Below are 112264 nucleotides of genomic sequence, written 5' to 3'. Positions count from 1 at the left end.
CTCGGTCAGGTGGTGGCCGGCGGGGTGACGGTGAACGACACGCTGCTGCACTTCGCCGCCGATGGATTGCCGTTTGGCGGGGTAGGGGCCAGCGGCATGGGCGCGTACCACGGCCGGGCCGGGTTCGATGCGATGAGCAAGCGGCTGCCGGTGCTGTGGCAGTCGCGCTGGGCCGCCAGCGACCGGCTGCGGCCGCCGTATTCGAAGATTGCGGGGTTGTTGAAGCTGCTGCTTCGGTAGTGCCGGCCGCTGGCCGGCAACTGCGGGGTCTTGCCGGCGGTTCATGGGGTTGCCGGCCAGCGGCCGGCACTACCGGCGGGTGCCCACCTGGGGTGGCACGCGTGCCAAGCGCACCCGGGTAGAATGCCCGCATGAAGATCGCCTCGTGGAACGTCAATTCGCTCAATGTCCGCCTGCCGCACCTGGAGCAGTGGCTCAGGGAGTTCGGCCCGGACATCGTCGGTATCCAGGAAACCAAGCTGGAGGACCACAAGTTCCCCGATTCTGCGCTGATCGCCGCCGGCTACCGCAGCGTGTTCGCCGGCCAGAAGACCTACAACGGCGTGGCGCTGCTGTCGCGTGAGCCGGCGCAGGACGTGCAGATCGGCATTCCCGGCTTCGAGGACGAACAGAAGCGCGTCATTGCCGGTACCTTCGGCGACCTGCGGGTGATCAACCTGTACGTGGTCAATGGCCAGGACATCGGCACCGACAAGTACGACTACAAGCTGCGCTGGCTGGAAGCGGTGCATGCCTGGATCGCCGAAGAACTGCAGCGGCATCCGAAGCTGATCGTGATGGGTGACTTCAACATCGCCCCGGACGCGCGCGATGTGCACGACCCGGAGGTGTGGAACGACAACCACATCCTGACCTCCACCGCCGAGCGCGGCGCGCTCAACAAGCTGCTGCAGCTGGGTCTGCACGATGGCTTCCGCCTGCACAACGACGAGGCGGGCACCTTCAGCTGGTGGGATTACCGTGCCGCCGGCTTCCGCCGCAACCTGGGCCTGCGCATCGACCTGACCCTGGTCTCCGATGCGTTGAAGGGCAGCGCGGTGGCCTCGGGCATCGACCGCGAGCCGCGCACCTGGGAACGCCCGAGCGACCATGCGCCGGCCTGGGTGCAGATCGGTTGAACGAACAGGGCCCGACGATTGCCGGGCCCGTTCTGGAACATCTGCCGGCCAGTGGCCGGCACTACCCTCAGATCACCGTATGCTCTTGCGGGTGAACAGGTTGACGATCGCCAGCAGGATCACCGCGCCGATCAGCGAGAACAGGAAGGTGCGGATGGTGATCGCTTCGTTGATGCCGCCGCCGAACAGCCAGCCGGAAATCAGCGCGCCGACGATGCCGACCACGATGTTGAGGATGATGCCCTGCTGGGCATCGCGCTTCATGATGATGCTGGCCAGCCAGCCTACGATGCCGCCGACGATCAGCCAGATGATGATGCCCATGATCGAACCTCCGGTGGGGAACTGTGACCAGTTGACGCGCAGGGCTGTGAACCCGTCGTGCAATTGCGTGACGGGCGCGTGCGGATGAGCCTGCCAGCCACCCTCGACGGCCCGTGGCGCTTCGGTCCGGTAACGGTCTGGCGGCGTCCGCACGTGCCGGGCCAGCGCGGTGAACCGCAGGCCCGGCAGGTACTGGCGCAGGCGCTGGGCACCGATCCGCAGACGCTGCCACTGGTCCGTGACGACAAGGGCCGGCCGGAGCTGAGCGGCCCGTTGGCCCACTACGGGACCGGCTGGAGCCACAGCGGTGAGGTGCTGCTGGTGGCGCTGGGCGAAGGCGTGCGGCTGGGCGTGGACCTGGAACTGCTGCGGCCGCGGCCGCGTCTTCTGGAAATCGTGCGGCGCTTCTTCCACCCGCAGGAGGTGGCCTGGCTGGAACGCCTGGACGAGGCCGACCGCGAGCACTGGTTCTTCCGCGTATGGTGCGTCAAGGAGGCGATCCTGAAGGCGCACGGGCAGGGCATCTCGTTCGGGCTGCACCGCCTGCAGCTGGCGCCGGGGGCCGATGGCGCCCTGCACCTGCGCTGGTGCGACCCGGAGCTGGGCGAGGCCGCGCGCTGGCACCTGCACGAATGGCAGGCCACCGGCCAGTTCCGTGCGGCGTTGGCCTGGTATCCGCACTGAAGCGGGGAATCAGTGCGCAAAACCGGCGATAATGGCGGCATGAGCGAACACCCACTTCCCGCCAGCGTGGCTGCCACGCTGGAACAGGGCCTGGCCAGCATGGGCCTGGACGCCGCGCTGGCGCCGCCGCTGCTGCGCTACCTGGCCCTGCTGCACCGCTGGAACGGCACCTACAACCTCACCGCCATCCGCGACCCGCAGGAGATGGTTACCCGCCACCTGCTCGATTCGCTGGCGATGCAGCCGTTCGTGGCTGATGGCAGCCTGGCCGACCTCGGTACCGGCCCCGGGTTGCCCGGCATCCCGCTGGCGATCGCCTGCCCGGGCCTGCAGGTCACCCTGGTGGAGAGCAACGGCAAGAAGGCGCGCTTCATGCGCGAGGCCGTGCGCCAGCTCGGCCTGGGCAACGCCCGCGTGGCCGAATCGCGGGCCGAAGCGCTGGACGAGGCCGGTCGTTACGACCAGCTGACCGCGCGCGCAATGGATACCCTGGCCGGCATCGTCCGTGTCGGTGGCCATCTGCTGCGCCCCGGTGGCGTGCTGCTGGCCATGAAGGGTGTCTACCCGCATGAGGAGATCGCGGAACTGCCGGCTGGCTGGCAGGTGCGTGAGGTGACCCCGCTGAGCGTGCCCGGCCTGGCCGGCGAACGCCACCTGGTCACCGTTACAGGTTCCTGATTCCCGCCGCCAGCCCTTTGTGGAACAACGGGTTGGCGATCCACGATTTCCGCAAGGGGCCGGTTGTACGCATAATGACCGGTCCCAACCATCCGTCGACGAGGCACACCCGCATGGCCCGCATCATCGCCATCGCCAACCAGAAGGGTGGCGTCGGCAAGACCACGACCGCCGTCAACCTGGCCGCTTCCCTGGCCAACGCACCCAAGCGCGTGCTGTTGGTCGACCTGGACTCGCAGGGCAACGCGACCATGGGCAGCGGCGTGGACAAGCGTGAGCTGGCGGCCTCCACCTGCGATCTGCTGCTGGGCGAGAACAGCGCCGCCGATGTGCGCGTGCAGACCGCCGAAGGCTACGACCTGCTGCCGGGCAACATCGACCTGACCGCCGCCGAGATCCAGCTGATGGGCCAGAGCGAGCGCGAGCAGCGCCTGAAGCGCGCATTGGCGCCGATCCGCGACGAGTACGACTACATCCTGATCGATTGCCCGCCGGCGTTGTCGCTGCTGACGCTCAACGCGCTGGCCGCCGCCGATTCGGTGATCGTGCCGATGCAGTGCGAGTACTACGCACTGGAAGGCCTGAGTGCGCTGGTGGAAACCATCGAAGCGCTGCGCACCAGCCTGAACCCGGCGCTGGAGATCGAAGGCGTGCTGCGCACCATGTTCGACGTGCGCAACAACCTGGCCAACGCAGTGTCGGCCGAGCTCACCGAGCACTTCGGCGACCGCGTGTTCCGCACCATCGTGCCGCGCAACGTGCGCCTGGCCGAGGCGCCCAGCCATGGCCAGAGCATCGTCGGCTACGACCGCGCCTCGCGCGGTGGCGTGGCCTACCTGGGCCTGGCCGGCGAGATCATCCGCCGCAACAACGAACGCAACAAGGCCGCCAAGGCCGTGGAGACCGTCTGATGACCAGCAGCAAGCCGGCAGCCAAGAAGCGAGGCCTCGGCCGTGGCCTGGACGCGCTGCTGGGCCCGAAAGGCGCGGTCAGCCAGGTGCAGGCCACCGCTGCGGTGATCGAACCGCTGCCGGGTGAAGTGCTGCGCAAGTTGCCGGTCGGCCAGCTGCAGCCGGGCAAGTACCAGCCGCGCCGCGAGATGGACGAGGGCAAGCTTTCCGAGCTGGCCGACTCGATCAAGTCGCAGGGCGTGATCCAGCCGATCCTGGTGCGCCAGCTGCCGGCAGGCAACTACGAAATCGTCGCCGGTGAGCGCCGCTGGCGCGCATCGCAGCTGGCCGGCCTGGACGAAGTGCCGGTGGTGGTGCGCGAGCTGGAAGACCGCACCGTCATCGCGATGGCGCTGATCGAGAACATCCAGCGCGAAGACCTCAATCCGCTGGAAGAAGCCGAGGCGCTGCAGCGCCTGATCAGCGAGTTCACCCTGACCCATGCCGAGGCCGCCGAGGCCGTCGGCCGCTCGCGCGCGGCGGTGTCCAACCTGCTGCGCCTGCTGGAGCTGCCGGTGGCGATCCGGCTGCTGCTGGAAACCCGCCGCCTGGAAATGGGCCACGCCCGTGCGCTGCTGACCCTGGCTCCCGAGCTGGCTGGCAAGCTGGCGCAGGAAGCGGCCGATGAAGGCTGGTCGGTGCGCGAGGTCGAGCGCCGTGCGCAGGCCTTCGCCGCCGGCAAGGTGCCGAGCAACCGCCCGGTGGCGACGCCGAAGGTGCAGCAGGCCGACATCGCCTCGCTGGAAACCGAACTGTCCGAAGCACTGGGTGCCAAGGTGGCGATCAACCACGGCCGGGGCGGCAAGGGCAAGCTGATCATCCACTACACCGATCTGGATACCCTGGACGGCGTGCTGGAAAAGCTGCGTACGCGCCAGGGCTGAGCCCGGCGCAGCGCCAGGGGGTGCGGCCTGTTCCCGCCGCGTCCTGCAGATGACAGGGAACGCACCGCCGCGCGTGCCGGGGATGCACTGCTCTCCGGTCCGTGGCCTCATCCAGGGAACAGGACATGAGCAACGAATACGAGGACGTCAGCCCGGACGGCACCCAGATACTGGTACATCGCCGCGAAAAGGACTTCGTGCCCGCCATCGGCGAAGAACAGCACATCGAGGCGATCAGCGCCCACCTCGAACGCCATCTGGGCCCGGTGTCCGGTGTCTTCCACGAGATCATCTCCGACCTGGTGCACATCGACGTGCACGTGGTGCCGGCCAATGACCACTGCCCGTACCTGCGCCTGGTCACCTCCGGCATGAGCGACCTGCCGATGACCGTGCCCGCCGAGGTGGACGCGGACGTGCCGCGCTACATGGAACTGATGGTGACCCTGCCGGCCGACTGGCCGATCTCCCAGGACGCCTTCGAGGACGAGCGCAATTACTGGCCGGTGCGCCTGCTGAAGGGCATGGCACGGTTGCCGCACGAGTACGACACCTGGCTGGGCTTCGGCCACACCATTCCCAACGGCCATCCCAGCGAGCCCTACGCGCCGGGTGTGGGTTTCGACGGTGCCATCGTGCTGTCGCCGGTGACCGCCCCGGAGGACTTCGCCACGCTGGCGCTGGAGGACGGCAGGACCATCAGCTTCATGAGCCTGGTTCCGCTGTACCCGGAAGAGATGGACCTGAAGCTGAGGAAGGGCGCCGAGGTGCTGCTCGACCGCTTCGATGCGAAGAACATCCAGGACGTGATCGAACCCGCCCGCACCAACGTGGCGAAGAAGCGTTTCGGTTTGTTCTGAGACCGGTAACATCAGGGGCCTGAACTTCGTTTCCAGGCCCCTGTCATGACCATCCTGCTCACCGGCGCTGCCGGCTTCATCGGTGCCTACACCGCCCGCGCGCTGCTGGAGGCCGGCCAGCCCGTGGTCGGCCTGGACAACTTCAACGACTACTATGACCCGCAGATCAAGCGCGACCGCGTGGCTGCGCTGTGCCCGGCGCTGGACCTGCGCACCCTGGACCTGACCGACCAGCAGGGCCTGGCGGCACTGTTCGACGAGGTGAAGCCGACTGCGGTGATCCACCTGGCCGCGCAGGCCGGCGTGCGCTATTCGCTGGAAAACCCGCACGCCTACGTCGACAGCAACCTGGTCGGCTTCGTCAACATGCTCGAACTGTGCCGTCACCGTGGCGTGCAGCACCTGGTGTATGCCTCCAGCAGCTCGGTCTACGGTGATTCGGCCACGCCGCCGTTCTCCGAGGACCAGCGCGTGGACCAGCCGCGCTCGCTGTACGCGGCGACCAAGGCGGCCAACGAGCTGATGGCCTACACCTACGCGCAGCTGTACGGCCTGCATGCCACCGGCCTGCGCTTCTTCACCGTGTATGGCCCGTGGGGCCGGCCGGACATGGCACCGCTGCTGTTCTCGCGTGCGGTGCTGGCCGGGCGGCCGATCGACGTGTTCAACGAGGGCCGCATGCAGCGTGATTTCACACATGTCTCCGACATCGTGTCGGGTATCCTCGGCGCGCTCGCGCATCCGGCCGATGGTCCGGTACCGCACCGGGTGTTCAACCTCGGCAACCATACGCCGGTCGAGCTGGAGCGCTTCATCAGCGTGATCGAGCAGGCCGCCGGTCGCCCCGCGCAGAAGGTCTACAAGCCGATGCAGCCGGGCGACATGGTGCGCACGATGGCCGATACCCGGCGCGCCCATGACGCATTCGGCTTCGACGCGGTGACCCCGATCGAAGAAGGGTTGCCCCCCGTCGTGCAGTGGTGCCGCGAGTATTTTGGCGACCGCGCCTGAGGTCGGATCCTCACACAGCCGGATTCATCTTCGGATAACCTCGGCTTCGGAGAATGCGCGGTCTTTGTCCCCCTTTGGCCGAGTGCCTTATGAGCCAACCCGAGCTTTCCGTTGTCGTCCCGGTGTTCAACGAACGCGACAACGTCGCCCCGCTGGTTGCCGAAATCACCGCTGCACTGCGTGGCCGGCTGCCGTTCGAGATCATCTACATCGACGATCACTCGCGCGATGACACCCTGGCGGTGCTGCAGGGGCTGAAGGCGACCACGCCGGAACTGCGGGTGCTGCACCATGTGAACCAGAGCGGGCAGAGCACCGCCGTGCGCACCGGCGTCAAGCACGCACGTGCGCCGTGGATCGCGACCCTGGATGGCGATGGCCAGAACGATCCGGCCGACATTCCCAAGCTGCTGGCCGCGCGCGATGCCGCCGAGGCGCAGGTGAAGCTGTTCGCCGGCTGGCGGGTCAACCGCCAGGACAGCGGCAGCAAGCGCTGGGCCAGCAAGTGGGCCAACGCCATCCGCGCACGCATGCTGCGCGACGATACGCCCGATACCGGCTGCGGCATCAAGCTGTTCGAGCGCAGCGCGTTCCTCGACCTGCCGTACTTCGACCACATGCACCGCTACCTGCCCGCGCTGATGCAGCGTGCCGGCTGGAAGACCACCAGCGTGCCGGTCAACCACCGCCACCGTACCGCCGGCGTGTCCAAGTACAACAACCTGGGCCGTGCACTGGTCGGCATCCGTGACCTGCGCGGCGTGGCGTGGCTGATCACCCGCAGCAAGCGCACCGCAGTGGAGGAGCGTTGATGGATCTGGAGCTGCACTGGCTCGACCAGCCGCTGACCTGGTTGTACTGGACCGGCCTGCATGTGACCGGCTGGAAGCTGATCGGCTATACCGGCGCGCTGATGTTTGGCGGCCGCTGGCTGGTCCAGTTCATCGCGTCCAAGCGTGCGGGCAAGCCGGTGATCCCGCGCCTGTTCTGGTACATGAGCGTGGTCGGCAGCCTGATGACGCTGAGCTACTTCCTGTTCTCGGCCAAGCAGGACTCGGTGGGCGTGCTGCAGAACCTGTTCCCGGCATTCACCGCGCTGTACAGCCTGCAGCTGGACATCAAGCACCGGGGCTGGAAGCGGGACAAGGCCAGTCACTGAGGCCCCGGGGTCGGATCCCCGACGCATCCACGCATGGCGTGGATCTACTGCATGTTCGGCGGCCGGTTCCCGGCCCTGCCTGCCGTGGGTAGAGTCGACTGTCAGTCGACTTTCGCGCGGAGCGCGGGGTTTGCTGCATATGGCGGAAGAGCAGCCGACTGACAGTCGGCTCTACCACGCGCCTTCGGCGCTGGGCCCCGGCCTGCGGCCGGTTCCCGGTCCTGCCTGCTGTGGGTAGAGTCGACTGTCAGTCGACTTTCGCGCGGAGCGCGGGGTTTGCTGCATGTGGCGGAAGAGCAGCCGACTGACAGTCGGCTCTACCACGCGCCTTCGGCGCTGGGGCCCCGGCCTGCGGCCGGTTCCCGGTCCTGCCTGCACTGCAGGCAGGACCTTCGTCCCATGCCATGGGCCGTGGGCGGTGCCATCATCGGGGTCTGCCTTCCCGGGAACCTGTGCTCGTGAAAACCCGTCTTGCCGTTGCCCTGCTGATTGCCCTGTCCGCCCCCGCCGTGGCCCTGGCCGCGCCGCCCGCCGCCGCCGCGCCGGCCAGCGTCGCTACCGAATCGCCCGCCGATGCTGCCTTCCGCGCGCTGTACGAGAAGGAATGGAAGTGGCGCCAGCAAGGCGGCGGCGAGGCCAGCGAAGACGAAGACGCGCCGGCCAATGCCACCCGCATGCCCGATGTCGGCCCGGCCGCGCAGCAGGCGCGCCTGAAGGTGTGGGACGAGACCCTCGCCGCGCTGAAGAAGATCGACCCGAAGACCCTGTCGCCCGACAACCAGGTCAACTACGCGATCTACCACGACCAGGTGTTCAACCTGGCCGAAGAGACGCGCCTGCGCGGCTACGAGATGCCGTTCAACGCCGACTCCTCGTTCTGGTCCAACCTGTCCTTCATGGCCCGGCGCGAGATGAAGACCGTGCAGGACTACCAGAACTACATCGCACGGCTGAACGATGTGCCGCGTTACTTCGGCCAGCAGACCGAGAACATGCGTGCCGGCCTGAAGCGTGGCTTCAGCGTGCCGCGTGCCGTGCTCGATGGCCGCGAAGTGTCCATCGCCACCGTCGCCGAGCTGAAGGACCCGACCGGATCGCCGTTGTACGCGCCGTTCAAGAAGCTGCCCACCACCATCCCGGCCGCCGAGCAGGCCAGGCTGCAGGCGCAGGCGCGTGAAGCGATCAGCGGCAAGGTGGTGCCGGCGTTCCAGCAGCTGCGCACCTTCTTCGTCAAGGAGTACGTGCCGCAGGCGCGCACCACCCTGGCCGCCGAAGCGATGCCTGATGGCAAGGCGTACTACAAGCAGCAGATCCACGAATACACCACGCTGGACCTGTCGCCGGACGAGATCCATCGCATCGGCCTGGATGAAGTCGCACGCATCCAGAAGGAAATGAACGACATCATCAAGCAGGTGAAGTTCAAGGGCAGCTTCGCCGAGTTCCTGACCTTCCTGCGTACCGATCCGCAGTTCTATGCCAAGACGCCGGAAGAGCTGCTGTCGCGTGCCGCGTGGATCTCCAAGCGGGCGGACGGCCAGCTCGGCAAGTACATGACGCTGCCGCGCGCGCGCTTCACCATCGTGCCGGTGCCGCCGGATATCGCGCCGTTCTGGACCGCCGGCCGTGGTGGCATGGGCACCTACTGGCTCAATACCTACAACCTGCCGTCGCGCCCGCTGTACAACCTGCCGGCACTGACGCTGCATGAGTCCGATCCGGGCCACGCGCTGCAGGGCGCGATCGCCGCCGAACAGAAGAACCTGCCCGAGTTCCGCCGCAACGCCTACATCTCCGCCTATGGCGAAGGCTGGGCGCTGTACTGCGAGAAGCTGGGCGTGGAGATGGGCATCTACGAAACCCCCTACGAGGATTTCGGCCGCCTGACCTACGAGATGTGGCGCGCCACGCGCCTGGTGATCGACACCGGCGTGCACAGCAAGGGCTGGACCCGCGAGCAGGCGCTGGCCTACCTGCGTGACCACACCGCGCTGAGCGAGCATGAAGTGACCACCGAAGTGGACCGCTACATTTCCTGGCCGGGCCAGGCGCTGAGCTACAAGCTGGGCGAGATCGCCATCGTGCGCCTGCGCGCGCAGGCCGAGAAGGAACTGGGCGACAAGTTCGACATCAAGGGCTTCCACGACACCCTGCTCAAGCAGGGCTCGGTGCCGCTGCCGGTGCTGGAACAGCAGATCCAGGCCTACATCGCCGAACGCAAGAAGGCCTGACCGTTACCGGGTAGTGCCGGCCGCTGGCCGGAAACCTGCACGCACCGCGATCGTTCGACATTGCCGGCCAGCGGCCGGCACTACCTCGGACCGGGAAACGGGGTCGGATCACAGGATCCGACCCCGTGGTCTTTCACCCCACCGCCCGCGGCTTGGCTACCCGCGCCGCGAAGGTCGGCAGCACCAGCAGGGTCAGCACGGTGGCGGTGATCAAGCCACCGATCACCACCGTCGCCAACGGCTTCTGCACTTCCGCACCGGAACCGCTGGCAATCGCCATCGGAATGAAGCCGACGATCGCCACCAGCGCCGTGGTCAGCACCGCGCGGATGCGGCTGGAGGCACCGTTGATCGCTGCCTGCAGCGGCAGGTCACCGGCATCCAGGCGTTCGCGGATCGCCTGCATCAGCACCAGGCCGTTCAAGGTCGCCACGCCGGAGACGGCGATGAAGCCGACCGCCGCCGACACCGAGAACGGCATGCCACGCAGCAGCAGTGCGAGGATGCCGCCGACCAGCGCCAACGGTACGCAGCTGAACACCAGAATGGCTTCCTTGCCGCTGCGCAGGGCCATGAACAGCAGGCTGCCGATCAGCAGGAACACTACCGGTACCACCGTCGCCAGCCGCTTCTCCGCGCGCTGCAGGTTCTCGAACTGGCCACCCCAGGTCAGGTAGGCACCCGGCGGCAGTGCCACGTCGGCCACCGCGGACTGCGCCTCGCCGACGAAGCCGCCCAGGTCGCGACCGCGCACGTTGGCCTGCACCACTACGCGGCGGCTGCCGTTGTTGCGGCTGATCTGGTTCGGCCCTTCGCTCACCGTGATGCGGGCCACCGACGACAACGGAATCACCAACCCCGATGGCGTGGCGATCGGCAGCGAGGCCAGCTGGTCCGGATCGTTGCGCGAGGCATCGTCCAGCCGCACCACCACGTTGAAGCGGCGATCACCTTCGAAGATCTTGCCCGCCGCGGTGCCACCAATGCCGGTGGACAGTGCATCACTGACGTCTGCGGCGGTCAGGCCGTACTGCGCCGCCGCCACGTGGTCGATCGCCACGTTGAGTGTAGGCAGGCCGGAGATCTGTTCCACCCGCACGTCGGCCGCGCCGTTCACCGCACGCAGCTTCAGCGCCACCTGGTCGGCCACCTTCTGCAGCTGGCTGAAGTCATCGCCGAAGATCATCACCGCCAGGTCGGTACGCACGCCGGAGATCAGCTCGTTGAAGCGCAGTTCGATCGGCTGGCTGAACTCGAAGCTGTTGCCCAGCTGCTGCCCGGCCAGTTTCTCGAAGCGTGCCACCAGTGCTTCCTTGTCCAGCTTCGGATCGGGCCAGTCCTTGCGCGGCTTCAGCACGATCACGCTGTCGGAGATGTTGGTCGGCATCGGGTCGATGGCCGCCTCGGCGGTACCGGTACGCGAGAACACGGTCTCCACTTCCGGCTGCGTGGCGATCGCCTTTTCCAGTGCCAGCTGCATCGCCAGCGACTGCTCCAGCGAGGTCGACGGCACGCGCAGGGCCTGCATCGCCACGTTGCCTTCGTCCAGCGTCGGCATGAACTCGCGGCCCAGCAGCGAGAACGCGCCGATGCCCACCACCACCATCATCACCGCAGCTGCCAGCACCGTGCGCGGATGCGCCACGGCCTTGCGCACCACCGGTTCGATGCGTGCACGCAGCACGCGGATCAGCTTCGTCTCGTGCTCGCCATCTTCGGCATGCGTATCGCCGTCCTTCAGCTTCGGCTCGCGCACCAGCAGCGCGGCCATCGCCGGAACGAAGGTGAAGGAGAACAGGAAGGCACCGACCAGGGCCAGCATGAAGGTCGCCGCCATCGGGTGGAAGGTCTTGCCCTCCACACCTTCCAGCGTGAGGATCGGCGCGAACACCAGCAGGATGATCAGCTGGCCGAAGGCCGCAGGGCGCGCCATCTTCATCGCCGAATCGGCGGCCACGCGCAGCCGCTCCATCGCGGTCAACGCACGGCCCAGTTCGGCGCGGCGCTGGCCCAGCATCAGCAGCGTCGACTCGACCACGATCACCGCACCGTCCACCAGGATGCCGAAGTCCAGCGCACCCAGGCTCATCAGGTTGCCGCTGATGCCGAAGCGGTTCATGCCGATCACTGCGAACAGGAACGACAGTGGAATCACCAGCGCGGTGATCGTTGCTGCACGCAGGTTGCCCAGCAGCAGGAACAGCACCACCACCACCAGCAGCGCGCCCTCGGTGAGGTTCCTGGCCACGGTCTTGATGGTGGAATTGACCAGCACGCTGCGGTCCAGCACCGGCGCGGCCACGATGTCGGCCGGCAGCGATTTGTTCACCTGTTCCAGGCGCGCCGCAGCTGCCTGCGCCACGGTGCGGCTGTTGCCGCCGGCAATCATCAGCGCGGTACCCAGCACGGCTTCATGGCCGTTGCGGCTGGCCGCACCCAGGCGCGGCGCGCGGCTCAGCTCGACCTCGGCCACATCGGCCACGCGCACCACCACGCCATTGCGGGTCGCCACCGGGGCCTGTGCCAGATCCTCGGTGGTCAGCGCCAGGCCATCGGCACGCACCACCAGTCCTTCGCCGGCGCGCTGCACGAAACCGGCACCGGCCTGCACGTTGGAACGCTGCAGGGCGGTGACCAGGTCGGCCAGGCCGAGGCCGTGCGCGGCCAGCCGGGCGCTGTCCGGATGCACGCCATATTCCTTGACGTAGCCACCGACCGTATCGACGCCGGCCAGCCCCGGGCTGGAACGCATCTGCGGCGCGATGATCCAGTCCTGCACGGTACGCAGGTAGGTGGCACGTTCTTCCGGCGTGCGCAGCAGATTGCCTTCCGGCGTGCGGTAGACCTCGCCAGCCTGCCAGCCGGCTTCACCCGGCTTGGCCAGCCTGGCCGGATCGAACGTGGTGAAGTCCACGGTCCACATCAGCACTTCGCCGAGGCCGGTGGTAACCGGCGACAGCATCGGCGACGCGCCATCGGGCAAGTCTTCCGATGCCTCGCGCATGCGTTCGGCCACCTGCTGGCGCGCGAAGTAGATGTCGGTCGCATCGGTGAAGATCGCGGTGACCTGCGAGAAGCCATTGCGCGACAGTGAACGCGTGGTGGTCAGGCCGGGAATGCCGGCCAGCGCGGTTTCCAGCGGATAGGTCACCTGCCGCTCGATCTGCTCCGGGGTCAGCGCCGGTGCCACCGTGTTGATCTGCACCTGTCGGTTGGTGATGTCCGGCACCGCGTCGATCGGCAGCTTGCCCAGCTGGAACAGGCCCACCGCAGCAATCAGCGCCGCCATGAACACCACCAGCCAGCGGTGGCGCACCGCTGTTTCAATGATCAGCTTGAACATGGTCGCCTCCTCAGTGGCCGTGCTCGGCTTCGCCCTTGGCCAGTTCGGCCTTGAGCAGGAAGGCGTTGCTGCCAACGATGCGCTCGCTGCCGGTCAGGCCACCGAGGATCTCGATGCGGTCACCGGCACGACGGCCAGCCAGGACCGGCTGCGCCTTGAAGCCACCTTCGACGGCAACGAACACCGCGCTGCTGCCATCGACGTTCTGCACCGCATCGGCCGGGACGCTGAGCGAGCCGTCCTGGCCTTCGGTGACCACTACGGCCGATACCGGCGAACCGGCCGGCGGCAGCGACGCATCCACCGGCGTGGCACGGATGACCGCGACGCCGCCCTGCTGGCGCACATCGGCGGCCGAACCGGTGACGGTGGCGGTGAAGCTGCCACCCGGCACGCTGACTTCCAGCTTCATGCCGGGCGTGACCTGCGCGGCCAGCGCGGGCGGTGCGGTGAACACCAGCTCGTTCATCGTCGGGTCGGCGACATCGGCGACTGCACTGCCGGCGGCGACCACGCCGCCCGGCGTGACCTGCACGTTGCCGACGATGCCGGCCACCGGGCTGGTGATGCGCACGCGACCGCTGGCATCGGGCGCACCGTTGGCGGCGGCCTGGGCCTGCGCGGCAGCAGCTTGGGCCTGTGCTGCCAGCGAACGTGCGCGAGAGGCTTCCATCTCCTGGCGGGCGACCACGCCCTGGTCGACCAGCGCCTTGTCGCGGCCATAGGCCAGACGCGCGGCCTCGGCTTCGGCCGCTGCGGCCAGCGCATTGGCGCGGAACACCGCCGCTTCGCCGCTGACCACGATCGCCAGCGCCTGGTTCTGCTTCACCGCGGTGCCCGGCGCGACCAGCACGCGCTCGACGCGGCCGGTCACCGTGGAGGCCACCGACGCGCGTGCGCCGACCGACGGTTCGACCCGGCCGGACAGGCGCGTGGAACCACCGCCACCGCGACCGATCGCGACCACTTCAATACCGGAGGCCTTGATCTGCTCCGGGGTCAGCTGCACCACGCCTTCGTCGGCGTCAGCAGGCGCCTTCGCGGTTTCTGCCTTGGCTTCCTTGCTGCCGGCGGCATGGCCGTGGCCATCGTCGGTGCCGGCCTTGGCCGCAGCGGGGTTTTCATTGGCAGGCGTCTGCGCGTTGCCGGCGCAGCCAGCCAGCAGGACGGTCAGCAGCACGCCGCCGATCAGCGGGAAAGTACGGGAGAGAGTCATGGAGCCTCCACAAAGGGTGCGCGCCCTTCCAGGCGGGCAAGATCGATTTCCGCGGCGACGCGCGACAGGCGCGCATCCACGGCGGTGCCGCGGGCGGCGATGAGGGCGCTGCGCGTGCTGCGCAGTTCCAGCTGCGAGATGCGTCCGGCGTCGAAGCCAATGCGGGCCAAGCGATACGCCTCTTCGGCGGCGACCACGCTTTCATCGGCGGCGCGGGTACGGCTACTGGCGGCCTTCAACCCGGCCACCGCAGAGAGGCGCTCGGCCTCGCTGTCGCGGCGCTGCTGGTCCAGGCGTGCTTCGGCCGCGCGCTGGTCGGCATTGGCGGCGCGGATGCCACCGCGGTTGCGGTCGAACAGCGGGATGCTGAGGCTGACCCCGAGGTTGTAGGCGCGCTCGCCGCCTTCGCGGAAGCGGGTCTGCGCGGCGGTGACACTGAGGTCGGGCAGGGCGCGCTTGCGTTCCACCTCAACCAGCTTGCCCGCCGCATCGGCTTCGGCTTCGGCAATGCGCACCGCCAGCGCCACGTCGGTGGCGCCGCGCGGCAACGGCGGCGCGCGGTCGAGCAGGCTGTCGTCGATCGACTGCACCGGCGCATCCAGCAACGCGGCACCGGCCAGGCGGGCCAGCGCGGCATCACGGAAGGCCTGCGCCTCATCCAGCGAAGCACTGGCATTGGCCACTTCGCTCTGCGCCTGCACCGCACGCAGTTGCGGCTCGCGGCCCTGCTTGACCATCGCGTTGACGGCGTTGGCGTCATCGCGGGTGAGGGTCAGTGCTTCTTCGGCCAGGGTGTAGCGGCGCAGTGCACTTTCCGCCTGTGCGTAGACCACCGCGAGCTGGCTGGCCACATCGCTGCGACTCTGCGCGCCACGCAGGTTGGCGGCCTGTGCTTCGGCGCGGGCCGCACGGACGCGCGCGCCACGCTGGCCCCAGACCTCCAGTGGCTGGGACAGGGTGAGCACGGTATCGGCCTTGCCCATGCCGCCATAGGAGCCGGTGCCCCAGGCGTTTTCGGCGGAGTAGGAAAGGGAAGGGTTGGGCAACGCACGGGCCTGGTCGGCGCGCGCGTCGGCGGCCTCGGCCAGCGCCGTACCCACGCGGGTGCCGGGCAGCTGGTCCAGGCGTTCAAGCAGGCTGTCGTAGGAAGGGGCGGCTTGTGCCGACGCCTGCATTGCCGGGGCCAGGCCCAGCAGCACGGCGACGACCAGCCCGGCCGCGCGCGGCGACCGAGGTGTCAGGATCGACATAGGGGGATTCCGGTTGTGAGTGAAACGGGAGCCCGCGATTGCGGGACGCGCTCAACTCACGCCCGGGGGGGACGCGTCAATTCATCCTGGGCGACCGCATAGGTCGCCACGTCGCCGGCATTCATCCAGCGCGCCGGCAGTGGCGCACCGAAGGCGGCGAGGGTGCTGGCCGGCAGGCTCAGATTGGAGTGATGGCAGTGGTTGTGGCCACAGGCACCGACATGCTTGCCGTCGGTATCGCCATCGGCATCCGGTGCGGTCTCAACATGCACCGTGCTGGCGTGCGGTTCCACCGTGCAGGCCAGTGCGTCGGCCACCGGCACGACCACGAATGCCGCCATCAGCAGCATCAGCAGGTACGAGCGAAGGTGGCGGGCGATCCGGCGCATGGAAGGGAGGCTAGCAAGCGGTTTTCGCCGGATACAATATCAATGGCCGCTTCGGGAATACGTCGGAATCTCCCGTTCAGGTGGACGGCCTGGGGGCATCCTGCCCTGGTGGGTGCGGACTTCCTGCCTTGGTGGGTGTCGACCTTGGTCGACACGCTTTTCGACCCCACCGCGTTGCCGGCCAGCGGCCGGCACTACCCGTATCACGGCAGCTTCGCGATCACCTTGATCTCGAACTGGAACCCATACAGCCAGGTCACGCCGATGCCGGTCAGGGTCGGGTGCGGCGCCTCGCCCCAGTACTCGGGCACGATCGCCCAGGCCTTCTCAAAGTTCTTCTCCGGATCGACCAGGAACACGGTCACGTCGATCACGTCATTGAACGTGCAGCCTGCAGCAGCCAACACCGCATTGAGATTCTCGAAGGCGCGGCGGACCTGCGTTTCGAAGTCCGGTTCGGGTGAGCCGTCCTCGCGGCTGCCGACCTGGCCGGAGACGAACAGGAAACCGTTGGATCGGATCGCCGGCGAGTAGCGGTTGCGCTCGTACAGGGCCTGGCGGCCGGCGGGGAAAACGACATCACGCTGTGACATGGGGAAGAACCCGTGGGTGAGGACGCCTATCCTCCGCGCCAGCGCTGTCTGGATAAACCGCGATGATCGGCCTAGATTGATTGCAAATCCCAAACAATTGCAGTCAGCCATGGACCGTTTCGAGGCGATGCGGGCCTTTGCCCGCGTGGTGGAGACCGGCAGCTTCACCCGCGCCGCGCAGACCCTGCAGATCAGCCGCACCACGGCCACCCAGCTGGTGCAGCAGCTGGAGGCGCACCTGCGGCTGCGCCTGCTCAACCGCACCACGCGCCGGGTCAGCGTCACCGCCGATGGCGCGGCCTACTACCCGCGCATCGCCCGCCTGCTGGCCGAGCTGGAAGAGGTGGAGGGCGGGCTGGGCGACGCGGCCACCCAGCCACGCGGGCGGCTGCGCGTGGATGTGCCCGGGCCCTACGCGCGGTTGCGGCTGGTGCCGGCGTTGCCGGATTTCCAGGCGCGCTACCCGGAGATCCAGCTGGACATCGGCGTCAGCGACCGCGAGGTCGACGTCATCGCAGACAACGTCGATTGCGTGATCCGGGGTGGCACCCCGGCCGACCCGGCACTGGTGGCGCGACCGCTCGGCGCGCTGCCGATCGGTTTCCACGCCAGTCCGGGCTATGTGCAGCGCTTCGGCCTGCCGACCGACCCGCGCGCGCTGGAAGGACCCGACCACCACATGATCGGCTTCCTCAGCCCGCGCAGTGGCCGGGCGCGGGTGTTCAGCGCACAGCGCGGCGATGAGCGCGTTGAGGTGCAGGGCCGCTATACGGTCGGCTTCGATGATGGAAATGCCTATCTGGCCGCTGCGTTGGCGGGGTTGGGCGTGGTGGCGCTGCCCAGCTACATGGCCGAACCGCACGTGGCGCGCGGCGAGCTGCTGCCGGTGTTGCAGGACTGGCAGCTGCCGCCGATGCCGATGCATGTGATGTTCCCGCCGAACCGGCACATGAGCCAGCGGCTGCGGGTGTTCATCGATTGGGTGGTGGAAGCGTTGGGGTGAGTGCATCGGCCGCGTGCGAGAATCGGCGTGCACGTACTGGAGAACGCACACCCTGATGAGCCGCATCGTCGCACTGGATACCGAAACCACCGGCATCTCCCACCGCCTGGGGCACCGGGTGATCGAAATCGGTGCCGTCGAACTGATCGATGGCCAGCTCACCGGCCGCCAGTTTCACACCTACCTGCAGCCGCAGCGCAGAGTCGATTGGGGCGCACAGCGCGTGCATGGCATCAGCGACGCGATGCTGGTGGGCAAGCCACTGTTTTCCAGCAAAGCCGCCGAACTGCTCGACTTCCTGCGCGGCAGCGAGATGGTCGCGCACAACGCCACCTTCGATGTGGGGTTCCTGGACAACGAGCTGCGCCTGTCCGGCATCCCCGGCACGCTGGCCCAGCACTGCCGCATCACCTGCAGCCTGAAGCTTGCGCGGGGACGCTGGCCGGGTCAGGGCAACAAGCTGGATGATGTGCTGCAGCGCCTGCGCATTCCCAGCCAGCGCGGCCTGCATGGCGCGTTGAAGGATGCGCACCTGCTGGCGCAGGTGATTCCGCACCTGCGCTGAGGCCTGGCCGCTGTCACACCGGCCGCAACCATCGCTCGATCATTGCAACGCCACAGGCCACCCCGTCCTCATGGCGCATCGCCACGCCCAGGGCCGCCGCGCGTGCGCGTGTTGCGTCGGTTTCAACGAAGGTGATGGCTGCCGCCAGCGTTGCTGCGTCCAGCCGCTTCGGTGACAACGGTGCCGGTGCCACGCCCAACCGATACAGACGATCAGCCCAGAAGAACTGATCGGCGGCGAACGGCATCACCAGCGAAGGAACACCGGCGCGGCAGGCCGAATGCGTGGTGCCGCTGCCACCGTGATGGATGGCGAATGCGCAACGTGGGAACAGCGCTTCGTGTGGAGTCGGCCCCAGTACGAAGACCGAATCGGGCAAGCGCATCGCAGGCAGTCCCACCCAGCCAGGAAACAGCAGCACCCGGCGTGGCGCCAGCGCCTGCAGCAGGGCCGGCAACACGCGCTCGCGATCAAAGCCGGTCATGCTGCCGAAGCCCAGATACACCGGCGCCGGGCCGGCATCGAGGAAGGCCTGCAGATCGGCCGGGGGTATCCAGGGCGCATCAGGAAGGCGCCATTGGCCACAGACGATGTGGTCGGCCGGCCAATCCGCCGGTGGCGGCAGCAGCTGCGGCGAGATGCCATAGAGCATCGGCAGGCCGGGCCACAGCGAGCGGCGCGGCGATTGCCCCAGCTGCTTGCGGGCTGCGTTGATCGGCCGACGGAACTGGCGCCAGATCAGGCCGTTGACCAGCCCATAGCTGGCGCGGTTCAACCAGCCCGGCGAGCGTCCCGGTGGCAGGAACGGAGAGCGGAAGGCCCGCGTCGGGGTCAGCGGGATCATGCCGGTGCCGATGACCGGCAGTCCGCGGCGTTCGCCCACGCTCATGCCGACAAAGGCCGCCAGGCCACCGGTCAGAATCGCATCGCAGCCTTCGGCAGCGGCATCGGCCTGGCGCATCCAGCCGCTGACATGCTGCAGCGCCATCCGTGCCAGCCCGCTACTGGCGGCGGCAACACCGTTGCCACGCGAGACCAGCGCGACCACTTCGTCATGGATGTCACCTTCAAGAGCCGCATGGGGCACATCCAGTGCCTGCGCGCTGCCCAGGGTGCCGCCATCGGCAAGCAGTGTCACCTCGTGGCCTGCGCCGATCAGCCCATGGCAGAGCATGGCCAGGGGACGCGTATCGCCTTCGGTTCCGTAGGTCAGGCCCAGCAGCCGCATGGAAAGCTCCGCAGTGAACCGGAGCAGTATGCCGGTTGGCGGGCTCCCGGCCCTGCCGGTTCAGCCGCAGCCTGTGGGTAACTTGCGCAAGTGCTTGAACCCGTGCATAATGCGCGGCTCGCTGTGTCCGGTTTTCTACCGGGCGGCGCCCCCCGGGAGCACGTCCCCGGCCGCCCAACGCCAGCGTAACCCTTTGATTCTCTTGACGTGTGGTGGGCAACCATCGAGGCCGCCGTCTCCCGGGCTACGGGCTGACAACTACTACTATCGAGGTGCGCAATGTCCCGCGTATGCCAGGTTTCCGGCAAGCGAGTGCAGACGGGTAACAACGTCTCGCACGCCAACAACAAGACCCGTCGTCGTTTCCTGCCGAATCTGCACGAGCGCCGTTTCTGGGTGGCCAGCGAGAACCGCTGGGTCAAGCTTCGTGTTTCCGCGCATGCACTGCGCACCATCGACAAGAACGGCATTGATTCCGTTCTGGCTGAGCTGCGTGCGCGCGGCGAAAAGGTCTGAGGAGTAAAGCATCATGGCAGGCAAGCGCGATAAGGTCCGTATGATTTCCTCGGCCGGTACCGGCCACTTCTACACGACCGACAAGAACAAGAAGAACACCCCGGGGAAGATGGAATTCCTGAAGTACGATCCGGTCGTGCGCAAGCACGTCCTGTACAAGGAAGGCAAGATCAAGTAATCCGCAAGGATTGCTGGTCCCCGCGAAGAAACCCGCCCTTGTGGCGGGTTTTTTCATGCCCGGCATTCCAGGGCGGCTGCCGGCTGCTCCGCCATTGCCGTGGTGGGTGCCGACCGTTGGTCGGCACGCTGTCCGCCCGGTAGGTGCCAACCTTGGTTGGCACGCTGCTTCAACGCAGTCGAGCGCGGCTCGACTCTACAAGGGCCGGTGGGCAGAATGGCACATCACCTCCCGACGGGCGACACGATGCTGTTCGAGTGGTTGCTGGGTTCCTACCTGCTGCTGATCGACTGGCTGATCCGGCTGGTCGCGCTGTGCTGGATTCCCACCCGCACCACGCCCGGCGCGGCGCGCAGCTGGCTGCTGCTGGTCGGCTTCGTACCGCTGCTGGGCCTGCCGCTGTACCTGCTGTTCGGCCATCCGTGGCTGTCGCGCGAGCGCATCCGCCGCCAGGCCGAGGCCTCGCAGGTGATCCGTGAGGAGCAGGCGCTGCAGCATCGCCTGCGCTGGACCCCACAGCCCGACACCGCCAGCGCCGAGATCGTGCCGTTGGTGCAGCGCCAAGGCGATTTCATGCCGGTACACGGCAACGCCGTCGATCTGCTGACCGACTACGACGAGTCGCTGCACACGCTGATCGCCGACATCGACCAGGCCGAAGACCGCGTGCACCTGCTGTACTACCTGATGTTCGACGACGCGGTCGGCGAGGCCATTGTCGAGGCCTTGCAGCGTGCCGCCGCGCGTGGCGTGCAGTGCCGCGTGCTGCTCGATGCGGTGGGCGCCAAGCGTGGCCTGCGCGCCTATCGCAAGCGCCTGCAGGCGCGCGACATCGAAGTGCGCGCGATGCTGCCCGGTGGCCTGCGCTGGCGTCGCAGCGGACGCATGGACCTGCGCAACCACCGCAAGATCGCGGTGATCGACAACGAAGTGGCCTATGTCGGTTCGCAGAACCTGGCGGGCCCGCAGTTCGTGCCGGGCCACCCGAACCGCGAACTGGTGGCGCGCGTCCGCGGCCCGGCGGTGGCGCATCTGGAAGCCGTATTCGCCAGCGACTGGTACATGGAGACCGGCCAGCGCCTGGATGTGATCACCGATGTGCCCGAATGCGGCGACGACATCGCCACCCAGCTGCTGCCCAGCGGCCCGGCCTACCCGTACAGCAACGCGCGCGACGCGGTAGCCGCGCTGATCCACCTGGCGCGACGCCGGCTGGTGATGGTCACCCCGTACTTCGTGCCTGACGAAGCCACACTGAGTGCGCTGCGTATCGCCGCATTGTCCGGCGTGCAGGTGCAGCTGATCCTGTCTGCCAGCAACAACCAGCGGCTGACGTCGTGGGCGCAGGAGGCCTACTACGATGAACTGCTGCGCTGTGGCGTGCGCATCGCGCTGTACGAGCCGCAGTTCCTGCACGCCAAGCACATGAGCGTGGATGAGGACATCGCCGTGCTCGGCTCCATCAACATGGATATCCGCTCGTTCGCGCTGAATGCCGAGATCGGCCTGATCTGCTACGACCGCGCGCTGGTCCAGCAGCTGTGCGCGATCGAGGATGGCTACCTGCGCGCGTCTCGGCAGCTGGACCTGCAGCAGTGGCGCAGCCGCCCTACGTGGCGGCGCAGCCGCGAAGGTATTGCACGGCTGGCCGATGCGTTGATGTGAAGCAATGCCGGCCGCCCATTCCGGCAATCCGGCCTGTCATCGCCGATGGCCTACAATCGGCACATGACTGATTCACCGCGTAATGGCGAACTGGACCTGGCGATCATCGGTGGTGGTGCGGCCGGGGTGCTGGTGGCGATCCAGGTATTGCGCCAGGCCAAGGCGCCGTTGGCGCTGGCCATCTTCGAACCCGCCTCGCAGCTGGCCCAGGGTATCGCCTATGCCACGCCGTGGCCGGAGCACCTGCTGAACGTGCCGGCGGCGAAGATGAGTGCGTTTGCCGACCAGCCCGGCGATTTCCTCGACTACCTGATGGCCGCCAATGCCTACCCGGGCGAGGCGCGCGAGGTGCTGGGCGAGCGCTATGTGTGCCGCCACTACTTTGCTGCCTACCTGCAGCAGCGCCTGCAGGAGGCCGCTGCGACCAGCCCGGCACAGCTGCAGGTGCTCGCGCAGCCGGTGCTGGGCCTGCAGCCGGATGACCATGGCTACCAGCTGACACTCGGCGATGGCAGCACGCTGCACGCCGCGCAGGCGGTGCTGGCCACCGGCAACAGCATGCGACCGCTGCCGGTAGCCGGTGCCGAGGCGCTGCCCGCCGATGACGTGATCGAGGCCTGGGACTACGACGGCGTGCGCACCCTGGCCGGCGAGCAGGCCGTGGCCATCGTCGGCTCCGGCCTGAGCATGGCCGACACCGTGCTGGCATTGGTCGCTGCCGGCCACACCGGCCCGCTGCACGTGATCTCGCGCCACGGCCTGCTGCCGTTGCCGCATGCGCACGGCGGCCTGCCCACGTTCGACCCGGCCACGCTGTTGCCGATGAACCTGCGCCAGCGCCTGCGCGCGTTGCGTGGGTTCGCACGCCAGGCACAGGCCGACGGCCTGCCGTGGCAGGGCGTGATGGACCGTATCCGTCCGCACGGGCAGGCGCTGTGGTGCAGCCTCGACGCGGCCGACCAGCGCCGCTTCCTGCGCCATGTGGTGCGCTACTGGGACGTGCATCGCCACCGCATCGCCGAAGAGGTCGACGCACAGCTGCAGGCGCTGATCGAAAGCGGCCAACTGCGTATCCACCGGTCCCGCCTGCAACGCGTCGGCCGCGAAGGCGATGCCCTGCGGCTGTCGGGTCGTGATGCCACCGGCAATGAACAGCAGTGGACGATCAGCGGGGTGATCAACGCTACCGGCGTGGAAACCCGCGCCAGTGCGCTGCGCAACCCGCTGCTGCAGCAGCTGCAGGCCGATGGCCTGGCCCGCCCCGGCCCGCATGGGCTGGGCCTGGACAGCATGGTGCCGGGCGATCGCCTGTGTGCCGCCGGTGGCCAGCCGCAGGCGCAGCTGGGCGTGCTCGGCAGCCTGCGCATCGGCAGCCTGTGGGAAAGCCTGGCGGTGCCTGAACTGCGTCAGCAGGCGCAGGCACTGGCCACCCAAGTGGTCGCAGGAGCCGCGACGGCGATGCCGTAAAATGGGCGCATGGATGTCTCCCACCTGCTTGATGGCCTGAACCCGGCCCAGCGCGAAGCCGTCTCCGCTCCCCCCGGCCACCACCTGGTGCTGGCCGGTGCCGGTTCCGGCAAGACCCGCGTACTCACTCACCGCATCGCCTGGCTGCATGAAGTCGATGGCGTGCCGACCCACGGCATTTTCGCGGTGACCTTCACCAACAAGGCGGCCGGCGAAATGCGCCACCGCATCGACGCACAGCTGCCCAATGGCAGCCGTGGCATGTGGATCGGTACCTTCCACGGCCTGGCCAACCGCCTGCTGCGCCTGCACTGGCAGGACGCGAAGCTGCCCGAAGGCTTCCAGGTGATGGATTCAGATGATCAGCTGCGGCTGGTCAAGCGCGTGGTGCAGGCGCTGGAACTGGACGACGGCAAGTACCCGGCCAAGCAGATCGCCTGGTGGATCAACGAACAGAAGGATGAGGGTCGCCGCCCGCAGCACATCCAGCCCGAGCCGCATGATGCGTGGCTGGAAACCATGCGCCAGGCCTATATCGAATACCAGGCACGCTGCGACCGCGCCGGCCTGGTCGACTTCGCCGAGCTGCTGCTGCGCGCCCATGAACTGCTGCGCGACAACCCTGCGCTGCTGTCGCACTACCGTGCCCGCTTCCGCGAGATCCTGGTGGACGAGTTCCAGGACACCAACGCCATCCAGTACGCCTTCGTGCGCGTGCTGGCCGGTGATTCCGGCCACGTGTTCGTTGTTGGTGACGATGACCAGGCCATCTACGGCTGGCGCGGCGCCAAGGTCGAGAACGTGCAGGGCTTCCTGCGTGATTTCCCAGGTGCGCAGACCATCCGCCTGGAACAGAACTATCGCTCCACTGCCAACATCCTCGGCGCTGCCAATGCGGTGATCGCGCACAACCCGGATCGCATCGGCAAGCAGCTGTGGACCGACAGTGGCGACGGAGAACCGATCGACCTGTACGCGGCGTACAACGAGATGGACGAGGCGCGCTACATCGTCGAGCGTGCCCGCCAGTGGGTACGCGATGGTGGCAGCTATACCGAAGTGGCCGTGCTCTACCGCAGCAACGCACAGTCGCGCGCGCTTGAAGAGGCGCTGCTGAGCGAACAGGTGCCCTATCGCGTGTACGGCGGCATGCGCTTCTTCGAACGTGCCGAAATCAAGGACGCGCTGGCTTACCTGCGCCTGCTGTCCAACCGCAACGATGACGCCGCCTTCGAGCGCGCGGTCAACACGCCTACCCGGGGCATCGGCGACCGCACGCTGGACGAAGTGCGCCGCGAGGCGCGCGCGCAGGGCATCTCGCTGTGGGAAGCAACGATGCTGGTCACCCAGGGCAACGCGCTGGCCGCACGCGCGCGCAATGCACTGGCCGGCTTCCTGGGGCTGGTCAACGAGCTGCAGGCGCAGACCGTGCACATGACCCTGGCCGAGCGCGTGGACCACGTGTTGGCCCGCTCGCAGCTGCGCGAGCACTGGAGCAAAGAAAGCCGCAATTCGCTGGATTCGGAATCGCGCACCGACAACCTCGACGAACTGGTCTCGGTCGCTTCGCGCTTCGTGCGCCGCGCCGACGACATCGAGGAAGTGGGCGAGGACATGGACGAGCTGGTCGCGTTCCTGGCCTACGCCGCGCTGGAGGCCGGTGAAGGCCAGGCGCAGGCCGGCGAGGACGGCGTGCAGCTGATGACCCTGCACTCGGCCAAGGGCCTGGAATTCCCGCTGGTGTTCCTGGCCGGCCTGGAAGAAGGCCTGTTCCCCAGCGCGCGTTCGCTGGAGGAAAGCGGGCGGCTGGAAGAAGAGCGCCGCCTGGCCTACGTCGGCATCACCCGCGCGCGCCAGAAGCTGGTGCTGAGCTATGCCGAATCGCGCCGCATCCATGGCCAGGACAACTACAGCCTGCCGTCGCGCTTCCTGCGCGAGATTCCGCGCGAGCTGCTGCACGAAGTGCGCCCCAAGGTGCAGGTCTCGCGACCGGCCTCTATGGGCGCCAGCCGGGTGATGGGCCATGCCTCGATCGAGGCACCGCCGATCAAGCTCGGTGCGCTGGTCACCCATCCCAAGTTCGGCGAAGGCATGGTGACCGACTACGAAGGTAGCGGCGCCCACGCCCGCGTGCAGGTCGAGTTCGCCGACGCCGGCAGCAAGTGGCTGGTGATGGCGTATGCCAACCTGACGGTGATCTGATCACCGTTCAGGAGTCGGATCCCTCCCGCAGGGAGGGCTCTGACCCCATCGCGGGAAAGCCCAGCCGAGCATGGGCTCGGCGCAACAGCCGCGATCGGCAGTCAGCCGGTAGTGAACGCCTCGACGGCTGCCACCAGCCACGCGCGGTCCATCGCCTCTTCATCCTGGCGGTTGCGGATCAACACATAGTGGCCTTCCGCCGGCGACAACACCTCGATCACCTCATTGCGATAGTTGGTGATCTCGATGAAGCCGCTGCTCACTCCGTTGAGGTTGTCGATCTCGGCCATTAACGTCTCCAGGCTCACGATGGCGCCGTCCTTGTCCGTTCCGCCGCCAGTGCGGGGATTGTCGAAGTACACGCATATCTTCGGCTGCCTGGTCCTATGCCAGTTGTTGACGTCAACGATGTGATGTGTGGACCACCTGAAATCCTCTGCTGATTCGTTGCCGTTGAACTCACACCGGAAGATCGGCAGGCATAGGAACAGCCCCGTGCGCTTCTCGATCCGATTCAGAAGCCCGTGATAGGTGCTGGGAACCGCCATCGCATGAGTGAACCCATAGCGTTGGAAGGAATCTCGAAGATCGTTGGCCCATCATGTGAAAGATGGTGCGGTGCGTTCAGCACAACGCTGGTGGCGAATTCCGGATCATCGACATTCTTGGACGCGATCGCGAGGTCATGTCTCTTGGCATTCCTCACGCAGCAATAGAGTACGTACGTCGCGACTACGTACTTGCTGAAGTAGCAGCCGTGGACTTCGGCCACCTCTCCGAACGACGTTAACAGGTCATCCTTGGTGATCATGGACATCTGGACGGTGGCAAAAGCACATGGTGGCCCCTTGAACGGTCATCCGACCATGCAATTTGTCTGAAAGCACGCTGTTGGTGTCAGAGCCCTTTTCCGTTGGAAAAGGGATTCGACCCCGATTAGGCTGCGCTCATGACCCGCAACGTGCTCTTCCTCTGCAGCCAGAACCGCCTGCGCAGCCCTACGGCCGAGCAGGTATCTGCCGATTGGCCGGGCATCGAGACCGCCTCGGCCGGGCTGCTGGCCGACGCCGAGGAAGTGCTCAGCCCTGAGCTGCTGCAGTGGGCGGACCTGGTGTTCGTGATGGTGCGCGCCCACCGCAATCGGCTGTCCAGCCGCTACAAGGCCTGGTTGAACGGCAAGCGGGTGATCTGCCTGGATATCCCGGACGACTACGACCACATGGACCCGGTGCTGGTGGAGCTGCTCAAGTGCAAGGTGACCCCGTTCCTGCGTTGACGGGCTGTTGTAGATACCGTGTCGCCCTCGCCTAGGCAAGGGCGACACGGTATCTACAATAGGCGGCACTTCTTCCAGGAACGCCCCCATGACCGAACCCACGCTGCACGTCACCGTGACGTTGAATGCCAAGCTGCAACCCGAACATCGCCATGAACTGTTCGAGGATCCGCTTGACGCGTTGTTGCAGGCGGCCCAGGTGGGCGAGCTGACGGGCGGCGGCACTGCGATGTCCGATCTGGGTGAGGTCGAATACGGCGACATCGAAGTGGCGCTGGTCGATGCGGGTGGCGTACCGAAGCTGATCGACCTGCTGGAGCAGTTGGGTGCACCGAAGGGCTCGAAGATCCACGGCGCAGGCGAGGCCGACCGCAGCTTCGGCGTGACCGAGGGCCTGGGCATCTACCTGGATGGCCTGAACCTGCCGGACGACGTCTACGAGCAGTGCGATTCCAACCACGTGTTCGAGCAGCTGTCGGAGAGCATCGACGGCCTGGGCGAGATCTGCAGCTGGTGGCAGGGCCCGACCGAGACCGCGCTGTACATGTACGGCCAATCGTTCGAGGCGATGCGCGATGCGATCGCCGGATTCGTGGCCAGCTACCCGCTGTGTCAGAACGCGCGCATCGTGCAGATCGCCTGAGCGACGTTGTTGTAGAGCCGAGCCCATGCTCGGCTGCCTTTCCCGCCAGAAGCAGCCGAGCACGGGCTCGGCTCTACAGAGAAGGGCGGGCCGGGCCTGTCCCCAGGACCACGTGACGATGCGCACAGGCCGCTGCGCGACGCCGGATTGATCCTGCTCAAGGCGCCGCCTCCACATCCGGTGTGCAATGGTGTCGTTCCCATCTGGCAGACCGCCACGGAGCCCCACCATGTACAAGCGCATCCTGATTGCCACCGACGGGTCCGAGCTGGCCGACAAGGGCCTGGCGAAGGGCTTGGAGCTGGCCAAGGACCTCAACGCCGAGGTCGATATCGTCACTGTTTCCGAGCCGTGGGCGGTCGGCATGTACGACGCCATGGGCTGGAGCGTGGGTTACATGAACAGCCCCGAGTACAAGGCCGACCGCGAGGAAGGGGCGCAGAAGGTGCTGCAGCCGGCGCTGGCCAAGGCCGCCGAGCAGGGCATCACCGCCAACCCGGTACACGTGCTGGACCGCTACGCGGCCGACGGCATCATCGAGACCGCCGGCGAGCGCAACAGCGACCTGATCGTGATGACCTCGCACGGCCGCCGTGGCGTGACCCGTGTACTGCTGGGCAGCCAGACCGCAGAAGTGCTGGCGCGCAGCACGCTGCCGGTGCTGGTCATCCGCTGATCCATACCCGCTGATTCAAGCGTTCCCGGGGAGGGGACCCGACGCCGGCCGCAGGATGCGCGCCGGCGTTGTTTTTTTGTGGGGGATCGGGGGCCGTGCCCATGGCCCCGAGGGAGTCAGAGCCCTTTCCTGTGGAAAGGGATCCGGCCCCGGTCACAACCCCGGTCACCTCACCAGCTGTACAGCTTCCAGTACACCGGCGACACGCCATCCTTGTCGTTGTCGAAACGGCCGTCGCCGTTCTTGTCGTACATGTAGAACGGAGCACCGCGCGATGGCGTCACCTTGACCATGCGCAGCTGGCCGGACACACGGTATTCCTCGATGACATCGCCGTTGTCCATGGTGCGCTTGGAGACATCGGCGCCCTTGACGTCCACCGGGGGAGCACCTGCGCCACCCATGCTGGCGCAGCCAGCGAGCAGGAGCAGGGAAGCCAGCATCAGGGTCTTCATCGGCGGGGGCCTTTGCCTGGAGAGAGCCCTGATTATGCCCCATCGCCAGGTGCGTGCCGTGTCGTCGCGGTGCAGGCACGGGCGCGTAGAATCGGCCCATGAGCAGATTAGTCCTGATCGACGGGTCCAGTTACCTGTACCGCGCGTTCCACGCGCTGCCGCCCCTGTCCAATGCACAGGGTGAACCCACTGGCGCACTGTTCGGCGTGGTCAACATGCTGCGTTCGACGCTGAAGGAACGCCCGGCCTACGTCGCGTTCGTGGTCGATGCGCCCGGCAAGACCTTCCGTGACGACCTGTACGACCAGTACAAGGCCAACCGCCCGCCGATGCCCGATGAACTGCGCAGCCAGGTCGAGCCGATGTGCCGCATCGTCGAGGCGCTGGGCATCAGCATCCTGCGCGTCCCCGGCGTGGAAGCCGACGATGTGATCGGCACGCTGGCCCTCCAGGGCCTGGCGCAGGACCTGAAGGTGACCATTTCCACCGGCGACAAGGACTTCGCCCAGCTGGTGCGCCCGGGCATCGAGCTGGTCAACACCATGACCGGCAGCCGCATGGATTCGGATGCGGCGGTGATGGAGAAATTCGGCGTGCGCGCCGACCAGATCATCGACCTGCTGGCGCTGATGGGCGACGCGGTCGACAACGTGCCGGGCGTCGAGAAGTGCGGGCCAAAGACCGCCGCCAAGTGGCTGGCCGAGTACCAGCACCTGGACGGCGTGATGGCAGCCGCGCCGGCCATGAAGGGCAAGATCGGCGAAAACCTGCGCGCCGCGCTGGAGCGCCTGCCGCTGAACCGCGAGCTGGTGACCATCCGTACCGACGTGCAGCTGGACGCCAGCCCGACCACGCTGGCCCTGCGCGAGCAGGATGTGCCGGAGCTGACCGAGCTGTATGCGCGCTACGGCTTCACCCAGGCGCTGAAGGAGCTGGGTGCGCCGGTGCCGGCACCGGTGGCCGCCAGCGAGGCGACCCCGAGCCTGCGCGGCACTGCGGCGGGCTTCGCGCGTGGCAGCGTCGAGGCGCCCGCCGCCGGCACGCTGGATCCGGCACTGTCCGCGCCGGGTGAATACGAGACCGTGCTGAGCGCCGAGCAGCTGCAGGCCTGGGTCGAACGCCTGCAGCAGGCCGACCTGATCAGCTTCGATACCGAAACCGATGCGCTGGACGCGATGCGTGCGCGGCTGGTGGGCATCAGCCTGGCCGTCGAGCCGGGCAGGGCGGCGTACATTCCGGTCGGCCACGATTACCCGGGTGCGCCGGCCCAGCTGCCGATGCAGCAGGTGCTGGACGCACTGCGCCCGGTGATGCAGGACCCGGCGAAGAAGAAGCTGGGCCAGCACGGCAAGTACGACCTGCACGTGCTGCGCCGCCATGGCGTGCAGGTGCAGGGCTACCACGACGACACCATGCTCGAGAGCTTCGTGCTCAATTCCACCGCCACCCGCCACGACATGGATTCGCTGGCGCTGCGCTACCTGGGCTACAGCACCATCAAGTTCGAGGACGTGGCCGGCAAGGGCGCCAAGCAGATTCCGTTCTCGCAGGTGGGCATCGACGAGGCCAGCCGCTACGCCGCCGAGGACGCCGACATCACCCTGCGCCTGCACCACGCGCTGCAGCCGCAGCTGCTGGCCGAGCCGGCGCTGGACAGCGTTTACCGCGGCATCGAGATGCCGCTGGTGCCGGTGCTGGCCAGCATCGAAGCCAACGGCGTGCGGGTCGACACCGACGAACTGCGCCGGCAGAGCCAGGACCTGTCTTCGCGCATGCTGGCCGCGCAGCAGAAAGCCACCGAGCTGGCCGGGCGCAGCTTCAACCTGGATTCGCCCAAGCAGCTGCAGGCGGTGCTGTTCGACGAGTTGAAGCTGCCGGCGGTGGTGAAGACCCCCAAGGGCCAGCCCAGCACCAATGAAGAGGCGCTGGAGGCGATTGCCGACCAGCACGAGCTGCCGCGCGTGATCCTGGAGTACCGCGGGCTGGCCAAGCTTCGCAGCACCTACACCGACAAGCTGCCGGAGATGGTCAACCCGGACACCGGCCGCGTGCATACCAGCTACCACCAGTCCGGTGCCGCCACCGGCCGCCTGTCCTCGTCGGATCCGAACCTGCAGAACATCCCGATCCGCACCGAGGACGGCCGTCGCATCCGCCGCGCGTTCGTGGCGCCGGAGGGCTTCCAGCTGCTGGCGGCCGACTATTCGCAGATCGAACTGCGGATCATGGCCCACCTGTCCGAGGACCCGGGCCTGGTGCGTGCCTTCGAGCAGGGCGCCGACGTGCACCGTGCCACCGCCGCCGAGGTGTTCGGGCGCACGCTGGAGGACGTGACCCCGAACGAGCGCCGCGCCGCCAAGGCGATCAACTTCGGGCTGATGTACGGCATGAGCGCCTTCGGCCTGGCCCGCAACCTGGGCATCGACCGTGGCCAGGCGCAGGACTACGTGGCCCTGTACTTCAGCCGCTACCCCGGCGTGCGCGACTTCATGGAGCGGATGCGCCAGCAGGCCCGCGACCAGGGCTATGTGGAAACCCTGTTTGGTCGTCGCCTGTACCTGAACGACATTCATGCACGTAACCAGGGCCTGCGCGCCGGTGCCGAACGCGCGGCGATCAACGCGCCGATGCAGGGCACCGCTGCCGACATCATCAAACGCGCGATGGTGGACGTGGACCAGTGGCTGCGTGACAGCGGCGCACCGGCACGGATGATCCTGCAGGTGCACGATGAACTGGTGTTCGAAACCGAAAGCAGTTTCGTTGAAGACTTGCGTTTGCAGGTGGTGGAGCGCATGTCGCAAGCGGCCAAACTGCGGGTGCCGCTGGTGGTCGATACCGGCGTCGGCAACAACTGGGACGAAGCGCACTGAGGGCATTTCAGGCCGAAAACGACGTGAATTCGTTCATTCGTCAGAGGTTTCTGACTCGATCATGAATGTTGTCCTGATCGAGGTTCATTAAATTGGGCCCCTTCACGAACCGTTAGTGTTCGGAGTGCTTCTATAACTCTCGACAGGCGCAACGCCTGTTGTGGATCTCTCCCATCCCCTGGAGCAGATCTCGGAACGGGGACTCCTCCCCAAGTGCCCGTTCCCCGGCCCCGTTGACCTCCCCCTGGTCAGCGGGGCTTTTTATTTGTGCCGCCGCAGCACCAGGGATGGGGTCAGATCCTTGGTGCTAGGCTGGGCTACCGTTCCACAGGGGAAGACCATGCCCGATCTGTTTGCACTGGCAATGCCCTGGTGGGAGTTCATCCTGCGCGCGGTGGTGGTCTATGTCGTTGTGCTGGGCATGGTCCGGCTTGGCGGCAAGCGGGCTCTAGGGCAGATCACGCCCTTCGACGTGCTGTTGATCGTGCTGCTGGGCAATGCGGTGCAGAACGCGCTGCTTGGCACCGATACCTCGCTGGGCGGCGGCCTGCTGCTGGCCGCGACCCTCATCCTGCTCAACTATGGGGTGGGCTGGCTGACCACCCGGAATCGACGCATGGAGCGGATGATCGAAGGAGAACCTACCGTAATCGCGCGCGATGGCCGGCTTTTGGAGGGTGTTCTCCGCCGCGAACTGATCAGCCGGGCCGATTTCGATGCTGCGTTGCGCCAGCAGGGTGGCCTGCGGATCGAGGATGTGCAGATCGCCCTGCTGGAGACGACCGGGCACATCACCATCCTTCCGCGGAAGGGCACCTGAGCGTGCAGCACCGAGCATGGGCTCGGCGCTACAGGGCATCATTCACGGTGTGCAGCGGGTATTGCCGGCCGCCGGTTTGCGCTCGTAATAGGCGAATTGATTGCCGCTGTCGATACCGACCAGGTTGCCGTTCTGCAGCAGCTGCAGCACGAAGTCGCTGCCGATATCGCGGTGGATGAGGATGCGGCCATCGCGCAGGCTTGCCCGCAGTGGCTGTTCGCGGCCACCGGCCTCAACTACACCACCCTCGAGGAAACGCAGCTGCGACAGCACGCTGCGCTCGGCTTCAAAGCTGCCACAGGGCAGTGCGGCGGCCGGCACCGGTGTGAGCGCTGCCGCGGGGGCGCTGGCGAGAACGGCAAGGTCCTTGGCCGGACCGCAGGCTGGGGCGTCCGCGCGCTGTGCACAGGATCGCTGCAGCGCATCGCGGGCCTGCTGCAGGCGGCCACTGCTCCACAAGGTTTCGGCGGTGTCGGCGCAGAACGTTTCGCCCTGTTGCACGCGGCAAAGGTCGATCAGTTCATCAAGCTGTGCAGGTGGCAGAGGCGCATCCACGGAATGCTGCAGGCCGAGCAGGGCCTTGCCCATCATTTCCGAGGCAATCTCCTTGGCTGCCGTCATGCAACCCTCGGCGTCGAACGAGGGCAGCTCCTCCCTGCAGATCTCGGGAATCGGCGGCTCTTCCTTTCTGGGCGCTGCGTCCTTGGCCTGCTGCTGGTAGGTCTCCAGTAGGCGCATGCAGGCTGCGCCCACGCCCTCGGCGCACCAGGCGTGCAGTTTCACGGGTGCGGCCTCTGGCAGCGCCTCCAGGCACTCGGAGGTGTTCATCACGCAACCGTCCTCGACGGGCTGCGGCATCGTCTTGCAGGCGGCGGCGTGCTCACGGGTGAACTCGCGATAGGGCGTGCTGATCGTGCGGTCGTTGTCCGAGAAGTACCAGTTTTCCAGCTGGCCCGTGGAGAGGTTGCCGGTACCGAGCACGTCTTCCTGGCGGGCGATGCGCAGCTCCTCGGTGGCCTGGTAGGGGCCGGACAGGAAGCCGTGGCCTTCGCTCTCCAGGGTCAGCGTGGTGTTGCCGCTGCTGTCCTTGTAGGTGCCGCAGGCCATCGACTGCGCGGCGGCCGGCAGGCTGGCCGAGGCCAATGCAAGCAACAGCAGGGAGCGCCAGCCCGCAGCGCGGGGGCGGGGGGAAACAGCAGCGGGCATGGGGTCATCCTTGAAGGAAGTGAGCAGGGCCTGTCCGGTGCAGGGCGCACCACAGGCAGGAGAGGGCGCCACGGGTCAGGCGTGGCGCCGGAAGATCAGAGCCAGTCGCGCGGCACCAGATAGTCGGCCAGGCGCGCCTCGGCGCTGCCCGCTTCCGGGGCGAAGCCGTACTCCCAGCGCACCCGCGGCGGCAGGCTCATCAGGATGCTCTCGCTGCGGCCGCCGCTCTGCAGGCCGAACAGCGTGCCGCGGTCGTAGACCAGATTGAACTCCACGTAGCGGCCGCGGCGGTACAGCTGGAACTCGCGCTCGCGCTCGCCATGCGCGGTGTCCTTGCGCTGCTGCACGATCGGCAGGTAGGCGTCGAGGAAACCATCGCCGACCGCACGCAGATAAGCGAAGTCGCGCTCGAAGTCGCCGTGCAGGTCGTCGAAGAACAGCCCGCCGACGCCGCGCGTCTCATTGCGGTGGCGCAGGAAGAAGTACTCATCACACCAGCGCTTGTGCGCGGCATAGCGTTCGTCGCCGAACGGCGCACACAGATTGCGTGCCACCTTGTGCCAGTGCTGCACGTCCTCGTCGAACGGATAGAACGGGGTCAGGTCGAAGCCGCCGCCGAACCAGCTGGCCACCACTTCACCGTCGCGCTGTGCCTGGAAGAAGCGCACGTTGGCATGGGTGGTCGGCACGTAGGGGTTGAGCGGGTGGAACACCAGCGACACGCCGGTGGCGCGCCAGGAGGCGCCGGCCAGTTCCGGGCGGTTGGCCGAGGCCGACGGCGGCAGGCGGCTGCCGGACACATCGGAAAAGCCGATACCGGCTTGCTCGAACACCGCGCCGTCGCGCAGCACGCGGGTGCGCCCACCGCCGCCCTCGGCACGCTGCCACAGGTCTTCCTGGAAGCGGGCCCGGCCATCGACGGCCTCGATCGCCGCACAGATGCGGTCCTGCAGGTCGGTGAGGTAGGCGCGCACGCGCTCGAATTCGTTCATGGCGCGTACTTTACCGCAGGGCCCGCCCGAAGCTGCGGACAGGCCCTGGCCGGCTCAGCGCTTGCGGTTGGAATGGCGCGGCGGCGGAGTGTCGTCTGATGCCGCGTCATCGGCCGCCTTCTGCAGCGCGCGGCCCAGATCGATCAGTTCCCAGTTCTGGGTGCCGAGCACGTCGCAGGCCACGTGCAGGCCACTGCGGTCGGCCTTGCACAGCCGGTCCAGCAGTGCATGTGCATCCACCTCGGCACCGTTGCCCTGGGCCGTGACCAGGTTCTCGCAGCCCTCGCGGACGCCGGCGCGGCAGACCGTGGTGTAGTGCTCGGCGGCCTGCAACCAGTGCCCGGACAGCGCAAGGCGGTTGCCGAGTACGTTGCAGCCCTGCAGCTTGCCTTGCGCGCAGCAGGCTTCCGCCCCGCCGGCAGCGAGCGCCTGCGGGCAATCCTGGGGTAGCGGCAGCACGGTGTACTGCTTCGGTGCACTGCAGCGGCCCGGGCCATCGCCAGTGGGGGTGAACACCTGGAAGCGGGTCCAGGTATCCAGGCCCAGCAGTTGGCCGCCAGGCAGCGGACGCAGCACGAAGTCGCCGCCCCTGTCGTGGCGGATGCGGATGTCGCCCTCTTCGACGCGGGCGCGGAGATGACTGTTCCAGCCAACGCCGACCAGGCCGTTGTCACCGAAGTCCAGCGTGTCCATCAGACCGCCATCGGTCCGGTAGTTGCCGCAGGGCAGGGCCGTTGCCGGTTGCGGTCGCAATGATGCGCCCAGTGCCTGCAACGACGGCAGACGCTCGCAGGTGGCGGTGTCGTTGCCCGGTGTGCAGGCCGCAGCCAGCGCCTGCACCGCCAGCAGGGGATCTCCCGCGTCCCAGGACAGCTCGGCCACCCGCTCGCAGAAGCCGCCATGCGCTACCTCGCGGCACAGCCGCAACAACTGTTGCCGCCGCTCAGCCGGAATGATCACCGGCACGGTCGGCGCCGTCATCGTCACCATGGCTTCGGTCATGGCTGCCGTCATCGCGGCCTTGACCAGCTGCGCCTGCACTGCGGGGTCGGCCTCGAGCGCGGCGGCACATGCCGGGGTTTCCTGTTCGAAGCCCCCGTTGTCACAAGCAGCGGGGAGCTTGATGCCGGACAGGGCGGCGTCGAGGGCCGCCTTCTGCTGGACAGGATCGGCCTTCACCTTAGGCTTGGCTTCATCACGCCAGCGATCAGCCAGTTGCAGGCACATGCCGGGCACGCCTTCCCGGCACCCTGCTTCGAGCGCGGCCGGAGTGGCTTCGTGACGGTTGTCCAGGCAGGCCACGGCATTGGCCAGGCAGCTGCCTACCGCCGGCCTGGCTGCGGCGGCGCACTGTTCGGGGGTCAGCAGGATGTAGGTCGTGCCATCCACCTCGACCGTGCGGCCACGATCACGTACCTGCAGCGGGCTGGGCAGGCCGTACTCCAGGTTCACGAGTTGCAGCTTCCCGTCTATCTGCTGGAACGCGACCGGAGACGGTGCACTGCCGAAGTGCTTCTGCTCGCCACGGTTGGGTGAGCTGATGCGCAGCGTGCTGCTGCCTTCGTCGGCCTTGAACAGGCCGCATTGCGGTGACTGTGCGGCGGCCATCGGTGCGGCCAGCAGCAACGCCCAGGCCAGCCAGCGCTGGCGCGGTGCGGGTGAATGCATGTCGTCTCCTTGACGATCGAACGGGAAACTCCAGGCGCTACGGCGAACCACGGCCCTCGCGCGGGGGCGTACATTCTGCCGTGCCGGGCACAGGCTGGTAACGCTGGTAGGCGGTCTGCGCATCCATGCCGAGCAGATCGCCGTTGCCGAGCTGGCGCAGCACAAGGGTTTCGCCGTTCTGCTGCAGGTGGATGGCGCCGTTCTGCAGGCGGGCCCGGGTGCCATCGCCGAAGTCGAGCCTGTCGATCACGCCTCCATCGGCCTGGTAGCGGCCGCAGGGCACCTGCTGGGCCGGGACGAGGCGCAGCAGGTGCCGGGACCGCGCAGCGGTGCGATGCGTTCGCAGGCGCTGGCGCGGCCGGCATCGCAGACCACCTGCAGCGCCTGCACCGCCAATGCGGGCTCCAGCGCGATCAGTTGCTGTGCGGCTACTTCGACGCAGAAGCGGCCGCCACGTTGCTGCAGGCACAACTGCTGCAGGCGATCGCGTGCAGCGGCCGGAAGCGGTGAATCCGGGATGTCTTCGTCTTCCTGTTGCAGGCGTTCACCGACCTTCTGCATGGCGGCGGCCAGCGCATCGCCGGTCAGCGTTTCGCAGGCCTGCGGGTCATGGCCGGGCGTGTGTTCGCGGCAGATGGGCGGGCGTTCGAAGCGCGCGGGGCTGGTGTCATCGCTGCCGACTACAGTTGTTCCATCGCGAAGCTGGCGCAGCAGCGCCGAGCAGCCCGCGCCAACGCCTTCGCTGCACGCACGCTGGGCCTGGCCGGGTGAGGCCGTGGGCAGCCGTGCAACGCAGTGGCTGCCGGCGGCGCGGCAGCTGCCGTCCATCGCGCTGGGCTCGCTGGCGCAGGCGCGGGGCTGGCGCAGGGTGTAGAACACCACCCCGTCGCGCTCGATACGCTGCCCATCGGCGCTGATCCGGATCCGCTGCGCCACGCCATCGTCGAGCATGACCAACCGCGTCTGTGCCGCACCGCGATCAACCCACAGCGGCTGCGGCTCGCTGCCATCATCGTGGTGGTGGCCGCTGCCGGGAGTGGTGAACACCAGCGCCATGCCGCCATCGGCGCTGCGGTATTCGCCACATTGCAGCGCGTCGGCGCTGGCAGGCAGCGCAGTCAACAGCAGCAATGCGGGGAGAAGGGTCGGCAAGCGCAAGCGACGGTCCTTGTCGTGCGGGAAAGGGGGGGTGCTCAGTGGAAGCGCGAGCGGATGTCCGGCCGCAACAGGCGCCAGGCCAGCCAGCCCTGCAGGCCGAGGAGCACAAATGACATGGCCACCACGGTCAGCGTGATCAACCAGCGTTTCAGATGGAGTTCCTGCTGCAGGACGGCGTCGTCGGAGAGAAACGGGATGACATCACGCATGAACACGTCCAACCAGCCGGCGATCGCAAAGTTGGCCAATGCGCTCAGCAGCAGGATCACCACAAAGCTCCACAAGCCCCAGCTGCGCTCGCGCAGCAGGCCCCAGCTGGCCAGCGTCGAGGCCAGGCACAGCAGCGCGGCAATCATCGACGCGGCCACCGGATGCGCCAAAAGCCAGGTCAGGCTGTGCAGGTGCTGGTCTTGTACTTCCCTCTCAACCAGATGCCAGATCGGAAGGTTGTGCAGCGGCCACAGCAGCAGCCCCTGCATCACCAAGTACACCGTGAGCAGCAGCGACAGCCAGAACGAAGCGTGTGCGATCGGGCGCACCCAGGCGTGATAGGTCGGCTGGACCAGCGAGGGAATCGGCGGGATCGACATTGACATCCGGTGTCCTTGCGGTCGGCGCCCGCGCGATCAGCGGGCCGTCACCCGGGTGGCGACGGCCGGCAGGATATGGTGTTCGCTCAACGGTGCCAAGGGCTGGCCATGCGGCGGCTGCAGCGGCACCCAGGCCAGTTCGGCGATCTCTGCACATGCCTGTGGCGTGCCGACCACCCGCACCCACCAGGCCTGTGCCTGCACGCGATGGCCGGGTTCGTTCACCGCCCAATCCTCAAAGGTGCCCAGCGCGATGGCGGTTTCGGCGCACAGCTGCACACCGAGTTCTTCGTCCAGTTCGCGGGCCAGCGCCTGCAGCGGCGCTTCGCCGGGTTCGGGCTTGCCGCCCGGCTGGATGAAGCGGCTGGCGCCGTGCTTGCGCACCACCAGCGCCCGGCCGCGGTCATCCAGGATGACCGCGGCCACGATGTGGATCGTGGCCGCGGCGTTGCTCACTTCAGGTTCTGCTCGAACAGCTTGAGGATGCGCTTGTACTGGTCCAGCCAGGAATCGGCGCGCACATAGCCGTGGCGCTCCAGCGGGTACGGTGCGATCGACCAGTTGTCCTTGTGCAGTTCGATCAGGCGCTGGGTGAGGTTCACCGAGTCCTGGAAGAACACGTTGTCATCCATCATGCCGTGGGCGATCAGCAGGTTGTCCTGCAGGTTCTGCGCGTATTCGATCGGCGAGGACACGCGGTACGCCTCCGGATCGATGTCCGGGGTATTGAGGATGTTGCTGGTATAGCCGTGGTTGTACTGGTGCCAGTCCACCACCGGGCGCAGCGCGGCGCCGGCCTTGAACGTGCCCGGCGAGCGGAACAGGGCCATGAAGGTCATGAAGCCGCCGTAGGAACCACCGTAGATGCCGGCATGGTCGCGGTCACCCTGCTGGGTGTCGACCAGCCAGTCCAGGCCGTCCTTGTAGTCTTCCAGTTCCGGGTGGCCCATGTTGCGGTAGATCGCCGTACGCCAGTCGCGGCCGTAGCCCTCGCTGCCGCGGTAATCCATGTCCAGCACGATGTAGCCCTTCTGCACCAGCAGGTTGTGGAACATCTGCTCGCGGAAGTAGGCCGGGTAGCGCTGGTGCACGTTCTGCAGGTAGCCGGCGCCGTGCACGAACATCACGATCGGGTACTTCTTCCCCGGTTCCTTGTTTTCGGGCTCGTAGTACTTGGCCCAGACCACGCCGGCGCCATGCTTGGACGGCACCGCCACCAGCTTCGGCTGGATCCACTGGCGCGCCTTGAACTCGGCAGTGCGGGTGTCGGTCAGCACGCGGGCCTGGCCTGCGCCGGTGCTCGGTACCACGGCCAGCTGCGCCGGCAGGTAGGCGCCGGAGTAGCGCACCAGCAGCTGCTGGCCGTCTGGGGACAGCGAGAAGTCTTCCACGCCGTTGAGGCTGGTCAGCTCGCGCACCTGGCGGCTGCCGGTGTCGACCGCGCAGACTTCGTAGTCATGCGGCGCCTGCTGGTTGCACAGGAAGTAGAAACCCTTGCCGTCGGCCGACAGCACCGGCGCCGAGGTTTCCCACTTGCCGCTGGTCAGCGCCTGCGGCTTGGCCGTGCCGGCCTGGGTGTACAGGTGCGAGAAGCCTGATTCCTCCGACAGCAGCCACAGCGTGCGGCCATCGGCCATCCAGCCGAAATCATTGAAGCCCCAGTTGATCCAGGCATTGTCGGTCAGGCGATGGCGGTTCTGCACGCGGCCGTCGGCGGCGTTGACACTGATGATCCAGCGGTCCTTGTTGTCGTTGGCACGCAGCATCACCGCGGCCTGCTGGCCATCGGGGCTCCAGCGGATGCCACCGCCCATGAAGTCGCTCATCACCTGCAGGCTGCGCTCGCCCTTCAGCGCGTCCTTGCCGGCCTTGCGGCGCAGCTCGGCCAGCGGATCGGTGCTGATGCCCGGCAGGCCGGCCAGCGAGACTTTCTCGGCCTTGCCGGTGCGCACGTCCACGTACCACAGCGTGTGCGGCTCGAAGCCGTTACGGCCGACGCGGGTGCGGGTGTCCTCGGTTTCCTCGTAGCCCGACTCGGTTACGTACAGCGGCATCTTGCCGCCACGGCCGTCATCGAAGTCCTTCGGCTTGGTCACTACGATCAGGTGGGTCAGGTCAGGCGACAGCACGCTGTCGGCGATCTCCACGTCGGCGCCCAGGTACACCGGGCCCGGCGCGCGGGTCGGGTCGGCCTGGCGCCAGCGCTGGTCCTGGTCCTTCAGTGCTTCGCGCTGGTCACGGTCGCGGCGAAGGGTTTCCAGCGTGCGCAGCTGCTGGTCGCGCAGCACGTCGGCCTTCGGCGGCGTACGCGGGTCCTTTTCGGCCTTCAGGCTGGCCACCTGCTGCACGCCGCTGGCGGCGGTCCAGTGGAACCAGTTCTGGCCGACGCGCCAGATCACGCCATTGTCGGCGGCGAAGTTCACGTTGCCCGCGCGCTCGTTGCTGCGGGTGAGCTGGGTCAGCGCGCCGCTGCGCAGGTCGCGCACGAACACATCGCCGTTGCGGACGAAGGCGCTGCGGCTGCGGCTGCGGTCGTAGACCGGCTCGGCCACGTCCAGGGTGCCGCGCTGGTCATCGGCCACCTGCGCGGCCACGCCACCGGCCACCGGCTGGCGGAAGGTATCGCGCACCGGGCTGCCGTTGCGCTTGAGCTGGTACTCCACCTGCTGGCTGTTCCACGACCACCAGGCCTTCTCGACCGGCGGACCGATCCAGTCCGGGTCGGCCATGGCCTGTTCGATGGTGATCGGCGTCGGCGCGGCATGCGCAGCCGGTGCGGCCAGCACGGCCGACAGCAGGAGGGACAGGGGCAGCACTCGGGACATGGGCGGACGGCACCAGTAGAGGAAACCGGGCAAGCGTAGCAGCCGTCTGGGCCCGGGGCAGGGGCCACAGGTCATGGCAGCGGAATCGGCAAAATGGCACCGTCCGGGTCGCCGCGGTGGCGTGTGCGGCATGATGGCCGTTCCGTTCGGATGGAACCGATATGTACTGCTACGACTACAGGATCTCGCTGCGCGTGCAGCACCCAACAGAGGCCGGCGACGGGATTGCCGCCCGGCTGGATCTGGAACCGGCGTTTTCCCGAGACGTCGGAACCGGATACCGGGATCGCGACGGCAGCCTGATCAGCGGGCATGCGGAGACCCGCGTGGTGTTCGTACTGGATAGGGGCAAGGACGGCTGGCTGATGGATGCCTGGCCGGCGTTGATCGATCTACTGCAGGCACGCGCCGACGTGATCAGGGAACTGCTGCAGGAAGGCGCCGGCATCGGCCTGCGTGTCGGCATCTTTGGAAAGACCGCATGGGCGGGTTTCGAGCTGGATCAGCAGTTGCTGCGACTGATGGCGGACCTGCAGCTGGATTTTCAGGTGGAGACCTATTTCCCGGACCCGGCGGACACGCCCGGCGGCAGCGGAGAGGCTGCAGGCACTTAGTGCAACCGGTTGCCGTGGTCGCGCATCCATTCTCCTGAACCCGCATCATCCACCGAACAGGAGCCCGACCATGCAGGAACTGATCCCGATCACCCTCTTCATCTGCATCGCCTACGCGATCCATGCCATCGCCGATGCACGGGCGCGCAGCAAGCTGGTGGCGCCCCATGTACCCGAGGAAGTCATCCGCTCGTTGGCCGTACTGGAAGAGGAGCGTCGCCGCCAGGGCGCGCTTCGCTGGGGCATCAGCCTGGTCAGCCTGGCCGTGGCAATGGGCCTGCTGGAGGCGATCGGTGCACGCGAACTGACCTTCGGCGCCGCCGCCGCGATGGTCGGCAGTGCCGGCCTCGGCCAGCTGCTGGCCTGGCACTTCACCCGCCCCGCCGCGCGCAAGGGCTGAGGCAGGCATGCCACGGGCACAGGGGGCGCCCCGCGCATGAGCCTGCTGGATGGAGCATTGGCTGCATTGCGGGGGCGTCGCCGCGACGTCCCCGCCGAGCCCATACCCGACGCAGATGACGACCGCGCTCTGGTCCGCGCCATCATTGATGGTTCGCAGTCGGCGTTCGCGCAGCTGGTGCAGGCGCATCAGCGCACCTGCGCGCATGTGATCGGTCGCATGGTCGGCGACCGCGACCAGGTGGCCGATCTGCTGCAGGAAACCTTCCTGGCGGTGTTCCGCCAGCTGTACCGGTTCCGCTTTGAATCTTCGTTGCGTACCTGGGTTTCGCGGGTGGCCTACACCACTGCGCTGCAGCACCTGCGACGGCGACGCCTGGAAGCGCAATGGATGGTAGCGGTGGAGGTGCCGGAAGAACTTGGCATCGGTGATGAAGGCCCGGGCCCGGCGGAACTGAGCGAGGTGCTGCAGGCCGGGCGCCAGCTGGGCGCAGCACTGGAACGGCTGAGTGCGCCGCAGCGGCTGATCGTCGGGTTGCACTACCTGGAGGATTTCGATCTGGCCGAGATCGAGCAGGTGACCGGGCTGGCGCGCGGTACCATCAAGAGCCACCTGCACCGCGCGCGCCAGGTCCTGAAGCAGGAACTGACGCGGCGCGCCTCCGCTGGAGAACTGCTGTGAACCTACCCACCGACCCCCGCGATGCGGAAGAGCGCGCGCTGGCCCAGGCGTTGCGTGAGCAGGCGCAGCAGGAAGACGCGCCGGATGTGAGCGAGGCGCTGCAGAAGCGCATTGCCGCTGAGTCGCGCGATAGTGGTGTGGTCTATGTGCTGGTGCAGGTGCTGTTGTTTGGCGCGCTGCTGACTGCAGCGGGCTGGTATTTCTGGCACTGAGGCGCCCTCCGGGCGGTGGGCCGTTCCAGTCGCCGTTGGTAGATGCCGACCTGGGTCGGCGTTTGGGCGTGTGTGCCAACCAAGGTTGGCAGCTACCAGAACGGTTGACCCCTGCGACAAAGTGAAGCAGCGCGTCACCCGGTCGCATCCCGTCTTAACGAAATCCTCCTAAAGTGGTCCGGTATCCCACCGGTCACAGGCAGGAGGCGTCCCTTGGACGCGTTGTTGTTGTCCCGGATCCAGTTCGGATTCGTCATCAGTTTCCATGTGCTGTTCCCCGCCTTCACCATTGGCACGGCCAGCTGGCTGGCCTTCATCGAATGGCGCTGGCTGCGCACGAAGTTGCCCGTGTGGCGCGAGCTGTATTTCTTCTGGCAGAAGATCTTCGCGGTGTCGTTCGGCATGGGCGTGGTCAGCGGCATCGTCATGGCCTTCCAGTTCGGAACCAACTGGCCACGGCTGAGCGAGGTGGCCGGCACGGTCATCGGCCCGCTGCTGACCTACGAAGTGCTGACCGCGTTCTTCCTGGAAGCCAGCTTCCTCGGCGTGATGATGTTCGGCTGGGGCCGCGTCTCGCCGCGCCTGCATTTCCTGTCCACCTGCATGGTGGCGCTGGGCACGCTGTTCTCCACGTTCTGGATCCTGTCGTCCAACAGCTGGCTGCATACGCCGGCCGGCTACGAGATGGTCAACGGCGTGGTGCATCCGGTGGACTGGTGGCAGGTGGTGTTCAACCCCTCGTTCCCCTATCGCCTGGCGCACATGGCGCTGGGTTCGTTCATCACCACCTGTTTCGTGATCGGTGGCGTCGGTGCGTGGTACCTGCGCAAGGGCACGCATGTGGAAGCGGGCCGGCGCATGCTGGTGGCAGCGGTGGCGTTCGCGGCACTGACCGTGCCGGTGCAAATTTTCGTCGGCGACATGCATGGCCTGAACACGCTCAAGCACCAGCCGATGAAGATCGCGGCGATGGAAGCGCACTGGCATGAAACCAAGGAGGGCGAGGGCGTACCGCTGGTGGTGTTCGCGCTGCCGAACGAGAAGGAAGAGCGGAATGATTTCGAAGTTGCCATTCCGAAGCTGGGCAGCGTGATCCTCACCCACAGCCTGGACGGTACCTTCGACCCGCTGACCTCGGTACCCTCCAGCGAGCGGCCGCCGGTGACGCCGGTGTTCTTCGCCTTCCGGATCATGGTCGGGCTGGGCACACTGATGCTGCTGCTGGCCTGGGTGTCGGCGTTCCAGCTGTGGCGGAAGAAGCTGTTCGATTCGCCGTGGCTGCTGCGCGGTTGGAACTGGATGCTGCCTAGCGGCTTCATCGCGCTGCTGTCCGGGTGGTTCGTCACCGAGATGGGCCGCCAGCCGTGGGTGGTGTATGGCGTGCTGCGCACCGCTGATGCGGTCGGCCCGCAGAGCGCGTGGATGACCGCGCTGTCGCTGGCGGTCTACGTCGTTGGCTACGCCTTCGTGTTCGGCTGGGGCATCTGGTACCTGGTGAAGATCCTGCGCCACGGACCGCGGCCACATGATGATGGGCCGTCGCTGGACCACGGCAGCCACACCCCGGCACGCCCGCTGTCGGCGGCCGACGAACCGCTGGAGGAGCGCTGACATGGACCTGATGACCTGGCTGCCGGTGGCGTGGTTTGCGGTGATCGGCTTCGGCGTGCTGATGTACGTGGTGCTGGATGGCTTCGTGCTCGGTATCGGCATCCTGGCCCCGTTCGCCGAGGACGAGGAGCAGCTGGACCTGATGATGAACACCGCCGCGCCGATCTGGGACGGCAACGAGACCTGGCTGGTACTGGGCGGCGCCGGGCTGCTGGCGGCGTTCCCGAAGGCCTATGCGGTGTTGTTGTCGGCGCTGTACCTGCCGGTGCTACTGCTGGTGGTGGCGCTGGTGTTCCGCGGCGTGGCGTTCGAGTTCCGCTTCAAGGCACACCGGTCGCGCCGGCTGTGGAGCGTGGCGTTCGGACTCGGTTCGCTGCTGGCCACGTTTGCCCAGGGCGTGATCCTCGGCACCCTGGTGCAGGGCATCCCGCTGGTGGACGGTGTCTATCAGGGCGGGCCGTTCGCCTGGTTCAGCCCGTTCGCGATGCTGACCGGTGCCGCGCTGGTAGCCGGCTATGCGCTGCTGGGCAGCACCTGGCTGATCCTGAAGACCGAAGGCCGCGTGCAGGCGCTGGCACGGCAGATGACCCGGCCGCTGGTGGTGGCGGTGATCGCAGCGATGGGCCTGGTCAGCAGCTGGCTGCCGTTCCTCGATTCGCGGCTGATGGCGCGCTGGTTCAGCGACGGCAACTTCTGGTGGCTGTCGCCGGTGCCGCTGTTGACCCTGGCGGTGGCCGCCGCGCTGTGGCGCAGTGCGACCCATCCGCGCCGCGACCTGCCGCCGTTCCTGCTCAGCCTGGCGCTGTTCGTGCTTGGTTTCCTTGGCCTGGTGCTGGGCATGTGGCCGTACCTGCTGCCGCCGTCGATGACCCTGTGGCAGGCCGCCGCGCCGGCCTCCTCGCTGGGCTTCACCCTGGTCGGGCTGGTCATTCTGCTGCCGGTCATCCTCGGCTATACGGCGTGGTCGTACCGGGTGTTCCGCGGCAAGGTGCACGCCGACACCGGTTACCACTGATGGGTTGAAGGCGGGGCCCGCAGGTGCCGGGCCCCGTGTTGGGGAATGTGAAACCTGCACACCCCGGGCGGGACGTGCTAGCGTGCGCTCCTTTCCGGCAGCCAGGGGGGCAGCCGGCGACGTCCTGGACGGACGCACGGCTGCAGGAATGGGGGGCCGCCGCGCGTCGCCGTAATGGCTCGTGCCTATCGTTCTCCCGTTGAAGCACCAACGCTAAATGATTGAATTCTCCATCGTCGACTGGGCCGCGTGGGCGCCCGGCCTGAGCGAGCGTAGCCAGTGGCTGGGCTGGGCCGAAGCGCCGTACCTGCCGCACGGCGGGGATACGCCGGCACTGGCAGAGGTTCCGGCAATGCAACGCCGTCGCATCGAGCGGTTGGGCCGCATGGCGATCCAGACCGCGTGCTGGTGCGAGGACGGGCAGGGGGCCGACAGCGACGTGCCGCTGGTGTTCGCCAGCCGCCATGGCGACGTCGCACGTTCGATGGACCTGCTGGGGGCGCTGGTCGGCGACCAGCCGTTGTCGCCCACCGGATTTGGCCTGTCGGTGCACAACGCGATCGCCGCGCTGTATTCAATCGCCCGCGGCCATCGCGGCAACTACCTGGCATTGGCGGCTGGCCAGGCAACGGTCGAAGCCGCGTGCCTGGAGGCCGTCGGCCTGCTTGCCGATGGCGCCCGCGAGGTACGGGTGGTGGTCTACGAGTCGCCGCTACCGGAGGTTTACGCGACGTTCGCCGACGAACCCGACCCGTTCTTCGCCTGGTGCTGGCGTTTGACCGCGCCAGCAGGGGGCCGGCCGACGCTGGCGCTGCAGTGGCAGCCGGCCGACGGCCAGGCCAGCACTGTACCCGGCCTGCTGCCGCACGCGCTGGACCTGCATCGCTTCCTGTTGTCCGGCGCGCCAGCGCTGGAGCACGTGGCCCATGGCCAGCGCTGGCGCTGGGGCCGCCGTGAGTGAGCTGCCGCGCCGCCTCGACCACGCCTGGCGGGTGTTTGGCACCGGCCTGAGCTTTGTTGCGTTTGGCCTGGGCGGGCTGCTGCTCGGCGTCCTGGTGATGCCGGTACTGCTGCTGATGCGGGACCCGGTGGCCCGTCGCCGGCGCGCCCGGCGCGTGGTCCAGGTCGCGTTCGCCAGCCATCTGCGGCTGATGCGCGGGCTTGGGGTGATGACCTACGAGATCGAGGGTGGTGAACGCCTGCAGCGTGACGGCCTGCTGGTGCTGGCCAACCACCCGACCCTGATCGACGTGGTCTGCCTGATCTCGCTGCTTCCCAACGCCGACTGCGTGGTCAAGCGGGCCGTGGCCTGCAACCCGTTCATGCGCGGTCCGGTACGGGCCGCCGGCTACATCTCCAATGACGATGGCGCCGGCCTGGTCGATGACTGCGTGGCCGCGGTGCATGCCGGCGGCACCCTGGTCATCTTCCCGGAGGGCACCCGCAGCGTGCCCGGGCAGCCGCCGCGCCTGCAGCGCGGGGCCGCCAACATCGCCGTACGGGGCCGCATCGACGTCACCCCGGTGCGGATCACCTGCAGCCCGCCAACCCTGACCAAGGGACAGAAGTGGTATCGTGTCCCCTCACGTCGCTTTCACGTTCGGCTGCAGATCGGCGAAGATATCCCGATCGCGCCTTTCTTGGCCGAAGACGACTCGCCAAGGGGGGATGCCTTGGCGGCACGCCGCGTTACCGAGCACCTTTCTCGTTATTTCGACCTGTCTGGAGAGCCGCCCCGTGCAAGCACTTGAGCACGAGATCAAGGAATTGATCATTTCCTCCCTTTCGCTGGAGGACATCACGCCGGAGGACATCGATCCGACCGCGCCGCTGTTCGTCGAGGGCCTCGGCCTGGATTCGATCGACGCGCTGGAGTTGGGCCTGGCGCTGCAGAAGAAGTACGGTGTCAGCCTCTCGGCCGATTCGGAAGAAACCCGTCGCCATTTCTCCAGCGTGCGCGCGCTCGGCGAGTTCGTCGCCGCCCGCCAGTCGTAACGGCGCCAGGAATTGCCATGACCAAGAATGAACTGTTCGAACGCATCGTCAGCATCCTGACCGACAGCTTCGAGATCGAAACCGCCCGGATCACCCCCGAGGCACGCCTGTACGACGACCTGGATATCGACAGCATCGATGCGGTCGACCTGATCGTGCAGCTCAAGCCGCTGCTGGGCCGCAACCTGCAGCCGGAAGCGTTCAAGGCCGTGCGCACCGTGCAGGACATCGTCGATGTCGTGCATGGGTTGCTGCCGGACCAGGCAGCCGCCTGACCGCAGCGCCGGCGGCTCCGCCATGGCACGCGCACGCACGGTCGTGGTGGCCGCGATCTCGCTGGCCTACCCGGTGCTGGTGTACCTGGCGATGGGCCGTTTCGAGCCACGCTGGCTGTCGCTGCTGCTGTTCACCCTGGCCCTGCTGCGCGCGCTGAGTACGCGCCAGCCGCTGTGGTGGGCCGCCGCTGCGGGAACCGGCCTGCTGGCCGTGTTGGCCACCGTGCTGAACCAGGCCCTGCCGCTGAAGCTGTATCCGGCGCTGGTCAACATGGTGATGCTGGCGGTGTTCGGCACCAGCCTGCGCTTCGGCCCGCCGCTGGTGGAACGCCTGGCGCGGTTGCAGGAGCCGGACCTGCCGGCGTTCGCGGTGGCCTATACCCGCCGCGTCACCCAGGTGTGGTGTGGCTTCTTCGTTCTCAACGGCAGCCTGGCCCTGCTGACCGCGCTTTACGCGTCGGACCGGGTCTGGATGCTCTACAACGGATTGTTGGCGTACGTGATGATGGGCGTGTTGTTTGCAGGTGAGTGGCTGGTGCGGCGTCGGGTCAAGGCAGCGCACGCGCATGGCTGAGTGGATTGCCCTGGACCGGCTGCTGGTGGACCCGCAGCCGCAGCGCAGCATCGGCGTGTGCGATGGCGAGGTGATCGACCATGCCCGCTTCCGCCAGCGGGTGCTGGCCTGGCGTGCGGCCTTTGCTGCTGCCGATGGCCGTGACTGGGCCCTGTACTTCGATGATGCGGTGGCCTTCGCTGCTGCGCTGTTCGGCGCCTGGCATGCCGGCAAGCGGGTGTTCCTGGCTGCCGACAACCTGCCGGCCACGCTGCAGGCGCTGCAGCCACAGGTAAGCGGTTTCGCCGGCGATGTTTCCGCCGACTACCGAGCGCTGGTTGCCCCCACCGTTGGCGTGGACGGCGAACTGCAGGTGCTGGACGAGCGCGCCTGCGAGCTGTGCGTGTTCACCTCCGGCAGCACGGGCCAGCCCAGTGCGATCAACAAGCGCATGGACCAGCTGGCGCGCGAGGTGGATGCGCTGCAGGCTGCGTTCGGCGCGCAGCTGGAAGGCGTGCAGGTGCATGGCACGGTGTCCCACCAGCACATCTACGGCCTGCTGTTCCGGGTGCTGTGGCCGCTGGCCGCCGGCCGCCTGATCCATCCGCGCCGGTTCTTCCACGAAGACCTGGTGGGCGCGTTGGCCGGTACCGACACGGTGCTGGTGGCGACGCCAGCCCACCTCAAGCGCCTGCCCGAGCAGCTCGACTGGGCCGGCCTGCACGGCCGCCTGCGCGCGGTGTTCTCCTCCGGTGGCCCGCTGCCCGAAGAAGCCGCACGCCAGGTACGGCAATGGCTGGGCGTGGCACCGACCGAGGTTTACGGCAGCAGCGAAACCGGGGGTATCGCCTGGCGCCGCTGGGATACCGACCTGCCGCCGTGGCAGCCGTTGCCGGGCGTGCAGTGGCGCATCGAGGATGGCTGCCTGGCCGTCGCCTCGGCGCATCTGGAAACCCTCGACTGGTGGCGCACCCAGGACCGCGTGGAAGCGTTGGCCGATGGCCGCTTCCGCCTGCTGGGCCGTGCCGACCGCATCGTCAAGATCGAGGAGCGCCGCGTTTCGCTGGATGCGCTGGAACGCGCGCTGCGCGAAGACACCGAAGTGGACGATGTGAGAGTACTGGTCCTGCCGGGACAGCGTGAGCAGCTGGCAGCGGTGGTGGTACCGGCCAACCTGGCGCTGCTGGAGGGCGGTGACGCCGCGCGCCGCGCGCTGGGCCAGCGCCTTGGCGCGCGCCTGGCACAGGCGCATGACGCGGTCACCCGGCCGCGCCGCTGGCGCCTGGTGAAGGCGCTGCCGATCAATGCACAGGGCAAGGTCACCCAGGCGGCACTGGCGGCGCTGTTCCAGCCGCTCATGCCGGTGCCGGTCTGGGATCACCGCGATGCTGCCAGCGCTACGTTGCGCATGACCCTCGACCCGGCGCTGCGGCCGTTCCAGGGCCACTTCCCGCAGGCGGCGATCCTGCCCGGCGTGGCGCAGCTGGACTGGGCCGTGCGTTTTGGCCGCCAGGCGTTCAGCATGCCGGCCGGATTCCTGCGCATGGATGCGGTGAAGTTCCAGCACGTGGCCCGCCCGGGCGATGAGCTGACCCTGCAGCTGGACTGGGATGCCACGCGCAATGTGCTGGCCTTCCGCTACACCTCCAGCCACGGCGTGCATGCCAGCGGCAAGGTGGTTTTCGCCGATGCGGACTGACCCGGCCGTTGCCGGTGCCGCGTTCGCGCCACTGGTGGTGATTCCCGTCTATGACCACGAGCACGCCATCGCGGCGGTGGTCGAAGGCGTGCAGGCCGCCGGGCTGCCGTGCCTGCTGGTCGACGATGGCTCGCATGAAGCGTGCGCGACAGTGCTGCGTTCGCTGGCACAGCGCCAGGGCGTCGACCTGCTGCGCCTGAACATCAACCAGGGCAAGGGTGGGGCGATGCTGGCCGGCTTTGCCGAGGCCGCTGCGCGTGGCTACAGCCACGTGCTGCAGATCGATGCCGACGGCCAGCACGATACCGCCGACCTGCCGCGTTTCATCGAGGCGGCGCGCGCGCACCCGGGTGCGGTGATCTGCGGCATTCCGGCCTACGATGCCAGTGTTCCCAAGGCACGCCTGTATGGCCGCTACGCGACCCATATCTGGGTCTGGATCAACACGCTGTCGCTGCACCTGCGCGACACCATGTGCGGCTTCCGCGTGTATCCATTGCCGCCGGTGCTGCGCCTGATCGGTGAAGAGACCATCGGCCGGCGCATGGATTTCGATACTGAAGTGATGGTGCGCCTGTACTGGCGGCAGCTGCCGGTCGAGCACCTGGCCACGCGCGTGACCTATCCTGCCGATGGCGTGTCGCACTTCGATGTGTGGCGCGACAACGTGCGCATCAGCCGCATGCACACCCGCCTGTTCTTCGGCATGCTCTGGCGCGCGCCGCGCCTGCTGTGGCGCCGCCTGCGCGGGCAGGGTTGAGATGGCGACCGGACCGCACGCTCCGCACTGGGCCGACATCGGCGAATCCACGTCGGTTGCCGGCGTGCTGTTCCTGTGCTGGGTGCACCGCTGGTTCGGGCGCTGGCCATTCCGCCTGTGCGTGTGGCCGGTGGTGGCCTGCCATTGGTTGGGCAACCGTGTCGGCCGCCAGGCCTCGATGCAGTACCTGCAGCGCCTGCAGGCACACAGCGGCGTGCTCGGCCGTGCGCCGACCCGGCGCGACAGCCTGCGCCATTTCTTCGCCTTCGCCGACACGATGCTGGACAAGATTCTCGGCCTCGGCGGGCGCTACCCCGCCGAACGCATCCACCTGCATCGCGACCTGGTACTGCAGAAGATAGCGCGCCGCGAAGGCGGGCTGATCCTGACCGCGCACATCGGCTGCCTGGAACTGTGCCAGGTGCTGGCCGAACAGGTGCCGGGGTTCCGCATCACCGTGCTGGTGCACACCGCGCATGCGCAGCGCTTCAACCGCCTGCTGCAACGGCTGGACCCGCTGGCGGCGGTGGAACTGGTGCAGGTAACCGAAATGGGCCCGGCCACGGCAGTGATGCTGGCCGAGCGCGTCGCGGCGGGGGGCTTCGTCGCCATCGTCGGCGACCGCACGCCGGTGCAGGGCGGACGCAGCGTCACCGCCGATTTCCTTGGCCACCGCGCCCCGTTCCCGATCGGTGCCTATGTGCTCGCCGCCGCACTGGGCTGCCCGGTCTACACCATGGCCTGCCTGCACCAGGGCGAGGGCTACCGCGTGGCATTCGAACAGTTCGCCGAACGCATCGTGCTGCCGCGCGGCTCACGCGATGCGGCACTGGCCGAACAGGCACAGCGCTTCGCGCGCTGGCTGGAACTCCAGGTCATCCAGTCCCCGTTGGACTGGTTCAATTTCTTCCCCTTCTGGGATCAGGCTCCGCATGACGACTGACGCCGTACCCGCGTGCCGCTTTGGCGATGCACCGTTGACCATCGAAGACGTGGTTGCCCTGGCCCAGCGCCAGTGCGAGGCCGCACTGAGCGACGCGCCGGCGTTCCGCGCCCACATCCAGCGTGGTGCCGACTTCCTCGACCGCCTGCTGCGCGAGGATGGCGTGATCTACGGTGTGACCACCGGCTATGGCGATTCGTGCACGGTGAACATCCCACCGGCACTGGTGGCTGAACTGCCGCACCACCTGTACACCTATCATGGCTGCGGCCTGGGCCGTTACCTGGACCCGGTCGAGACCCGTGCGGTGCTGGCGGCGCGCCTGGCCTCTCTGGTGCGCGGCATGTCCGGTGTAAGCCTGCCGCTGCTGGAAGGCCTGGCCACGCTGCTGCAGCACAACGTGCTGCCGATGATTCCGGCCGAAGGCTCGGTCGGTGCCAGTGGCGACCTGACGCCGCTGTCCTACGTGGCGGCGGTGCTGTGCGGCGAGCGCGAGGTGCTGCACGACGGCCGCGTGCAGCCGGCGGCGGACGTGCTGGCGAAGATCGGCATGACCCCGCTGAAGCTGCGGCCGAAGGAAGGCCTGGCGATCATGAACGGCACCGCGGTGATGACCGGCCTGGCCTGCCTGGCCTGGCAGCGCGCCGACTACCTGGCACGCATGGCTACGCGCCTGACCGCGTTCAACGTGCTGGCCAGCGACGGCAACGCGCACCACTTCGACGAAACCCTGTTCGCAGCCAAGCCGCACCCGGGCCAGGGCCGCATCGCCGCGCGCCTGCGCAGCGACCTGCACAGCGAGCGCCCGCCGCGCAATGAACAGCGCCTGCAGGACCGCTACTCGCTGCGCTGCGCACCGCATGTGATCGGCGTGCTGGAGGACAGCCTGCCGTTCCTGCGCCAGCTGATCGAGACCGAACTGAACAGCGCCAACGACAACCCGCTGATCGACGCCGACGGCGAGCGCATCCTGCATGGCGGCCACTTCTACGGCGGCCACATCGCGCTGGCGATGGACACCCTGAAGAACACCGTGGCCAACGTTGCCGATCTGCTCGACCGGCAGCTGGCGCTGGTGGTGGACGCCCGTTACAACCATGGCCTGCCGGCCAACCTGTCGGCGGCCACCGGTCCGCGCGCGGCCATCAACCATGGGCTGAAGGCACTGCAGATCAGCGTGTCGGCCTGGACTGCCGAAGCGCTGAAGCAGACCATGCCGGCCAGCGTGTTCTCGCGTTCCACCGAGTGCCACAACCAGGACAAGGTCAGCATGGGCACCATCGCCGCGCGCGACTGCCTGCGCGTGATCGAGCTGACCGAACAGGTGGTGGCGGCAATGCTGATCACCGCGCGCCAGGGCCTGGCCCTGCGTGAACGGGTTGGCCTGAATGCGCAGCTGCATGGCAGTCTGGCCGACATGTACGCCGACCTGGGGCAACGCATCGCCCTGGTCGAGGAAGACCGCGCGCTGGATCGCGAACTGCGGGAACTGCTGGTGGAGATCCGCGCGCAACGTTGGGAGCTGTATGCCGGTGAATGAGGCCATTGAACGGGTTGGCGAGATTGCGTTGACCCCCGCCTTCCATGACTGCGATCCGATGAACGTGGTCTGGCATGGCAACTACTTCAAGTACTTCGAGATCGCGCGCTGCGCGCTGCTCGGCCGCTACGACTACGACTACCCGCAGATGCTCGAATCAGGCTACCTGTGGCCGGTGGTCGATGCGCGGGTGAAGTACGTGCGCCCCCTGCTGTTCAACCAGGCGCTGCGCGTGGTCGCGCGCATCGTTGAATGGGAGAACCGGCTGAAGATCGAGTACGAAATCCTCGATGCGGAAAGCGGCCAGGTGCTGACCCGGGCGATGACCATTCAGGTCGCGGTGGACGCGGCCAGCAAGGAAATGCTGTACCAGTGCCCGCCGGTACTGTGGGAACGCCTGGGAGTGCCTGCGCCATGAACCGAGCGAACCGTTTCGCGCGTGCGCTGCTGTGCGCGCTGCTGCTGGTGGCCGCACCACTGGTGCAGGCGGCCGACCCCGCCATCGATGCCATTACCCAGGCGGTGGCGCGGCCGGATGTGCTGCGTGGCCAGTTCAGCCAGGAAAAGCAGGTGAGCGGCTTCAGGAACCCGCTGCGCTCGCAGGGCCGGTTCGTGGTCGCGCGCCAGCACGGCGTGATCTGGACCACGCTCAAGCCGTTCCCCTCGGAAGTAGTGGTCACCGCCGACCGCATCCTCAGCCGGCAGCGTGATGGCAGCACCCGCGTCGAACTGGACGCGCGGCAGCAGCCGGCGATGCGTTCAGTGAATGCGATCATGTTCGCGTTGATGAGTGGCGACGTGCAGGCACTGTCCAGCCAGTTCAACGTGGCGGCCAGCCGTGAAGGGCAGGGCTGGCGGCTGCGCCTGACGCCGAAGTCGGCGATGCTGGCCAAGGCCTTCGAATCGCTGACCCTGCAGGGCGACCGCTACGTGCGCCAGGTCGAGATCGTCGAGGCCAACAAGGACCGCACGCAGATCCAGTTCAGCGCGTTGAGCGAGGCGCCGGCCACGCTCAATGCCGACGAGGCCCGCCGCTTTGAGTGAGGCCGTGGCATCGAACGCACCGGACCGGTTGCGGCGCTGGTGGCACTGGCTGGGCATTGCCTGGCTGCTGGTGCTGCTGGCGCTGGGCGCACAGCAGTGGCAGCTGTGGAGCCAGCAATCGCGGATCGACACCGACATCCTCGCCCTGCTGCCGCAGGATGCGCACGACCGCCTGTTGAGCGACGTCACCCGGCGCATTGCCGATGGCAGTTCGCGGCAGGTCGTGGTGCTGCTCGGCAGCAAGGACAGCGCGGCTGCGAAGCGCGCGCAGGCGGCCTTTGCGGCGGCCATGGCCAAGGATGCCGACCATGCCTTGCTGGTACCCAGCGGTTCGATCGAAGGCTGGTTTGACGAGGCGCGCGCGTTCTACGCGCCGTACCGCGACCGCCTGCTGACACCGGCCCAGCGCGAGCAGTTGCTGGGCAGCGAACCGGGCGTGTTGGCCGAGCAGGCGCTGGCTGCGCTGTATGGCCCGATGGGTGCGCCGCGATTGACTGAATGGCGCCAGGATCCGTTGTCGCTGTGGCCGCAATGGTGGCAGCAGCAGGCGCAGGGTTCGGGCCTGCGGTTGGGCGATGACGGCCTGCTTGAAGCCGAGGGCAGGCATTGGGCCGTGCTGCAGTTCGATACGCCCGGCTCGGCGTTCCAGCTGGATGGCGAGCGCCACCTCGATGGCCTGCTGGAACGTGCCGGGCAGGCCGCCACGGCGGCGGCGCCTGAGCTTGAAATCCTGCATGCCGGCGTGCCGCTGCATGCCGAGGCCGCCGCGGTGCAGGCCAACCAGGAGATCAACACCATCGGTTGGGGGTCGCTGGCGGCGGTGCTGCTGCTGGTGTGGCTGGCATTCCGCTCGCTGCGCCCGATCCTGCTGGTGGCCGCCTCGCTGCTGATCGGCTGTGGCGTGGCGCTGGCGGTGACCGTGCTGGTGTTCGGCAAGGTGCACGTGCTGACCCTGGTGTTTGGTGCGTCGCTGGTGGGCGTGGCCGAGGATTACGGCATTCACTGGTTCGCCTCGCGCCAGGCCGAACCGGCCGATCGTCGCTGGAAACTGCTGCGGCATCTGCTGCCCGGCCTGTGGCTGGCCCTGCTGACCAGTGCGCTGGCCTACCTGGCATTGGGCCTGGCCCCGTTCCCCGGCCTGCGCCAGATGGCGCTGTTCTCGGTGGTGGGCCTGGCCGCAGCTTTCCTCACGGTGATCTTCTGGTTCCCGTGGCTCGACGGTGGCGAGATCCGCCAGACCCGCTTCTCGCAGTGGCTGGGCAATACGCTGGAGCGCTTCCCGCGGCTGCATGGCCGCCGCGCGGTGACGATGTTCGTGGTGATCACGCTGGCGCTGTCTGCCATCGGCATCGCGCGCCTGCAGAGCAACGACGACCTGCGCAGCCTGCAGTCGTCACCGCCGGCGTTGATGGCGCAGCAGATCCGCCTGAGCCAGTTGCTGGGCATGCCCAGCCCGGCGCAGTTCTACCTGGTGCAGGGTGCCGATGCCGCGCAGCTGCTGCAGCGCGAGGAAGCACTGACCGAGCGCCTGCGTGTATTGGCCACCGACAAGCGCATTGGTGGCTATCGCGCGATCAGCGATTGGCTGCCGTCGCCGGCGCGCCAGCAGGCCGATGCCGCGCTGACCGCGAAGGTGGAACCCGGCGTGCTGTCGGCCGTGTCCGAGGCGGTGGGCGAGCCGCTGCAGCGACCGCAGTTCGCTGCCGCGCCGCTCACCGCCGAAGCCTTCCTGGCCTCGCCGGCCTCGCAGCCGTTCCGCCACCTGTGGGTGGGTGAAGTCGGTGGGCAGATGATCAGCGTGGTGATGGTCGATGACCTGTCGCGCGCCGATGCCCTGGCCACGCTGGAGGGTGCCGCCGAAGGCCTGCCCGGCGTTCGCTGGGTAGATCGCACCTCCGATTTCTCCAAGCTGCTGGGCCACTACCGCAAGCTGATGGGCGGGCTGCTGCTGGTCGGCATCGCACTGGTGTTCGGTGCGCTGTGGCTGCGCTACCGCCGCCAGGCCTGGCGCGTATTTGCCCCCACCCTGATTGCCGGCGCACTGACCCTGGGCCTGCTGGGCCTGTTCGGCCAGCCGCTGCAGCTGTTCAACGTGCTGGCGCTGATGCTGCTGCTGGGCATGGGCATCGACTACGGCATCTTCCTGATCGAACATCGTGGCGATGCCAGCGCATGGCTGGCGGTCTGCGTGGGTGCGGCCAGCACCTGGCTGTCGTTCGGCCTGCTGGGCCTGTCGCAGACCCCGGCGCTGCGCGCGTTCGGCCTGACCCTGCTGTTCGGCATCGGCCTGGTCTGGCTGATCTCGCCACTGTTCCGGCCGCCACCGCATGACCTGCCGCCGGCCTGAGTCCGCCTTCCGCTTTTCTTCTTTCCCCTGATCGAGCAACAAGGACGCCCCGATGAGTACTGCTGTGGATGCTGTCGAACGCACTGAAATCCTGATCATCGGCGCAGGCCCGGCCGGCTCCGTGGCCGCGGCGATGCTGCGCCAGCAGGGCCGACAGGTGCTGATGCTGGAGCGCCAGCAGTTCCCGCGCTTCTCCATCGGCGAAAGCCTGCTGCCACAGAGCATGGAGTACATCGAAGCAGCCGGGCTGCTGCAGGATGTGGTCGAGGCTGGCTTCCAGTACAAGAACGGCGCGGCGTTCGTGCACGGTGAAGCGCGTACGGCCTTCGACTTCCGGAAGAAGTTCTCGCCGGGCTGGGGTACCACCTACCAGGTGCAGCGCGCCGACTTCGACAACGTGTTGGCACGCGGCGCCGAGCGCATGGGAACCACGCTGCGTTTCGGTGATGAAGTGCTGTCGGTCGAACCCGGTGAACAGCCTGCGGTGAGCGTGCGCCGCCCGGATGGCAGCGAATACCGCATCGAGGCCGATTTCATCCTCGACGCATCGGGCTTCGCGCGCCTGCTGCCGCGCCTGCTGCAGCTGGAATCGCCATCCAATTTCCCGGTGCGCGGCGCGATCTTCTGCCACGTGCGCGACAACATTCCGGCCGAAGCCGACTTCGACCGCAACAAGATCCTGATCACCACCCATCCCGAACACATCGACGTCTGGTACTGGACGATTCCATTCTCCAACGGCTGCTGCTCGCTGGGCGTGGTCGCCGAGCCGTCGTTCTTCGAGCGCTACGAAGGCGACGACCTGCAGAAGCTGCAGGCCATCGTCGGCGAGGACCCCAACCTGACCCGCCTGCTGGCCAATGCCGAATGGGCGGTGCTGCCGGTGCGCCGCATCACGGGTTACTCGGCCAATGTCAGCTCGCTGTGGGGCCCCGGCTACGCGTTGCTGGGCAACGCCGGCGAGTTCCTCGACCCGGTGTTCTCGTCCGGTGTGACCATTGCCTTCAAGTCCGCGCAGCTGGCCAGCGAGTGCCTCAAGCGCCGTTATGCCGGCCAAACCGTCGACTGGGAAGCTGAGTTCTCGATCCCGCTGCGCGCCGGCGTGAAGACCTTCCGCCGCTTCGTGGAAAGCTGGTACCAGGGCGGCTTCCAGAAGATCATCTACCACCCGCAGCAGCAGCCCGAAGTGCGCGACATGATCAGCTCCATCCTGGCCGGTTACGCCTGGGACACCAAGAATCCGTATGTGGCCGATGAAAGTGGTCGCCGCATGCGCGTGCTGGAGGAATTGTGCAGCGCCTGATCTTCCGTACTGCGGCCCTGCTGCTGTGCCTGCTGCTGGCCGCCTGTGCCGGGCGCATGCCCAAGCCCCAGGTGGAGCTGCCGCCGCTGCGGCTGTCGCCGGCCAGCCTGCCGGCGCCGCTGGCCCTGCAGCAGCAGCTGCATTTCCGCTTCGGCAGCCATGAGCGCGACCTCGACGCGCTGCTGGAGGCCGACGCGCAGCAGGTGCAGCTGGCGGTGCAGGCGATGGGCCAGACCGGCGTGCGCCTGCAGTGGGACGGCCAGCAGCTGACCCAGCAGCGCGCGCCGTGGCTGCCGCCGCAGGTACGTGCCGAGCGTGTGCTGGATGACCTGCAGTTCGCGCTGTGGCCGACCGCGGCCATCGCCGCCGCGCTGCCGGCCGACTGGCAGGTCAGCGACGACGGCCAGCAGCGCAGCCTGTCGCGCGATGGCACGGTGTGGCTGCAACTGCAGCGCCTGGACGATGGCAGCGTGCAGCTGGACAACCGTGCCGAAGGCTATGCGCTGCGCATCGAATCGATCGACATGGCCGGACAGGACCGATGAGTGCACCGATCTACCTGAACGACCTGGGCGTGGTCTGCGCGCTCGGCGATGGCCGCGCCGCTGTCGCGTCGGCGATGTTCGCCGACGTGCCGGGCGGGCTCAGTGACAACGACAGCCTGTTGCCGGGGCGCACCCTGGCGCTGGGAGAAGTACGCACGCCACTGCCGGCGCTGGAGGAACTGCCGGTGGCCCTGCGCGGGCGCAACAACGCCCTGCTGGACGTGGCACTGGCGCAGATCGCTCCGGCGGTGGCCGCCGCGATCACCCGCCATGGCGCCGAGCGCGTGGCGGTGGTGCTGGGCACCAGCACCTCGGGCATCGGTGAGTCCGAGCAGGCCCTGCGCACCCACGCCGAACAGGGCCAGTGGCCGCAGGGCTTCGATTACGCCCAGCAGGAAATGGGTACTGCCGCGCAGTTCGTGCGCCAGCGCAGCGGCGCTCAGGGGCCCGCGTGGACCCTGTCCACCGCCTGCTCGTCCAGTGCCAAGGCATTGATGTCGGCTGCACGCATGCTGCGAGCCGGTATCGTCGACGCCGTGATCGCAGGCGGTGCGGACTCGCTGTGCCGCTTCACCGTGGCCGGCTTCAGCGCGCTGGAATCGGTGTCGGCCCTGCGCTGCAATCCGTTCTCGCAGCACCGCTCCGGTATCAACATCGGCGAGGGCGCCGCGCTGTTCCTGCTCACCCGCGAGCCGGGTCCGGTGTGCCTGGCCGGGTGGGGCGAATCGGCCGACGCTCATCATATGTCCGCCCCCGATCCGCAGGGCCTGGGTGCCATCGATGCCCTGCAGCAGGCGCTGCAGCGCGCCGGCTGGGCGGCCGATGAAGTGGACTACGTGAACCTGCATGGCACCGCCACCGGGCACAACGATGCGATGGAAAGCCTGGCGGTTTCGCAGGTGCTGGGCAACGGCATTCGGGCCAGTTCGACCAAGCCCCTGACCGGCCATACGCTGGGTGCGTCAGGCGCGATCGAAGCTGCATTGTGCTGGATCGTGCTGGCCGAGAACCCGCAGCAGCAGCTGCCACCGCACTGGTGGGACGGCGTGGCAGACCCCGCGCTGCCGGCACTGCCGCTGGTCGCACCAGCTACCCGCCTGGCGCAGGCACCGCGGCGGGTGCTGAGCAATTCGTTCGCCTTCGGCGGCAGCAATGCCGTGCTGGCGCTTGAGCGTCGATGAACATGCTGTATGCAATTGAAGAGGTGGTACCGCACCGCCAGGACATGTGCCTGCTGGAGCGCATCACGCACTGGGACCAGGACACCATCGAGGCGGAACTGGTGGTGCCCGAGGCCGGCCTGTTCGTGGAAAACCACGAAGTGCCGGCCTGGGTGGGTATCGAATACATGGCACAGGCCATCGCGGCCTGGGCCGGCTGCCGTGCGCGTGCAGCGGGCAAGCCACCGCAGCTGGGCTTCCTGCTCGGCAGCCGCCGCTACAACAGCGCGCGCTGCAGCTTCCCCAGCGGCTCGCGGCTGCGCGTACAGGCGCGCTGCGAGCTGTTGGGTGACAATGGATTGGGGATGTTCGCCTGCCGCATCCTGGCGGGCGAGGACGAATGGGCGACAGCCAACGTGTCGGTGTTCGAACCGGCCGATGCGATGGCCTATCTGGAGAGTGGACAGGCATGACAGGGAATCGAAGCGTGCTGGTGACCGGCGCCAGCCGGGGCATCGGCCGGGCCATCGCGCTGCGCATCGCGCGCGATGGCTTCGACGTGGTGGTGCATTGCCGCAGCCGCCTGGATGAGGCACAGGCCGTGGTGGCCGAGATCCACGCGTTGGGCCAGCAGGCCCGCGTACTGATGTTCGACGTGGCCGACCGTGAGGCCGCACGCGCCGCGCTGGAGGCAGATGTCGAAGCGCACGGCGCGTACTACGGCGTGGTCTGCAATGCCGGCATCGCCCGTGATGGCGCCTTCCCGGCACTGTCGGCGGAGGATTGGGACCAGGTCATCCACACCAACCTGGATGGCTTCTACAACGTGCTGCATCCGCTGATCATGCCGATGGTGCGGCGGCGCAAGCCGGGCCGCATCGTTACCCTGTCGTCGGTGTCCGGACTGGCCGGCAACCGCGGGCAGGTCAATTACAGTGCCGCCAAGGCCGGCATCATCGGTGCCACCAAGGCCCTGGCGCTGGAACTGGCCAGCCGCCAGATCACCGTCAACTGCGTGGCCCCGGGCCTGATCGAGACCGAAATGCTCAACGATGAAGTGATCGAACACGCGCTCAAGCTGATTCCCGCCGGCCGCGTCGGCCGTCCCGACGAAGTGGCGGCCACGGTGGCGTTCCTGCTGTCCGAACCGGCCGGCTACATCACCCGCCAGGTGATCTCGGTGAACGGAGGCATGCTCTGATGGCCACCGATCGTCGCGTCGTGGTGACCGGTGCGTCCGCGATCAGTCCGCTCGGCCATGACTGGCCGACCATCGAGGCGCATCTGCGCAGCTGCCGCAACGCGGTGCGCGCGATGCCCGAGTGGGATGTCTATGCCGGGCTGAACACCAAGCTGGCTGCGCCGGCGCTGGACTTCGCGCTGCCGCCGAACTACAACCGCAAGACCACCCGCTCCATGGGCAAGGTCGCGATCATGTCGGTGCGTGCCACCGAAGTGGCGCTGCGCGAAGCTGGCCTGCACGAGCACCCGGTGCTGCGCAGCGGTCGCACCGGCGTGGCCTATGGTTCCTCGTCGGGCAGCCACGAAGCCACCGGCGAGTTCGGGCGCATGCTCAACGAGTTCACCACCGAAGGCATCAGCGCCACCACCTACCTGAAGATGATGAGCCATACCGCGCCGGTCAACATCGGCGTGTTCTTCGGCCTGTCCGGGCGTGTCTACACCACCTCCAGCGCCTGCACCTCGGGCAGCCAGGGCGTGGGCGCGGCCTATGAAGCGATCCGCAGCGGCAAGCAGACGGTGATGGTCGCAGGTGGTGCCGAGCAGCTCGACGCTACCGCTGCGGCGGTGTTCGATACTCTGTTCGCCACCAGCGTGCGCAACGACGCGCCGCAGACCACGCCGCGCCCGTTCGATGCCGGCCGCGATGGCCTGGTGCTGGGCGAGGGTGCCTGCACGCTGATCCTGGAAGACCTGGAGCACGCGCAGGCGCGCGGTGCCACCATCCTTGCCGAGGTGGTCGGCTACGGCACCAACAGCGACGGCCAGCACGTCACCCAGCCCAGCGCCGACACCATGGCCCAGGCCATGCGCCTGGCGCTGGAGGATGCGGGCCTGGAGGCGGCGCAGATCGACTACGTCAACGCCCACGGCACCGCCACCGATCACGGCGACATCGCCGAGACCCAGGCCACCGCGCAGGTGTTCGGCAGCCGCGTACCGATCAGCTCGCTGAAGAGCTACGTCGGCCACATGCTCGGTGCCTGCGGTGCGTTCGAGGCCTGGCTGAGCATCGAGATGATGCGTGCCGGCTGGTTCGCCCCCACGCTGAACCTGGCCGAGGTTGACCCGCGCTGCGGCCAGCTCGACTTCATCACCGGGCAGGGCCGCGAATTGCAGGCCGAGTACGTGATGAGCAACAACTTCGCCTTCGGCGGCATCAACACCTCGCTGGTGTTCCGCCGCTGGAGCGAATGATCCACCGTCCCATCCCGCCTTTTTCCTCAACCCACCCGCACCCCCGACAAGGAGATGTTCCGATGCGCCGCACCCTGATGATCGCCACGGCCACTGCACTGCTGGCCCTGACCTCCACCGCCTCCGCCCGCGACACCCGCGTTGAGCAGTCCCTGCAGGAGCTGGTCACCTCGCAGGCCGCCCGGGACGCCGGCATCGACGGCAGCGTGCGCTTCTACCTGGCCGGCCAGCCGGTCAGCGTGCAGCAGCGCCTGGGCGAGGACGTGACCAACAAGAAGACCAACGCCGCCAACAAGAGCGATGCCGAGGCCTGCCGCTGGGTCGCGCTGTCTGCGCTGCGCGCACTGCAGGACGGCGCCAAGTCGCGCGGTGCCAACGCGGTGGTCGACATCGTCAGCTACTACAAGAAGAACGAGTTCAAGAGCAGCACCAACTACGAATGCTATGCCGGTACGATCCTCGCTGGCGTGGCGCTGAAGGGCACCTACGCCAAGGTCAAGTAAGCGACCGCAGGGCAGCGGCGTTGCCTGAACGCCGCCGCCACATTGCTGAACCCCGTCGGGGAAACGCCGTCGATCACGCCGCCATCGTCGGCCGACGGCTTTCCCCGGTGTCGGCTTTCCGACACAATCATGGCTCTTCCCGGGTTATCGTCCCGCGGACATGCACGCCTACGTCTATAAAAGCCAACTCAAGCCTGACACCTACGTCTACGTTCCCCGACGCGATGATTTCAGCGCGCTGCCTGCGCCGCTGCTCACCTCGCTGGGTGCGCTCACCTTCGTCCTGGACGTGGCCCTGGATGCCCAGCGTCGCCTGGCCCAGGCCGACCCGGACAAGGTTCGCAGTGACATGAGCGAGCGCGGGTTCTACCTGCAGGTGCCGCCGTCGGTGGCCAGCCTGATGCCGCGCCACTATGACTGACGTCTCCCGTCCGCGCGCCCTGTCGATCGCCTTCGCCGTGGGCGCCTTGCTGGCACTGGGTGCTGCCGTGGGCGGCGTTGCCGGTGCCATCCTCGCCGCCCTGGCGCAACCGGCGTTCGCGCTGGGCGTATCGTGGTGGCGGCGCAGCCGTGCGCTGCTGCCGCTGAAGGTGGTTGCACGCCAGGACCTGCCGGCGCTGCTGGCACTGTGGGCGGCCGCACCGCTGCTGCTGGCGCTGCTGCTGGCCTGGCCGCTGGCGGCGCTGCGTGACAGCGGCAGCCTTGCGGCGGTGCTGGGCCTGAGCGTGCTGGTCAGTGCCGGCCTGCTCGCTGCCTGGCGCACCTGGCCGTTGTGGAACGATGTCGAACGGCTTGATGGCCGCCTGGCCCATCATTGGCAGGCGCTGGCCGGTCGCGACCTGACCGCCTGGCGCGGTCTCGGCGTGGCGGCGCTGGTGATCGCGCTGGCCGCGCTGGTGGTGCTGCCGGCCTGGCCCGGACTGCTGCCGGAGAGCGCGCGCTGGCCCGCTGCGCTGGCCGTGGTGGTGGTGTCTCCCGTGCTGCACCTGCTGCTGCAGCGGGTCGCGCCGGCGCCGCTGGTGTCGTTGCGACCCAGCCCGATGGCGACGTCCTGCGCAGAACACGAACCGATGTTCGCTGCCGCGGCCGAGACCGCGCCGCTGGAGGCGATGGCACCGCAGGAGTTGACCCCGGCCCTGTATGAAGCCGCCCGCCACGGCCGCATCGACCGCGGCCTGCAGCTGCTGCAGGCCGGCGCCGATCCGTATGCGCTGCCCGACCCGAACTGGCGCGACCAGCGCAGCCTGGCGGTGCTGGCGGCGGTGCTGCCGGACCTGCGCCTGCTGCGCGAACTGATTGCCCGCGGCGTTGACGTGAACGCGCCGCACCGGGGCATGACCCCGCTGCTGGCCGCCACCCGCGACAGCTGGCATGGCCGCCCCGAAGCCGTGATGACCCTGCTCGCCAACGGTGCCGATTCGCGTGCCACCGACAGCGATGGCAACACCCCGCTGCACCATGCCGCGCGCAGTTCCGACCCAGGCGTGGCCGCGCTGCTGCGCGATGCCGCCGCCGAAGTCGATGCGCTGAACAACGAGGGCTGGTCGCCGCTGGCCGTGGCCTGCCAGGTCGGCAACTGGCGCCTGGCCCGCTTCCTGCTCGAACGCGGTGCGCGCAGCGAACCGGCAGAGGGCACTCCGGTGCTGCTGGCCGCCGCCGCCACCGAAGACGACGATCCGGCTGGCGTGCAGCTGCTGCTCAAGCACAAGGCGCGTGCCGACGCGCGTGATCGCCAGCGCCGCAGCGCGCTGCACGAGGCGGCGCTGGCCGGCCACGTTGAAATCATCGGCGTGCTGCTGGCCGCCGGTGCCAACCTGGAAGCACGCGATGCACTGGGGCGTACACCCTGGCTGGAAGCCGCCCGTGCCGGGCGTGCCGCGGTGGTCGAACACTTGCTGCCGCACAAGCCGGACCTGGTTGCCGTCGACGGCGAAGGGCGCAACGCAGTGCAGCTGGCGGTGATGGCAGAGGATGTCTCGCCGTTGCTGGTCAAGCGCCTGGTGGAGCTGGGCATCGCCGCCGACGCGACCGATCCGGTCGGTCGCCGTGCAGTGGACTACGCTGCCGAAGCCGGGCGCTGGGCGATTGTCGCCCTGCTGGATCCGTCCTATCCGTTGCCGGCCGCGGTCAGTGACGGCCTGGCCGAGCGTGGCGAAGCCGCCAGTGCCAGCGGCCTGCTGCCGGACCGTCCGCCGCTGACCCTGCTGCGCGAAGCGCTGGGCTTCGGCAACACCGAAGGCATGGCCGCGCTGGCCAAGCTGTGCCAGCCGGAAGAACTGGGCGGTCTGCTGCTCGACCCCGAGCTGGCGCTGGAGCCGCGCGCGGTGGATTGGCTGCTGGGCCACGGCGCCGACCCCTATGTGCGTGACGCCTGTTCCGATACGCCGATGTTCGCGTTGCTGTCGCGCGGCATTGATGCAGTGCCGGCGTTGCAGGTGATGTTGCAGCGTGGCTTGTCACCGGCCGGACGCGGTGGCCTGGCGCGCTTCCTGGCGGCCTGTGCGCAGCACGACCAGGCCGCCCGTGGCCTGGAACAGCTGGCGCTGGAATTGCTGGAGCGTGGCGCCGATCCGTTCGCGGCTTCGCCGGCTGGTGATCCGCCGTTGTCGCTGGCGGTGCGCCTGGGCTGGCTGCGCCTGCAGCAGGCGCTGCTCAAGGCGGGCGTCGATCGCGAAGCGCGCGACAGCCATGGCATGACGGCATTGCATCTGGCCACCGCATTGGCCCGCGAAGGCGCGCTGAAGCTGCTGGTGCAGCACGGTGCCTCGCCGGAAGCACGCGCCGCCGATGGCCAGACGCCGCTGGGCGTGGCGCTGTCGATTGGTCGCCGCGACCTGGCCGACTGGCTGGACTGGCGGGTGTGGCCGTTGCCGCGCCGCACCCTGCGCGAGTCCGATCTGCCGGCCGCCGCAATGGCCGGTGACGTCGACGCGGTGCGCCGCCTGATCGATCTGGGCTTCGCCGTCGATGCGGTTGATGCGCAGGGCTGCACCGCGCTGCTGCGCGCCGCCGGTGGTGGCCATCTGGCGGTGACCGACCTGTTGCTGGCGCGTGGCGCTGATCCGCAGCACGCAGCGGCCAGTGGTGCCACGCCGCTGTCGGCGGCGGTCAGCATGCGCCAGGTGGACATCGTCTCGGCCCTGCTCGACGCTGGCGCCAAGCTGGAACACCGCCTGCCGGGCGGAGTGACCGTGCTGATGCTGGCGTCCGCGCTGGGCCTGCCGGACATCGTTGCGCGCCTGCTCACCGCCGGTGCCGACGTGCACGCCGGTGATGCCCAGCAGCTGGGCCCACTGCACTGTGCCGCGCTGTATGGCTTCAGTGCCCGCGACCGCTCGCGCCTGCTCGCCCTGCTCGACACCCTGCTGCTGGCCGGTGCCGAACCGGACCAGGCCGCGGCTGGTTCGGTCACGCCGCTGCTGCTGCTGCTGGGCGCACGCGCCGAGCCCGGCACCGCCTGCGACGAACAGGTGGTGATGGCCGCAGTGGAACGCCTGCTGGACGAAGACGTGAGCCTTGAGGTGCGTGATCCGCGCGGCTTCGGACCGCTGCACCTCGCGGCCCTGCACGGCCTGCCGCTGCTGGTGCAGCGCCTGCTGCGCGCTGGTGCCGATCCGGAGGCGCGCGACAGCCTCAACCGCAGCCCGCGCGAGATCGCGGTGATGCGTGGCTTCATCGACGTGGCCGGCGAGTTCGAACCGCGCGTGCCGGGTGTCTCGTCGATGGCGCGGTTCCTGCGCGACAACGGTTGAGCACCGGGGTCGGATCCCTTTCCCACGGAAAGGGCTCTGACCCCGGCATCGCGTCATCCACGCATAGCGTGGATCCACTGCTGGAATCCGCAGTGGGTAGTGCCGGCCGCTGGCCGGCAGCCTCATGACACCCCGGGGACGCGAGATTGCCGGCCAGCGGCCGGCACTACTGCAATCCGTGGTGGGTGCCGACCGTTGGTCGGCACGCCTACTTGCCGTCGCTTTCCGCGTCGGCCTCGAACAGATGCATCAGGTCGTTGCGTGCGTCGCGCGAGGTCTGGATCACCGCTGCCTCGTCGTCGTACACCAGGTACTGGTCGCGCAGCAGCTGCTCATCGTGCTCGCGGAAGCGCTGCACGTGGCGCTCGGCCACGTCCGGTGCCACGCCCAGCGCGGTCAGCACGCGGCCGCTCATCTCCAGGCTGGTGCCGAACACTTCGCGGAACGGCTCGGCCGACATGTCCATCAGGCGCCACGCATGCTGGCGGTTGCGTGCACGCGCCAGCACCGTCGCGTCCGGGTACAGCCGGCGCACCATGCGCACCGCGCGCAGGTTGGTTTCCGGGTCATCCACGGTGATCACGAACACATCGATGTGCTCGCCCCCGGCCGCGCGCAGCATCTCCGGCCGGGTCGGGTCGCCGTAATACAGCTGGTTACCGAATCGGCGCAGGTCGGCCACGGTATCCGGGTTCGCCTCCAGCGCCACGAACGGCACCTTCTGCGCGGTCAGCAGGCGCGCGATCACCTGGCCGAAGCGGCCCATGCCGGCGATCAGCACCTTGGGCCGGTTGTCCGGCGCCACCTTGTCGGCCTCGGCCGGCTCGCGCGGAGTGGCTTTCTCCTGGCCGAGCAGTTTCAGCAGCGCGATCATCAACAGCGGCGTGATCGCCATCGACAGGCCGACGATCGCCACCAGCCGGTCGTGGTTGGCGTTGCCCAGCAGGTGCGCGCGCTGTGCCTCGTTGAACACCACGAAGGCGAACTCACCGCCCAGCCACAGGACGCTGCCCAGCAGCAGCGATTGCCGCGAGCTGAGCCGGGCGACACGTCCAACCGCGTAGAGCAGGCTGAACTTGACCACCAGCAGGATGCCGACACCTGCGGCGATCAGCCACGGCTCGGCGGCGATGCGGTCCAGGTCGATGCCCATGCCCACCGCGATGAAGAACAGGCCCAGCAGCAGCCCCTTGAACGGCTCGATCTGCGCTTCCAGCTCATGCCGGAACTCCGAATCGGACAGCAGCACGCCGGCCAGGAACGCGCCGAGGCTGGGGCTGAGGCCGGCTTCCTGCATGAACCAGGCGGTGCCCAGCACCACCAGCAGGGCGGTGGCAGTGAATACTTCCGGGCTGCGGGTGCGCGCAATGATGCTGAACACCTTGCGCAGCACCGGTCGTCCGCACAGGATCACCACCGCCAGCGCACCCAGCGCCACGGCCGCATCTTCCCAGCGCAGGGTCTCGTTCTTGACCCCGCCCAGCAGCGGGATGGCCGCCAGCAGCGGGATCGCGATCAGGTCCTGGAACAGCAGGATGGCAAAGCCCAACCGGCCGTGGTCGCTGTTGATCGCCTTGTGCTCGGACAGCAGCTGCAGGCCCACCGCCGTGGACGACAGCGCCAGTGCCACGCCCACCACCAGTGCGCTTTTCCACTGGAAATGGTCGAGCAGCAGCAGGCCGCCCAGCACCAGCCCGGACAGCGCCACCTGTGCCGCACCGGCGCCGAACACCGAGCGCCGCATCACCTTCAGGCGTGCCGGCGACAGCTCCAGGCCGATCACGAACAGCAGCATCACCACGCCGATCTCGGCGGCGCCGAGGATGCGGTCGGCGTCCTGCACGAAGCCCAGCCCGTCCGGGCCCAGCACCACACCGGCCGCCAGGTAGCCCAGCACCGCGCCGAAACCGAACTTCTTGAACACCGGCACGGCGATGACTGCCGCCAGCAGCAGCACCAGCGCCAGTTCCAGACCACCGCTATGCATGGGAATACCTGGTCATCGGGGGAGCCGCTGTGCGTCCGTTCGGGTGGGGGAAAAGCGTGGCGAACACCACCGCGCCATTATGCGCGCCGGCCTGTGTACGCACGAGAACAACCTGCGGGCAGGGTGCTGCCGCGGCGGGACCGGGTTGACCTGCATGGTCCACGGGTCCAGACTGCCCGCCGCTGGCGGCGCGTCCGTCGGCACACGCATCCCGGAGTCCCCAACCCATGTCCAGCGACAGTAGAAGTCGACCTCGTTCGACGCCAGCGATGGCCACCGCCTGACATCGGGACGGTTTGCCTGCGTTGGCGTTGCGCGAGGTCGCACCCCACAAGGCAAACCCGATGAACCAGAAGCAATTGCTGCGCCCGGTGGCCGATGCCGCCGCACTGGCCGCGCCGCTGGCGAACTTCAACACCGCCGATGCGGTGGAATTCCTCAACACGCTGGAATTGACCCGCGCCGCGGAAACGCTGGCTGCGCTGCCGTTGCCGCGTGCAGTGAAAATGCTGGAAGCGCCGGAACTGCACCGCAGCGGCGAACTGGTGGCTGCGCTGCCGCCGGCGCGCGCTGCCGCCCTGCTCGGCTTGATGGCCGACGACCGCGCCACCGACATCGTCCATGAGCTGGATGAGGAAGAACGCGCGCGGTTGATCCCGCTGCTGGGCACCGACGCCCGCCAGGCCATCCAGAAGCTGCTCAGCTACCCGCCGAACACCGCCGGCGCGCTGATGACCACCGAGTACGTGGCGGTACCCGCCAGCTGGACCGTGGCGCAGACCCTGCAGCACATCCGCCAGGTCGAGCGCACCCGTGAAACGGTGTACGCGATCTACGTGCTGGACCCGGACAGCCAGCAGCTGCAGCAGGTGGTGACCATGCGCCGGCTGATCACCGGCCTGCCGGAGGAGTCGATCCTGGACGTGGCCCAGGTCAATCCACCGGTGACGGTGGACGCACTGATGGACCAGGAAGAAGTGGCACGGCTGATCCGTCGCCACGACCTGCTGGCGATCCCGGTGGTCGATGCGCAGCAGCAGATGCTCGGCATCGTCACCGTGGACGACGTGCTCGATGCGCTGATCGAGGAATCCACCGAGGACGCGCACAAGTTCGGCGGCATGGAAGCACTGGACAAGCCGTACATGCAGATCGGCTTCTTCGAGATGCTGCGCAAGCGCGCCGGCTGGCTGAGCGTGCTGTTCCTGGGCGAGATGCTGACCGCCAGCGCGATGCAGCACTATGAAGACGAACTGGCGCGCGCGGTGGTGCTGACCCTGTTCATTCCGCTCATCATGAGTTCGGGCGGCAACTCCGGTTCGCAGGCCACCTCGCTGCTGATCCGCAGCCTGGCGCTGCGCGAACTGCGCCTGCGCGACTGGTGGAAGGTGGCCCTGCGCGAAGTGCCCACCGGCATGGTGCTGGGCGCGATCCTCGGCTGCCTGGCCATCGTGCGCATCGTCATCTGGCAGCTGGGTGGCCTGCATGACTACGGCGAGCACTGGATCCTGCTGGCGATCACCATCGGTGCGGCGCTGGTCGGCATCGTCACGTTCGGCTCGCTGTCCGGATCGATGCTGCCGTTCATCCTGAAGCGGCTCGGCTTCGACCCGGCCAGTGCCTCGGCCCCGTTCGTGGCCACGCTGGTGGACGTGACCGGGCTGGTGATCTATTTCAGCATCGCCGCGATGATCCTGCACGGCACGCTGTTGTAGGCCGGGGTCGTTTACTGGGTCGGATCCCTTCGCGCAGCGAAGGGCTCGGACCCCTGAAGCAGCGTGCTCCGGTAGTTGCCGACCTTGGTCGACACGCAAGGGTCACGCAAGGGTCAGATCCCTTTCCTGGGGAAGGGATCTGACCCCATCGCCATGGAATTTGGTTACCGTAGGCGCATGAGTACCTACCACCTGCAGTCCGTGTTCCGTCCGCAGTCGGTCGCGGTGATCGGCGGCAGCCCGCGTCAGCGCTCGGCCGGACGTGCGGTGATGCGCAACCTGCGCGGCACCGGCTTCCCCGGCAAGGTGGCGTGGATCAACCCGCGGCATGCCGAAATTGATGGCATCCGCACCGTGAAGCGGCTGAAGGACCTGGACTGGGTGCCGGATCTGGTGGTGATCACTGCGCCGGCGTCGATCGTGCCGCAGGTGGTGCGCACCGCTGCCGAACGCGGCGTGCAGGCGGCAATCATCCTCACCGCGCACCTGGGTGAAGGCCCGGGCTCGCTGTCGGCGCAGGTGGAGGCGGTGGCGCGCAAGCATGGCCTGCGCATCCTCGGCCCACACTGCCTGGGTGTGATTGCACCGCACGCACGGCTCAATGCCAGCATCGCCGCGCACTTCCCGCAGGCCGGTGATCTTGCGTTGATCTCCGAATCCTCGGCCATTGCCGCCGCGCTGGTGGAGTGGGGCGTGGCCCGCTCGGTCGGGTTTTCCGCGGTGGTCTCGCTGGGCGACACGATGGACGTCGACTTCGGTGACCTGCTCGACTACTTCGCCACCGACTACCGCACCCGCGCCATCCTGCTCTACGTCGAGCAGATCAAGGATGCGCGCAAGTTCATGTCGGCCGCGCGTGCCGCCGCCCGCGCCAAGCCGGTGGTGGTGGTGAAGTCCGGCCGCGCCGAGCGCGTGCAGCCGGGCAGCCGCGATACCCATGTGCAGGCCCTGGCCCGCGCCGACGACGTGTATGGCGCCGCGTTCAACCGCGCCGGCCTGCTGCGCGTGGGCGCGCTGGACGAACTGTTCACGGCCGCCGAATCGCTGGGCCGGTTGGGGACCTTCCCCGGTCGTCGCCTGGCCATTCTCAGCAATGGTGGCGGTGTCGGCCGCCTGGCCGTGGACCAGCTCATTGCACTGCGTGGCACGCTGGCCAACCTGTCCGACAGCACGGTCGAGAAACTCGACGCCGTGCTGCCGCAGGGCTGGTCGCGCAGCAACCCGGTCGACATCGTGGTCGACGCCGATGGTGACCGCTATGCCGCCGCCATCGAGGCGCTGCTGGCTGACAACGAGAATGATGCGGTGATGGTGGTCAACGTGCCGACCGCATTCACTTCATCCGCAGACGCCGCACAGGCGCTTACCCGCACGCTCGGACTGCGCCCGCGCCATCACCGCGACAAGCCGGTATTCGCGGTGTGGCTGGGCAACGATGACCAGGCCACCGCCACGCTCAACGCGGCACGGGTGCCGACCTATCCGACCGAGGCCGAAGCGGTGCGCGGCTTCCAGCATCTGGTGCGTTACCGCGAAGCACAGAACGCCCTGATGGAAACACCACCCAGCCTGCCGCAGGACTTCAGTGTCGACGCTGCGGCCGCACGCGCGCTGGTCGATGCGGCATTGGCCAACGGCCAGCAATGGCTGGACCCGTTGGCCACCCACGAACTGCTCAAGGCCTACGGCATTCCCTCCGCGCCGGTGATGCACGCGCGCGATGCGCACGAGGCAATGGACCTGGCGCAGCCGTTGCTGGAGCGTGGCGCCAGCGTGGCGCTGAAGATCCTGTCCCCGGACATTCCGCACAAGTCGGAAGTGGACGGCGTGCGCCTGAACCTGTCCACGCTGCCGGCGGTGCAGAGCGCGGCCAACGCGATCCTGTCGCGCGCACGCCAGCTGCGGCCGGATGCGCGCATCGATGGCCTGCTGGTGCAGCCGACCATCGTTCGCCCGAAGGCGCGCGAGTTGATCGTCGGCATTGCCGATGACGCGACGTTCGGCCCGGTGATCGTGGTCGGCCGTGGCGGTACCGCGGTTGAAGTGATCAATGACAAGGCGTTGGCGCTGCCGCCGCTGGACCTGCGCCTGGCCCACGAGCTGATCGGCCAGACCCGCGCCTCGCGCATCCTCAAGGCCTATGGCGATGTGCCTGCCGCCGACGAGCGCGCACTGGCGTTGGCGCTGGTCAAGCTGGCGCAGCTGGCCGCCGACATTCCCGAAGTGCGTACGCTGGACATCAATCCGCTGCTGGTCGACGGCAAGGGCATCCTCGCCCTCGACGCACGCGTGGCGGTGGCGCCGTCGCGCATCCTGCACAAGGGCCGTGGCCATCCGCGTTTTTCGGTGTTCCCGTACCCGAAGGAGTGGGAGCGCACCATCGAACTGTCCGATGGCGGCCGCGCCTTCGTGCGTCCGGTGCGGCCGGAGGATGACGCGTTGTTCCGTGCGTTCTTCGCCCGCGTCAGCGACGAGGACCTGCGCCTGCGCTTCTTCCAGTCGGTGAAGCACTTCAGCCACGAGTTCATCGCGCGCCTGACCCAGCTCGATTACGCACGCTCGATCGCACTGGTGGCGATCGAACCGCGCAGTGGCGAAATGCTCGGCGCGGTGCGCCTGCACGCCGATGCCGATTACCACCGTGGCGAGTACGGCATCCTGATCCGCTCGGACCTGAAGGGGCACGGCATCGGCTGGCGGCTGATGGCGATCATGATCGAGTACGCCAAGTGGCTGGGCCTGGACGTGGTCGAGGGCCAGGTACTGCGCGAGAACAGCACCATGCTGGCGATGTGCCAGAGCCTGGGCTTCAAGACGAAGCTGGACCCGGATGACCCGACGGTGATGATGGTGACCCTGCCGGTGCAGCAGGTCGAGGTGCCGGCGGCACCGCTGTAGAGTCGAGCTCGCTCGACTGTTGCCATCGAAAGCAGTCGAGCAAGCTCGACTCTACGACCAGGCTACCGCATCGGTTCCACCACCACTGCCGTGCCGTAGCACAGCACTTCGGTCAGCCCGGTCATCACATCGGTGGCGTCGTAGCGCATGCCGATGATCGCGTTGGCGCCCAGCTGCCGCGCGTGCTTGACCATGTCGCGGTAGGTTTCCTCGCGGGCCTGTTCGCACAGCTCGGTGTAGATGGTGATGTTGCCACCGAACAGGGTCTGGATGCCGCCGAGGAAATTGCCGACGATCGAGCGCGAGCGCACGGTGATGCCGCGCACCACGCCCAGGTTGCGCACCACGCGATGGCCGGGCAACTCGAAGGCGGTGGTGACCAGTGAATCGTCGAAACGTGTCAGCGAGGTCGTCGGGTTGCCGCTGTTGTAGGGGTCTGCCATGGCCGCATCCTTGGAACGGGTAGGGTCGAGGGCTGCATCCTAGCGTGTCGTCGCGCTGCTGGGCCGGTTCTGCAACGCACAGGGCCAGCCACGGCATGTCCTTGCCACCGCACCGGCGCGACAATACCCGCATGACCGACCGTATCCCCCTGCTGCTGCTGCCTGGCCTGCTCAACGATGCCGAACTGTGGCGCGCGCAGTTGGCCGATCTGGCCGACATCGCCGATTGCACGGTAGGCGACCAGACTCGCGGCGAGACCCTGCAGGCGGTGGCCGAGGACGTGCTGGCGCAGGCGCCGGAACGCTTCGCCCTCGCCGGTTTCTCGCTGGGTGGCTTCGTCGCCCAGCAGATCCTGCGCATCGCGCCGGAACGCGTGCTGCAGCTGGCGCTGGTCGATACCTCGATCCACGCCGATTCACCGGAACGTGCCGAACAGCGCCGCAGCCAGCGCGCCAGCGTGCGCCTGCCCGGCAAGTTCCATGGCTTCGGCGATGTGCTGATGCGCAGCTACATCGATGCCTCGCGGCTGGATGATTACGTGCTGGTGCAACGTGTGCGTGACATGACCGCCCGCCTGGGCGCGGACGTGTTCCTGCGCCAGAGTGCGCTGGAACGCCGTGACGGCCATGACGTGCTGGCTGGCTACCGCGATCCGCTGTTGATCATCTGCGGGGCCAACGACCGCATTACGCCACTCGCGGTCAGCGAGGAAATGCACGCCCTGGTGCCGCACTCGCAGCTGGTGGTGGTGCCGGACTGCGGGCACCTGGCCCCGATGGAGAAGCCGGACGAGGTCAGTGTGGCGATGCGCGGGTGGTTGCTGCAGGGCTAGGCCAAAGCCGCTTCTGGTGGGTGCGGACCTTGGTCCGCACGGTGTTTCAATGATCCATCAGAGGTCAGTGCCGACCAAGGGCGGCACCTACCGATTCCGATCCGCAACCGCGGTCGGGATCAATCCCAGGCGGGTGCAATCCCTTCCGGATTCGCCAGGCGATGGCCACGGTCCAGCTTGGCGATCTGCGCCATGTCTTCGTCGGTCAGGCGGATCGCTGCCGCTTCCAGGTTGCTCGACAGGTTCTCGCGCTTGGTCGACGACGGGATCACCGAGAAGCCCTGCTGCAGCGCCCAGGCCAGCGCGATCTGCGCCGGAGTGGCCTGGTGACGGCCGGCAATGGCCTGGATCACCGGGTCCTTGATCACCTCGCCATAGGCCAGGCTCATGTAGGCAGTGATGTGGATGCCGTTGTCCTGCAGGAACTTCACCAGCAGGCGGTTCTGCAGGTAGGGATGGATCTCGATCTGGTTGGTGGCGATGGCATCGGCGCCAAGGATCTCGATGGCCTTGCGGGTCTGGGCGATGGTGAAGTTGGAGATGCCGATCGCCTTCGTCAGGCCCTGTGCCTTGGCCTCGGCCAGTGCGGTCAGGTACTCCTCCATCGGCACGTCGACCTTGTCGTTCGGCGACGGCCAGTGGATCAGTGCCAGATCGACGTGGTCGGTGCGCAGCTTTTCCAGACTGGTACGCAGGCTGGCCAGCAGCGCTTCGCGCTTGAACGCGGTGATCCAGACCTTGGTGGTCAGGTAGATCTCTTCGCGCGGCACGCCGGAATCGGCGATGGCCTGGCCGACCTCGGCTTCATTGCCGTAGATCTGCGCGGTATCGATGGCGCGGTAGCCGACATCCAGCGCGTTGCGCACCGAGTCGATCACGGTCTGGTCTTTCAGGCGGAAGGTGCCGAGACCGAAGGCGGGGACAGTCATGGGGAGCTCCAGCAGAGGGGAGGGATGCGAATATCCAGCAAAGGGTAGGCCAGTGGCCGCATGCGTGCCGGCAACGGTGCATTGCACCACCGTACCGGCAGGGCATGACCTATCTCAATGCGTGGCCACGGCGATGCCATCGGCGCGGTCATCGATGCCGTCGCGGCGGTCCAGGCGGCCGCTGAGCACGGTCAATGCATACGCACCCACCACCACCAGCGCGCCCAGCCACGGCGTGTGCATCAGGCCGATGTTCTCCACCACCAGGCCGCCGAGCGAGGCGCCCAGCGCGATGCCGATGTTGAAGGCGGCGATGTTCAGCCCCGATGCGACGTCGGTGGCCTGCGGCGCATAGCGCTGAGCCTGCTTGACCACATACACCTGCAGGCCGGGCACGTTGCCGAACGCCACCGCACCCAGTGCCAGTACCGTCAGCAGCATCAGCCAGGTGTTGTAGGCGGTGAAGGTGAGCACGAACAGCACGACGGCCAACAGGGCGAAGATGCGCTTCAGTGCGGGCACCGGGCCCATGCGGTCGGCCATGCGCCCGCCCCACAGGTTGCCGATCGCCACCGACACGCCGTACACCAGCAGCACCAGGCTGACTGCGTTTGCCGAGAAACCAGTGACGTCCTGCAGGATCGGCGCCAGATAGGTGAAGGCCAGGAAGGTGCCGCCGTAGCCCAGCGCGGTCATCGCATAGACCAGCAGCAGGCGGGGTTGGGCGAGTACGGCCAGCTGCTGGCGGAAGCTGGCCGGCGCACTCTGCGGCACGCTGCGCGGCACGAACAGCAGCGCGCCGAGCAGGGCGATCACGCCCAGCGCGGCCACCGCCAGGAAGGTGGCGCGCCAGCCCAGGTGCTGGCCGATGAAGGTGCCCAGCGGTACACCGGTCACCAGCGCCACGGTGAGGCCGGTGAACATGATGGCGATCGCGCTGGCGGCCTTCTCCTTCGGCACCACCGCGGTGGCGATGATCGAACCGATCGAGAAGAACACACCGTGGGCGAGGCCGGTGAGGATGCGGGCGACGATCAGCGAGGTGTAGCCCGGCGCCAGGAAGGCGATGACGTTGCCGAGGGTGAACAGCACCATCAGCGCCACCAGCAGCGACTTGCGCGGTACGCGGCCGGTGAGCGCGGTCAGCACCGGCGCACCGATGGCCACGCCGAGGGCATACAGCGAGACCAGCAGGCCGGCCGAGGGCAGGCTGACCTGAAGGTCGGCGGCAATGGTGGGAATCAGGCCGACGATGACGAACTCGGTGGTGCCGATGGCGAAGGCACCGAGGGTCAGCGCCAGCAGGGCGAGGGGAATGCCACGGATCATGGCCGGCTCCGGAGGGAAGGAAGGCGCGCAGTGTGCGCGGCGCACCTTTGCCGAAAAACCGGCCTTCACGCCAATCACTATTGCCGTCCAGTCAATAATGGCGGCATGAAGACCACTCTCGATGAAATGCAGGCCTTCCTCGCGGTGATAGACAGCGGGTCGATCAGTGCTGCCGCCGAACAGCTGGGGCAGACGCCGTCGGGCGTGAGCCGGGCGCTGGGGCGGCTGGAAGACAAGCTCGGCACCACCCTGTTGACCCGTACCACCCGCCGCCTGCACCTAACCGCAGAGGGCGAGGCCTATCTGCGCCATGCACGGGCGATCATCGATGCGGTGGAGTCCGCCGAGGAACAGATGGCCGCCCGCCGCGAGCGCCCGGCCGGGCGCCTGCGCGTGGATGCGGCGATGCCGTTCGTGCTGCACGTGATCGCGCCGCTGGTGGCCGGGTACCGCGCGCGCTACCCGGAGGTGCAGCTGGAGTTGAACAGCTCCGAGCGCTACATCGACCTGCTGGAACGGCGCACCGACCTGGCGATCCGGATCGGGCCGCTGGCCGACTCCACCCTGCATGCGCGGCCGTTGGGTCGCTGCCAGCTGCGGCTGGTGGCCAGTCCGGCCTACCTGGCGGCACACGGCGAACCGGCCAGCGTCGCCGCGCTGGGCCAGCACACCCTGCTCAGCTTCAACGAACCGGAATCGTTGAATCACTGGCCGCTGCCGGGCGATGCCGATGGCCTGCTGCGGGTGCGTCCGGATATCGCGGTGTCCAGCGGCGAAACACTACGCCGACTGGCGGTGGAAGGCGTGGGCATCACCTGCCTGTCCGACTTCGTGACCGACCGCGACCGCGCCACCGGCACTTTGGTGCCGGTGCTGGCGACGCAGACGCTGGATGTGTACCAGCCGATCCACGCGGTGTATTACCGCAACACGGCGGTGTCGGCGCGGATCAGCTCGTTCCTGGATTACCTGGCTGAAGCGATGGCGCGGAGCGATTACCTGCGCTGAGGTCGTGGTGGGGTTGCCGGCCAGCGGCCGGCACTACCGTTCATCGCGGGGTAGTGCCGGCCGCTGGCCGGCAACCGGATCAATCAGGCCGCGCGCGCCAGCGCGTCCTTCGCTGCGGCGGTGGTCGACAGATCGAACACATCCACCGCGTCGATCAACCGGTTCGCCTGCTGCTCCAGGCTGCGCGCGGCGGCGCTGGCTTCCTCCACCAACGCGGCATTCTGCTGGGTGGTGCCGTCCATCTGGATCACGGTCTGGCTGACCTGTTCGATGCCCGCGCTCTGCTCCTGCGATGCGGCGGAGATCTCGGCCATGATGTCGGTGACGCGCTGCACCGACGCCACGATCTCGGCCATGGTGTCACCGGCCTCGCGCACGCGCCGTGCACCGTGGCCGACCTGTTCCACCGACGCTTCGATCAACGCCTTGATCTCCTTCGCGGCTGCCGCCGAACGCTGTGCCAGGGTGCGCACTTCGCTGGCAACCACCGCGAAGCCGCGGCCCTGCTCGCCGGCGCGTGCCGCTTCCACCGCGGCGTTCAGCGCCAGGATGTTGGTCTGGAAGGCGATCCCGTCGATCACGCTGATGATCTCGGCGATCTGCCGCGACGAGGTTTCGATCGCGCCCATCGTCGTCACCACCTGGCCGACCACGCTGCCGCCGTGAGAGGCAACGGTGTGCGCGCCGATCGCCAGCTGGTTGGCCTGGCGCGCATGCTCGGCGTTCTGGCGCACGGTGGAGGTCAGTTCCTCCATCGATGCCGCCGTCTCTTCCAGGTTGGCGGCCTGCTGTTCGGTACGGCGCGACAGATCGTTGTTGCCGGCGGCGATCTCCGCCGCCGCCGTGTGGATGTTGCCGGAGGCGTGCTTGATGTCGGTGACGATGGTTGCCAGCTGCGTAGCGGTGGTGTTCGCGTCGCCGGCGATACGCGCGAACACGCCCTGGAAATCACCGTGCATGCGCGCGCCGAGGCGGCCATCGGCAATCGCGCGCAGCATGCTGGAGACCTCGCCGAGGTTCAGTTCGGTGGTCTGCATCAATCGGTTCAAGCCGTCGACCATTGCGCGGAAATCATGCTCGAAGCGTGCGCTGTCGCCGCGCTGGCTGAAGTCACCGGCGGCGGCGGCTTCGGCCAGGCGGCGGATCTCGCCGTTGATCATGCCGAGATTGGCCTTGGCCGTATCCAACGCGTTGGTGATCACGGCCTTTTCGCCGGGCAGGCGTTCCATGTCCTGGCTGAGGTCACCGACGGCATAGCGGCCCATGATCGAGATCGCGCGCATCTTCACCTGGATGTGCGCGTCAACCAGCGTGTTGCAATCGGCCACCATGGTGCCGAACGCGCCCGGGAACGCACTGGCATCCATGCGATGGCTGATGGTGCCGGCGTCATGCGCCTGCGCCATCGTCGCCTGTGCGTCCAGTACGCCGCGCAGCGTGGACTGCACCGCCTGCATCGCCTGCGCGAGGCGACCGATCTCGTCGCGGCTGCGCACCTGCACCACGTGCTGCAGATCACCGGCGGCCACGGCACGCGCAGCGGCTTCCACCGCCAGCACCGGCTGCACCACCGCGCGCCGCAGCCACCAGGCCAGGCCCATCAGCAGCAACACGGCGGCCAGCACGGTCAGCGCCGCGCACAGCAGCAGGGTCTGCCGCGCCTGCTGCGACCGCGCCGCTACGGTTGCTTCGGCCACCTGCGTGGCATGCGTGCTCAGCGCATCCAGTGCGGTCGCCACCGGGCGGTCCTTGCCACGCACCAGGTTGTCGCCGGCGGCGGGATCGTAGCCGGCTTCCGCAAACGCCTGCAGGGCGGCGTGGTAGTCCTTCTGCAGCTGCGTGTGCAGGCCGATGAAGGACTGTGCCAGTTCGCGCGTGCGTATGTCCGGGCTGGCTACGAGGCCCCTGGCCAGCTGCTCGACCAGGCGGCCCTCGCTGTCAAAGGCGTCCAGATGGCGCTGGCGCAGCGCGTCGTCGTGGCCGCGCAGCAGCACGTTCTTCCATTCCTGCACCTGGCCGCGGAACTCGCGCTGCAGGCGTTCGGCGTCGCGGCTGTGCGCGACTTCGGGTGGAACCTCGGTGGACAACTTCAACCAGGCGGAGGCCAGGCCCGCCAATGCGCACAGCAGGACCACGGCCAGACCAACAGAAACCGCGCCGAGCAGCTTGGACTGCAGGCGCGGAGCACGGACAGACGCTTTCATGGAAGGGACTCTCGGGAAGGGGCAATGCGGTATCGACCTGTCCCCTCGCGTCTGAAGTGCGACGCTCATCACATTACCGTTTCGTTTAGTGATGTGAAGGGGATGTTTCATAGGACAAATGTGTCCATATGGAACGAAAGAAGACTCTCGACAGAGAATTTAAATGTAACTATTGTTGTTACATGAAATCCGCGAATCCACTGTCCGACGCCCTGCATGTGATGGCGCATCTGGTCGGCCATGCCGCCCCGCGCACGTCCGAGCAGCTGGCGTCCTGCCTGCCGACGCATCCGGTGGTGATCCGTCGCCTGCTGGCGCAGCTGCACAAGGCCGGCCTGGTGCGCAGCACCCGCGGCCACGGCGGCGGCAGCCTGCTGGCACGCGATGCCGCGGCGATCACCCTGCATGACATCTACCTGGCGGTGGGCGCACCACCGCTGGTCCAGGTCGGCGCACGCGACTCCGGCGGTGGCTGCCCGATCCAGCAGCTGGTCAACAGCGCCCTGCTCGAGGGTGCACGCGAGGCGCAGCGCCTGCTCGAACAACGCTTGCAGGCGACCACCCTGGACCAGCTCGGCGCCGACTTCGCCCGCCATCTTGCCCATCACCGTTCCCTGGAAGGTCACCATGAATCCTGATGTGCTCATCGTCGGCGGCAGCTATGCCGGCATTGCCGCCGGCCTGATCCTGGCCCGTGCCCGTCGCCCGGTCACCGTCATCGACGCCGGTTCGCCGCGCAACCGTTTCGCCAGTCATTCGCACGGGGTGCTCGGGCTGGATGGCATCAGTGGCGCCGAGCTGCTGAAGACCGCGCGCCAGCAGCTGCTGGACTACCCCACGGTGCGTTGGGTGCATGCCGAAGCCGTGCAGGCCACCGCCCGCGCCGAAGGCGTGGAAGTGCGTACCGCCGATGGCCAGGCGCTGGCCGCGCGCAAGCTGCTGCTCGCCAGCGGTATTGCCGACCAGTTGCCGGCGTTGCCGGGCCTCGCCGAGCGCTGGGGCAGCACCGTGCTGCACTGCCCGTACTGTCATGGCTATGAAGTGGGTGGTGGTGCCATTGGCCTGCTTGGTGGTCATCCGATGTCCGCCAGCAAGGCGCCGCTGTTCGCGGACTGGGGCAATGTCACGTTCTTCAGCATGGGACTGGACATCACGGATGAGGAGCGCGCCGCCATGCAGCAGCGCGGCGTGCAGATCGAGACGTCACCCGTGCTGGGCGTGCAGGGCGACCAGCCGACCTGGCTGGAAGTGGAGCTGGCCGACGGCCGCCGAATCGCCCAGCGTGCGTTGTTCGTGCCGGCCACCCAGGCGATGGCCACGCCATTGGTGCAGCAGCTGGGCTGCACGTTGGTCGAGAGCCCGCTGGGCGTGCTGATCGAGGTCGATGCGATGAAGCACACCTCGGTGCCGAACGTGTATGCCGCAGGCGATGCGACCACGGTGGGCAACATCACCCTGGCCATGGCCGAAGGCGTGCGCGCGGGCATCGGCGTGCACCATGCGCTGGTGGCCGAGGACAGCGTGCCGCGCTGAATGTGCCGGGGTCAGATCCCTTTCGCAGAAAGGGATCTGACCCCCGACGCCACGTGTTGCTCTGGTAGAGGCCGGCCTTGGCCGGCACCGCTCCATTACCCCTTCACGCACAGCACCTGCCGCAGCGTGTGCACCACGTCGACCAGGTCCAGCTGCGCGGCCATCACATCGTCGATCGACTTGTACGCGGCCGGTGACTCGTCCAGCACGCCGCTGTCCTTGCGGCATTCCACGTGCGCGGTGGCCTCGCGGTGCTGGGCCAGCGTGATCTGCTGGCGCGCCGTGCCACGGCTCATCACCCGGCCGGCGCCGTGGCTGCAGCTGTGGAAGCTGTCCGCGTTGCCCTTGCCGCGCACGATGTAGCTGCGCGTGCCCATGCTGCCGGGAATGATGCCCAGCTCGCCCTCACGCGCGCTGACCGCACCCTTGCGCGTCACCAGCAGTTCCTGCCCGTGGTGCGTCTCCTTCTGCACGTAGTTGTGGTGGCAGTTCACCGCCATCGCCGCCAGCTGGAACTTCGGCAGCCGGTGGCGCATCTCGGCCAGCACGCGCGACATCATCGCCTCGCGGTTCTGCCGGGCGTAGTCCTGCGCCCACGACACCGCTTCAACGTAGTCATCGAACAGCGGCTCGCCTTCCATGAAGAACGCCAGGTCCTTGTCCGGCAGGTGGAAGCCCAGCACGCGCCGCGCCAGTTCCTCGCGCGCCTTCTCGATGAAGTAGGTGCCGATCAGGTTGCCGGTGCCGCGCGAGCCGCTGTGCAGCATCACCCACACCGTGTCCGTCTCGTCCAGGCACAGTTCGATGAAGTGGTTGCCGCCGCCCAGCGTACCCAGCTGGCGGTCGAGCTTGTCGGTGCGGATCCTGCGGTGCTTGTCCTTGATCTTCTCCAGGCCGGCGGCCAGCCCGGACTGCACCAGCCGGGTGTGGATGCTGTCGGGCATGCGGTGATGTTCGCCGCCACGGCCATTGCCGACCGGGATGCTGCGCTCGATGCTGTTGCGCAGCTGCCGCAGGTCATCGGGCAGGTCATCGGCGCGCAGCGTGGTACGCACCGCCGCCATGCCGCAGCCGATGTCGACGCCGACCGCGGCCGGGATGATCGCCCCGCGGGTCGGGATCACCGAGCCGACGGTCGCGCCCTTGCCCAGGTGCACGTCCGGCATCACGGCCACCCACGGCCCGACGAACGGGATCGCGGCGATGTTGCGCAGCTGCTCATGTGCCTGCGCTTCCAGCGGCACTCCGTTGACCCAGCCCTTGATCGGCGTGGTGCCCTCGGCATGCAGCCATTGATAGTTCTGTTGAGTGTCCATGTCTTCCTGAATGTCCTTTATGGGCCGGCGGCGCGTCCCTGCGCCACCGCGACCCCCTACCTGATCGTCACCAGCTGCTTCAGCACGCCATCCAGGCCGCCGAACACGGTGAGCGTGTCGATCTTCTCGGTGACCTTCTCCAGTGCCTCCAGCTCCTTCAAGCGCATCAGCACCGGGTTGTCCTCGATCAGCTTTGCGGTGTTGAGCTGCGAACGCGTGGCGTTGGCCTCCTCGCGGCGACGGATCACGCTGGCCTGGGCCTGCTTTTCGGCCAGCACCACGCCGTTGAGGATCTCCTTCATCTCGCCCGGCAGGATCACGTCCTTGATGCCGACGCCGAGCAAGCGCACGCCGTGGCCTTCGATCGCCGCCTGCACATGCGCAGCGATCTCGCCGTCCAGTGCCGCCTTGTCACCCAGCAGCTCGTCCAGGCTGCGCGTGGCAATTGCCTGGCGCAGGCCGAACTGCAGCTGCCGGTAGACGAACTCATCGGCATTGCTGAGCGTGCGGTGCGCACGCACCGGGTCGACCACCTGCACGGTCGCGGCCAGGTTCACCCGCAGGGTCACCTTGTCGCGGCTGAGCAGTTCCTGGCCGGACACGTCCAGTGAACGTGCACGCAGTTCCACACGCTCCACCGACACGTTGCCGTTGAAGTTCCAGAACGCGTGCAGGCCGGCGTCCAGCGTCTGCCGCAGCGTGCCATCGATGAACAGCAGGCCGAACGACTCGCTCGGCACCGTGCTGATCAACGCCACACGCGGCAGCACGCCCAATTGACCCAGCCGCTGCTGCACGTCGGCCGGAATGCGCGGCTCGTCACCCAACGCCATTACCTGCACCTGGGTATCGACCGAACCGCGCCAGTACAGACGGCGGCTGCCCGGCGGCAGCACTTCATCGATGCGGCCGTTGCGCAGCAACAGGCCGACCTCGCTGGCGCCGACGTTGGCCAGCACGAAGTGCGTGTCCAGCTGTGCGCCCAGCGCTTCGATCAGGCTGTCCTGGTCGCTGCCAGTGTAGGCCGCGCCCTTCGATGCAGTGTGGATGTCCACGTGCGGCCGGCCGCCGAACGGCGACAGGCGGTGCACGCCCGGCAGCAGGATCTGCTGGAAACGACGGTTGCGATACACCAGGCCGCGCTCGCCGTCGCCGATCACGACCTTGATGGTCCAGAACATGGGAGTCTCTCCTTGTATGGCTCTGGTGGTTCGACCCGTTGCGGATGAATCGCCATGACCCGGGTCGATCCGGTCGTGGCGAGGCTGCCTGCACATCACGTGCAGGCAGCGGAAGAGGGCGGCCATCGGCGGACGGTCCGCGCGCGGAGCCTTCGATGCGCCGGCAGTGCTGCCATCGTCGTTCCCGGCAGGCAGCACCGGTGCGGAACGTGGCTGGCAGTGGCGGCGGGCCGGGGCCCGGCGTGAGGTCCGTTGCCTTCCACGTTCCTGCCCGAAGGCGATGTCGGTGGACGGCGACGATGGCCGCTGGGGCTTGCGCCCCGGGTGTTGCTTCAAGTCATGACGTGACAGGTCATGTGGTTTGGAGTGGGAATCGAACCCACGACAGACGGATTACGGATCCGTTGCTCTGACCAAGCTGAGCTATCCAGTTGGGGGCCGCGCGGAATCGAACCGCGTACCGGCGAACCGGCGCCTGCCTCCAGCAGGCGATCCAGGCGATGGCATGTCCGCGACCTCCGGCATACGCCACGGCAACGCCGCGCGCACCAGCCCGTGGTTGAAACGGGACCGTTGGATAATCGAGGGTGCAGGCCACCGACATTATCGGCGAGCGATAATGTTCTGATGCGATGCAGATAATGTCCAGGCGCTGCCAGTCGCGCGAAGTAAATCCTTCGGCGGGGCGGGAAAAGCCTGGGTCAGTGAGCGGCGGGTCGCCGCGCGGGGTGCAGTTCTGGCATCGCGGGTCCTTGTGTCGACGCAAACGAAAACGCCCCCGGGACTTGCGTTCCGAGGGCGTCGTCAGGCCTCGGAGATCGGGGTGGCCGATCTCCGCAGGGCGGGTATCAGGCCGTTGTCAGCTGGTCTTCCTTGCCGAACGCGCGCGCCGGCCCGTCCATGCGCAGGCATGGCAGCAGTTTGGCGATGGCGACGGAATGCGCGTTCAAGGGAAGTTTCCAGTGGTTGTTGAAACGAGGTGCGCACGATAAACCACGATTTAGTCGTGCGCAACCATTTTGTTCAATTATTTTCTTCTTTACCGCGCGATGCCGGCCAGCGGCCGGCACTACCGGACTGTGCAATGCCGGCCAGCGGCCGGCACTACCGGACTGTGCAATGCCGGCCAGCGGCCGGCACTACAACTCAGTCTTCCGTGCTGGCGGCGTCGAGTTGCGCGACATCCTGCACGCTCAGCGTTACGTTGGCCGCTGCCAGCAGATCGTGCAGCTGTTCGACGCTGGTCGCGCTGACGATCGGTGCGGTGATCGACGGCCGTGCGATCTGCCATGCCAGTGCGATCTGCGCGGCACTGGCGTTGTGCTTGCTGGCCAAGTCATCCAGTGCCTGCAGGATGCGCAGGCCACGCGGATTCAGATAGCGCTTCACCACGTTCTCGCCACGTGCCGGGCTCTTGGCCGCATCGGCCGGCGTGCGGTACTTGCCGCTGAGGAAGCCACTGGCCAGCGCGTAGTAGCCGATCACGCCGATCTGTTCGCGCTGCACCAGCGGTTCCAGTTCCTTTTCGTAGCCGGCGCGGTCATACAGGTTGTACTCCGGCTGCAGGGTTTCGTAACGCGGCAGCTTGTAGTCGGTGGACACCTTCAGCGCATCGGCCAGGCGCGTGGCGCTGTAGTTGGACGCACCGATCGCACGCACCTTGCCAGCTTCGATCAACCGGCCGAACGCAGCCAGGGTCGCTTCCAGCGGCGTCGACTCGTCATCCTCGTGGGCCTGGTACAGATCGATCACGTCGGTCTGCAGGCGGCGCAGCGAATCCTCGACCGCGGCATTGATGTTGTCCGGGGTCAGGCCGGGGCGTTCGGCCCACTTGGCCACCTTGGTCGCCAGCACCACCTTGTCGCGCTTGCCGCTGCGCGCGAACCACTTGCCGATCAGCGTTTCCGATTCGCCGCCGGCGTTGCCCGGCACCCAGGCCGAATACACATCGGCGGTGTCGACCAGGTTGAAGCCGGCGTCGACGAAGGCATCGAGCAGGGCGAAGCTGGCCTTTTCATCGGCGCTCCAGCCGAACACGTTGCCACCGAAGGCGAGCGGACGTACATGCAGGCCGGAACGGCCCAGTTCGCGGGTTGCCGTCATGGGCACGGACTCCTTGGGGGAAGTGCTCCAGAATAGAACGCGTAGTGTGACCGTGCTGCGGCGGTGACCACAAAACAGTGTTCCGCGCCGCGCACGCCGCTAACGTTTTGTGAACACCTGGGACGCCGCGGCTGCTAGTCTCGCCGCATCTTCCGCTGGAGTCGCTCCGATGATGCCTGCTTCGTCCCTGCGTGGTTGCCGCCTGCTGCTTGCTTCGGCCCTGCTTGCCGCCGTTCCCGCGTTCGCCGCACCGGCCACGGTGGCGCCGGCGAAGATCCAGGTCTCACCGGCCATCGATGCGGCGGTGAAGGCGTCGACCCGTGATGCCAACAACGTCAAGCGCGATGGCTTCCGTCATCCGGCGCAGACGCTGTCGTTCTTCAAGGTGGCACCGGAAAAGACCGTCATCGAGATCACCCCCGGCAACGGCTGGTACTCGGAGATCCTGGCGCCGCTGTTGCACGACAAGGGCCACTACGTTGCTGCGGTGGTCGATCCGATGGCGGTGCCCGAAGGCCGCGGCCGTGACTACCAGCAGCGCAGCCGCGACAGCCTGGAGAAGAAGTACGCCGGTGCGCCGGCACAGTTCGGCAAGACTGCCGTGGTCGCCTACGATCCGGCCAAGCCGGTGTTCGGCCCGGCCAATTCAGCCGATGTGGTGCTGACCTTCCGCAACGTGCACAACTGGCGCAAGGCCGGCCAGGCGCAGGGCATGTTCCAGGGCTTCTTCAACGTGCTCAAGCCGGGCGGCGTGCTGGGCGTGGTCGAGCATCGTGCCAAGGCCGACGTAGCCGACGATGATGACACCGGCTATGTCGGCCAGCAGCAGGTGATCGCGATGGCCGAGGCGGCTGGTTTCAAGCTGGATGCACGCAGCGAGGTCAACGCCAACCCGCGCGACACCAAGGACCACCCGAACGGCGTGTGGACGCTGCCGCCGACCAACCAGCACGACAAGGCCGATGATGCGAAGTACCAGGCGATCGGCGAAAGCGACCGCATGACCCTGCGCTTCATCAAGCCGTAAAGGGGGGCGCCGGGCCGTGCCTGGTGAGCGCGCAGCGCGGTGTCGGGCGGAATGGGTAGCGGCCGGGCAATGCCCGGCGCTGCCACCAATGGAGTGTGCTGTTGAAGAAAGTGCTGTACTTCGCCTTCGCATTGATGGCGCTGCCGCGGTTGTACGACTTCGTGTTCCATGCGGGTCACGTGCATGATCTCGTGGCGGCGGCAGGTTTTGCGGTGCTGCTCGTGGGTTGCCTGTGGGACGAACATGCGCGCAGGGCCTGCCCACCGGTAGCGCGGCTACGGTATCGCGCCAACGCTGCCGCCACGTGCGGCGCCGTGGTGGTGCTCGTTGCGCTGTTGATGGAAAGGAAGGTCTTCGACTGAGTGGTGATCGCGGCGGCGATGCGGGAATGGGACAATGCCCCACCCGCCGACTGCCGTGCCCGCAATGCTGATCGCCTTCAACAAGCCCTTCAACGTGCTCTGCCAGTTCACCGACCGCAGCGTACCGCCGCGGCCGACGCTGGCCGGGTTCGGCCTGCCGCCGCGCGTGTATGCCGCCGGTCGCCTGGACCATGACAGCGAAGGCCTGCTGCTGCTGACGGATAACGGTGCGCTGGCGCACAAGCTGACCGACCCCAGGCACAAGGCCGACAAGACCTACTGGGTGCAGGTGGAAGGCACGCCCAGCGATGAGCAGCTGCAACGGCTGCGCGATAGGGTGGAGCTGAATGACGGACCGACCTTGCCGGCGAAGATCGAGCGCCTCGATCCGGCGCCGTCGCTGTGGACACGCGATCCGCCGGTGCGCTTCCGCAAGACCGTGCCCGACAGTTGGCTGGCGATCACGATCCGCGAGGGCCGCAACCGCCAGGTGCGGCGCATGACCGCGGCGGTGAACCTGCCGACGCTGCGGCTGGTCCGCGTGTCGATGGGACCCTACCGCCTGGACGACCTGCAGCCGGGGCAGTGGCGGCAGATCGGCTGAAACAGGAAGGGCCGGATACTCTACGGTATCCGGCCCTCATAGCGGGCTGATGGGCTCAGTTCCTGCGGAAGGAAGCCGACCCCGGCAGACTCAGGCGTCGCTGCCGATATCGCTGTGCTCGTCCACCACGGTGTCGTTGCGGCGGTCACGCGCATTGATGCGCTGCGCCTGGCCATTCACCACGTGGCCGTTGGCGGCCTTCTTCTTCTGCTGCTTGCGGTACAGCGCATAGCCGAGCAGGCCGACACCCACCGCAGCGGCGGCAATGGTCACCGCCGGGTTGCGCCGGGCGAACTTGGTGGCCACCTTGCCACCGGTCTTGACGGCGCCCAGCGCCGCGCCGGTCTTGATCCAGTCACTGGCCTGCGGCCCAAGGTGGCGCAGGCTGCCACCGGCACTCTTCAGGCCGTCGCCGGCGCTGTGGGCCAGGTCCAGGGCGCGCTCCAGAGCGCGGTCGGTGATTACGGTCAGCTTGCTCATGCGGGGGTCCTTTGCCTCGGGTCGAAGTCCAGTGTCGCGTGTTGCCCGTAAACGGTATGTCAGTCGAGGTGGCACGCGGTGTGACTTTACCGCAGCCATTCAGGATCAGGCAGGGTCCGGCTACGTCCCGCGCGGCTTGGCCCGATGCGTGGCCGTGGCCGTCCACGGGTCATCCGGCCACGGATGGCGCGGGTAACGGCCCTTCATCTCCTTTTTCACTTCGGCGTAGGTGCTTTCCCAGAAGTTGCGCAGATCCTGGGTGACCTGCAGCGGGCGGCCGCCGGGGGAGAGCAGGTGCAGGGTCAGCGGCACGCGGCCATCGGCGATGCGCGGCGTATCGGCCAGGCCGAACAGTTCCTGCAGCTTCACTGCCAGCACCGGCGGCAGCGGGTCGCCGCTCTCGCTGTCCAGCGCATAGGTGATCGGCCGCTCCAGTCCGGACGGCACGGTGATGCGGGTCGGCGCATGACGCTCGACCAGCTGCCGTTGTGGCCACTCCAGTGGTGATTTCAGCGCTTCGCCGAAGCTGGATTCGTCCAGCGCATCCAGTCGCGTCTTGCCGGCGAACGCGGGCTGCAGCCACTGCGCGCGATTGGCCAGCAGGGCGTCGTCGCTGCAGTCGGGCAGGCCGAGCTCGGGCATCCAGCGCCGCAGCGATTCCACCCGTGCCTGCCACTGGCGCAGGCCCTCGGTCCACGGCAGCGCCTGCAGGCCGAGCTCGGCCACCGCATCGGTCAGCGCCTGCGCGGCGTGCTGCGGATCGACCCGGCCGGCCGAGCGGCTGTCCAGCACGATCCGGTCGAAACGGGTCTCGCGCAGCGCCACCAAGGCGCGTCGCTCGCTGTCCCAGCGCACCACGTCTTCGGTGACGAAGCGCTCCGGCCATGCCTTGCGCAGCTGGCCTTCATCCACCGGTGCGGCACGCAGCAGCAGCGCATCGCGCGCCTCGAAGCGCAGTTCGCTGGCCACCAGCCACGGCTCACCGCGCAGGTCACTCAGTTCGTGCAGGCGCGCGCTGCGGCCATTGGCCAGCAGGTAGCGCAGCGGATCGCTGGGATGCTGGAAACCGATCCGGTCGGGAAAGGCGTGTGCAAGCAGATCGCCCAGTTCGTGCGCCTCGATGCTGGCCGGCGACGTGGCGTCGCAGCGCAGGCGGCGACGCCACTGCTTGGCGGCGGCATCAATGGCGGCCAGCCCGCTGCGGTTGGCATCGCCCGGTATGCGGCCATTGCGGAACGCAGCCAGTGCGCGCCAGCGGCTCGCCAGCGCGTCACCGCCCTGGCGCAGCGGGTCGCGCGCTTCCAGCAAGGCGGCCAGATCGGTGGCCAGCGCCTGCGCGCGGGCATCGGGCGCTGCCAGCAGCATCGCCGCCATCCGCGGGTGCGTACCCAGCGCCAGTACACGGTGCCCGAGTGCTGTGATCGCGCCCGAGTCCGACAGTGCACCCAGGCGTTGCAGCAGTTCGCGCGCCGCACCCATCGGGCCGGCCGGTGGCGGGTCGAGGAAGCGCAGGTCGCTGCTGCCCCACGCGGCCAGTTCCAGCGCCAGTCCGGCCAGTTCCACCTGGTCGATCTCGGCGCGGCGCTGCGGCTCCAATCGCTGCGACTGCGGCCACAGCCGCCAAGCCACGCCTTCGGCCACGCGACCGGCACGGCCCGCGCGCTGGTCGGCCGAGGCCTGTGCGATGGCCACCACGTCCAGCCGGGTGAAGCCGCTGTTGGGGTCGTAGCGCGGTTCGCGTGCCTGGCCGCTGTCGATCACCACGCGCACGCCGGGCAGGGTCACCGACGACTCGGCCACGTTGGTGGCCAGCACCACGCGGCGGCGGCCATCGCTGGCCGCCTGCAGCACGCGCGCCTGCTGTTCCACCGGCAGCTCACCATGCAGGGCCAGTACTTCGACGCCGGCATCCAGCGATTCCTGCAGGCCAGCCTGCACCCGCGCGATCTCGCGCTGGCCGGGCAGGAACACCAGCAGGTCACCGGGGTGATCGGCCAGGGCCTGCTGCACCGCGCGGCGCACCTGCAGCTCCAGCGTCTCATCGCGGCGCGCCGGGAAATGGCTGACCGTCACCGGGTAGCTGCGGCCCTCGCTGCTCAGCCGCGGCGCATCGAGGAAGCGTGCCAGGCGCTCGCCATCCAGCGTGGCCGACATCACTACCAGGCGCAGGTCATCGCGCAGCTGCGCCTGCACGTCCAGCGCCAGCGCCAGGCCGAGGTCACCGCTGAGATGGCGCTCGTGGAATTCGTCGAACAGGATCGCACCGACCTCTTCCAGCATCGGGTCGTCCTGCAGCATGCGGGTCAGGATGCCCTCGGTGACGACTTCAATGCGGGTGCGTGCCGAGACCTTGTTCTCGAAGCGGATGCGGTAGCCGACCGTGCCGCCGACCTCTTCGCCCAGCTGCCGTGCCATGAACAGCGCGGCGCTGCGTGCGGCGACCCGGCGCGGCTCCAGCAGGATGATTTTCCGGCCTTGCAGCCATGGTGCTTCGAGCAGGGCCAATGGTACCTGGGTGGTCTTGCCGGCGCCGGGCGGGGCTTCCAGCACCAGCCGTGGCTGCACGGCCAGGTGCTGCTGGATCTGCGGCAGCAGCGGGGAAATCGGGAAGAGCGGGGCATTCATGGGCAAAGGATAAGGGGCCATGGCGGCCGCAGGTACAATGCGCGGGCACTTTTCCCCCGCGATGACCATGCACCTGATCGATATCGGCGCTAACCTGACCCACGACTCCTTCGACCGCGACCGCGACGCCGTGCTGGACCGCGCGCGCCAGGCCGGCGTGGTGCAGATGGTCATCACCGGCGCCAGCCGCGAGCACTCGCCGCTGGCCCTGCAGCTGGCGCAGCAGCACCCGGGCTTCCTGTACGCCACCGCCGGCGTGCACCCGCACCACGCGGTGGAATACACCGAGGAATGCGATGCTGAAATGCGCGCGCTGCATGCCCACCCCGAAGTGGTGGCGGTGGGTGAGTGCGGGCTGGACTACTTCCGTGACTTCTCGCCGCGCCCGGCGCAGCACCGTGCCTTCGAGCGCCAGTTGCAGCTGGCCGCGGACAATGGCAAGCCGCTGTTCCTGCACCAGCGCGACGCGCATGCCGATTTCATGGCACAGATGAAGAACTTCGAAGGTCGCATCGGCCCGGCGGTGGTGCATTGCTTCACCGGCGAACGCGACGAGCTGTTCGACTACCTGGACCAGGACTGGTACATCGGCATCACCGGCTGGCTGTGCGACGAGCGCCGTGGCGCGCACCTGCGCGAACTGGTGAAGAACATCCCGGCCAACCGCCTGATGATCGAGACCGATGCGCCCTACCTGTTGCCACGCACGCTGAAGCCGATGCCGAAGGACCGCCGCAACGAACCGATGTTCCTCTCGCACATCGTGGAAGAACTGGCGCGTGACCGTGGCGAGGACGTTGCAGTGACGGCGGCCAATGCGACTGCGGCGACGCGTGCGTTCTTCCGCCTGCCCGACGCGGGTTGACGGTAGTGCCGGCCGCTGGCCGGCAGCACATCCTGATTGCCGGCCAGCGGCCGGCACTACCGGAGCAGGTCGCGCAGGCCCTCACGGTAGCTGGGGAAGCGCGGCTGCCACGCCAGCGCTTCACGCGTGCCACGACTGTCGATGCGCTTGTTGCTCTCGTAGAAGCGGCGTAGCGTCGGGCTGAGTGCAGGGTCGTCCCAGGCCACGGCAGGTGGCATCGCAAACCCGCCCAGCTTCGCGGCGAAGGCCAGCACATCCTGCGGTGGTGCCGGCTCGTCATCGCTGGGCAGGTATATCCCCTGCGCAACCGGTCGCTGCATCGCCGCGACGATCACTGCCGCAAGATCCTCTACGTGCAGGCGGTTGAACGCCAGGCCCGGCCGAATCACATGGCGGGCACGGCCCTGTGACAGCTGCAGCAACGCATTGCGCCCCGGCCCGTACAGGCCGGGCAGGCGGAACACCGCTGAAGCGATGCCACGTTCCTCTGCAAGCGCACGCCATTGCGCTTCGGCACGCAGGCGCTGCACGCCGGCTGCTTCGGTGGCATCGGCTGCGCTGTGCTCGTCAACCCAGCCGCCGGCCCGATCGGCATACACCGACGTGGACGACAGATAGCCCACCCAGCGCAGTGCCGGGCTGGCCCGCAGAGCCGGCAGCAGCAGGCGCAGTGCCGGGTCGCCCGCGGCATCTGGCGGCACGCTGCACAGCACGGCCTCGGCCTGCGCGACCTCATCGAGCAGGGCGGGCGACGGTGGAGTGTCAGCGTGCAGCTGATGCCGCAGCAGGCCATCGTCCGGCGCCGACGAGGGGTCACGCACCGTGCCGACGACGTGCACTCCCCGTGCCTGCAGCTGCGTGGCCAGCACGCATCCGCTCCAGCCCATACCGAGGATCAGCACCCGCGTAGGCAGCGCGCTGGCCCGCAACGGGAGGCTCACGCGCCGCGCAGTGCCTGGTAGGCCTGCAGGCTGCTGTAGGCGACCTGCAGCAGCAGGGCTTCCTGATCGGCCTTGCGTGCACGCGCCAGCATGTCGCCGACGATCTGTTCGGCCTCTACCTGCTGGCCGGCTTCCAGATCCCGCAGCATCGACGCCTTCAATGCCGAGCCCGCCTGGGTGAGGGTGCCGCGTGCGGTGTCCTGCGCGGCATCGGGAATCGGCTCACCGGCAGCTTCGGCCACGGCCAGGCATTCGTCGTACAGGCCGCGCACGATCGCCTCGCCATCATCGGTGGCGACGATGGTGCCGATATCCGCGCGAAGCAGGCAGGTAGCAGCGGCCAGCGCGGTCAGGAAGGTGTACTTGATCCACTGTTCCTGGCCGATGTGTTCGCTCGCCAGGTGATCAAGATGGGCCTGCGCGCAGACAGCGGCGAAGGCATGCACGCGTGCGGACGCCGCGCCGCCATCGCGCTCGCCGAAGGTGAGCTTGGCCGGCTTGCCCAGGTGCAGCACCGCACCGTCGGGGGCCTTGGTGGCGCTGATGAAGCACAGGCCGCCGAGCACGGCGTCGCGGCCGAAGCGCAGGTCCAGCGCGTTGTAGTGGTGCAGGCCGTTGAGGATCGGCAGCACGGTGGTGTTCGCGCCCACGGCTGGAACAATGGCGTCGATCGAGCTGTCGAGGTCGTAGGCCTTGCAGCTGAGGATGACCAGATCGAACGGCTTCTGCGCGGCCAATGCGGGCAGCCCATCGGCGGTGACGTGCTGCACCGGGAAGCTGGCATCGCCGAGCGGGCTGCGGATGACCAGGCCATCGCGGTCCAGCTGTGCGGCGCGCGCGGGGCGCACGAGGAAGGTCACGTCCACACCGGCCTGGGCCAGGCGACCACCGAAGTAACCGCCGGTACCGCCGGCGCCGAGGATCAGGATGCGCATTGCACGTTCACCGCTTTCTGGGGAATCAGATCTGCGATTGTGCCGGAGATTGCGGCCAACGGCGGAGCCCCTCGTGGTGGTTCGCGCAGTTGGTTTCATGAGCTGGGTCGTGTGCGATGGGTTCGCGGGGGACGCCGTGAACCCATCCTTGGGGGCTTAGCCGCGCCATCCATGGCGCGGATACCCCCGCGAGCCCATTGCACACGACCCCTGACAGTTTCCGGGTGCGGCCACCACGGAAAACAGATCAGGAGCGGAAGCGGGTCGCTCGCTGCGCTCGCTCGTGTAGAGCGGTGCTCAGGGCAGTTGTTCGCTGAAGTCTTCGGTGTAGCCCAACAGCAGCGTGGTGCGGGTGGCCAGGGTTGCAGCCAGTTTTGACCACGTGTCGTGCGGTCCGGCCGCGTAGACGCGCTGCAGGTCCGCGACCAACGCATTTGCCTGTGCAGACGACGGCGCGCTGTCGCGCTGGAAGCCGAGCCACGATGCGCCGAGTCCGAACAGGCGGTAGTCATGGTGTTCCTGCAGGTGCCGGATCAGGGCATGGTTCTGGAATATGTCCCAGTCCGCGCTGAAGTAACCGTTGGGCAGGGCGGCAATCAGCAGGTCATTGCGGTCCACCGGTACCTGCTGCACGCAGACCACCTCATCGACGATCAGGTCCGGCGTTGCATTGGCGGCGACCAGCGCCTCGACGTCCTCGTCGCTGCACATCAGCGTGCCCGCCAGCGCGCTCCATTCCAGCCGATGAGAGGAATGCTCGAGCTGCGCGACCACATGCGCCAGCAACCGCTCGCGTGCCGCCAATGCACCTTCGGGGGTTTCCGGATCTTCGTCCTCGTACAGCGCGATGCGCGCGTCGTCGGACGCATGCATGCTGGTGTAGCGGCATTGGCCGACATCATCGAGCGTGCACAGGTAGCGATACCGGGGATCAGCCGCGTGCCGCGAGGCCAGGTATTCCAGCACCTCATCCAGCGCGGGTGAATCGCCCAGCAACGCATGGCTGAAGGCATCGATGGGGCCGTCCACAACGGCCTTGTCCAATGGAATGGAAGTGATCTTCATCGCCACAGCCTAGCCGCAATCCCGAACGAAAAGATCCGGGCGTCGGCCTTACCGTGAACGCTCCATCCACGCATGGCGTGGATCCATCGTGTCGACCAAGGTCGACACCCACCAACAGCAGCGGCAATCTGTCGAAGGCGGGGTGGGTCCGGTTGCGGGGGTGTCTGATCTGGCCCCCTGAAAACGGACGCCATGAAGCCGTTTCAGGCGGCAGCCCAGAGCTGCCGGGCGTAGTTGTTAGGCGAGTGGTAGCCCAGCACCGAGTGTAGCCGGGCTGGATTGTAGAAGCCGTGGATGTAAGCAGCGATGGACTGGCTGGCTTGTTCCCTACTGGCGTAAGGCTCGGCAGCCTCTTCTGTCTTGAGCGTCGCAAAGAAGCTCTCGGCCACCGCGTTGTCCCAGCAATTGCCAGGCCGGCTCATGCTTTGGACCACGCCATGGGACTGCAGCAGCTGGCGAAACTCGTTTCCCCAGTACTGCCCACCACGATCTGAATGGAAGATCAGGCCGGGTCGTTGTGGATGCAGAGCCCAAGCATTGGCAAGTGCTTTCACCACCAGCTCTTCAGTCAGACGCTTGGAAACGCTGTAACCCAGCACCTGCCGGGTCTGGACGCTGATGACCACGGCCAGATGCAGCCATCCCTGGCGGGTGGGGACATACGTGATATCCCCGACCCACGCCGTCGGTCCGGTTCCGGGGGCAAATTGCCGATCCAGCAGGTTGGGGGCGAGCTGAGATGAGCCGCCAGAGGACTTGGGTCGGAATCGGCCTTTGGTCTTGCCCTGGATTCGCTCCTCGGCCATTAACCGTGCCACGCGCTTGTGGCCGACTGGATGATTCCTGGCTCGTAAGGCCCTGACCAGCCGACGTCGCCCATAACTGCGCTTGCTGGTCACATGAATGGCCCGAAGCTCGGTACGGAGGGCCGAATCGACATCGCACGTTTGGGCACACTGCCGGCGCAGGTAGTCATGGAATCCAGAGACAGAAACCCCAAGAACCCGACACAACAACCTGGTCGGGTAGTGAGTCCTTTGACTGGCGACGAAGGCGTACCTCACTTGGACTCTCTGGCAAAGAACGCCGCCGCTTTTTTTAGGATTTCCCGCTCCATCTTAAGATTGGCGTTCTCGGCCCGAAGGCGGCTGATCTCGCTTTCCAGGTCGGTGGCTGGCCTGCGAGCCTCAGAGGTCAACGACCGGCCAGCACGGACCGCGTCAAGCCAGTTTGCCAGCGTCTTGACCGACATCTCCAACTGACGGGCCGCTGCGGCAGGCCCGAGCGACTCGGCCAACTCCACGGCTTGGTGCTTGAACTCATCGGTGTAGCTACGGCGGGTGATACGGGACATAAGGGACCTCCAAGTGCGATCAAAGTATCGCTTCTTGGCGTCCGCTGACGGGCGGCCAGATCAGTCCGCGGCATGGATGCCGCGGCCAAGCCCCCAGGATGGGTTTACGGCGTCCCCCGCAACCGGACGCACCCCGCCATCCTCCGGCTAGTCAGCTTTTGCCGTTGAACTTGACGTTGACGTTGATTCAGCGGGTGCAGGGCCGCAGGCCCTGCAGGCAAAACTCAGCTGCGCATGCCCACGCCGCGACGCAGCAGCCACAGCGCCAACGCCGCCAGCACCACCACGAAACCGATCATCAGGCCGTAGGCCACCGGCAGCGGTACATCGCTGCTGCCCAGCAGGCCATAGCGGAACGCGTTGACCATGTAGAAGATCGGGTTGGCGTGCGTGGCCGCTTCGGCCCAGCCCGGCAGCAGCTTCACCGAATAGAACACGCCACCCAGGTAGGTCAGCGGGGTCAGGATGAAGGTCGGCACGATCGCCACGTCATCGAACTTCTTCGCATACACCGCGTTGATGAAGCCGGCCAGCGAGAAGATCGTCGCGCCCAGGATCACCGTGGTCAGCATCACCAGCGGGTGCGGGATGCGCACCGGGGTGAAGAACATCGCGATGATCAGCACGATCACGCCCACCATCAGGCCGCGCAGCACGGCGCCGGCCACGTAGCCCCACAGGATCACCCAGTTCGGCATCGGGCTGACCAGCAGTTCTTCCACGTGGCGACCGAACTTGGCGCCAAAGAACGAGGAACTGATGTTGCCGTAGCTGTTCTGGATCACGCTCATCATCACCAGGCCCGGCACGATGAACTGCATGTAGGTGTAGCCGCCCATGTCACCCACGCGCGACCCGATCAGGTTGCCGAAGATCAGGAAGTACAGGGTCATGGTGATCGCCGGTGGCACCAGGGTCTGGCCCCAGATGCGCATGATGCGGGCGACTTCGCGGCGCACGATGGTCATCAGCGCGATGCGGTTGCGCTGGCCGTCGGTCAGCTCGGTGGTGCTCATGCAGGCTTCTCCAGGTTGCCGGTGAGGCGCACGAACAGCTCCTCCAGGCGGTTGCTCTTGGTACGCATCGAACGCACGCGGATACCGGCCTCGTTGAGCGTGGCGAACACGCGGTTGAGGTCCATTGCGCGCGGCATGTCGATGTCCAGCGTGTGCGGGTCCGGCGCGGTCAGCGTCGCACCTTCGATCACCGGCAGCTGTGCCGGCAGGTCACCGTCGATGTCCAGCAGGAAGCCCTCCACGTCCAGCTTGGCCAGCAGGGTGCGCATCGGCCCCTGCTCGACGATCTGGCCATGGTTGATGATCGCCAGGTGGCGGCACAGGTACTCGGCTTCTTCCAGGTAGTGCGTGGTAAGGATGATCGTGGTGCCTGCGGCATTGATCTCCTTCAGCACGCGCCACATGTCGCGGCGGATCTCGATGTCCACGCCGGCGGTCGGCTCGTCCAGGATCAGCAGGCGCGGGCGGGTCATCATCGCGCGGGCGATCATCAGCCGGCGCTTCATGCCGCCGGACAGCGTGCGGCTCATCACCTGCGCCTTTTCCCACAGGTGGGCGCGCTTCAGTTCCTCTTCGGCGCGCTGCTCGGCTTCCTCGCGCGGTACGCCATAGAAGCCAGCGTAGTTCACCAGGATGTCGAAGGGCTTCTCGAACAGGTTGAAGTTGATTTCCTGAGGCACCAGCCCGATCAGGCGCATGGTGGCGCTGCGGTTGCGCACCAGGTCGCTGCCGAACACTTCCACCTGGCCCTCGCTGAGGTTGACCAGGGAGCTGATGATGCCGATCAGGGTCGACTTGCCGGCGCCATTGGGGCCGAGCAGGGCGAAGAAGTCGCCCGGGGCCACTTCCAGGGAAACCCCCTTCAGGGCCTGGGTGCCGTTGTCGTAGGTCTTGCGCAGGTCGCGCACGCGCAGGGCGGGCGCCGTATCGTTCTGGGATGCCAAGCTCGAAGCCTTCGCGCCCATGGGCTGGCGCTGGAGAGGGGCGGGGAGGGGCTATTATAGAAGACCCCGAGGGCTTGCCCCGGCTACACACTGTCCCGAAAAGTCGTGCCTGTTCAATTCCCCCTCAAGCTGGTCGGCTGCCGCATGCTGGCCCCGACCGTCGGCCACTACCAGTTCGTGCGTGACGATGGGCAGCCGCTGGATTTCCAGCCCGGCCAGTTCATCCAGGTCCATTTCAGCTACGCCGACGGCACCGAAACCAAGCGCAGCTACTCGCTGGCGACCATCCACGACCACGCGCTGGGCCCAGGCGAGGCGGTGGATATCGCCGTCAGTTTCGTGCCCGGTGGCGCCGCCACGGCCCTGTTCGAGGCACTGGAGCAGGGCGGCCAGATCAGTGCGTCCGGCCCCTATGGCCGGTTCTGTCTGAATCCCGGTGACCACAACGCCCGTTACCTGCTGATCGCCACCGGTACCGGCGTTACCCCGTACCGCTCGATGCTGCCGCTGCTGGAAAAGGCCATGGCCGAACGCGGTGTGCAGATCGTGCTGCTGCAGGGCGCGCGCAGCCCGGGCGAGCTGCTGTACAGCGAAGATTTTTACAGCTTCGCCGAAAAGCACCCGAACTTCCGTTATGTTCCGTGCCTGTCGCGTGAACTCCCGGCTGATCCGCACCCGGACGTACAGCACGGCTACGTGCAGCAGGCGCTGGCCGGCTTCACGCCGGACCCGGCCACCGACATCGCCTACCTGTGCGGCAACCCGGACATGGTCGATGCCTGTGCCGAGCTGCTGAAGGCCGCCGGCCTGGGCAACCCGCAGATCCGCCGCGAGAAGTACGTCAGCAGCAAGTAAGTCAGGGTAGTGCCGGCCGCTGGCCGGCAACTCCAAGAACCGGAGGCGGCGCCACGCCGCCCCCGGTCGCCTGCCTCAGTACGCGACCCAGGCATCGCGCCAGGCAAAACCGGTGCCCGGGCGATAGGCATCGGCGTTGATGTTGCACCACGCACCCTCCGGGAACGGCCGGCAGGCGTAGAGCTTGCCGTCGGTGCCCTTGACCACGGTTTCGCCCGGCGTGTAGCTGCCGATACCGGCCGGATACACGAAGTCGTAGTCGTCACCCGGCGGCGGATCGACCGGATCGACCGGGCCCGGCAGCCGGGTATCGATCTGGAACAGGTTGCCCGGCTTCAGGTAGACGCGGTTCTCGGTGGCCGAGGCGACCGGCGTGATCACGCCGTTCCTCATCACGCCCACACGCGCCTGCTGTGCACTGGCGTTGACCTTGCGGGCCAGCGCCAGCGGCCACTGGTTCGCAGCGGTCTGGCCTGCGGCCAGGGTGATCTCCGGACGCTCCAGATCATTGCCCTGGGCGTTGAACACGCGCAGCGTCAGGGTGGTGCCTTCTTCCAACGCACCGCGGGCGGTGACCGGGCCGACGTCCTGCCACTGCGGCGGCGGTTCAACGCCACCACCGCCCTCGAAGCGCACGTCCGCGCAGGTATAGAACGCTTCACCGGAATCCGAGCGCTGCCAGGTGTTGTAGATGATGTGCTGGCCGCTGCGCTTGGGCAGCGGGCAATCCAGCTTGTAGACGTCGCCGGAGACCGGCACGTTGCCCAGCGTGCAGAATTCCTGCAGGTCGGCCCAGCGCAGCGGACTGCCCGGCTGCCAGCCGTCGCGGGTGACGTAGAACTTCCACTCGCGGGTAGCATGCGGGGCCGGTGCCTTGAACTCGAAGGTGTAGCGCCCGCGCGAATCGGCGCGGATCGGCGAGGTCGGCCAGTCACTGCGGTTCAGATCGAGGCCGCGGTACTTGCTGTTGCCGCCGCTGCACAACTCGCCATCTGGAACCACCGCTTGATGGTTGCCGTTGGCGTTGGCCTGGTTGACACCGGCCCAGTCGTAGAACGGCTGGGCGCCGCCGATGGCCTTGGCGGCGGCGCAGGCCGGGTTGGTCGGATTCTCCGGATTGCCCTCGTGGCACTGCTTCACGCGGCTGAGCGGCTTGGACAGCGTGCCGTGGGCGAAGGCGTTGCCGGACAGTGCCAGGCCGACAACGGCGGACAGTGCGAGGACGGCCCGATGGGACAGGTGCATGCAGGAACTCCTTTGCGAAGTGTTGGAAACCTCGCGGAGTCTTCCCATGTAGCCGCCATATGCCCATCAGACAAGTTTGAAAGGCTGCTGCGTTCCTCTGTTTCCGCAACGCGCGCCCCACTGCGCGGCAGGGGAGCCAGGAGGCGGTGTGATGTGCACCGCCTCCCACATCACTGCGTCAGTACGCGATCCACGCATCGCGCCAGGCCGCGCCCACGCCCGGCCGGTAGGCCTCGGCATTGACGTTGCACCATGCACCCTCCGGGAACGGGCGGCAGGCATACAGCTTGCCGTCGCTGCTCTTCACCACGGTCTGGCCCGGCACATAGCTGCCGATGCCCGCCGGGTACACGTGGTCGAAATCACCACCCGGCGATGGCGTACCCGGGTCCGGCACCTGGGTATCGAGCTGGAAGCGGTTGCCGTCCTTCAGGTACACGCGATTGTCGGTGGCCGACGCCGACGGCGTGATCACGCCATTGGCAAGCACGCCCACGCGCGCATGCCGGGCACTGGCATTGACCTTGCGGGCCAGCGCCAAGGGCCATTGCGCGGCCGAGGTCTGGCCGCTGGCCAGCGTCGCTTCCACACGTTCGACATCGTTGCCGCTGGCATTGAACACGCGCAGTGCCAGCGTCGTACCGACCGGCAATTCACCGCGGGCGGTGACCGGGCCGGCATCCTGCCATTGCGGTGCCGGCGCCGTACCACCGCCGCCGCCTTCAAAGCGTACGTCCATGCAGGTGTAGAACGCTTCGGTCGAATCCGAGCGCTGCCAGGTGTTGTAGATCACATGCTGGCCGGTGCGCTGCGGCAGCGTGCACTGCAGCTTGTAGGTGCCATCGGCAGAGAGCGGTGTATTGCCCAGCGTGCAGAACTCCTGCAGGTCTGCCCAACGCAACGGGCTGCCCGGTTGCCAGCCGTCGCGGGTGACGAAGAAGCGCCAGTCGCGCGTGGCGTGCGGCGCGGTTGCCTTGAACACGAAGGTGAACTTGCCATTGGCATCGGCGTGGATCGGCGTGGTCTGCCAGTCACTGCGGTTCACGTCCAGGCCGCGGAAGGTGGGATTGTTGCCGCTGCACAGCTTGCCGTCGGGCACCACCGCCTGATGGTTGCCGTTGGCGTTGGCCTGGTTGATGCCGTTCCAGTCGTAGAACGCCTGCGATCCGCCCACCGCTTTCGCGGCAGCGCAGGCCGGGTTGGTCGGGTTCTCCGGATTGCCCTGGAAACAGGCATAGACGCGGCTGACCGGCGTGGTCATGGTGCCGTGGGCGAACGCGTTGCCGGCCAGGCACAGGCCTGCAGCGGCGAACGAGGTGGCCAGCAGCAGCGGTGTGGATTGGAATGACATGGCGCTTCCTTGTGGTCGTCGAAAGAGAGCGGTGACCGCAGAGTTGCGCTGCGCGGCGGACTTTCGGCGGCACCATGGCGAGTATCGAGTTGCGGTGCCGGGTGCGGAACCATGGAAATGCTGATCCGTGACTGTGGGTGTGAAGCCCTTCCCGCGGGCTTCACGTGGGCCTGAACGGATGCGCTGGCGATCACGTGTTCGGCGTGGCAACGATCACGTCGTGGAGATCCGGCCATGTCGGTGTCATGCCGACGCGATCCGCCTGGCACGAGAAGCAGCCGTGGGCCGCGTTGTGCAGCTGCACGAAGGCCACGGCAGGGTCGGCAAACAGCGCGTCCAGCCGAGCGCCGACATCCGTGCCTGCGCTGATCTCGGCGGCCAGCATCAATGCAGCCTGGTCATAGGCGCGCAACGAGATCATCCGGCGCTGCACGTACGGGGGTACTTCGCCCGGCGGCAGCACGCAGCGGGTCACGCCACGCTGCACGAAGATCGGGCCCGAAGCGTGATAGGGCGAGTGCAGGGGCAGGTGCACGTGGGACAACAGCAGCAGCTCGCTGCCACCGGGCGGATCGCTCAGGCTGATCCGGCAGGGGTGTCCTCCTGATTCGCCGGCCCAGCGACGCCGGATGCCCAGCGCAGCCAGCGCGGTGTCGCTCTTTTCGAACAGGTGCAGGAACGGGCGGTGGTCGATGCCACCGAGGTACCAGGCATGCATGGGCGTCTCCTTGGTTTCCCACGGATTCTGCGCAGGCACCGGCCGCCGTGCTCGCCGTTTTCAGACCCCGCATCTCGATCGGGCCAGGCAGCGCCACGGGGAACGCAGCACAAGGCGCCAAGATGCGCGCGCCGCCCCGGCCGATGAGCGCCGCATGTCCCTGGATTTCCCCACCCTCACCGCGCTTGGCTTCCTGCTCTGCATCGCTGGGGCCACCTGGCCGGAGACGAGGTACTGCGCCACTTCGCTGCATTGATGCAGCACGGTTTGCAGGGCCATGACACGCTGCTGGGCCGCTACGGTGGCGAGGAGTTCGTGCTGGTGCTGGCCGGCAGCACGCAGGCGGAAGCGATGGCGCGGGCTGCGGCGATCCGTACCGCTCTGCAGCAGAAGCCGGCGCGGCTGGCCACCGGGCCGGTGACGTTCACTGCCAGCATCGGCCTGGCGATGGACGACGGCCAGGGCGAGCTGTCCACGCTGCTGGCAGCGGCAGACGCGGCGCTGTACCGGGCCAAGGCCGCCGGCCGCGATCGCCTGGCCTGCGCCACGCCGGCGGAGATTTCGCGTCTGCCCATCGCCGACGACGCCGTGCCCGTGTAAGTTGAGTCACATCTTCCGCGGCAGCCCGTCGTGGTTGCCAGGAACGTCCTCCAGGGGAAACGAGCACGATGCAAAGACACCACCTCGCGTTGGCCGCAGCGTTGGCCAGCCTGATGCTTGCCGGTTGCAGCCAGTCACCGTCACCCGGCGCCGAAGGCGCCAGCGATGCACCCAGCCGCCGTTTCGGCACGATCGACTTCCAGCCCTGCACGCTGTCCACGGTAGGTGCCAGTGCCAACGTGGAAGCGCAGTGCGCCACCCTGCAGGTCCCGGAGGACCGGGCCCAGCCCGCTGGCCGGCGCATCGGCCTGCGCATCGCCTGGCTGGAATCGGGCAGCAGCGGCTCCAGCCAGCCCGACCCGGTGTTCTTCCTGGCCGGTGGCCCCGGCCAGGCCGCCAGCGAAGTGGCCGTCATCGTCGATACCGCGCTGCGCCAGGTGCGCAAGCAGCGGGACATCTTCCTGGTCGACCAGCGCGGCACCGGCGGCTCCAACCCGCTCAGCTGCCTCGGCGCGGACGGAAAGGAACTGCCGATGGACGAGGACGCGGCGCCCTCCGAAGCCTTGCTGCGCGACTATGCCCAGCGATGCGCGGCTTCCCTGCGGGGACGTGCGGACGCACGTTTCTACACCACCACCGAAGCCATTGCCGACCTGGACGCGGTCCGCCAGGCCTTGGGCGTGGACCGGGTCAATCTGATCGGTGCGTCCTACGGCACCCGCGTGGCCCAGCGCTATGCGGGTACCTATCCACAGCACACCCGCAGCATCGTCATCGATGGCGTGGTGCCGAATGAGCTGGTGGTGGGCGGCGATTTCGCCAGGACGTTCGAAGACGCGATCGCCCTGCAGTCGGCGCAGTGCCGCAAGGACGCTGCCTGCAGCAGGCGCTTCCCGACCGATACCCGTGCGCAGCTGCGCAGCGTGGTCGAGACCCTGCGCCGTGCACCGGTTCCGGTCGAGTATCGCGATCCCGGCACCTATGACACCCGGAAGGATGTGCTGACACCGGACAGTGTGGTGGGCCTGGCGTTTGCGTTTTCCTACGTACCCCAGTACGCCTCATTGCTGCCGCTGGTTCTTGATGAAGCCGCGCACGGCCGCTACGCGCCGCTCGCCTCGTTGGCGCGCGGTGCGAACCGCAGCATGGATTTCCAGATCAACCGTGGCATGCACTGGTCGGTGATATGCAGCGAAGACGCGCCGCGCTACCAGGCGCCGGCCGAGGATCCCGGGCGCCTGTTCGGCAACGACGTGGCAAGTTCCTTCTTTGCCGCCTGCCCGGCATGGCCGCACCGGCCGGCACCGGCAGCCAATGCCGTGCCGCTGCGCAGTGACGTACCGGCGCTGCTGTTGTCTGGTGAACTGGATCCGGTGACCCCGCCGCGCTATGCCGAGCAGGTCCTCAAGGGCCTGCCCAATGGACGCGCGCTGGTCGCCCGTGGCCAGGGCCACGGCACGCTGACTGCCGGCTGCATGCCGCGCCTGCTCGGCCAGTTCATCGACACGACCGATGCGAAGGCGCTGGATGCCGGCTGCCTGGACACGCTGAGCTACGTGCCGGCGTTCACCTCGTTCAACGGATGGGAACCATGATCGTCGCCGACAACCTGCACAAGGCCTTCGACACCCGCACCGGCCGTATCCAGGCAGTGTCCAACGTCGGCTTCCGCGCCGAGGATGGCCGCATCACCGGCCTGCTGGGGCCCAATGGTGCTGGCAAGACCACCACCATGCGCATGCTGTACACGCTGATGACCCCCGACCAGGGCAGCATCAGCGTCGATGGTGTCGATGCTGCGCGCAATCCGGTGGAAGTGCGTCGCCATCTCGGCGTGCTGCCCGACGCGCGTGGCGTCTACAAGCGCCTGACCGCGCGTGAGAACATCGCCTACTTCGGCGAACTGCATGGCCTGTCGGCCGAGCGCATCCGCGAGCGCATCGAGGTGCTGTCGCACGCGCTGGACATGGGGGACATCCTCGACCGCCAGACCGATGGCTTCTCGCAGGGCCAGCGCACCAAGACCGCGATCGCCCGCGCACTGGTGCACGACCCGCGCAACGTCATTCTCGATGAACCGACCAACGGCCTGGACGTGATGACCACCCGCGCACTGCGCCGCTTCCTGCTGGGCCTGCGCGAAGAAGGCCGCTGCGTGATCCTGTCCAGCCACATCATGCAGGAGGTGGCCGCGCTGTGCGATCACATCGTGATCATCGCCAAGGGCACGGTGATGGCCGCCGGCAGCGCCGATGAACTGCGCGCGCAGTCCGGCGAATCCAACCTGGAGGATGCGTTCGTGAAACTGATCGGCAGCGAAGAGGGCCTGCACGCATGAGCATGATGTCGACCCTGATGACGGTGATGCGCAAGGAGCTGCGTGACCTGTCGCGCGACCGCCGTACGCTGGCGCTGACCCTGCTGTTCGGGCCGCTGCTGTACCCGCTGCTGATCCTGGGCATGGGCAAGCTGTCCGAAAGCCGCGTGCGCACGCAGATCGAGCAGCCGCTGCAGATTCCCACCATCGGCGCCGAACATGCGCCGAACCTGGTGCGCTTCCTGGCTGCCCAGGGCCTGAATACCGCTGCTGCGCCGAAGGACCTGGCCGAGGCCATCCGTTCGCAGGACATCGACGTGGCGCTGCGCATCAGCCCGGACTTCGGCAGGGACTGGGCCGATGGCAAGCCGGCGCTGGTGGAGGTGATCAGTGACAGCACACGACGTGCCGCCGAGGTGCCCACTGCGCGCCTGCAGGCGGCGTTGGCCACGTACAACGGGCAGGTAGGGGCGCTGCGGCTGATGGCGCGGGGCGTCGACGCCCAGGTCGCACGGCCGCTGGACGTGGCCAGCCAGGACATGGCCAGTGCCGAAGCCAAGCGTGGCCTGATGCTGTCGGCGTTGTTGCCGATCCTGCTGACCCTCACCTCGTTCCTCGGTGGTGCCTACCTGGTGATGGACACCACCGCCGGCGAGCGTGAGCGGCAGTCGCTGGAGCCGCTGCTGGCCACGCCGGGGTCGCGCAGTGCGATTGTCAGCGGCAAGATCGCCGCCGCCTGCATGGTCGGCTTTGCGTCGCTGCTGTTGACCCTGGCCGCGTTCAAGGTGAGCGCGCAGATCGCCCCCGGCAACATCGGCCGCCAGCTCAACATGAACATCATGGCGATGGTGCAGATGCTGCTGGTGATGCTGCCGATGCTGCTGATCGGCACCTCGCTGCTGACCTTCCTGGCCGCAGCGGCCAAGAGCATGAAGGAAGCGCAGAGCCACATGACCTGGTTGATGCTTCTGCCGATGCTGCCGGGCTATGCGCTGATTGCCTACCCGGTGAAGAGCCAGCTGTGGCAGTACGCCGTGCCGTTCCTGTCGCAGAACCAGATGCTGCTGAAGGTGATCCGCCACGAGACCATCACACCCGCGGTCTGGGCCATCTACCTCGGCGCCAGCCTCGGCCTGGCCGCCGTGCTGTGGTTCGCCGCCGTGCGTCGCTACCACAACGAGCGCCTGGCCATCTCCGGCTGACCGCAAAAGGGGACGGAGGGGATTAAGTCGTTTCTAACCCCCCGCCCCCTTCTTCTGAGGGCGCCCCCGCTTGCGCAGCATCACGGGGCGACCCAGGGTCTGTTCCACCATTCGCAGGTAAGCTGCATTTCCCAACGGATGCTGGCCGGCACTGTGCGCACGGATTGCCGGCAGGTCAGCGGACGCGTTCATGTCCTGCAGAAACTCCGCATAGAGCATTGCCCGCTGTCGCTGGGTCGGGGCGAGCGCCTGGAATGCGGGATGTTCTGTCAGCATCGGATCGTGGCGCCGCTGCAGGTTTCCATGCACGCTCGACCATGGGTGATCTTCCGGGGCGGCAGTCATGCCTGCACGAACCGGATTGAGTTCGATGTAGCGATAGACGCTGAGCAGATAGGCGTCGCTGTCCACCATCGAAGAATGGAAGCGGCCCTGCCAGAGCGGTCCGCTGCGCTCATGCCGCTGATTGAACGCCTGGACATAGTTGTTGCCCTGCATCCGCATCGCATTCGCCAAGCCAACACGCGTGGAAGGTGTGGCCAACAGATGAACGTGATTGCCCATCAATACGTAGGCATGCAGTGCGACCTGATGCTTCAGGAACGCGCTGTGCAACAGGTGCAGAAACAGCTGACGGTCGATATCGTCAACGAAGATCGCCCTCTTGTTCACACCGCGCTGGGTTACGTGGTACGGCTGTTCGGCCAACATCAGGCGCGCTTGTCGAGGCATGGCAGTTCAGGGCTTCAAGAATTCATCAGACTGCCGCCTCCGTGACCTCGAAGGACATCAGGCGATGCCGCGAGATGGCGTGGGGGAGGGCAGAAGCGACTTAATCCCCTCCGTCCCCTTTTCCATACCGCGCAGGCGTCACCCCCATCTCGCGCTTGAACACGGCGATGAATGAACTAGGCGTGTCGTACCCCATCGACAGCGCGACGCTGATCACCGGCTCGCCGGACAGCAGGCGTGGCAGCGCCAGCAGCACCCGCAGGCGTTGCCGCCACTGGCTCAGCGTCATGCCGGTCTCGGCCAGCCAGTGGCGGGCCAGGCTGCGGCCGGACAGGCCACTGCTGGCGGCCCAGTCCTCGACGCTGCGGTTGTCGTGCGGCGCGCGAGCCAGCGCGGCGGCGATCCGGCCCAGGCGCCGGTCACGCGGCTGTGGCAGGGCCAGCGGCAGCGGCGTGCTGGCGGCAATCTCATCGGCGATCACGCCGGCCAGGCGTGCCTGCGCAGCATCCAGTGGCGCATGGGGCCATTGCAGCGCACGTGCTGTCGCCGCCTGCAGCAGCGCATTGGGCTGGAAGATGCGTGGTGTGGCGGGCAGACCCAGGCAGGCCTCGGCGTTGAAGTACAGGCTCCAGCCATTGAACCCGTCTGCGCCCAGCAGCGCGTGGGGCAGCAAGGGCGGTATCCAGGCGACGTGACCTGCGGGCAGCAGCCAGTGCAGGTCGTCGGCGGCGATCCGCAGCAGCCCCTGGTACGCACCCAGCAGCTGCCCACGCGCATGCCGGTGGCGGGCCGTGCGACGCTTGCCGAGCTGGCGCAGCCGGGCCGCCAGCACCGCCGGTCCATCGGTGGCATCGGCCAGCGCGGGGTCGAGCAATGCGGCGGTTGTCTGATCTGCCATATCGATTGGCAGTTATACGGCAGAAACGTCGCGTCCGTGCCCCGACACTGGAGCCCACCTCAACGGAGCGCTTCGCCATGCAGCCACAGGACATTCTTTCCGACCATCAGAACGACGTGCAGGTGAACGGCCTCACCGTGCGCAAGGGCAGTGTCGGCGCCTTCCTGGCCAGCGTCCGTGACTGGCAGGATCCCGCCAGCGATCCCGCCAGGCGTGCCACTGCCGAAGCCGATCTGCGTGCGCTGCTGCCGGGCCTGCACGCGCTGGGCCTGTTCCAGGTACTGACGGCGCGCGATCCGGCACTGCAACGACTGATCGATGGAGCGGCCTGAAACGGACAAGGCCCGGACATGCCGGGCCTTGGCGTCATTGCAGGGGCAGAAACGACTTAATCCCCTCCGTCCCCTTTTTCGTTCAGTTGTTGCCCGGCGCGAACACCAGCGTACGGCGGGTGGTCACCGGCGCGCTGACCGGCTCGAAGCGCCAACGCTTGACCGCGTTCAGGGCTTCACGGTCGAACACGCGTCCCGGCGTCGCGCGCAGCACGCGAGCGTTCACCACCGAGCCGTCAGTGCCGACGGTGATCTCCACCAGCACTTCGCCGGAGGTTCCCGAACGCAGCGCTTCGCCCGGATAGCGCGGCGCCGGTGTGCTGACCGGGCGCAGGGTGGGCGCTGCCGGTGCGGCGGCCTGGCGTGCGGCGCTGGCCTGCTGGGCGGCAGCCTGCTGCTGCTTCTGCTCGGCCTCGCGGCGGGCGGCGGCCTGGCGCTCGGCTTCCTGGCGCTCGTTGTCGCGGCGCGCGGCATCCTGCTGCGCGGCAATCTGCTTGGCGGCGTCGGCTTCCTTGGCGCGCTGCTCGCTCAGGCGCTGCTGCTCGGTCTGCTGCTTGCTGCGGTCCTCGGCGTCCTTCTTGGCCTTCTCGGCTTCCGCTTCGGTGCGCTTGGCTGCGTTCTGCACGCCCTTGGCCAGGCCGTCCTTCAGGCGCGGCAGGGCCGGCGCGGATGCATCCACCTTCTCGATCAGTGCCACCAGGCGCTGCGCTTCGGTGTAGTCCTCGCGGCCCAGGTGTTGCTCGGCGGCGATCAGGGTGTACGGCAGCAGGTCGGTCAGTGCGCTCTTCACCGAGGCGTCGTCCGGCGTCTTGTCACGCAGGGCGAGGTAGTACTCGATGGCGTTGTCGCCGGCCGGTGCATACATGCGGTTCTCGCGCAGCGCCTGGCTGGCCGACTCGCGCAGCTGCTCGGTGCCCATGGACTGCACCTTGGCAGCAACCGCCGGTGCGGCGGGTGCGGCAGCGGCAGGCGCCGTGGCGGCAGCAGGCGCTGCGGATTCTTCCTTGCCCGAGCAGGCGGCCAGTGCCAGTGCCAGGGCAACCGGCAGCCACCGGCGCGCGGCGGTGATCGTTGAGACGTGCGACATCCTGCTCCCCTCTAGAAGACGACGTGACGTAAATCATTGATACGCATGGCCGGGACCTGCGGTCCGGGCGCGGCAGGGTGACGTTTCCCGACGCCACCGCCGGCAACGGCGAGGGTGCAATCTAGCATCCCGGCCACCGCCGCGCACAAGGGACGGTGGCCGGAATGGGGCAGCGGCGGTCAAGCCGCTGGCGGCGGCGACCTCAGTGGTCGTGTGCCTTGTCGTGCGACTTGCTGTGGCTGTTGGACATCAGCTTGTCGGTCCAGGCGATGCCGATCGCCGACAGGATGAACACGCAGTGGATGATGGTCTGCCACAGCACGCCATCCTGGGTCAGCATCGAGCAGCGGGCGACACCGATGTTGGCAGCGGCCACGCTCATCTGCTCCGGCGTGCACAGCGGGATGCCGCCCAGCGCACCGCTGGCGATGAAGGTCTTCAGCAGGTGGATCGAGGAGATGCCGATGATCGCCATCGCCAGTTTCACCTTCAGCACGCTGGCATTGACGTGACTCAGCCATTCCGGCTGGTCCGGGTGGCCTTCCAGGCGCAGGCGCGAGACGAAGGTCTCGTAGCCGCCGACGATCACCATCACCAGCAGGTTGGAGATCATCACCACGTCGATCAGGCCCAGCACGATCAGCATGATCTGCTGCTCGCCCATCGACACCGAGTGCGAGATCAGGTGCCACAGTTCCTTGCCGAACAGGAACACGTAGACGCACTGCGCCACGATCAGGCCCAGGTACAGCGGCAGCTGCAGCCAGCGCGAGGCGAAGATCAGCGTGGACAAGGGGGAGAGCGGCGGGCGGTTTGCACTCATGCGAGGGATGCTGCGTTGCGGGGGAGAGGCGAGGTTACCGGCCCGCCATGACGGTGCCAACCCAACTCACGCACTAGACTTCAGGTTCCTTTCCGCACCCCGAGCCGCCGCCATGATCGACCTGTATTACTGGCCCACCCCGAACGGCCACAAAGTGACCCTGCTGCTGGAAGAAACCGGCCTGGAATACCGCATCCACCCGGTCAACATCGGCTCGGGCGACCAGTTCAAGCCGGAATTCCTGGCGATCTCGCCGAACAACAAGATGCCGGCCATCGTCGACCAGGCCCCGGCCGATGGCGGTGCTCCCCAGAGCGTGTTCGAGTCCGGCGCGATCCTGCTGTACCTGGCCGAGAAGACCGGCCGCTTCCTGCCCAGCGACCCCCGCGGCCGCGTCACCACCCTGGAGTGGCTGTTCTGGCAGATGGCCGGCCTGGGCCCGATGAGCGGCCAGATGGGCCACTTCAACGTATACGCGCCTGAAAAGATCCCGTATGCCATCGAGCGCTATGACAACGAAGTGCGCCGCCTGCACGGGGTGATGGACAAGCGCCTGGCCCAGCACGCCTTCCTGGCCGGCGACGAGTACACCATCGCCGACATGGCCAGCTACCCGTGGATCGGCGCCTACGACAAGCTGCCGGTGGATTTCACCGCGTTCCCGAACCTCAAGCGCTGGCATGAAGCCATTGCCGCACGCCCGGCCACCCAGCGCGCCTATGCCCTGCGCCAGCAGGTGAACCCCAACGCCGGCAAGCCGCTCAGCGACGAGGAGCGCAAGCACCTGTTCGGCCAGCGCTGACCGCCTCGGGGTCGGATCCCTTTGCAGCGCGAAGGGCTCCGACCCCAGCACCGCGGCATGGGCAGAAGGTCATGCTGCCTTCCCGCACAGGCTTGGTTAGGATGGGGGACGACCGCTCCGCGTCCATCGCGGGGGCGGACCTGCCGTTTGCCGGGATCCTCCATGCGCCACCTGTTCGCTTCGCTCGCCCTCATGCTCGCCACCAGTACCGCCGCCCACGCTGAAAAGCTGACCCTGGAAGCCATCACCGGCCCGTTGCCGTTGTCCGGCCCAACCCTGATGAAGCCGAAGGTGGCGCCCGACGGTTCGCAGGTCAGCTTCCTGCGCGGCAAGGACAGCGACCGCAACCAGCTGGACCTGTGGACCTACGACATCGACAGTGGCCAGACCCGGTTGCTGGTTGATTCCAAGGTGGTGCTGCCCGGCACCGAGACCCTCAGCGACGAGGAGAAGGCCCGCCGCGAGCGCCAGCGCATCGCCGCGATGACCGGCATCGTCGATTACCAGTGGTCGCCGGACGCGCAGCGCCTGCTGTTCCCGCTGGGCGGCGAGCTGTACCTGTACGACCTCAAGCAGCAGGGCCAGGCGGCGGTGCGCCAGCTGACCCATGGTGAAGGCTTCGCCACCGACGCCAAGCTGTCGCCCAAGGGCGGCTTCGTCAGCTTCATCCGCGGCCGCAACCTGTGGGTGATCGACCTGGCCAGCGGCAGGCAGCTGCAGCTGACCCGCGACGGCAGCACCACCATCGGCAACGGCGTTGCCGAGTTCGTCGCCGACGAGGAAATGGATCGCCACACCGGTTACTGGTGGGCGCCGGACGATTCGGCGATTGCCTTTGCCCGCATCGACGAATCCCCGGTACCGGTGCAGAAGCGCTACGAGGTCTATGCCGACCGCACCGATGTTATCGAACAGCGTTACCCGGCCGCCGGCGACGCCAACGTGCGCGTGCAGCTGGGCGTGATCGCACCGACCGCCGATGCGCAGCCGCGCTGGGTCGACCTCGGCAAGGAACAGGACATCTACCTGGCCCGCGTGGACTGGCGCGATGCGCAGCACCTGAGCTTCCAGCGCCAGTCGCGTGACCAGAAGCAGCTGGACCTGGTGGAAGTGGCACTTGACTCCAACCGCCAGCGCGTGCTCGCCCACGAAACCAGCCCGACCTGGGTGCCGCTGCACAACAGCCTGCGTTTCCTGGACGATGGCAGCGTGCTGTGGTCGTCCGAACGCACCGGCTTCCAGCACCTGTACCGCATCGACAGCAAGGGCAAGGCCACCGCGCTGACCCACGGCAACTGGCCGGTGGATGAGCTGCTGGCGGTCGATGAAAAGGCCGGCAAGGCCTACTTCCGCGCCGGCATCGAGACCTCGCGCGAAAGCCAGATCTACGCGGTGTCGCTGCAGGGCGGTGAGCCGCAGCGCCTGTCGAAGGCGCCGGGCATGCACAGCGCCAGCTTCGCCCGCAACGCCAGCGTCTACGTGGACAGCTGGTCCAAC

Annotated in this window: 107 protein-coding genes, 1 tRNA gene and 1 pseudogene (2 of these 109 only partly in view); 68 read left to right on the top strand and 41 right to left on the bottom strand. The window is 67.6% G+C overall.

Annotated features, from left to right (window positions below; translation table 11 throughout):
- Both AC5P68_RS12495 and xth read left to right on the top strand, forming a co-directional pair.
- Nucleotides 1-240: the 3' portion of a coniferyl aldehyde dehydrogenase gene (locus AC5P68_RS12495; RefSeq protein ID WP_033835353.1), read on the top strand. 1170 nt of this gene lie to the left of the window's left edge; the window shows 240 of its 1410 coding nt (coding positions 1171-1410); its start codon lies off the left edge, out of view; it ends in the stop codon at nt 238-240.
- 131 nt (nt 241-371) lie between these two features.
- Complete coding sequence (xth, locus tag AC5P68_RS12490) at nt 372-1139, top strand: exodeoxyribonuclease III (RefSeq protein ID WP_033835352.1); 768 nt, start codon at nt 372-374, stop codon at nt 1137-1139.
- 72 nt (nt 1140-1211) lie between these two features.
- On the opposite strand, the gene AC5P68_RS12485 is transcribed toward xth, so the two are convergent.
- Entirely contained in the window at nt 1212-1463 is a 252-nt protein-coding gene (locus AC5P68_RS12485) for a GlsB/YeaQ/YmgE family stress response membrane protein (RefSeq protein WP_005411656.1), read from the bottom strand.
- An 84-nt stretch (nt 1464-1547) separates the two neighbouring features.
- Between AC5P68_RS12485 and AC5P68_RS12480 the strand changes: the two genes are divergently transcribed.
- From AC5P68_RS12480 to AC5P68_RS12440, 9 genes are all read left to right on the top strand, one after another.
- On the top strand, nt 1548-2147 hold the full coding sequence (locus AC5P68_RS12480; protein WP_033835351.1) for a 4'-phosphopantetheinyl transferase family protein: 600 nt from the start codon (nt 1548-1550) through the stop codon (nt 2145-2147).
- A 39-nt stretch (nt 2148-2186) separates the two neighbouring features.
- Nucleotides 2187-2825, top strand: coding sequence for a 16S rRNA (guanine(527)-N(7))-methyltransferase RsmG (rsmG, locus tag AC5P68_RS12475; RefSeq protein WP_033835368.1), 639 nt, complete (start codon nt 2187-2189; stop codon nt 2823-2825).
- A 113-nt stretch (nt 2826-2938) separates the two neighbouring features.
- The gene (locus tag AC5P68_RS12470; protein ID WP_005411653.1) at nt 2939-3736 is read left to right on the top strand and encodes a ParA family protein; all 798 of its coding nucleotides are present in this window, start codon (nt 2939-2941) and stop codon (nt 3734-3736) included.
- Entirely contained in the window at nt 3736-4659 is a 924-nt protein-coding gene (locus AC5P68_RS12465) for a ParB/RepB/Spo0J family partition protein (protein WP_033835350.1), read from the top strand. The genes AC5P68_RS12470 and AC5P68_RS12465 overlap by 1 nt, the downstream gene beginning before the upstream one ends.
- Before the next feature lie 125 nt (nt 4660-4784).
- On the top strand, nt 4785-5519 hold the full coding sequence (locus AC5P68_RS12460) for a suppressor of fused domain protein (RefSeq protein ID WP_033835349.1): 735 nt from the start codon (nt 4785-4787) through the stop codon (nt 5517-5519).
- 45 nt (nt 5520-5564) lie between these two features.
- Complete coding sequence (locus tag AC5P68_RS12455; protein WP_005411650.1) at nt 5565-6530, top strand: NAD-dependent epimerase/dehydratase family protein; 966 nt, start codon at nt 5565-5567, stop codon at nt 6528-6530.
- Between the two features lie 89 nt (nt 6531-6619).
- The gene (locus tag AC5P68_RS12450; RefSeq protein WP_033835348.1) at nt 6620-7342 is read left to right on the top strand and encodes a glycosyltransferase family 2 protein; all 723 of its coding nucleotides are present in this window, start codon (nt 6620-6622) and stop codon (nt 7340-7342) included.
- A complete protein-coding gene (locus AC5P68_RS12445) occupies nt 7342-7689 on the top strand; it encodes a lipid-A-disaccharide synthase N-terminal domain-containing protein (protein ID WP_005414908.1) in 348 nt (115 codons plus the stop codon). Before AC5P68_RS12450 ends, AC5P68_RS12445 begins: the two co-directional genes overlap by 1 nt.
- 458 nt (nt 7690-8147) lie before the next feature.
- Nucleotides 8148-9920, top strand: a complete 1773-nt coding sequence (locus AC5P68_RS12440; RefSeq protein WP_495217091.1) for a DUF885 domain-containing protein — start codon at nt 8148-8150, stop codon at nt 9918-9920.
- 133 nt (nt 9921-10053) lie between these two features.
- Here AC5P68_RS12440 and AC5P68_RS12435 read toward each other — a convergent pair whose 3' ends face one another.
- From AC5P68_RS12435 to AC5P68_RS12415, 5 genes are all read right to left on the bottom strand, one after another.
- Nucleotides 10054-13263 (bottom strand): efflux RND transporter permease subunit, encoded by a 3210-nt coding sequence (locus AC5P68_RS12435; protein ID WP_495217089.1) that lies wholly within the window; start codon nt 13261-13263, stop codon nt 10054-10056.
- Between the two features lie 10 nt (nt 13264-13273).
- Nucleotides 13274-14479, bottom strand: a complete 1206-nt coding sequence (locus tag AC5P68_RS12430) for an efflux RND transporter periplasmic adaptor subunit (protein WP_049433027.1) — start codon at nt 14477-14479, stop codon at nt 13274-13276.
- On the bottom strand, nt 14476-15729 hold the full coding sequence (locus tag AC5P68_RS12425) for a TolC family protein (RefSeq protein ID WP_033835344.1): 1254 nt from the start codon (nt 15727-15729) through the stop codon (nt 14476-14478). Before AC5P68_RS12425 ends, AC5P68_RS12430 begins: the two co-directional genes overlap by 4 nt.
- A 56-nt stretch (nt 15730-15785) precedes the next feature.
- Entirely contained in the window at nt 15786-16118 is a 333-nt protein-coding gene (locus AC5P68_RS12420; RefSeq protein WP_033835343.1) for a hypothetical protein, read from the bottom strand.
- 203 nt (nt 16119-16321) lie between these two features.
- Nucleotides 16322-16711, bottom strand: a complete 390-nt coding sequence (locus AC5P68_RS12415; protein ID WP_049433029.1) for a RidA family protein — start codon at nt 16709-16711, stop codon at nt 16322-16324.
- A 109-nt stretch (nt 16712-16820) separates the two neighbouring features.
- Here AC5P68_RS12415 and AC5P68_RS12410 point away from each other — a divergent pair, with 109 nt between their 5' ends.
- Entirely contained in the window at nt 16821-17714 is an 894-nt protein-coding gene (locus tag AC5P68_RS12410; protein ID WP_049433030.1) for a LysR family transcriptional regulator, read from the top strand.
- Nucleotides 17715-17769: 55 nt separating this feature from the next.
- Nucleotides 17770-18279 (top strand): DNA polymerase III subunit epsilon, encoded by a 510-nt coding sequence (gene dnaQ / locus AC5P68_RS12405; RefSeq protein ID WP_014648871.1) that lies wholly within the window; start codon nt 17770-17772, stop codon nt 18277-18279.
- Between the two features lie 13 nt (nt 18280-18292).
- Here the strand turns inward: dnaQ and AC5P68_RS12400 are convergent, their stop codons facing one another.
- Entirely contained in the window at nt 18293-19507 is a 1215-nt protein-coding gene (locus AC5P68_RS12400) for a nucleotide disphospho-sugar-binding domain-containing protein (RefSeq protein WP_495217086.1), read from the bottom strand.
- A gap of 279 nt (nt 19508-19786) precedes the next feature.
- Between AC5P68_RS12400 and rpmB the strand changes: the two genes are divergently transcribed.
- From rpmB to uvrD, 5 genes are all read left to right on the top strand, one after another.
- Entirely contained in the window at nt 19787-20023 is a 237-nt protein-coding gene (rpmB, locus tag AC5P68_RS12395; protein ID WP_005411638.1) for a 50S ribosomal protein L28, read from the top strand.
- A 10-nt stretch (nt 20024-20033) separates the two neighbouring features.
- On the top strand, nt 20034-20201 hold the full coding sequence (rpmG, locus tag AC5P68_RS12390; protein ID WP_169411268.1) for a 50S ribosomal protein L33: 168 nt from the start codon (nt 20034-20036) through the stop codon (nt 20199-20201).
- A 246-nt stretch (nt 20202-20447) separates the two neighbouring features.
- Entirely contained in the window at nt 20448-21866 is a 1419-nt protein-coding gene (gene cls, locus AC5P68_RS12385) for a cardiolipin synthase (RefSeq protein ID WP_495217099.1), read from the top strand.
- 45 nt (nt 21867-21911) lie between these two features.
- Nucleotides 21912-23333 (top strand): FAD/NAD(P)-binding protein, encoded by a 1422-nt coding sequence (locus tag AC5P68_RS12380; RefSeq protein WP_049454915.1) that lies wholly within the window; start codon nt 21912-21914, stop codon nt 23331-23333.
- Nucleotides 23334-23342: 9 nt separating this feature from the next.
- The gene (uvrD, locus tag AC5P68_RS12375) at nt 23343-25535 is read left to right on the top strand and encodes a DNA helicase II (protein ID WP_033833839.1); all 2193 of its coding nucleotides are present in this window, start codon (nt 23343-23345) and stop codon (nt 25533-25535) included.
- A 101-nt stretch (nt 25536-25636) separates the two neighbouring features.
- Here uvrD and AC5P68_RS12370 read toward each other — a convergent pair whose 3' ends face one another.
- Complete coding sequence (locus tag AC5P68_RS12370) at nt 25637-25897, bottom strand: hypothetical protein (protein ID WP_495217084.1); 261 nt, start codon at nt 25895-25897, stop codon at nt 25637-25639.
- A gap of 587 nt (nt 25898-26484) precedes the next feature.
- Between AC5P68_RS12370 and AC5P68_RS12365 the strand changes: the two genes are divergently transcribed.
- From AC5P68_RS12365 to AC5P68_RS12355, 3 genes are all read left to right on the top strand, one after another.
- On the top strand, nt 26485-26811 hold the full coding sequence (locus AC5P68_RS12365) for a low molecular weight protein tyrosine phosphatase family protein (RefSeq protein WP_033833837.1): 327 nt from the start codon (nt 26485-26487) through the stop codon (nt 26809-26811).
- Between the two features lie 88 nt (nt 26812-26899).
- Complete coding sequence (locus tag AC5P68_RS12360; RefSeq protein ID WP_033833835.1) at nt 26900-27454, top strand: hypothetical protein; 555 nt, start codon at nt 26900-26902, stop codon at nt 27452-27454.
- Nucleotides 27455-27683: 229 nt separating this feature from the next.
- On the top strand, nt 27684-28130 hold the full coding sequence (locus AC5P68_RS12355; RefSeq protein ID WP_005411629.1) for a universal stress protein: 447 nt from the start codon (nt 27684-27686) through the stop codon (nt 28128-28130).
- A gap of 170 nt (nt 28131-28300) precedes the next feature.
- Here the strand turns inward: AC5P68_RS12355 and AC5P68_RS12350 are convergent, their stop codons facing one another.
- On the bottom strand, nt 28301-28585 hold the full coding sequence (locus AC5P68_RS12350) for a DUF2782 domain-containing protein (protein WP_005411628.1): 285 nt from the start codon (nt 28583-28585) through the stop codon (nt 28301-28303).
- Nucleotides 28586-28683: 98 nt separating this feature from the next.
- On the opposite strand from AC5P68_RS12350, the gene polA reads away from it, so the two are divergent.
- Both polA and AC5P68_RS12340 read left to right on the top strand, forming a co-directional pair.
- Complete coding sequence (gene polA, locus AC5P68_RS12345) at nt 28684-31458, top strand: DNA polymerase I (protein ID WP_033833834.1); 2775 nt, start codon at nt 28684-28686, stop codon at nt 31456-31458.
- A 340-nt stretch (nt 31459-31798) separates the two neighbouring features.
- Nucleotides 31799-32278: a DUF421 domain-containing protein gene (locus AC5P68_RS12340; RefSeq protein ID WP_024957711.1), complete on the top strand. Its 480-nt coding sequence runs from the start codon at nt 31799-31801 to the stop codon at nt 32276-32278.
- Between the two features lie 42 nt (nt 32279-32320).
- Here the strand turns inward: AC5P68_RS12340 and AC5P68_RS12335 are convergent, their stop codons facing one another.
- From AC5P68_RS12335 to AC5P68_RS12305, 7 genes and pseudogenes are all read right to left on the bottom strand, one after another.
- Nucleotides 32321-33484, bottom strand: coding sequence for a hypothetical protein (locus AC5P68_RS12335; RefSeq protein WP_495217083.1), 1164 nt, complete (start codon nt 33482-33484; stop codon nt 32321-32323).
- 95 nt (nt 33485-33579) lie between these two features.
- Nucleotides 33580-34476, bottom strand: a complete 897-nt coding sequence (hemF, locus tag AC5P68_RS12330) for an oxygen-dependent coproporphyrinogen oxidase (RefSeq protein WP_049403639.1) — start codon at nt 34474-34476, stop codon at nt 33580-33582.
- A gap of 54 nt (nt 34477-34530) precedes the next feature.
- Nucleotides 34531-36144, bottom strand: a complete 1614-nt coding sequence (locus AC5P68_RS12325) for a hypothetical protein (protein WP_495217082.1) — start codon at nt 36142-36144, stop codon at nt 34531-34533.
- Between the two features lie 37 nt (nt 36145-36181).
- Nucleotides 36182-37302, bottom strand: a pseudogene (locus tag AC5P68_RS12320) (hypothetical protein).
- A gap of 35 nt (nt 37303-37337) precedes the next feature.
- Nucleotides 37338-37898 (bottom strand): hypothetical protein, encoded by a 561-nt coding sequence (locus AC5P68_RS12315; protein ID WP_495217080.1) that lies wholly within the window; start codon nt 37896-37898, stop codon nt 37338-37340.
- A 30-nt stretch (nt 37899-37928) separates the two neighbouring features.
- A complete protein-coding gene (locus tag AC5P68_RS12310; RefSeq protein ID WP_033833828.1) occupies nt 37929-38348 on the bottom strand; it encodes an NUDIX hydrolase in 420 nt (139 codons plus the stop codon).
- Complete coding sequence (locus AC5P68_RS12305; protein WP_033833827.1) at nt 38345-40717, bottom strand: S9 family peptidase; 2373 nt, start codon at nt 40715-40717, stop codon at nt 38345-38347. The genes AC5P68_RS12310 and AC5P68_RS12305 overlap by 4 nt, the downstream gene beginning before the upstream one ends.
- Before the next feature lie 161 nt (nt 40718-40878).
- Between AC5P68_RS12305 and AC5P68_RS12300 the strand changes: the two genes are divergently transcribed.
- From AC5P68_RS12300 to AC5P68_RS12170, 27 genes are all read left to right on the top strand, one after another.
- Entirely contained in the window at nt 40879-41331 is a 453-nt protein-coding gene (locus AC5P68_RS12300; protein WP_495217078.1) for a DUF4279 domain-containing protein, read from the top strand.
- A gap of 70 nt (nt 41332-41401) precedes the next feature.
- The gene (locus tag AC5P68_RS12295; protein ID WP_010482336.1) at nt 41402-41731 is read left to right on the top strand and encodes a hypothetical protein; all 330 of its coding nucleotides are present in this window, start codon (nt 41402-41404) and stop codon (nt 41729-41731) included.
- Between the two features lie 36 nt (nt 41732-41767).
- A complete protein-coding gene (locus AC5P68_RS12290) occupies nt 41768-42412 on the top strand; it encodes an RNA polymerase sigma factor (protein WP_033833825.1) in 645 nt (214 codons plus the stop codon).
- The gene (locus AC5P68_RS12285) at nt 42409-42624 is read left to right on the top strand and encodes a hypothetical protein (protein ID WP_033833824.1); all 216 of its coding nucleotides are present in this window, start codon (nt 42409-42411) and stop codon (nt 42622-42624) included. The genes AC5P68_RS12290 and AC5P68_RS12285 overlap by 4 nt, the downstream gene beginning before the upstream one ends.
- Nucleotides 42625-42837: 213 nt before the next feature.
- Complete coding sequence (locus AC5P68_RS12280; RefSeq protein WP_495217076.1) at nt 42838-44235, top strand: cytochrome ubiquinol oxidase subunit I; 1398 nt, start codon at nt 42838-42840, stop codon at nt 44233-44235.
- 1 nt (nt 44236) lies between these two features.
- Nucleotides 44237-45250: a cytochrome d ubiquinol oxidase subunit II gene (cydB, locus tag AC5P68_RS12275; protein ID WP_005414876.1), complete on the top strand. Its 1014-nt coding sequence runs from the start codon at nt 44237-44239 to the stop codon at nt 45248-45250.
- A 217-nt stretch (nt 45251-45467) separates the two neighbouring features.
- Entirely contained in the window at nt 45468-46211 is a 744-nt protein-coding gene (locus tag AC5P68_RS12270) for a beta-ketoacyl synthase chain length factor (RefSeq protein ID WP_043034440.1), read from the top strand.
- A complete protein-coding gene (locus tag AC5P68_RS12265) occupies nt 46204-47001 on the top strand; it encodes a lysophospholipid acyltransferase family protein (protein ID WP_005414875.1) in 798 nt (265 codons plus the stop codon). Before AC5P68_RS12270 ends, AC5P68_RS12265 begins: the two co-directional genes overlap by 8 nt.
- Nucleotides 46988-47245, top strand: coding sequence for a phosphopantetheine-binding protein (locus AC5P68_RS12260; RefSeq protein ID WP_005411610.1), 258 nt, complete (start codon nt 46988-46990; stop codon nt 47243-47245). Before AC5P68_RS12265 ends, AC5P68_RS12260 begins: the two co-directional genes overlap by 14 nt.
- Before the next feature lie 17 nt (nt 47246-47262).
- Nucleotides 47263-47520: an acyl carrier protein gene (locus AC5P68_RS12255; RefSeq protein WP_005411609.1), complete on the top strand. Its 258-nt coding sequence runs from the start codon at nt 47263-47265 to the stop codon at nt 47518-47520.
- Between the two features lie 22 nt (nt 47521-47542).
- Nucleotides 47543-48094 carry a COG4648 family protein gene (locus AC5P68_RS12250; RefSeq protein WP_005414874.1) on the top strand — a complete coding sequence of 184 codons (552 nt, stop codon included), beginning with the start codon at nt 47543-47545 and terminating at the stop codon, nt 48092-48094.
- A complete protein-coding gene (locus AC5P68_RS12245) occupies nt 48087-49772 on the top strand; it encodes an ApeI family dehydratase (RefSeq protein WP_049403645.1) in 1686 nt (561 codons plus the stop codon). The genes AC5P68_RS12250 and AC5P68_RS12245 overlap by 8 nt, the downstream gene beginning before the upstream one ends.
- The gene (locus AC5P68_RS12240) at nt 49762-50532 is read left to right on the top strand and encodes a glycosyltransferase family 2 protein (protein WP_049403646.1); all 771 of its coding nucleotides are present in this window, start codon (nt 49762-49764) and stop codon (nt 50530-50532) included. Before AC5P68_RS12245 ends, AC5P68_RS12240 begins: the two co-directional genes overlap by 11 nt.
- Before the next feature lies 1 nt (nt 50533).
- On the top strand, nt 50534-51475 hold the full coding sequence (locus AC5P68_RS12235; protein WP_033833818.1) for a lysophospholipid acyltransferase family protein: 942 nt from the start codon (nt 50534-50536) through the stop codon (nt 51473-51475).
- Nucleotides 51465-53015, top strand: coding sequence for an HAL/PAL/TAL family ammonia-lyase (locus tag AC5P68_RS12230; RefSeq protein ID WP_495217074.1), 1551 nt, complete (start codon nt 51465-51467; stop codon nt 53013-53015). The genes AC5P68_RS12235 and AC5P68_RS12230 overlap by 11 nt, the downstream gene beginning before the upstream one ends.
- Nucleotides 53002-53433: an acyl-CoA thioesterase gene (locus tag AC5P68_RS12225; protein ID WP_005411603.1), complete on the top strand. Its 432-nt coding sequence runs from the start codon at nt 53002-53004 to the stop codon at nt 53431-53433. Before AC5P68_RS12230 ends, AC5P68_RS12225 begins: the two co-directional genes overlap by 14 nt.
- Nucleotides 53430-54059: an outer membrane lipoprotein carrier protein LolA gene (locus tag AC5P68_RS12220; protein WP_033833815.1), complete on the top strand. Its 630-nt coding sequence runs from the start codon at nt 53430-53432 to the stop codon at nt 54057-54059. The genes AC5P68_RS12225 and AC5P68_RS12220 overlap by 4 nt, the downstream gene beginning before the upstream one ends.
- Nucleotides 54031-56406, top strand: coding sequence for an MMPL family transporter (locus AC5P68_RS12215; RefSeq protein WP_495202110.1), 2376 nt, complete (start codon nt 54031-54033; stop codon nt 56404-56406). The genes AC5P68_RS12220 and AC5P68_RS12215 overlap by 29 nt, the downstream gene beginning before the upstream one ends.
- Nucleotides 56407-56458: 52 nt before the next feature.
- On the top strand, nt 56459-57709 hold the full coding sequence (locus tag AC5P68_RS12210) for an NAD(P)/FAD-dependent oxidoreductase (RefSeq protein WP_032967071.1): 1251 nt from the start codon (nt 56459-56461) through the stop codon (nt 57707-57709).
- Entirely contained in the window at nt 57697-58254 is a 558-nt protein-coding gene (locus AC5P68_RS12205; protein WP_005414865.1) for a DUF3261 domain-containing protein, read from the top strand. The genes AC5P68_RS12210 and AC5P68_RS12205 overlap by 13 nt, the downstream gene beginning before the upstream one ends.
- The gene (locus AC5P68_RS12200; protein ID WP_005414864.1) at nt 58251-59435 is read left to right on the top strand and encodes a beta-ketoacyl-[acyl-carrier-protein] synthase family protein; all 1185 of its coding nucleotides are present in this window, start codon (nt 58251-58253) and stop codon (nt 59433-59435) included. Before AC5P68_RS12205 ends, AC5P68_RS12200 begins: the two co-directional genes overlap by 4 nt.
- Entirely contained in the window at nt 59432-59887 is a 456-nt protein-coding gene (locus AC5P68_RS12195) for a hotdog family protein (protein WP_005411597.1), read from the top strand. Before AC5P68_RS12200 ends, AC5P68_RS12195 begins: the two co-directional genes overlap by 4 nt.
- Nucleotides 59884-60615: a 3-ketoacyl-ACP reductase FabG2 gene (locus AC5P68_RS12190; protein ID WP_005414863.1), complete on the top strand. Its 732-nt coding sequence runs from the start codon at nt 59884-59886 to the stop codon at nt 60613-60615. Before AC5P68_RS12195 ends, AC5P68_RS12190 begins: the two co-directional genes overlap by 4 nt.
- Nucleotides 60615-61853 carry a beta-ketoacyl-ACP synthase gene (locus tag AC5P68_RS12185; protein ID WP_495217073.1) on the top strand — a complete coding sequence of 413 codons (1239 nt, stop codon included), beginning with the start codon at nt 60615-60617 and terminating at the stop codon, nt 61851-61853. Before AC5P68_RS12190 ends, AC5P68_RS12185 begins: the two co-directional genes overlap by 1 nt.
- 62 nt (nt 61854-61915) lie before the next feature.
- Complete coding sequence (locus AC5P68_RS12180) at nt 61916-62356, top strand: hypothetical protein (protein WP_005411594.1); 441 nt, start codon at nt 61916-61918, stop codon at nt 62354-62356.
- Nucleotides 62357-62516: 160 nt separating this feature from the next.
- Nucleotides 62517-62777, top strand: coding sequence for a YcgL domain-containing protein (locus AC5P68_RS12175; protein WP_005411593.1), 261 nt, complete (start codon nt 62517-62519; stop codon nt 62775-62777).
- Nucleotides 62770-66108 (top strand): ankyrin repeat domain-containing protein, encoded by a 3339-nt coding sequence (locus AC5P68_RS12170; RefSeq protein WP_049433072.1) that lies wholly within the window; start codon nt 62770-62772, stop codon nt 66106-66108. Before AC5P68_RS12175 ends, AC5P68_RS12170 begins: the two co-directional genes overlap by 8 nt.
- A gap of 208 nt (nt 66109-66316) precedes the next feature.
- Here the strand turns inward: AC5P68_RS12170 and AC5P68_RS12165 are convergent, their stop codons facing one another.
- Nucleotides 66317-68095: a monovalent cation:proton antiporter-2 (CPA2) family protein gene (locus AC5P68_RS12165; RefSeq protein ID WP_005411591.1), complete on the bottom strand. Its 1779-nt coding sequence runs from the start codon at nt 68093-68095 to the stop codon at nt 66317-66319.
- Between the two features lie 344 nt (nt 68096-68439).
- Here AC5P68_RS12165 and mgtE point away from each other — a divergent pair, with 344 nt between their 5' ends.
- Nucleotides 68440-69810, top strand: coding sequence for a magnesium transporter (gene mgtE, locus AC5P68_RS12160; protein WP_049403655.1), 1371 nt, complete (start codon nt 68440-68442; stop codon nt 69808-69810).
- 177 nt (nt 69811-69987) lie between these two features.
- Complete coding sequence (locus tag AC5P68_RS12155; protein WP_033833808.1) at nt 69988-72708, top strand: bifunctional acetate--CoA ligase family protein/GNAT family N-acetyltransferase; 2721 nt, start codon at nt 69988-69990, stop codon at nt 72706-72708.
- Between the two features lie 62 nt (nt 72709-72770).
- Here AC5P68_RS12155 and AC5P68_RS12150 read toward each other — a convergent pair whose 3' ends face one another.
- On the bottom strand, nt 72771-73151 hold the full coding sequence (locus AC5P68_RS12150; protein WP_033833807.1) for a YbjQ family protein: 381 nt from the start codon (nt 73149-73151) through the stop codon (nt 72771-72773).
- Nucleotides 73152-73282: 131 nt separating this feature from the next.
- On the opposite strand from AC5P68_RS12150, the gene AC5P68_RS12145 reads away from it, so the two are divergent.
- The gene (locus AC5P68_RS12145) at nt 73283-73984 is read left to right on the top strand and encodes an alpha/beta fold hydrolase (protein ID WP_033833843.1); all 702 of its coding nucleotides are present in this window, start codon (nt 73283-73285) and stop codon (nt 73982-73984) included.
- 119 nt (nt 73985-74103) lie between these two features.
- On the opposite strand, the gene dkgB is transcribed toward AC5P68_RS12145, so the two are convergent.
- Complete coding sequence (gene dkgB / locus AC5P68_RS12140) at nt 74104-74913, bottom strand: 2,5-didehydrogluconate reductase DkgB (protein WP_495217072.1); 810 nt, start codon at nt 74911-74913, stop codon at nt 74104-74106.
- Between the two features lie 114 nt (nt 74914-75027).
- Nucleotides 75028-76242 (bottom strand): MFS transporter, encoded by a 1215-nt coding sequence (locus AC5P68_RS12135; RefSeq protein WP_005411585.1) that lies wholly within the window; start codon nt 76240-76242, stop codon nt 75028-75030.
- A gap of 105 nt (nt 76243-76347) precedes the next feature.
- Here AC5P68_RS12135 and AC5P68_RS12130 point away from each other — a divergent pair, with 105 nt between their 5' ends.
- Nucleotides 76348-77250 (top strand): LysR family transcriptional regulator, encoded by a 903-nt coding sequence (locus tag AC5P68_RS12130; RefSeq protein ID WP_033833806.1) that lies wholly within the window; start codon nt 76348-76350, stop codon nt 77248-77250.
- 83 nt (nt 77251-77333) lie between these two features.
- Here the strand turns inward: AC5P68_RS12130 and AC5P68_RS12125 are convergent, their stop codons facing one another.
- Complete coding sequence (locus AC5P68_RS12125) at nt 77334-79454, bottom strand: methyl-accepting chemotaxis protein (protein ID WP_024958519.1); 2121 nt, start codon at nt 79452-79454, stop codon at nt 77334-77336.
- Between the two features lie 182 nt (nt 79455-79636).
- Between AC5P68_RS12125 and AC5P68_RS12120 the strand changes: the two genes are divergently transcribed.
- Together AC5P68_RS12120 and AC5P68_RS12115 are read left to right on the top strand one after the other, a co-directional pair.
- The gene (locus tag AC5P68_RS12120) at nt 79637-80092 is read left to right on the top strand and encodes an Rrf2 family transcriptional regulator (protein ID WP_033833804.1); all 456 of its coding nucleotides are present in this window, start codon (nt 79637-79639) and stop codon (nt 80090-80092) included.
- Nucleotides 80082-80987 carry an NAD(P)/FAD-dependent oxidoreductase gene (locus tag AC5P68_RS12115; RefSeq protein WP_033833803.1) on the top strand — a complete coding sequence of 302 codons (906 nt, stop codon included), beginning with the start codon at nt 80082-80084 and terminating at the stop codon, nt 80985-80987. The genes AC5P68_RS12120 and AC5P68_RS12115 overlap by 11 nt, the downstream gene beginning before the upstream one ends.
- A gap of 95 nt (nt 80988-81082) precedes the next feature.
- On the opposite strand, the gene AC5P68_RS12110 is transcribed toward AC5P68_RS12115, so the two are convergent.
- The 4 genes from AC5P68_RS12110 to AC5P68_RS12095 all read right to left on the bottom strand — a co-directional run bounded on the left by AC5P68_RS12110 (nt 81083) and on the right by AC5P68_RS12095 (nt 85587).
- Nucleotides 81083-82303, bottom strand: a complete 1221-nt coding sequence (locus tag AC5P68_RS12110) for an RtcB family protein (RefSeq protein WP_033833802.1) — start codon at nt 82301-82303, stop codon at nt 81083-81085.
- 56 nt (nt 82304-82359) lie between these two features.
- Complete coding sequence (locus tag AC5P68_RS12105) at nt 82360-83484, bottom strand: slipin family protein (RefSeq protein WP_495217071.1); 1125 nt, start codon at nt 83482-83484, stop codon at nt 82360-82362.
- Nucleotides 83485-83841: 357 nt separating this feature from the next.
- Nucleotides 83842-83915 (bottom strand) — tRNA-Thr (locus tag AC5P68_RS12100).
- Between the two features lie 715 nt (nt 83916-84630).
- On the bottom strand, nt 84631-85587 hold the full coding sequence (locus AC5P68_RS12095; protein WP_495217069.1) for an aldo/keto reductase: 957 nt from the start codon (nt 85585-85587) through the stop codon (nt 84631-84633).
- Nucleotides 85588-85756: 169 nt separating this feature from the next.
- On the opposite strand from AC5P68_RS12095, the gene AC5P68_RS12090 reads away from it, so the two are divergent.
- The 3 genes from AC5P68_RS12090 (at nt 85757) to AC5P68_RS12080 (ending at nt 87580) form a co-directional block, all read left to right on the top strand.
- Nucleotides 85757-86614 carry a class I SAM-dependent methyltransferase gene (locus tag AC5P68_RS12090; RefSeq protein WP_033833799.1) on the top strand — a complete coding sequence of 286 codons (858 nt, stop codon included), beginning with the start codon at nt 85757-85759 and terminating at the stop codon, nt 86612-86614.
- 95 nt (nt 86615-86709) lie between these two features.
- Nucleotides 86710-86976, top strand: coding sequence for a hypothetical protein (locus AC5P68_RS12085; RefSeq protein ID WP_288417975.1), 267 nt, complete (start codon nt 86710-86712; stop codon nt 86974-86976).
- Between the two features lie 64 nt (nt 86977-87040).
- Nucleotides 87041-87580 carry a pseudouridine synthase gene (locus tag AC5P68_RS12080; protein ID WP_033833798.1) on the top strand — a complete coding sequence of 180 codons (540 nt, stop codon included), beginning with the start codon at nt 87041-87043 and terminating at the stop codon, nt 87578-87580.
- A 90-nt stretch (nt 87581-87670) separates the two neighbouring features.
- On the opposite strand, the gene AC5P68_RS12075 is transcribed toward AC5P68_RS12080, so the two are convergent.
- Both AC5P68_RS12075 and hrpB read right to left on the bottom strand, forming a co-directional pair.
- A complete protein-coding gene (locus AC5P68_RS12075) occupies nt 87671-88060 on the bottom strand; it encodes a hypothetical protein (protein ID WP_019661686.1) in 390 nt (129 codons plus the stop codon).
- A gap of 120 nt (nt 88061-88180) precedes the next feature.
- On the bottom strand, nt 88181-90685 hold the full coding sequence (gene hrpB, locus AC5P68_RS12070) for an ATP-dependent helicase HrpB (protein WP_049403660.1): 2505 nt from the start codon (nt 90683-90685) through the stop codon (nt 88181-88183).
- A gap of 67 nt (nt 90686-90752) precedes the next feature.
- Here hrpB and AC5P68_RS12065 point away from each other — a divergent pair, with 67 nt between their 5' ends.
- Nucleotides 90753-91550, top strand: a complete 798-nt coding sequence (locus AC5P68_RS12065; protein WP_032967280.1) for a TatD family hydrolase — start codon at nt 90753-90755, stop codon at nt 91548-91550.
- A 56-nt stretch (nt 91551-91606) separates the two neighbouring features.
- Here the strand turns inward: AC5P68_RS12065 and AC5P68_RS12060 are convergent, their stop codons facing one another.
- The 7 genes from AC5P68_RS12060 to AC5P68_RS12030 all read right to left on the bottom strand — a co-directional run bounded on the left by AC5P68_RS12060 (nt 91607) and on the right by AC5P68_RS12030 (nt 97826).
- The gene (locus AC5P68_RS12060; RefSeq protein ID WP_099485135.1) at nt 91607-92491 is read right to left on the bottom strand and encodes an NAD-dependent epimerase/dehydratase family protein; all 885 of its coding nucleotides are present in this window, start codon (nt 92489-92491) and stop codon (nt 91607-91609) included.
- Nucleotides 92488-93426 carry a 2-dehydropantoate 2-reductase gene (gene panE / locus AC5P68_RS12055; protein ID WP_495217066.1) on the bottom strand — a complete coding sequence of 313 codons (939 nt, stop codon included), beginning with the start codon at nt 93424-93426 and terminating at the stop codon, nt 92488-92490. Before panE ends, AC5P68_RS12060 begins: the two co-directional genes overlap by 4 nt.
- A gap of 297 nt (nt 93427-93723) precedes the next feature.
- Nucleotides 93724-94491: a hypothetical protein gene (locus AC5P68_RS12050; protein ID WP_495217064.1), complete on the bottom strand. Its 768-nt coding sequence runs from the start codon at nt 94489-94491 to the stop codon at nt 93724-93726.
- 203 nt (nt 94492-94694) lie between these two features.
- On the bottom strand, nt 94695-95555 hold the full coding sequence (locus AC5P68_RS12045; protein WP_495217063.1) for an IS3 family transposase: 861 nt from the start codon (nt 95553-95555) through the stop codon (nt 94695-94697).
- Nucleotides 95552-95845, bottom strand: coding sequence for a transposase (locus tag AC5P68_RS12040; RefSeq protein ID WP_006388655.1), 294 nt, complete (start codon nt 95843-95845; stop codon nt 95552-95554). Before AC5P68_RS12040 ends, AC5P68_RS12045 begins: the two co-directional genes overlap by 4 nt.
- Nucleotides 95846-96069: 224 nt before the next feature.
- Nucleotides 96070-96861, bottom strand: a complete 792-nt coding sequence (locus AC5P68_RS12035) for an ABC transporter permease (RefSeq protein ID WP_495217061.1) — start codon at nt 96859-96861, stop codon at nt 96070-96072.
- Nucleotides 96858-97826 (bottom strand): ABC transporter ATP-binding protein, encoded by a 969-nt coding sequence (locus AC5P68_RS12030; protein WP_005411567.1) that lies wholly within the window; start codon nt 97824-97826, stop codon nt 96858-96860. Before AC5P68_RS12030 ends, AC5P68_RS12035 begins: the two co-directional genes overlap by 4 nt.
- An 84-nt stretch (nt 97827-97910) precedes the next feature.
- Between AC5P68_RS12030 and AC5P68_RS12025 the strand changes: the two genes are divergently transcribed.
- The gene (locus AC5P68_RS12025; protein WP_024958208.1) at nt 97911-98660 is read left to right on the top strand and encodes a ferredoxin--NADP reductase; all 750 of its coding nucleotides are present in this window, start codon (nt 97911-97913) and stop codon (nt 98658-98660) included.
- Between the two features lie 75 nt (nt 98661-98735).
- On the opposite strand, the gene AC5P68_RS12020 is transcribed toward AC5P68_RS12025, so the two are convergent.
- From AC5P68_RS12020 to AC5P68_RS12010, 3 genes are all read right to left on the bottom strand, one after another.
- Nucleotides 98736-99905: a lytic polysaccharide monooxygenase gene (locus AC5P68_RS12020; protein WP_495217059.1), complete on the bottom strand. Its 1170-nt coding sequence runs from the start codon at nt 99903-99905 to the stop codon at nt 98736-98738.
- Between the two features lie 178 nt (nt 99906-100083).
- Nucleotides 100084-101256 (bottom strand): lytic polysaccharide monooxygenase, encoded by a 1173-nt coding sequence (locus AC5P68_RS12015; RefSeq protein ID WP_033833790.1) that lies wholly within the window; start codon nt 101254-101256, stop codon nt 100084-100086.
- Between the two features lie 190 nt (nt 101257-101446).
- Nucleotides 101447-101974, bottom strand: a complete 528-nt coding sequence (locus AC5P68_RS12010) for a DUF1203 domain-containing protein (protein WP_049452976.1) — start codon at nt 101972-101974, stop codon at nt 101447-101449.
- Nucleotides 101975-102172: 198 nt separating this feature from the next.
- Between AC5P68_RS12010 and AC5P68_RS12005 the strand changes: the two genes are divergently transcribed.
- The 4 genes from AC5P68_RS12005 to AC5P68_RS11990 all read left to right on the top strand — a co-directional run bounded on the left by AC5P68_RS12005 (nt 102173) and on the right by AC5P68_RS11990 (nt 106093).
- The gene (locus AC5P68_RS12005; RefSeq protein ID WP_223846480.1) at nt 102173-102574 is read left to right on the top strand and encodes a diguanylate cyclase; all 402 of its coding nucleotides are present in this window, start codon (nt 102173-102175) and stop codon (nt 102572-102574) included.
- Between the two features lie 68 nt (nt 102575-102642).
- Nucleotides 102643-104169, top strand: coding sequence for an alpha/beta hydrolase (locus AC5P68_RS12000; RefSeq protein ID WP_049433065.1), 1527 nt, complete (start codon nt 102643-102645; stop codon nt 104167-104169).
- Nucleotides 104166-104912: an ABC transporter ATP-binding protein gene (locus tag AC5P68_RS11995; RefSeq protein ID WP_005411560.1), complete on the top strand. Its 747-nt coding sequence runs from the start codon at nt 104166-104168 to the stop codon at nt 104910-104912. Before AC5P68_RS12000 ends, AC5P68_RS11995 begins: the two co-directional genes overlap by 4 nt.
- A complete protein-coding gene (locus tag AC5P68_RS11990; RefSeq protein ID WP_033833787.1) occupies nt 104909-106093 on the top strand; it encodes an ABC transporter permease in 1185 nt (394 codons plus the stop codon). Before AC5P68_RS11995 ends, AC5P68_RS11990 begins: the two co-directional genes overlap by 4 nt.
- Before the next feature lie 33 nt (nt 106094-106126).
- On the opposite strand, the gene AC5P68_RS11985 is transcribed toward AC5P68_RS11990, so the two are convergent.
- Nucleotides 106127-106825, bottom strand: a complete 699-nt coding sequence (locus AC5P68_RS11985; RefSeq protein ID WP_049452968.1) for a transposase — start codon at nt 106823-106825, stop codon at nt 106127-106129.
- A gap of 100 nt (nt 106826-106925) precedes the next feature.
- Complete coding sequence (locus tag AC5P68_RS11980; RefSeq protein ID WP_088470161.1) at nt 106926-107723, bottom strand: helix-turn-helix domain-containing protein; 798 nt, start codon at nt 107721-107723, stop codon at nt 106926-106928.
- Nucleotides 107724-107800: 77 nt separating this feature from the next.
- On the opposite strand from AC5P68_RS11980, the gene AC5P68_RS11975 reads away from it, so the two are divergent.
- Nucleotides 107801-108055 (top strand): hypothetical protein, encoded by a 255-nt coding sequence (locus AC5P68_RS11975; RefSeq protein ID WP_033833784.1) that lies wholly within the window; start codon nt 107801-107803, stop codon nt 108053-108055.
- A gap of 82 nt (nt 108056-108137) precedes the next feature.
- On the opposite strand, the gene AC5P68_RS11970 is transcribed toward AC5P68_RS11975, so the two are convergent.
- Entirely contained in the window at nt 108138-109142 is a 1005-nt protein-coding gene (locus tag AC5P68_RS11970) for an energy transducer TonB (RefSeq protein WP_005414830.1), read from the bottom strand.
- 202 nt (nt 109143-109344) lie between these two features.
- Nucleotides 109345-109965: a TIGR00645 family protein gene (locus AC5P68_RS11965; protein WP_005411554.1), complete on the bottom strand. Its 621-nt coding sequence runs from the start codon at nt 109963-109965 to the stop codon at nt 109345-109347.
- A gap of 112 nt (nt 109966-110077) precedes the next feature.
- Here AC5P68_RS11965 and AC5P68_RS11960 point away from each other — a divergent pair, with 112 nt between their 5' ends.
- Nucleotides 110078-110767 (top strand): glutathione binding-like protein, encoded by a 690-nt coding sequence (locus tag AC5P68_RS11960; RefSeq protein ID WP_005411553.1) that lies wholly within the window; start codon nt 110078-110080, stop codon nt 110765-110767.
- 162 nt (nt 110768-110929) lie between these two features.
- A protein-coding gene (locus AC5P68_RS11955) for a S9 family peptidase (protein ID WP_049453562.1) crosses the window boundary here: on the top strand, nt 110930-112264 show its 5' portion. 891 nt of this gene lie beyond the right edge of the window; 1335 of the gene's 2226 nt are visible here — the first part of the coding sequence; it begins with the start codon at nt 110930-110932; the stop codon falls past the right edge of the window.

The organism is Stenotrophomonas sp. YJH_SMC_58, assembly GCF_059369635.1.
Note: the sequence above shows the minus strand (reverse complement) of the source record. Positions and strands in the feature narration are given on the sequence as shown.

What these genes read in the sequence shown, in the direction of transcription:
- AC5P68_RS12300 (WP_495217078.1), top strand. Translation starts at nt 40,879, where the DNA reads ATGTACTGCTACGACTACAGGATCTCGCTGCGCGTGCAGCACCCAACA.
- AC5P68_RS11970 (WP_005414830.1), bottom strand. Translation starts at nt 109,142, where the DNA reads ATGTCGCACGTCTCAACGATCACCGCCGCGCGCCGGTGGCTGCCGGTT.
- AC5P68_RS12080 (WP_033833798.1), top strand. Translation starts at nt 87,041, where the DNA reads ATGCTGATCGCCTTCAACAAGCCCTTCAACGTGCTCTGCCAGTTCACC.
- AC5P68_RS11965 (WP_005411554.1), bottom strand. Translation starts at nt 109,965, where the DNA reads ATGAGTGCAAACCGCCCGCCGCTCTCCCCCTTGTCCACGCTGATCTTC.
- AC5P68_RS12230 (WP_495217074.1), top strand. Translation starts at nt 51,465, where the DNA reads ATGACGACTGACGCCGTACCCGCGTGCCGCTTTGGCGATGCACCGTTG.
- cydB (WP_005414876.1), top strand. Translation starts at nt 44,237, where the DNA reads ATGGACCTGATGACCTGGCTGCCGGTGGCGTGGTTTGCGGTGATCGGC.
- AC5P68_RS12465 (WP_033835350.1), top strand. Translation starts at nt 3,736, where the DNA reads ATGACCAGCAGCAAGCCGGCAGCCAAGAAGCGAGGCCTCGGCCGTGGC.
- AC5P68_RS12305 (WP_033833827.1), bottom strand. Translation starts at nt 40,717, where the DNA reads ATGTCCCGAGTGCTGCCCCTGTCCCTCCTGCTGTCGGCCGTGCTGGCC.
- AC5P68_RS12015 (WP_033833790.1), bottom strand. Translation starts at nt 101,256, where the DNA reads ATGTCATTCCAATCCACACCGCTGCTGCTGGCCACCTCGTTCGCCGCT.
- hrpB (WP_049403660.1), bottom strand. Translation starts at nt 90,685, where the DNA reads ATGAATGCCCCGCTCTTCCCGATTTCCCCGCTGCTGCCGCAGATCCAG.
- AC5P68_RS12065 (WP_032967280.1), top strand. Translation starts at nt 90,753, where the DNA reads ATGCACCTGATCGATATCGGCGCTAACCTGACCCACGACTCCTTCGAC.
- cls (WP_495217099.1), top strand. Translation starts at nt 20,448, where the DNA reads ATGCTGTTCGAGTGGTTGCTGGGTTCCTACCTGCTGCTGATCGACTGG.
- AC5P68_RS12450 (WP_033835348.1), top strand. Translation starts at nt 6,620, where the DNA reads ATGAGCCAACCCGAGCTTTCCGTTGTCGTCCCGGTGTTCAACGAACGC.
- AC5P68_RS12255 (WP_005411609.1), top strand. Translation starts at nt 47,263, where the DNA reads ATGACCAAGAATGAACTGTTCGAACGCATCGTCAGCATCCTGACCGAC.
- AC5P68_RS12155 (WP_033833808.1), top strand. Translation starts at nt 69,988, where the DNA reads ATGAGTACCTACCACCTGCAGTCCGTGTTCCGTCCGCAGTCGGTCGCG.
- AC5P68_RS12365 (WP_033833837.1), top strand. Translation starts at nt 26,485, where the DNA reads ATGACCCGCAACGTGCTCTTCCTCTGCAGCCAGAACCGCCTGCGCAGC.
- AC5P68_RS12220 (WP_033833815.1), top strand. Translation starts at nt 53,430, where the DNA reads ATGAACCGAGCGAACCGTTTCGCGCGTGCGCTGCTGTGCGCGCTGCTG.
- AC5P68_RS12335 (WP_495217083.1), bottom strand. Translation starts at nt 33,484, where the DNA reads ATGCCCGCTGCTGTTTCCCCCCGCCCCCGCGCTGCGGGCTGGCGCTCC.
- AC5P68_RS12360 (WP_033833835.1), top strand. Translation starts at nt 26,900, where the DNA reads ATGACCGAACCCACGCTGCACGTCACCGTGACGTTGAATGCCAAGCTG.
- AC5P68_RS12165 (WP_005411591.1), bottom strand. Translation starts at nt 68,095, where the DNA reads ATGCATAGCGGTGGTCTGGAACTGGCGCTGGTGCTGCTGCTGGCGGCA.
- AC5P68_RS12240 (WP_049403646.1), top strand. Translation starts at nt 49,762, where the DNA reads ATGCGGACTGACCCGGCCGTTGCCGGTGCCGCGTTCGCGCCACTGGTG.
- AC5P68_RS12250 (WP_005414874.1), top strand. Translation starts at nt 47,543, where the DNA reads ATGGCACGCGCACGCACGGTCGTGGTGGCCGCGATCTCGCTGGCCTAC.
- AC5P68_RS12110 (WP_033833802.1), bottom strand. Translation starts at nt 82,303, where the DNA reads ATGGACACTCAACAGAACTATCAATGGCTGCATGCCGAGGGCACCACG.
- AC5P68_RS12130 (WP_033833806.1), top strand. Translation starts at nt 76,348, where the DNA reads ATGAAGACCACTCTCGATGAAATGCAGGCCTTCCTCGCGGTGATAGAC.
- AC5P68_RS12190 (WP_005414863.1), top strand. Translation starts at nt 59,884, where the DNA reads ATGACAGGGAATCGAAGCGTGCTGGTGACCGGCGCCAGCCGGGGCATC.
- AC5P68_RS12090 (WP_033833799.1), top strand. Translation starts at nt 85,757, where the DNA reads ATGATGCCTGCTTCGTCCCTGCGTGGTTGCCGCCTGCTGCTTGCTTCG.
- AC5P68_RS12225 (WP_005411603.1), top strand. Translation starts at nt 53,002, where the DNA reads ATGCCGGTGAATGAGGCCATTGAACGGGTTGGCGAGATTGCGTTGACC.
- AC5P68_RS12350 (WP_005411628.1), bottom strand. Translation starts at nt 28,585, where the DNA reads ATGAAGACCCTGATGCTGGCTTCCCTGCTCCTGCTCGCTGGCTGCGCC.
- AC5P68_RS12400 (WP_495217086.1), bottom strand. Translation starts at nt 19,507, where the DNA reads ATGCGGCTGCTGGGCCTGACCTACGGAACCGAAGGCGATACGCGTCCC.
- AC5P68_RS12175 (WP_005411593.1), top strand. Translation starts at nt 62,517, where the DNA reads ATGCACGCCTACGTCTATAAAAGCCAACTCAAGCCTGACACCTACGTC.
- AC5P68_RS12200 (WP_005414864.1), top strand. Translation starts at nt 58,251, where the DNA reads ATGAGTGCACCGATCTACCTGAACGACCTGGGCGTGGTCTGCGCGCTC.
- AC5P68_RS12035 (WP_495217061.1), bottom strand. Translation starts at nt 96,861, where the DNA reads ATGAGCACCACCGAGCTGACCGACGGCCAGCGCAACCGCATCGCGCTG.
- AC5P68_RS12415 (WP_049433029.1), bottom strand. Translation starts at nt 16,711, where the DNA reads ATGTCACAGCGTGATGTCGTTTTCCCCGCCGGCCGCCAGGCCCTGTAC.
- dkgB (WP_495217072.1), bottom strand. Translation starts at nt 74,913, where the DNA reads ATGACTGTCCCCGCCTTCGGTCTCGGCACCTTCCGCCTGAAAGACCAG.
- AC5P68_RS12095 (WP_495217069.1), bottom strand. Translation starts at nt 85,587, where the DNA reads ATGACGGCAACCCGCGAACTGGGCCGTTCCGGCCTGCATGTACGTCCG.
- AC5P68_RS12420 (WP_033835343.1), bottom strand. Translation starts at nt 16,118, where the DNA reads ATGCGCCGGATCGCCCGCCACCTTCGCTCGTACCTGCTGATGCTGCTG.
- AC5P68_RS12425 (WP_033835344.1), bottom strand. Translation starts at nt 15,729, where the DNA reads ATGTCGATCCTGACACCTCGGTCGCCGCGCGCGGCCGGGCTGGTCGTC.
- AC5P68_RS12030 (WP_005411567.1), bottom strand. Translation starts at nt 97,826, where the DNA reads ATGGGCGCGAAGGCTTCGAGCTTGGCATCCCAGAACGATACGGCGCCC.
- xth (WP_033835352.1), top strand. Translation starts at nt 372, where the DNA reads ATGAAGATCGCCTCGTGGAACGTCAATTCGCTCAATGTCCGCCTGCCG.
- AC5P68_RS12180 (WP_005411594.1), top strand. Translation starts at nt 61,916, where the DNA reads ATGCGCCGCACCCTGATGATCGCCACGGCCACTGCACTGCTGGCCCTG.
- AC5P68_RS12050 (WP_495217064.1), bottom strand. Translation starts at nt 94,491, where the DNA reads ATGAAGATCACTTCCATTCCATTGGACAAGGCCGTTGTGGACGGCCCC.
- AC5P68_RS12135 (WP_005411585.1), bottom strand. Translation starts at nt 76,242, where the DNA reads ATGATCCGTGGCATTCCCCTCGCCCTGCTGGCGCTGACCCTCGGTGCC.
- AC5P68_RS12355 (WP_005411629.1), top strand. Translation starts at nt 27,684, where the DNA reads ATGTACAAGCGCATCCTGATTGCCACCGACGGGTCCGAGCTGGCCGAC.
- AC5P68_RS12245 (WP_049403645.1), top strand. Translation starts at nt 48,087, where the DNA reads ATGGCTGAGTGGATTGCCCTGGACCGGCTGCTGGTGGACCCGCAGCCG.
- AC5P68_RS12325 (WP_495217082.1), bottom strand. Translation starts at nt 36,144, where the DNA reads ATGCATTCACCCGCACCGCGCCAGCGCTGGCTGGCCTGGGCGTTGCTG.
- AC5P68_RS12470 (WP_005411653.1), top strand. Translation starts at nt 2,939, where the DNA reads ATGGCCCGCATCATCGCCATCGCCAACCAGAAGGGTGGCGTCGGCAAG.
- AC5P68_RS12170 (WP_049433072.1), top strand. Translation starts at nt 62,770, where the DNA reads ATGACTGACGTCTCCCGTCCGCGCGCCCTGTCGATCGCCTTCGCCGTG.
- AC5P68_RS12270 (WP_043034440.1), top strand. Translation starts at nt 45,468, where the DNA reads ATGATTGAATTCTCCATCGTCGACTGGGCCGCGTGGGCGCCCGGCCTG.
- AC5P68_RS12460 (WP_033835349.1), top strand. Translation starts at nt 4,785, where the DNA reads ATGAGCAACGAATACGAGGACGTCAGCCCGGACGGCACCCAGATACTG.
- AC5P68_RS11960 (WP_005411553.1), top strand. Translation starts at nt 110,078, where the DNA reads ATGATCGACCTGTATTACTGGCCCACCCCGAACGGCCACAAAGTGACC.
- AC5P68_RS12020 (WP_495217059.1), bottom strand. Translation starts at nt 99,905, where the DNA reads ATGCACCTGTCCCATCGGGCCGTCCTCGCACTGTCCGCCGTTGTCGGC.
- AC5P68_RS12235 (WP_033833818.1), top strand. Translation starts at nt 50,534, where the DNA reads ATGGCGACCGGACCGCACGCTCCGCACTGGGCCGACATCGGCGAATCC.
- AC5P68_RS12455 (WP_005411650.1), top strand. Translation starts at nt 5,565, where the DNA reads ATGACCATCCTGCTCACCGGCGCTGCCGGCTTCATCGGTGCCTACACC.
- AC5P68_RS12150 (WP_033833807.1), bottom strand. Translation starts at nt 73,151, where the DNA reads ATGGCAGACCCCTACAACAGCGGCAACCCGACGACCTCGCTGACACGT.
- AC5P68_RS12480 (WP_033835351.1), top strand. Translation starts at nt 1,548, where the DNA reads ATGAGCCTGCCAGCCACCCTCGACGGCCCGTGGCGCTTCGGTCCGGTA.
- AC5P68_RS12215 (WP_495202110.1), top strand. Translation starts at nt 54,031, where the DNA reads ATGCCGACGAGGCCCGCCGCTTTGAGTGAGGCCGTGGCATCGAACGCA.
- uvrD (WP_033833839.1), top strand. Translation starts at nt 23,343, where the DNA reads ATGGATGTCTCCCACCTGCTTGATGGCCTGAACCCGGCCCAGCGCGAA.
- AC5P68_RS12380 (WP_049454915.1), top strand. Translation starts at nt 21,912, where the DNA reads ATGGCCTACAATCGGCACATGACTGATTCACCGCGTAATGGCGAACTG.
- AC5P68_RS11975 (WP_033833784.1), top strand. Translation starts at nt 107,801, where the DNA reads ATGCAGCCACAGGACATTCTTTCCGACCATCAGAACGACGTGCAGGTG.
- mgtE (WP_049403655.1), top strand. Translation starts at nt 68,440, where the DNA reads ATGAACCAGAAGCAATTGCTGCGCCCGGTGGCCGATGCCGCCGCACTG.
- polA (WP_033833834.1), top strand. Translation starts at nt 28,684, where the DNA reads ATGAGCAGATTAGTCCTGATCGACGGGTCCAGTTACCTGTACCGCGCG.
- AC5P68_RS12115 (WP_033833803.1), top strand. Translation starts at nt 80,082, where the DNA reads ATGAATCCTGATGTGCTCATCGTCGGCGGCAGCTATGCCGGCATTGCC.
- AC5P68_RS12315 (WP_495217080.1), bottom strand. Translation starts at nt 37,898, where the DNA reads ATGTCAATGTCGATCCCGCCGATTCCCTCGCTGGTCCAGCCGACCTAT.
- AC5P68_RS12010 (WP_049452976.1), bottom strand. Translation starts at nt 101,974, where the DNA reads ATGCATGCCTGGTACCTCGGTGGCATCGACCACCGCCCGTTCCTGCAC.
- AC5P68_RS12340 (WP_024957711.1), top strand. Translation starts at nt 31,799, where the DNA reads ATGCCCGATCTGTTTGCACTGGCAATGCCCTGGTGGGAGTTCATCCTG.
- AC5P68_RS12210 (WP_032967071.1), top strand. Translation starts at nt 56,459, where the DNA reads ATGAGTACTGCTGTGGATGCTGTCGAACGCACTGAAATCCTGATCATC.
- AC5P68_RS12120 (WP_033833804.1), top strand. Translation starts at nt 79,637, where the DNA reads ATGAAATCCGCGAATCCACTGTCCGACGCCCTGCATGTGATGGCGCAT.
- panE (WP_495217066.1), bottom strand. Translation starts at nt 93,426, where the DNA reads ATGCGCATCCTGATCCTCGGCGCCGGCGGTACCGGCGGTTACTTCGGT.
- AC5P68_RS12295 (WP_010482336.1), top strand. Translation starts at nt 41,402, where the DNA reads ATGCAGGAACTGATCCCGATCACCCTCTTCATCTGCATCGCCTACGCG.
- AC5P68_RS12435 (WP_495217089.1), bottom strand. Translation starts at nt 13,263, where the DNA reads ATGTTCAAGCTGATCATTGAAACAGCGGTGCGCCACCGCTGGCTGGTG.
- AC5P68_RS12195 (WP_005411597.1), top strand. Translation starts at nt 59,432, where the DNA reads ATGAACATGCTGTATGCAATTGAAGAGGTGGTACCGCACCGCCAGGAC.
- AC5P68_RS11990 (WP_033833787.1), top strand. Translation starts at nt 104,909, where the DNA reads ATGAGCATGATGTCGACCCTGATGACGGTGATGCGCAAGGAGCTGCGT.
- AC5P68_RS12125 (WP_024958519.1), bottom strand. Translation starts at nt 79,454, where the DNA reads ATGAAAGCGTCTGTCCGTGCTCCGCGCCTGCAGTCCAAGCTGCTCGGC.
- rpmB (WP_005411638.1), top strand. Translation starts at nt 19,787, where the DNA reads ATGTCCCGCGTATGCCAGGTTTCCGGCAAGCGAGTGCAGACGGGTAAC.
- AC5P68_RS12290 (WP_033833825.1), top strand. Translation starts at nt 41,768, where the DNA reads ATGAGCCTGCTGGATGGAGCATTGGCTGCATTGCGGGGGCGTCGCCGC.
- rsmG (WP_033835368.1), top strand. Translation starts at nt 2,187, where the DNA reads ATGAGCGAACACCCACTTCCCGCCAGCGTGGCTGCCACGCTGGAACAG.
- AC5P68_RS12040 (WP_006388655.1), bottom strand. Translation starts at nt 95,845, where the DNA reads ATGTCCCGTATCACCCGCCGTAGCTACACCGATGAGTTCAAGCACCAA.
- AC5P68_RS12445 (WP_005414908.1), top strand. Translation starts at nt 7,342, where the DNA reads ATGGATCTGGAGCTGCACTGGCTCGACCAGCCGCTGACCTGGTTGTAC.
- AC5P68_RS12430 (WP_049433027.1), bottom strand. Translation starts at nt 14,479, where the DNA reads ATGACTCTCTCCCGTACTTTCCCGCTGATCGGCGGCGTGCTGCTGACC.
- AC5P68_RS12145 (WP_033833843.1), top strand. Translation starts at nt 73,283, where the DNA reads ATGACCGACCGTATCCCCCTGCTGCTGCTGCCTGGCCTGCTCAACGAT.
- dnaQ (WP_014648871.1), top strand. Translation starts at nt 17,770, where the DNA reads ATGAGCCGCATCGTCGCACTGGATACCGAAACCACCGGCATCTCCCAC.
- AC5P68_RS12485 (WP_005411656.1), bottom strand. Translation starts at nt 1,463, where the DNA reads ATGGGCATCATCATCTGGCTGATCGTCGGCGGCATCGTAGGCTGGCTG.
- AC5P68_RS11985 (WP_049452968.1), bottom strand. Translation starts at nt 106,825, where the DNA reads ATGCCTCGACAAGCGCGCCTGATGTTGGCCGAACAGCCGTACCACGTA.
- AC5P68_RS12410 (WP_049433030.1), top strand. Translation starts at nt 16,821, where the DNA reads ATGGACCGTTTCGAGGCGATGCGGGCCTTTGCCCGCGTGGTGGAGACC.
- hemF (WP_049403639.1), bottom strand. Translation starts at nt 34,476, where the DNA reads ATGAACGAATTCGAGCGCGTGCGCGCCTACCTCACCGACCTGCAGGAC.
- AC5P68_RS11980 (WP_088470161.1), bottom strand. Translation starts at nt 107,723, where the DNA reads ATGGCAGATCAGACAACCGCCGCATTGCTCGACCCCGCGCTGGCCGAT.
- AC5P68_RS11995 (WP_005411560.1), top strand. Translation starts at nt 104,166, where the DNA reads ATGATCGTCGCCGACAACCTGCACAAGGCCTTCGACACCCGCACCGGC.
- AC5P68_RS12075 (WP_019661686.1), bottom strand. Translation starts at nt 88,060, where the DNA reads ATGAGCAAGCTGACCGTAATCACCGACCGCGCTCTGGAGCGCGCCCTG.
- AC5P68_RS12185 (WP_495217073.1), top strand. Translation starts at nt 60,615, where the DNA reads ATGGCCACCGATCGTCGCGTCGTGGTGACCGGTGCGTCCGCGATCAGT.
- AC5P68_RS12000 (WP_049433065.1), top strand. Translation starts at nt 102,643, where the DNA reads ATGCAAAGACACCACCTCGCGTTGGCCGCAGCGTTGGCCAGCCTGATG.
- AC5P68_RS12105 (WP_495217071.1), bottom strand. Translation starts at nt 83,484, where the DNA reads ATGTTCTGGACCATCAAGGTCGTGATCGGCGACGGCGAGCGCGGCCTG.